The following is a 113,007-nucleotide window of genomic DNA, read 5'->3' as shown; positions in this document are numbered from 1 at the left end:
TCACATGGATAACAACAAGGATGGACAGATGCGTTATCAGGGACGGATCGCGAGCTGGAACGAGGCGCGCGGCTTTGGCTTTATTACGCCGGAGCAAAATGGCGCCGAGCAGGCAATCAATGGATCACGCAGTGCAGGGCTGTTTGTGCATGTTACGGCGCTGCAATCAGATGGCCGGGTGCCCGAGCCGGGGGAGCGTGTCACCTATCTGATCGGCAGTGGCCAGGATGGCAAACCGAGGGCGTTACAGGTCTTTTTCCCCGATCGCCCGCTCACGTTGGCGGATGCCGTGCCGTCGGCCGCATCATCAGCGGCGTCATCGTTTCGGGCGGCAAGTCAGCCGCCACGACTCACTTCTACCAGAGAGCGGAGTAACCCCTATCGACGTCGCAAGAGCAGCTGGAGTGGCAAATTGATCCCTCTGCTGGTGCTCGTCGGCCTCTTTTCCATCTATTCCCGTTTCTCGGCCGAGTCGATGGCGCCATTGCCGGTTTCCTCTTTCAATCAGAAGGAGGTCAGCACCACTGTGAGCACGCCACAGACAACGACCTTTATTCGCCAGTGTGATGGTCGGCAGCATTGCTCCCAGATGACCTCCTGCGAGGAGGCAACCTGGTTTTTGCAACATTGTCCGAACACCAAAATGGACGGAGAGGGCGATGGCATCCCCTGCGAAAATCAGTGGTGCGGTCATTAAATGTGACTTATCAGAGACATATGCTCATGATGTGCTCTTGTTATCCGGAACAGGGAAACTGGCCTGAAACCTTGCCGTATGGTGTTCGATGGTGAAATTTGGTCTCAGTTGGCTAAGTGGGAACGGGGTGCTTTACTCTATCTGCTGACTTAATTGTTAATAGATGGCGGTATGCCACTTTTGCCACAGGATGGCCACCATGGCGGATGATATACAGACGCGGCAGAGTCACTTCGCCGAGCGAGCCCATCATCTGGCTGCGCTGCTGGATTCGCTGGAAGACCAGATATCGGTGATAGATCGGGATGGCGTGATCCATTACACCAATCTCGCCTGGGATCTGTTTGCCGAGCAAAACGGCATGCCCAAGGGATATAACTGGATTGGGGTCAATTACATGGGGGCTTGTGACGCTGAATCCGAGCCCTCTGGATTGGCTGCCGTGGAGGGGATCCTCCGGGTTATCCGTCATCAGCAGGAGAAGTTCTATCTGGAATACCCCTGCCACAGCCCCGACACCCAGCGCTGGTTTATGATGCGAGTAGCGCCGGTACCCGGGCTTGATGCCGAGTATTTTTCCATCGCCCATATCAATATCACCGAGCGCAAGCTGCTGGAGCTGGAAGTTGCCAGCCTCTCCCAACATGATCCCTTGACCGGGCTGGCCAATCGGCGGCTGTTCAACAGTTTTTTGCATAACGAGTGGCGGCGCAGCATGCGTGAACATACCCCGCTCTCCCTCATCATGCTGGATCTGGATAACTTCAAGGCGTGCAATGACCATCTTGGTCATCAGATGGGAGATGGCTCCCTCCAGCTGGTGGGCCATCTTCTGCAATCCTTCTGCCAGCGTCCGGCGGATCTGCCCTGCCGTTTTGGTGGTGACGAGTTTGCTCTGATCCTCGGCAATACCGATCGAGATGCGGCCCAGCGGATTGGAGAGGAGATCCGCCAGGCCATCAACGATCTCGACATCGTGGTGGCAAATAATATTCAGCTTAGCGCCAGCATTGGCATTGCCACCTACACGGCAGAGCAACCGCTGGAGGGAGAAGGGGCGTTGCTGGCTGCGGCCGATGCGGCGCTTTATTGCGCCAAGGGGGCGGGTAAAAACCGTAGCCACTGTGCCAGCTGTTGAGCCGCATTGCCGCTTTTGTCCTGCATGCGCCCCCTTGATGGGGGCACACTGTTTTTTGGCTGGTCACGGTGTTAGCTACCAGCAAGCGTTGGTTTCAGCGCTAGGGTGTGGCCGACACCGGCAGGGGATGGCTGGCGATCACCTGCCTGACGAAGTGATCCCGGATGGGGTCGGCAAAGTCCGGATTCCATACCATGCTGACCTCCCACTCGGAGCTGGGACCAGAGAGAGGATAGAGGGTGACATCGGGCCCTGCGATAAAGCTGACGCTGCGTGGCAGGATGGCGTTGCCGATACCCGCCGCAACCAACGCCACCAGCGTCTGGATATCTTCGGCCTCCTGGACCATGCCGGTCAGCCGATTGGCGCCGAGGAAACCGGCGATCTGCTGGCTGAGCCCGGGGCAGCGGTGGCCCACCATCTGCAACAGGGGTTGACTGGTCAGTGCCTGCTGGACGTCGAATGCGGCCGGATCTGGTTCGGTCATTCGTGTCGGCACCGCCAGCACCAGCCGGTCGATCAGCAGTCTGTGCTCCTGCAACTGCGGCATCTGAGGTCTGCGCATAAAGCCAAGCTGTAACTGGCCGGAGAGCAGCTGCTCCTGCTGGATGGCGGAGGGCATATCCTGCAGATGGACCATCACGTCCGTGACCTGCTGTTTGAAGCGGGCCACCAGCGCAGGGGCCAGCGCGAAACTCGACAGGCCAAACCCAATCTTGAGCCGACCGGCCACGCCACTCGCCACCGCCAGCGCGTGACGTTCAAACTCCCTGCCGTGTTTGACCAGTGCGCTTGCCTGAGTGAGCAGCTGGGCGCCGAGCGCCGTCAGCTCGGCGCCGTGGCGGCCCCGTTTGAACAGGGTGCAGCCCAGCGTCTGCTCCAGCCCCTGGATCTGCTTGGTGAGGGCCGGCTGGGTGATAAAGAGGCGGCTGGCCGCTTCCCGGTAGTTGGCGGTGTCGGCCAGCGTCACAAACGCCTGCAGTTGCCTCAAGTCGAATTTCATTCCAATTGGTTATCCAAAGTGGCGACTTATTGATTATAAATTATCTAATCGCCTTGTTCTAATGGCTTGGCAAGGGAGGAATCGCCCTCCTCTGAACCGGAACAAGGAGCCATATCATGTCTACCCAACGCTATCTCTTTTTGATCAAGGGCACGCTGGTGCTGGCCCAGCCATTGGTGGCCCCGGAGACGGGGGAGCTGCTCGCCAGCCTGTTGCAACAGGGGTTTGTGGTCGGCCCCTTGCAAGTGTGGGCTGGCAGTGCCGAGCAGGCGTTGGCCTGTTATGAGCGTGCCGCCCAGCAGCAGGCCTTTGCCGATGCACTCTCTGGCTCTCTGCCCGAGCTGGCCGGGGTGCCTGTATGAGTGCTGGCATGAACACGATCACCCTGTCGGTATCCGCCCTGCTGCTCGATATGGATGGCACTCTGGTCTGCTCGACCGGCGATGTGGAGAAGGTGTGGCGGCTCTGGTGTCAGCATCATCAGCTGGCCCCCGAGCCGGTGCTGGCGATGTGCCACGGCATGCGCTCGCGAGAGGTGATCCGGGCGCTGGCCCCGCAACTGGATGTCGAGCGGGAGGCGGCGCGGCTCGACGAGCTGGAGATGCTGCATACCGGTGGCGACGCCATCTTTGGGGCTGGCGAGTTGCTGCGCCGCTTGCCGCCAGAGCATTGGGCCATCGTGACCTCCGCCAGCCAGCGGGTTGCTCGTCATCGCCTGAGTTGTGCCTGTTTGCCGCTGCCCAACCTGCTGGTGGGGGCCGAAGCTGTGATCAATGGCAAGCCCGATCCCGAGCCCTATCTGCTGGGAGCCAAACGGCTTGGCGTGTCGCCCGCTCGTTGTCTGGTGTTCGAGGATGCCCCGGCCGGTATCGAGAGCGCCCTGCGTGCAGGTTGCACCGTGGTGCAGGTAGGGGGCGATGCGCCGCTCAATCCGGCTGTGGTGGCGGTGATCCGCGACTGGCGCGAGGTGAAGGTGGAGTTGGAGGAAGGCGAGTCCCTGTTGGTGAGGCTGCTCACTTGAGCGGTGGATAGAGCGTATTACGACCGCAGATTGCGGTATGAACCATCGCCATCAACACTGCATGCCGCAATAAAAACGCCCCCGAGATGCGGGGGCGTTTGCTATCTCAACGGTTATTTGAAAACACGGAAACGGGTAGCGTCGTCGATAAAGGTCTTGTCGCCGGCCGGTTGCTTGATGCTGCCAAAGGGCATTTGGGCACGCAGCAGCCAACTGGCGGGCAGATTCCACTCCTTGCGTACCGCCTCGTCGATCAGCGGGTTGTAGTGCTGCAGGGAGGCGCCGACTTTCTCCTGTGCCAGCGTCGTCCAGACCGCAAACTGGGCGATACCGGTGGCATGTTCCGACCAGATAGGGAAGTTGTCGGCGTAGAGGGCGAATTTTTGCTGCAGATCCTTGATGACGTCGGTGTCTTCGAAGAAGAGCACGGTACCGAAGCCTGCGCGGAAGCTGCCATCTACCTTGGCCTCACTCTGGGCGTAGGCCTCCGGCGGCACAATCTTTTTCAGCTCGGCTTTGACGATATCCCACAGCTTGTGGTGCTGGGCGCCAAACAGGATGACGGCACGGGAGCTCTGGGAGTTGAAGGAGGAGGGGCTGTGCCTGATGGCATCCTGGATCAGGGTCGTCAGCTGCTCCGGCGTATGGGACACCTGGTCGCCCAGGGCATAGATGGTACGACGTGCTTTGATCTGTTCGATAAACGGACTGCTCATAACATCTCCTTGTTCTGCTTGGCGTTGCAGCCGGTGATGGACGGTTTGTCCAGCGCCTGCCGAATCAGGTATAGACTATAACACCCGCGATGCAGAGCGGGGTTAACCCGGGGTAACTAGCGTTTTTCCTGTCAGTTGATATTCGTTTGCGAACCCTGACGTTTTGTTAGTGTTGGAAGTGTCATTTAAGGGGCGCGAAAGTGATATTAATCAATGATTCACTCTCCTTTCTCTCCCACAATCCCCTCATGTTTTCTTGGTTCGGATGTGATGTGAGCCGTTCGTATCTCAATAAACGCTACTATGTGCTGGTCCCCCTCTCTGCATTGATTGGTTTGATGATCCTGATCGTGACGATCATCATGGCTATTGCCAGCTATCTGAGGGATATCGACATGACGGTATCCGGCTTCGGCCACATGGCATCCTCCGTTGAAGCGTCCCTGATCCACGAGATGGTGAAGGTCAATGAGCGGCAACTGGCGGTGCTGGAGGCCTCGCTCGACAAGGAGAAGATCGCTCGCGGCGGGCTGGCCGACTCCCCCATCTGGGCCATTGCGCACAAGATCAAACCAGGCAACCACTACATCTACTTTTACAACCTGAACGCGGATCGTATCGACAGCTACCCGGACTGGCTACCGCCCCCCGGTTATCAGGCGGCGCTGCGACCCTGGTATCAGGTGACCACCATGCCGGGCGACGAGCTCGTCTGGTTTGGCCCCTACCCTGAATACAATACCAATGAACTGATACTCAGCCTGATTAAACGGGTGCGGGACGATCAGGGGCAACTGCTGGGTCTGCTGATGGTCGACATGTCATTCGACTCGCTGCAGCAGGCGCTGCAGCGGACGGTTGGCGGCAATCAGGCCGCACTCTATCTTACCTTGCGCGACAGCGGCCAGCTGGTGGTGGGCAGCAATATGGATCTGCTGGCAGATCACCCTATCGAGCAGCATCAGGGCCAGCAGTGGCTCGGTCTGGATGTGTTGTGTCATGGCACCTTCCTTAAGCGCGAGCTGGCGGATATTGGCTGGGATCTCAATATCTATCTGCCGCCCGTGCTGTTTCGCAACAGCCTCTATGAGGCGCTGCAGATGGTGGTTTTGCCATTGATCTCCCTGTTTGCCATCTGGTGTTGCACGCTGAGTCTGCTGGTGCGGATCTTCCGCCAGGAGCAGGCGCTGGTGTCGGGGTCATTGACCGGTATCGTGCGCAATCTGGAGAGTTCTCCCCCCATCACCAAGGCCAATACCTGGTTTGTGCGACGCAGCCTGAACGAGATCGATCAGGTCAGGGCCAGCTTCCTCAAGGGGCAGGATGCGCTGTTGCGGGACCCTCTGACCGGTATCATGAACCGGCGAGCCTTCGAGCAGCACAAGACGGCGCTGGAGCTGAGGGGGGAGCGCTTCTGGCTGCTGCTGTTTGATATTGATCACTTCAAAGGACTCAATGACAGTCGGGGTCATGCCTTCGGCGATCAGGTGCTGTGTCGGGTGGCCAACTGTCTTGCTGATGTGCTGGGGGTGAGCACAGTTTACCGGATTGGTGGCGATGAGTTTGCCGCTCTGCTGCAACAGCCACAGGATGAGCTGGCGGAGAAGCTCAATTGTCTGCTGGACGTGGTGCGACATCAACAGTGGCGTGAGCACAAGGGACAGGTCACCTTGAGTATCGGCGGCGCCTGCCATTCACCCGTCGCCGACCCCATCTTCGAGCGTGCTGATGCGGCCCTTTATCGTAGCAAGGAGGCTGGCCGGGACTGCTGGCATCTGGCGGATGAGGCTGCTGACTGACAGCTTTTGTCCCAGCGCGGCGGGTCTGTGCCGGGACACGACAACCAGATTGTGGGTCACTCTGCCGTAATCGTTTGGCTTTTTGGTGATTTTAATCTTTAAATTCAATCACTTGATTTTACTCTTCCATTTTGGGCGGTGGCCGTGCGGCCATTGACTGTCGCATCCCTCATTTCTGCTGGCTGGCGAACCCCGTGGCACTTTGTATAGTGCCGCTGAATATTAATCAGGTTTGACAGGAGTACCCATGGAGATGAATTCGCGTGCTCTTCGCGTACTGGCACTGCTGGGCGCCTTGCTGGCTGGCAGCACGACCGTGCACGCCTCCGAGACCCTCAATACCATTTTGGGTGGTGGCGCAGGCGGGGTGGCGGGCACCATGATCGGCAAGGAGCTGGGTGGCGATACCGGTGCGCTGGTGGGGGCTGCGTTGGGCGGTGCTGCTGGTGGGGCTGCGACGGCCAACAAGGGCAACAAGAATGAAGCGGCCCTTGGCGGCGCGGTGGGGGCGCTGGGCGGTGCCGCCATCGGCAAGAGTGTCGGTGGTGATACCGGGCAGCTGATCGGCGCCGGGGTCGGCGGGGCGAGCGGTTCGGCCATCGGTGCCAAGACGGGCGATAGCCACAAGAGCCAGGATCGCTATTACGATGATGACGATGATCATCACCATCACAAGCACCACAAGAAGTACAAAAAGCATAAGAAGCACAGATGGCACGACGACGATTGATGTGCGCGCAGTGAGTGCGATAGATGCACAACGGGGCCTGTTGGCCCCGTTGTGCATTGTGTGGTGACTCGATCGTGCAGTCACACCAGCCGGTGCTGGCGGCGACCGGCGGCAAAGGCGTTGATGTTGTCGATCAGCTGATCGGCGAGACGCTGCATCGACTCCTCGCTGGCCCAGGCCACATGGGGGGTCAGAATGAAGTGGGGGTATTGCAGCGCCTTCATCAAGGGATGGTCGGGGGGCGGGGGTTCGACGCTCGCCACATCGAAACCGGCGCCACCGAGGCGGCCGTTGGCCAGCGCTTGCAGCAGCGCCTCCTCATCCACCAGTCCGCCACGGCCGACGTTGATCAGCAGGGCACCCGGTTTCATCAGATCCAGCTCCCGCTCGCCAATCAGGTTGCGGGTGTAGGGGGTGAGCGGGCAGTGCAGGCTGATGACGTCCGAGCTTTGCAGCAACTCGTCGAGGGGTAGGCGATCCTCATCGTGACTGGTGCCGACCTGGCTCTGGGCGTAACGCACTGTCATCCCCATCCCTTTGGCCCGCTCGCCGAGCGCCTGACCGAGCGTCCCTTTGCCGATGATGCCAAGCTGCTTGCCGTGCAGATCCATGATGTTGTGGTCGAAAAAGCAGAACTGGCCGCTCTGCTGCCAGCGCCCCTCCAGCAGCGACTGGCGCCAGCAGAAGAGGTTGCGCGACAGGGCCAGCATCAGCGCCATGGCGTGCTCCGGCACCGAGGGGCCCGAGTAGTTGCGGATATTGCACACCCCGACGTTGGCGGCGCGGCACGCTTCCAGATCCACGTTGTCACTGCCGGTTGCGGCCAGGGCAATGAGTTTGAGCTCAGGCAGCTGGGCCAGTTCGGCGGCGCCGATCCGTACTTTGTTGATGATGGCGATGCTGGCATCTTTCAGCCGCTCGACCACCTGTTCCGGGGCTGTGCTGGGATAACTCTGCCAGTGGTGGGGGAAGTCGGGGTGATGCAGGGTGATGCCCGCATCCAGGGTATCGCTGTCGAGAAACACAATCTGCTGCATGGGTCTTCCTGCCATTGTTCAGGTTCGAGAGGCCATGATGCCAAAGAGGATGCAGTCAGGGCCAGCCTGCCGCTGTGTCATGGCTGGGCTTTATCCGGCAGATGTGAGCTTGCGCGCTTTATTGCGCCACGCTAGCGGCCGGTTTAGAGCCAGCCCAGATGGTTGAGCCAGCCCTGAATGCGGGTGGAGGTCTCCTCCAGCTCCATCAGGGCGTAGGGGCGATAGTTGAGCTTGTTGCTGCGCCGGCTCTCGCTTTTGCGGGCTTCGGCGGCCAGCAGGGGCCAGCGACCGCCATCCTCCTGATAGAGATCGAGTGTGGGGATGGCCGCCTGAGCCACCTGTTTGGCCAGGGTCTGGTTGCTTTGCTGATTGGGGAAGAAACCATCGAGCAGCACCAGCGCGTCGGGGGCGGGCAACTGTTCGCTGGCGATGAGGTTGGTGGTCCAGGCAGCGCCGGTGCCTTGCGCCAGGATCAGCTTGAAGCCCCCCTCCTGCAGCTTGGCATCCGCCAGCTTGCTGATCCGCTCGGCAAACTGTTTGCGAAATGTATCGCTGTTTTTCGCTTTTTTCTCGGCGGCTGGGTCCAGTTCGGTCTGTTGGGGGGAGGGCAGCAGCAGCAGGGTATCAAAGCCCAGTCGGCCGAGAGCGCGAGTCAGTTGCCAGAGCTGGCCGCTGCGCTGCCAGTCGGGCAGTAAAATGGCGAGCCCCAGATAGTTTTCACTGTCGTGTTTGGCGAACAACACCGTCTGCTTGTCGATTTGGGTAGTATCGGGCAACCCTTTCCAGTCGCTCGCTTGCCAATGGTCGAGGGGCATTGGTTCGGCAATGGGAGGCGCAACCTCGCTCGCCTCTGCCCCATGGCCAGCCAGCAAGGTCAATAACAGCAGTGATAAGGATAATCTGGCCATAGTGTGCTCCCCCGGTTATCTGGGTTAGCGGCGGCGGTGGGATTTTCTGAAGGCGGGCGGTGTGATGGCAACTCGGAGGCAATAAAAAAGCGAGCCGTTGGCTCGCTTTTTTGTAATCAATTCAAAGCGGTCAATTAGTTGACGCGACGCTTGAATTCACCGGTGCGGGTATCGATTTCGATCTTGTCACCGATCTCTACGAAAGCGGCAACAGCCAGCTCGTAGGTAGTGCCTTTCAGACGGGCAGGCTTGGTCACTTTACCGGAGGTGTCACCACGGGCAGCCGGCTCGGTGTACTCAACTTCACGCACGATGGTGGTCGGCAGTTCTACGGAGATGGCTTTCTCGTTGTAGAAAGTCACTTCACACAGATCTTCCATGCCGTCTACCAGGTAGTTCAGCACGTCACCCAGGTTGTCTTTCTCTACGTCGTACTGGTTGTACTCGGTGTCCATAAAGACATACAGGGGGTCGGAGAAGTAGGAGTAGGTGCACTCTTTACGCTCCAGCTGAACAACGTCCAGCTTGTCGTCGGCCTTGAAGACAGTCTCGGTGGCGCTGCCGTTCAGCAGGCCTTTCAGCTTCATTTTGACCACGGCGGAGTTACGGCCGGATTTGTTGAATTCAGCCTTCTGGACCACCATCGGCTCGGTGCCGATCATGACTACGTTACCAGCGCGGATTTCCTGAGCGGTTTTCATGTAAAAAATTCCTGTTCGTGAAACGGACGGATAAAAACTGCCAGATTATATACGGCTTTCTAAAAATTTCACCAACCGTGTGACGAGATCCCCATCCCGGAGCAACTTCTGTGACCAGCTTCGCCCATGTTGCTGCCAAATGGCGCTATATCGGGGCCATTGGGCCCAAAGTTCGCCGCAATCTTCGCCACGGTTGAGAGCCAGATTGAACCGGCGCAGCCATTGGCCGCACTCGGCGGGTAGATCGGATAAGTAGTGGTCAAGGAACTGCTCCAGCTTGACCAGATGAGCCTCCTCCTCCTGTTGGTAGATATGCCAGAGGAAAGGACGAGCCGCCCACTGGGCCCGTACGAAGGAGTCCTCGCCGCGCACCAGATTGAGATCGCAGCTCCACAGCAGTCGATCGTAACCGGACTGATCGGTCATCGGCAGCAGCTTGATGGTGAGGTTGCCCGCGTGGAGCAGATCCCCCGCTTTGGCTGCAGGGATGGCATCAGTCAGACCGGCACCGGTGAGCACATCGTTGAGAGAGCGCCCCAGCGGCAGCAGCAGGGTGACGGGCGTGGCGCTCTGGCACCAGCTCTCGACCAGACTTTTCAGCGCATCGCTCTCGTAGGTAAAGAGGCTGACCCGCAGCTCGTTCTCTTGTTTTGGCGGCAAACCAAGGGTGGCCCAGTAGACGGTAAGTCCCGCCTCGTCTTGCTGCCACTGTTCCCGTTCGGTGATGAGGTCGCGTTCGCACAAAAGGCCGCCGGTTTTAGCGGTAAAGCCCGGGAAGAAGAAGTATTTGTTGAGGCTTTTATTGCCAACCCGCTGGGGCGAGGCGAGGCCGTGGCAATCCTCGACCCAGCTCTCCGCCGAGAGGTACTCCAGATTGATCCAGCATGGGGGGCTGGGTTGGCTCGCCATCAGCTCTATGAAGGGGGCGGGCAACTCGCAGGCAAAGGCCTCGATCACCACCTTGGCCGGTGCCATGTCGCTCGGCAGGGTCTCATGCCAGTGCTGGATATAGATGCCTTCGACCCACTGGCCATCCTGCGCCGGGTCGAGCCCGGGGCAGATGCGGGCGAAACTTGCCAGATCGTCCACCCAGAGTCGCACCTGAACCTCATCGCCATGTGCCGCAATATTCCCCTCCCGTTTTAGCTGGCGGGCGAGTCGCCAGGTGACACCGATGTCGCCGAAGTTATCGACGACGCAACAGAAGATATCCCAGTCAAACGGGGGCAGGTGAGTGGTCATGGCTCGGGATCCCAGATGCAAAAAAACCGGTGCGCAGGGTAGCACACCGGTTGACTGGCTTCTAACCGTCAGCGCGTGACGGTCGCTGCGGCAGGTTACTCCTTGCCGTAGACGTTGTTCTCTTGCTCGCGAACCCGGATGAAGGTGGTGCGCTTGGTCAACTCTTTCAGTTGGCTGGCTCCGACGTAGGTACAGGTGGAGCGCACGCCGCCCAGAATGTCGCGCACGGCGTTCTCGACCGGGCCGCGGTAGGGCAGCAGCACGGTTTTACCCTCGGAGGCTCGGTACTCGGCGACGCCACCTGCGTGCTTGTCCATGGCGCTGGAGGAGCTCATGCCGTAGAACTTCATGAAGGGTTCGCCGTCTACATCGACGATCTCGCCACCGCACTCTTCGTGGGCTGCCAGCATGCCGCCCAGCATCACGAAGTCGGCGCCGCCGCCGAAGGCTTTGGCGACGTCGCCCGGGCAGGTGCAGCCGCCGTCACCGACGATTTGGCCGCCGAGGCCGTGGGCCGCATCGGCACACTCGATGATGGCGGAGAGCTGCGGATAACCGACGCCGGTCTTGACGCGAGTGGTGCAGACCGAGCCCGGGCCGATGCCAACCTTGACGATGTCGGCGCCGGAGAGGATCAGCTCTTCGACCATCTCGCCTGTCACCACGTTGCCCGCCAGAATGACGTGGTTGGGGCAGGCTTCACGAATTTTGCGCACGAATTCGACGAAGTGTTCGGAGTAGCCGTTGGCCACGTCGACACAGATGAAGCGCAGCGCTTCGGACATGGCGAGGATCTGGCGGGTCTTGGCGAAATCTTCAGCCGAGGTGCCGGTGGAGACCATCACATGGCCCAGCAGCGCCGGGTCGGTCTCGTTGACGAAAGCTTGCCACTGCTCAAGGCTGTAGTGCTTGTGTACCGCGGTCATCATCTCGAAACCGGCCAGCGTGCGCGCCATGGCGAAGCTGCCGACGGTATCCATGTTGGCGGCGATGACGGGTACGCCTTGCCATTGGGTCTGAGTGTGTTTGAAGGTGAACTGACGGGTCAGGCTTACTTGGGAACGGCTCTTGAGAGTAGAGCGCTTGGGGCGGAACAGGACATCCTTGAAACCGAGCTTCAAGTCTTCTTCGATACGCATTACAAATTCCTTATTGAGCCTTGTTGAAAGTCACTTTTGCAGTGGCAAATTTTCGGCAGGCGCAAAAAAACCGGTGGTTTTCAGGCCCTCCGGTTTACAACAGTGTAGGCAAAAATCCCTTCAGAACAAGACTGATAATTTGTAAATCCTTGTGGTAGCCTTTGGCGTCACAACCTGAGGTTAACCACCAGTTTCATCCAGCACCGTTCGGTGCCTTGCTCTCCTTCGATATTCCCGCCCGCTTGAGCCGCCGTTCGGCCACTCTTTGTCGTCTCTCTCCTGACCCGCCAGATATTATCCAAGTAGCTGAAATAAATCGGATTGACCCACAATGGGACTGTGGTAGATCTGGGCGCAGGATTGACAAGGCAGGGCAGTAAAATGGGCAAGATGATGGTGGGGATCACCCTGATGCTGGCACTGTGTGGCAGTGCGCTGGCAGAGCCCCCGACCAGCTATGGCTGGATCGAGAAGGGACTTATTTTGCCCACCGGCGTGGCGGTAAAGATGAAACTCGACACCGGGGCGCTCACCTCTTCCCTCGATGCACGCTCCATCACCAGATTCAAACGGGATGGCAAGCCCTGGGTGCGTTTCATGCTGGTGGTGACCGATGCCGACAGCGGCAAGCTGGTCAAACAGCAGTTCGAGCGGCGGGTCGAGCGCAGCGTGACGGTGCGCGGGGCGGGCGGCATGGAGCAGCGGCCAACGGTGACCATGTCCATCTGTCTGGGGGACAAGGTGTATGAGGAGTGGTTTACCCTGCGGGATCGCAGCAAGATGATCTATCCGGTGCTGCTGGGCCGACGTCTGCTGGCGGAGCTGGGCCCGGTGGATGCCAGTCGAACCTTTACCGTGCAGCCAGATTGTCATTGAAAGTAAAGAGCCCGCATCGCGGGCTCTTTACTTATCGCTTATCTTGCCGGCGGGAGCGGGAGTAACACGCTCACCTCCAGCCCCCCTTCCGGCCGGTTGTGGACATCGAGGTCGGCGCCGTGCAACTGGGCGATGCGTGAGACGATGGCCATGCCGAGACCCACGCCATCCCCCTGCTGGGGATTGACCCGGAAGAAGCGTTCATACAGCCGGGGCAAGGCACTGGCGGGAATGCCAGGGCCGTTGTCGCTCACATCCACCCTCACCCGGTTGCCCTCTCGCTGAACCCGCACCCTGATCTCGCCCTCCGGCTGGGTGTAGCGCAGCGCATTGTCGATCAGGTTGCTGAACAGCAGCTCGAGCAGGGTGGCCTGCCCCATCACCAGCTGCGGCAATTCACACTCCAGCGACAGCTGCTGATCCTTCTTGAGCGCGATGGGAGCAAGCGTTGCCAGGGTGCCTTGCAGCAGGTGGCCCACCTCCAGCTCGGTTAATACCAGCCCCTGCTGGTTGTCGATACGGGCCTGGGTCAGTAGTTGGCGGATCAGCCGATCGCTGCGGTCGAGGGCCTGCAACATCTTGTGCAGGGATTGCTGGCGACTGGCGTCATCAATGGCCGCAAGGGCATTTTCACTATGAATGCGCAGCACCGCCAACGGGGTGCGCAGCTCGTGGGCCGCCTCGTTGGTGAACTGTTTCTCCCGCTCTATGGTCTCCGCCAGCGCCTGCATCAGCCGGTTGATCTCGTTGGTGAGGGGGGTCAGCTCCTGAGCGCTTATCTTGAGGCTGAGGGGGCTCAGGTTGGCGGGGTGACGTTCGCTGATGGCCTGGGCCAGCTGGCGCAGGGGGGCCAGCCCGCGGGTGATGAGCCACCAGAGCAGGGCCAGCAGGAAGGGCAGGGTGATCAGCAGCGGCAGCATGGTGAGGGTGGCCATCTTGCTGGCCAGTTCGCTGCGCTCGTCGTCCCGCTCGGCTACCACCAGCCAGGTCTGCTCCTGCTGGTTGTAGAGGGTGAAGGTGCGCCACTGGTGATTATCTTTTTCGACCGTGTCGAAGCCGATGGCCAGGGTGACCAGCGGCTGATCCGGGGCGCTGGGGGTGCGCAGCAGCAAGCCGCCCTTTTCATCGAGCAGCTGGAAGTAGAGATTGCGTTCGAACTCGTGGCCGTAGGGGGTGATCTCCCGATCCTCGCCGGTCAGGTTGAGACTGGGGTCTTTTTGCCACTCATCGGGATTTTGCGCCTCCCACTCCTGATAGATGGTGCCGTTGGCGGGCAGTTGCTCCTGCTGGGCCATGTAGCGGGCCAGCAGCTGATTGGTGATGCGGGCCGACTGGGCGAGGCGGGCATCAAACAGCTCCTCCATTTCGTGGCTCGCCTCCATGTAGCCGATAAAGGCGCTGATGGTGAGACTCAGACTCACCAGCGTCAGGATACCGGTGAGTAGAAAGCGGCGAATGGAGCGGGGGCGTTTCATCGTGCGGGTGTCCGGCTTGGCTGTTCGAGCTGGGGAATGATGTAGCCGACCCCGCGAATATTGCGGATGAGGTCGCTGTAGAACTTCTTGCGCAGATGGTGGATATGCACCTCTACCGCGTTGCTCTCGGCGCCTTCATCCCAGCCGTAGAGGCTCTGTTGCAGCTGATCCTTGCTCAACACCCGGCCGCTCTGGCTGATCAGCTCCTGCAGCAACTTGTATTCGTGGGGGGTGAGTTTGACCGCCTCCCCCTGATAGGTGACCTGCTGGGATTCGGGATAGATAAGGATATCGCCATACTCCAGCACCGCTTGAGCCTGCCCCTTGCTGCGGCGAACCAGGGCGCGCAGACGGGCGTTGAGCTCCTGCAGGGCGAAGGGCTTGACCATGTAGTCGTCGGAGCCGGCATCGAGGCCGACTACCCGATCGTCCAGCGCATCGCGTGCGGTGAGGATCAGCACCGGCAGCTGGTGTCCTTCACGCCGCAACTTGCGCAGCAGGCTGAGGCCATCGATGTCGGGCAGGTTGAGATCGAGGATCAGGGCGGCGAACTCGTCGCTCTTGAGGGCTGCCAGAGCGGGCAACCCCTGTTGCAGCCAGTCCACCGTATAGCCGCTATGGCGCAGTGCATCCTGCATACCATCCCCCAGCATCACATCATCTTCCACCAGCAGGATCCGCATTCTTTTCTCCCTGTTTGTTGGGTGTCGCGATCTGGCTCAGCGCCAGGGCGTGCCGTGGTATAAACAACCCTGCCCACCAGTATGCAAGCTGGTGGGCAGAGTTTAAATAGTTCTTTGATCCATCAGGGTTTTATAGCTTGGCCAGCCGATCGCGGATCTCCATTCTGCGCCCTTCATCGGCCACTTCGCGACCCGGGCGGGCCGGGGCGGCCAGCGCCTTGTCGAGGTAGGTTTTGGCCTCGGCCTTGCGACCCTGATCCAGCAGGAAGTCGCCATAGAAGAAGTTGGGGTCGATGCCATCCGGATTGATGGCTAGCGCCTGCTTGAGCAGCTGTTCTGCCTTTTCGTCATCGCCAAAGCCGACCGGCCAGCCGGGCACCTGATAGTAGAGGGAGCCCAGACTGGTGTAGGCAGAGCCATCCAGCGCCTTGGGATCCTGCTTGAGCGCCAGCTCCAGCTTGGCTTTGGCCTCTTTCACCAGACCCAGTGCCCCCAGCCCCCCTTTGGCCCCCGCCCAGGTGCTCTTGACGATGGCCGACCAGATTAGCAGGTCGGCGCGAAAAGGCTCCTTGGCGCTGGCCGCTTCGGCTTGGGTGCTCAGTGTTTCGAGGCAGCTCTCTTTCGCCTTGCCGCTCTGTTGATACTGGCAGACGGCCCACTGTTGCTGGATGGGGATGAGGGCATCACTCGCGGCCATGACTGAGGTGGATCCCAGCAGGATGGCGATGGCACAAGAGGTCACGGATTGACGGAAAAAATTCATATTAATGCTCCTTCTTGGTCGGGATCGGGCGGGACAAGTCTGGTTGTGGCGCACTGTTGGCGCCGGCATCAGCCGTCCCTGGCTGAAGATGACGGGCATAACGTTTGATGATCGGCAGCTGTCTGGCCAGCGCCTTGTCGACGATGCCGGGCAGCAGGGCATTGAGCCGCACGAACAGTTTTTCCGGCCAGCCGAGCCAGCTGCGGCGGGTTTCGTTGCACAGGGCGATGACCGCCTCTTCGGCCACCTCCTGCGGGCTGTCGGTCTGGGTGCCGAGCGCCGCATTCATCTCGTAAGCGGCCTCAGAGTTGAGTTTGGTGCGGGTGGCGCGGGGGGCAAAATGCAGCACCTTGATGCCGCTACCCTCCAGCTCCCGTCCCAACGCTTCGCTAAAGCCCCGCAGGGCAAATTTGCTGGCGCAGTAGACGCTGTAACCGGGGTAGCCGATGCTGCCCAGGCTCGACCCCATGTTCATGATGATCCCCGGCTTGCGCATGGTTGGCAGCAGGGCACGGGTGAGCTGGATGGGCGCCTCGATATTGAGCAGTAGTTGGCGCTCCACCTGCTCGAAGCTCTGATCTTCCAGCCAGGCAAACTGGTTGCAGCCAGCGTTGTTGATCAGGATGTCGATCCCATCCTCCAGCGCCGGGTGTTGCAGCAGCTTGGCTCGCTCCTGCGCAGAGCCGAGGTCGGCGAGCACCACCTGATGGCGCTCGGGATGAGGCAGTGACTTGCACAGCCGCTCCAGTGCCGGGCCGCGACGACCGTGCAGCAGCAGGTGTGCCCCTTGGGCCGCCAGCTCCTGTGCTAGCTCCTCACCTATGCCACCGCTGGCGCCGGTGAGCAGCACGAGTTTCCCTTCAAGGTTCATGGTGTGGGTTCCCTTTTTGCTGTCTGCTGATCCGCTGCCAACTTACGGTGTGGCGGTGAGGTTGTAGAGCATCTCGCCGTAGAGGCGGTAGACCACCTTGGTGGAGTGGATGATGGCGGCCTGATCTGCCGGGCTCTCGACCTTATCCATCAAGGATTCAAAGAACTTGAGGTGCTCCTGATCCAGGGCGCCGTGGGAGCTCAGGTAACTCATCGCCTGCGGTGGCAGGCCGAGGCCCTTTTTCAGCTGGTCGGCGACGGTGAGGGCGATGGCGACGCTGGTGCCTTCCAGTACCTGCACCATGCCGAAGAAGCCCATGGGGTTGCCGCGCTGGATCTGGTCGTAGAGGAAGGCGACCATCAGCTCGATGGGCAGCCCGGGCTGGCCGTGGCGCACCGCCTCGGCATCACCGCCACAGGCGCGGATATCGCTTAAGATCCACTCCTGATGGCCATACTCCTCGTCGATGTACTCGGCAATGGCGCCGCGCACCCACTCGTACTCCTGACCCAGCTTGCCGCCGGTTGCCATCAGCAGCGGAACTGTGTGGCGCACGTGGTAGTAAGCCTGCGCCAGAAAGGCGAGATAGGTGTCACGGCTGATATCGCCACGGCGGCAGGCTTCGATGATGGGAGCGTTGAACAGATGCTCACGCTCCTGAGCAGTGGCTTGTTGCAGAGTCTGGTAGAAGCTCATGACGATTCTCCTGTAAGGCATTGGCTGATTTGCCGGGAAAAGTGTTGGTAAATCTCGTTGCGACAGGGGCGCCCGTTGGCGGTCAGCAGGCCGGGATGCTGGTCGAGTGCCACCGGCAACCAGTGGTGCAGGCGGGCATAATCGGGCAGCCGCTGGTTCAGACCGGCGATCTGGCGGGGCAGATCCGCCTCTTTCCCCGGCAGGGGCTGGATCAGCGCCACGTTGGCGGGCTGACCATCACCAAAGACCACGATACGGGCGATGGCGGGGCAGAGCTGTGCTTCGGCCTCCACCCACTCTGGGGAGAAGTTGCGGCCAAAGGCGGTGATCTGGACATTCTTCTTGCGCCCGGTGATATGGAGGTAGCCTTCTTCATCCAGATGGCCCAGATCGCCTGTGGCGATCTGTTCGGGAGTTGGTTCGTTGCTGCCGAGATAGCCCAGCATGGCACTGCCGCTCACCATAATTTCGCCGTTGCTGGCGATGGTGACCTGACAGTGAGGCAGGGGGCGGCCTACGCTGCCGGGCTTGTCAGCATCCGGGCTGTTGAGCGCCACCACGGAGCTGCACTCCGAGAGGCCATATCCCTCATACACCGGCAGGCCGAGCTGACGGGCGTGTTTGATCAGGTCGGGGGCCACCTTGCCGCCACCGACGGCAATAAAGCGCAGGCTCTTGAGCTGCTGGGCCAGCGTCGGGGTGCTGGTGCAGAGCGCCAGCAGCAGGCGCAGCAGTTCGGGCACCAGCACCAGACTGTGGGTCGGCCAGCGCAGCAGGGCTTCCCCCAGCATGGCTGGATTGAGCGAACTGGAGCCGGTGAAACCGAGCTCCCCGAGGGACGGAATGCGGCTGCAGGCGCCGGTCAGCAGCGGCACATAGAGGCCGGTGATGTTCTCAAGCAGGGTCGCCAGCGGCAGCAGGGTCAGGTGTTTTTCCACCTTGGCTGGCGCGACCCGCTCGGCCAGCGCATGGCTCACCGCCATCATCTGGGTCAGTGACAGGCAGACGCCCTTGGGCTGGCCCGTGGTACCGGAGGTGTAGGTGATCTTGGCGGTGCCCTTGGGCAGCGCCGGTCGATTGGCTGGTGCGTGGCGCCAGAGCGGCAGCTCGCCGGTGATCAGCGAGAGCGGCTCGGCGGCATGCCACCCCTGATGATATGGGCCCACCAGCGCATCGGCGCCGCTGCTCTCCAGCAACCAGGCCTGCTGGGCCTGACTGAAGAAGTGGGGCACCGGAATGACCACGATACCGGCGCGGGTGCAGGCGAGATCCAGCAGCGCCCAAGGCAGGCCGTTGTCCAGTTGCAGCGCCAGACGGCTGATGTCGAGCTGTTGCAGCTGGCTGGCCAGACGCTGGATCTGTTGCCACAGGGTCTGGTAATCGAGACGCTGCTGGTTGCTCAGCAGCGCAGGGGATTGCGGATGCTCGTGGGCATGTTTGGCGATGGCGTCGAACAGGCTCATTGGGCGCACCTTTTTTGATGGGGCTGGTTATCACTGCTCTTGCCGGCATCGTCAAACAGGGTAGGCATTGGGGCCAGCAGATTGAGCAGCAGGCTGCTCTGGGCCAGCACCTCGCGCCCCTGATTGATGTCGCCCACCATCACCTTGGGTTGGCAACGGTAGTACTCACCCCAGGCGTCGGCGTCGGCTCCCACCTGATGGGCCTGGGCGGGGGCCAGCTCCACCGGATTGAGTTGCAGGCGGGCAAAGCTGTTGCGCAGCTTGGCAGTGCCGGTAAAGACCACGTAGTCGAGGGCGTTTTCACACAGCAGACGACACAGGGCCGCAAACATCAGGCGGGCATTGCCCGGTTCGCTGCAGGCCAGATTGCCCACTTCGATAATGCGGTTGCGTGCCGGATAGACCCCGAGGCGGGTGTTGATGGCGGCCTCGATGGGTTGCTCCAGATACTGTTCCAGATAGAGAGGCCCCTCACTGGCATGATTGAGACCACAGGCACCGACCAGCGTCCCGTCCGCCCGATAGAGCCCCAGCAGGCAGGGGAGAAAATGGGGGATGCGGGCGTTGAACTCGAGGGTGTAGGCGGCCTGGATATAGGTTTGCAGCGCCATGACCTGCTGCGGGGACTTGGCTAGCAGCAATCGGTAGGGGGCCTGGATCTCGATGGTCATGGGTGACTCCTTCTCTTGCGATGGTTTGAGAGTAAAAGGGCAAACTTAAGAAACCCTTAAGGAGCAAAAAAAGTTGTCAGCGAGGCTGCGGGCAGGCAATCTGCGCCGCTGTTATCCAACAGGAAGCCCCCAAGAGGAACCGTCATGTCATCCACCGTCAGCTGCCCCCTGTGTGCCAGCCATCGCAGTTATCCCCTGCCGGTGGCGGGCAAACGCTATCATCGCTGCCTCGCGTGCGAGCTGGTCTGGCTGGATGAGGCGGATCATCTGGATGAGGCGGCGGAGAAGGCGGTCTACGACGGCCACGATAACCAGGTTGATGATCCCCGTTATCGCACCTTTCTGATGCGGGCATTTGGCGAGGTACTGAGTCGGGTGCCAACCCCTGCCAGTGGCCTCGATTTTGGCTGTGGCCCGGGCCCCGCGCTGGTGGCGATGGGGCGTGAGGCGGGTTACGACATGGTTGGATATGACAAGTTCTATGCCGATTTTCCCGAATTGTTGGAGCACCAGTACGACTTCATCACCAGTACCGAGGTGATCGAGCATATTGCCGAGCCGCGCACGGTGCTGGCGCAGTTGTGGGATTGCCTCAAGCCCGGTGGCCTACTGGTGTTACAGACCCAGCGGGTGCTCGGTGACGAGCGGTTTAAAAACTGGCGCTATCGCCACGACCCGACCCACATCGTCTTCTTTGCCGAGGTATCGTTTCAGGTGTTGGCCGCCAGCTGGCAGGCCGAGCTCAGCTTCCCCCACGCCGATGTGGCGGTATTGCAAAAAGGCACGCCCTGAGGCGTGCCTTCGTCTGTTACTCGTCGGGTTCGCCCGGCGCTACTCCTTGTAGCCCTTGTCCTGCCACTGGTAGTACATCAGGGCAGATTTTACGCCAATTGACTTGAACGGCTCTGGCGGCAGCCACATCGGCAGACTCTGCTCCGCGTGGTTGAACCAGGGGTGCTCCTTGCCTTGATAGAGGCTGGCCACGATGTCGCCAAACAGGAAGGAGAGGTTGATGCCGTGGCCGTTGTAGCCGAGGGTGTAGTAGATGTTCTTGTGATCCCCCATCACCCCCACCGCTTCGGTGCTGTCGCCGGTCATGCCGAGCACCCCGTCCCACACCTGTTCAAATTTGATCCCCTTGAGGGCCGGATAGAGGGTCACCAGCTCGGTCATCATCATTTCGCTGACCCGGTTAAGATCGCCCTTGTAGTTGAGGCCGTCGTTGAAGACGTACTCGGCATTGCCGCCACCGATGACGATGCGGTTATCCGGGGTCAATACCAGATGGAACAGGATGTTGCGGGTGTCGTAGTAGGGCACCCGACTCTGCCACTGGATGGCGGCCAGCTGTTTTTTGGTAAGCGGCTCGGTGACGGCGCTCTGGGCGTGCACCGGAAAGACCCGGCCGCTGAAGTAGCCAAGTTTTGAGGTATAGCCGTTGGTTGCCAGCACTATGCTGTCGGCGGTCACCTTGTACTTGTCGGCCACATTGAGCTCGATCTGCTTGCCCTCCTTGATACCCAGCACCGGGCTCTGCTCATAGATGGTGACGCCCGCCTGCTCCACCGCCTTGCGCAGGGCATTGACCAGTTTCATGGCGTGTACCTGACCGCCATTGGGGTCGTAGACCGCCCCCGCGTAGCGATCGGTGCCGAGTTTTTCCTCTGTGGTATCGGCGTTCCAGTACTGAAGCGGGATGCCGAGGCGATTGGCGGTTTTCACATAGTCCCGGTACTCGGCGATATCCTCCTCATCGAGGATCGCCTCCACATAGCCATCGAGCTTGAGGTCGGCCTCGACGCCGGTTGAGGTGACCAGCGCTTGCAGCTTGCGCATGCTGGCGACGGTGAGGTCGTAGTGGCGCTTGCTCGCTTCCCCCTCCTCGTAGAGATCCATCACCTCGGAGCCCGGCAACACCATGCCGCCGTTGCGGCCCGAGGCACCACTGCCCACCTGCTTGGCTTCGAAGATGGCGATCTTGAGCGACGGGTTGGCCTTGGCCAGATGCCAGGCACTGGAGAGGCCGCTGTAGCCGCCACCTATGATGGCGATATCCACCTTCAGGTCTTGCGCTAGCGGGGCACTCTCCTCTGCCGGTTTCTCCTTGAACCAGTAGCTGGTGTTGGGCTCAAAGTCGCTCATCTTGGGGCCGCAGGCGGCGAGGAAAAAACAGCTGATGCACATGGTCAACGCTCGTTGGCAAAGGGTGGTCGGATTCATCTTCTACTCCGGTTACAGATACAAAATATCAAATCATTTCATCGGGTTGGGCGGTGTTGACCCGGCGACCTATGTCTCGCAGCCGGGCCAGCTGATCGGCAAGACCGGGCCCCTCATCCAGGCTGGTGACAAAGTTCCAGAGGTAGGTCATCACAGCATAGACATGGCCTGCCGAGACCTGGGGCTGGGCCATCAGCATGGTGATGGCCAGCAGGAACAGCAGGGAGGCGCTGATGCCGACCGCCAGAAAGGCGAGCGCCTCCCGATCCGAAATCCGGATGCGGATCCAGGCCAGCGCGCGGTAGTGGCGGGCGAGGCTGGCTGACTGGGCATGGGTGACCAGTTTGACCTCGTGTTCCAGCCGATCGTTGAGCCGCTCGTGCAGCCGCTGGTTCTTGCGCGAAAAGCCGGGCAGCAGCAGGCCGAACAGCAGCAATATCCCCATGCAGGCGATGCCGACCCAGAACTCGATCACCATCAGCATCACGGCCGCCCCGACGATGGAGATCAGGCTGGTAGCCAGGATCGGGATATGTTTCTCGAAGAAGTCGACAAACTCCCGCGCCAGGGTGACCCGCGCCACTATGGTGGATTGCCCCTCCTGCTGCTGGCGCTGGGTCAGGATCACCGGCACCGCCAGTGCCGCATAAATATGGGTAAAGGTGCGGGTGTCGACCGCTCGGCGCAGGGCGCCGATGAGCCAGAACAGCAGCACGATCAGGGCGTAGCTCGAGGCCTGCAGCCACTGGCCCTTGACGATGGCGTCGATGGCAAAGCCGGCGAACAGGGGATAGACCACCAGCAGGATGTTTTCGAGGGCCACCAGCGAGAAGGTGCCCGCCAGCTTGAGGGGATTGGCCCGTGCAATCGCCCCCAGCGAACGACCGGCCGAGTGTGGCAACGGCGTGGCCTGCTCGTCGCAACTGGCTGCCGAAGTGGTTGGTGTTGTCATGGGTTATCTCCTAAGATGTCGGAAACGCTAAGTTTGAGCGAGTGCTCAAAGTTTGTTTGAGCGACTGCTCAAAGTCAAGCAGATCGATTGATATCGCAGGAGGTCAGATGGCACGCCCATCAGCAGAACAGCGCAAAGAGATGATCATCGAGGCCGTACTGGCCCTGTTTCGGGAGAAGGGAATGGCGGCATCGTCAACCCGTGATATTGCCGAGCGCACCGGTCTGGCGCGCAGTCACGTCTACCACTACTTCAAGGATTGGAAGGAGCTCTGCCTCTGCGCCGTGGAGCGTTTCACCTATCAGGAGATCGCCGAGCAGCGGGAGTGGCTATTGCCGCTGCCGGCCCGCGAAGCGTTGCCGCTCTTTGTGCGGGACAACCTGCCGACCAGTCAGGATGCCTCCTGGGCCATCTATCTGGATGCCTGGAACGAGTCACTGCGCGACCCTGTGTTTGCCGAGAGCTACCGCAAAATCATTCTGGCCTGGCGCGAGGTGCTGGAGCAGATCCTGCAAAAGGGGATCGACAGTGGCGAGTTTGTGGCGGGCGATGCCCGGCGACTGGCACGTCAGATCACCTCCCTCATCAACGGCTATGCCGATGACCTCATTCTGGAGCCGACCCCCGAGACGGTAGAGGCCACTTATCAAGAGATCATGCTGGTGGTGAATCAGCTGGTCTTGCCCCCGGCCCACTCATAGCGGCGCTGGCACACAAGGGAGGGGAGGCATGCCAGCGTGGGGCCTCCTCCGGTTTTGTTGGCCATCCGCCGGGCGCGCGATGGTCAGATACCAGGGAGCGGTTGTTGATGTCGATTACCCATTTGTCACTGCAAGATGCCCGTCATCTGCAACTGGCAGCGCAAGGGCTGCTCGCCCCCCGTCGCAGCAAGGCGACCCCGGCCGATCTGCTGGCCACCATTCGCCTCATGGCGCTGCTGCAGATCGATACCATCTCGGTGGTAGCGCGCAGCCCCTATCTGGTGCTCTTTAGCCGGCTTGGCCAGTATGAACCGCGTTGGCTGGAGCAGCTGCTGGCCGACGGCGAGATCTTTGAATATTGGGCCCACGAAGCCTGCTTTGTGCCCCGCGAAGATTACCGGCTGTTGCGCCATCGGATGCTCGACCCCGTCGCCATGGGCTGGAAGTTTTCGGCCAACTGGCTCGCCACCCATCAGCAGGAGATTGGCCAGCTTATCGAGCGCATTCGCCAGCACGGCCCGGTGCGGGCGGCCGACTTTGAACGCACAACCGGCAAGGGGAATGGCTGGTGGGACTGGAAACCGGAGAAGCGCCATCTGGAGGTGCTCTTTACCACAGGTCAGCTGATGGTGCGGGAGCGGCGCAACTTTCAGCGGGTCTATGATCTCGCCGAGCGGGTCATCCCCGAGTGGAGCGACCAGCGGGACCTGCCAAGCGTCGAGCTGGCGCAGCGGGATATGGTGCGCGCCAGCTGCCGGGCGTTGGGGCTGGTCAAAACTGGCTGGGTTGCGGACTACTACCGGCTGCGGCGCGGCAAATATGACGCCTTGCTCCATCAACTGGCGGACGAGGGGGAGCTGTTGCCGGTACGAGTGGAGGGGTGGCAGCACGGCGCTTTTGTGCACGCCTCGCTGGCCGATGAGCTGGCAAGGGCACAGGCGGGCACCCTCAAGGCAACCCATACCACGGCCTTGTCGCCGTTTGACCCGCTGGTGTGGGATCGCAAACGGGCCAGTGAGCTGTTCAACTTCGACTATCGCATCGAATGCTATACCCCGGCCCCCAAGCGTCAGTACGGTTACTTCGTGTTGCCTTTGCTCCATCGCGGTAAGCTGGTGGGCAGGATGGATGCCAAGGCCCATCGCCAGCAGGGGATCTTCGAGATCAAGAGCCTCTATCTGGAGGCCGGTGTGAGAGTGACCCGTACGCTTGCACAGGATCTGGCGAAAGCCCTGCAAAAGCTGGCTGACTGGCATCAGACGCCGCAGCTTCGTTATGGTGCCATTCCGGCCAATTTGCTGGCGTTGTGGCATGAAAGCGCCCCTGCAAAGTGAGCTCTATCCCTTCTGGGCTAAGCTGCAAGAGGGATAAACAGTCCGGGAGCGGGAGATGAAACGAGTGGCAACATGGTGGGCGGGATTGGCGATGGCTATCTTGTCCCCCGCGCTATGGGGGCAAGAGCCGCCAGTGAAGATCTGTCTGGGGGAGGGCAACGAGTGGGCCCCCTTTACCTATTGGGAGCGCAAGGACGGGGTGCCCGATACCAGCCGCCTGACCGGTTCGGCGACGACGCTGGTGCTCGATGCATTGCAACAGAGCGGGCTCTCGCACCAGATCCGCTATCTGCCCTGGGCGCGGGTGCAGCAGGAGCTGGCGGATTATCGCCAGAACGGTCTGTGCGAGCTGACCTGGGATGCCAGCTACAAGCCGGAGCGGGCCGAGTTTGCCTTCTACAGCGTTCCCCTCTACTACACCCACCTCGGTTTCTTCTATCTCAAGCGCCGCTACCCCGAACCGCCGGATCTGCAGACGGTCAATCGTTCCCGGGTGTGCGGGGTGATTGGCTACAACTACACCCCCTACGGGCTTGCGCAGGAGCCACGCCGGGTCAAGCAGTTGCAGCAGGCGCTCGACATGCTGGAGCGGGATCGCTGCGACTTTCTGCCGAGCGAAATCGAACCTCTGGTGGCAGGCATCAGCCTTGGCATCTACCGCAGCGAGAGCGGTTTGCTCAATCTCGCCCTGCCCAGCCGCAAGGGATTCTATCTGCTGGTGAGCAAGGGCTCCCCCCGCGGCCACCAGCTGGTGAACATCCTCAATCAGTCGCTGGTGGCATTTCAGGAAGGGGGGCATACGGATGAGGTGATGCGCCGCTTCTTGCCGCCAATGGAGTAATAGCGAAGGGTTGCTGTCATTCTGGGGGAGTAGATAAAAAAAGGGCCAGCCGGTGCAAACCGGCTGGCCCTTTTTTACGTGAGAGCTTGTCAGGCCGCCAGACGGGTCAGTACCTTCACCAGCAGCTCGATGCGCGGGGCAATGCTGGCCAGATCCAGATACTCCTCGTCACTGTGGAAACCGGCACCGATGGGGCCCAGACCATCCAGAGTGGGGATGCCGAGGGCGGCGGTCAGGTTGGCATCGGAGCCGCCCCCCACCTCCTGCCAGCTGATCGGCAGCCCCAGTTCGGCGCCACACTCCTCCACCAGCTGCATCAGTGCCTGAGTACCCTCAGACGGCACCATGGCCGGTTTGTGGGCCTCGCGGGTCAGCTTGATGGTGACGCCGTTCAGATGCGGCCGCTCGGCCAGGGTCAGCAGATGATCGTTGATCTGATGGTACTCCTGATTGTCCCAGAAGCGGACGTCTACCACGGCGCTGGCATGGGCCGGAACTATGTTGGCGCCATTGCCCCCCTCGACAATGCCGATGTTGAGGGTGGTGCCGCTCTCGAAGTTGGTCAGGGCGTTGATGGCCAGGATCCAGTGGCCCAGCTCGGTGATGGCGCTGCGCCCCTTCTGCGGTTCGTTGCCCGCGTGGGCTGCCTTGCCGGTGAAGTCGATGCGATAACGGGCCATCCCCTTGCGCGCCTTGACCAGCGAGCCATCGGCTCGGGCCGCTTCGGCCACCAGCACCTGTTTCGCCTGTTTGGCCACCGCTGCCAGCCAGTCGCTGGAGTGCAGGGAGCCGATCTCCTCGTCCGGGTTCATGCAGACGCAGATGCTCAGGCGATCGCGCACCTCGCGGGGCAGTTCACGCAGGGCATAGACGATGTTGAGCAGGCCGGATTTCATGTCGGAGACACCGGGGCCGTAAGCGCGCTCACCATCGATGCTCATCGGGCGGGCAGCGGCGGTACCGAGGGGGAAGACGGTATCCATATGGCCGATCAGCATTACATCGATCTGCGCCGCATCAGGCTGGTTGCGGATCTCCAGCCCCACCCCGGCTGCGCCGCAGTCGACCCGCTTGATCTGCCAGCCGCCCATCGCCTCATATTTGGCAGCCATCAGGTCGGCCACTGCCGCAATGCCCGGCTGGTGCAGGGATCCGCAATCCAGATTGATCAGCGGGGCCAGTTCGGTCAGGTATTGATCCAGAGAAAAAGTCATTGCTTGCTCCACTATCAGGTTCGGGTCAGAGAAGGATGTTCATCACCAACATGGCGCCGAAGGCGTTGAGTACCGAGATGGCGACCATGATGGGGATGTAACGCCCTTCGGTGCCGATGCAGCCGAGGATGCGGCCCATGTACTGCACCTGGGAGCCCATCAGGTAGATGGCTGGCGCCAGAATGGCGATGTGAGTGCCGTTGAGGATGCCCTGATCGAACAGGGTAATGACCACACCGACCGCGCCGCCCATCGACATCCAGGCGCCGATCAGCACGGCTGCCGCCTCACCGGGCAACCCGAAGATGGCCATGACAGGGGAGAAGATGGCGCCCATGGCATCCAGCGCGCCGGTGATCTGCAGCGCTTTGATGATGACGAAGGCCATCAGTACGTTGGGTACGGTGGAGGTGGTGGCGATGACCCAGCCCTTCTTGGCCCCTTCGACGAAGATATCGGTGACGATGGGTTTCTTGATGTTGGCCTGGCTCATTTGGCTTGCTCCTGAGTGTTGAGAGTCTGCTGGGTGTTGTTATCGGTCTGCTTGCCTTCGCTCATATTGAGGTAGACCCGAAACAGGTTGGCCCCGACAAATTTGAAGGCGAACATCACGATGACAGCCAGACCGATGGAGGAGCTGACCGCAGGGCTGCCATCCGCCAGCGTCAGGGTGAACAGCACGGCGCCGGAGGAGAAGAAGTTGACGATGGTGGCACCAGCGGAGAACTGGAACATGGTGAATACGTCGGTTTCACGCTTGGTGATGAGCCCTTCATCCTTGAGCTGACGAGTCATGGCGGCACCGGCATCTGTGCTCTGCAGGGAGGCGATCAGCGCCAGACCGGTATTACCGGGGATCCCCATCAGCGGACGCAGCAGCGGGGTCAGCAACTTGCGGGCCGCTTCCAGCGCGCCGTAGTGCTCCAGCACATTGATCATACCGAGGGCAAACATCACGGTGGGGATCAGGGTCAGGGCAAACAAAAAGCCATCGCGAGCGCCGTTGCCCCCCTTGCCGCGCATGTCGGTCATGGCGGTTTTGATGCCGTCACCATTCTCGCTGACGCTCTGGACCATGGTACCGAACGAACCGTTCAGCGTGGTGAAATCGAATACCCCGTACCACTCGCCGGATTGCAACAGTCCGGAGAAGAAGACCACGGCGAAGGCCAGTGCTAGGTAACTGCCTATGCTCACCGAGCGTGTTTTGTCTGTCATTAGCTAGCTCCATATGAATAATTATTTAATCTGAATAATTGTAATTGATATGGATGTCACTAAATTGATGGTGGTCAAAATGGTTTGCTACAAATGACGAATGTATTGGGGTTATGTGACTGTGATCGCCATATGATTGGACGATCATCTGGTTTTTATCGAATTGTTTGAGTGAATAAAAAGCAGGGGTGGGATAGCGGGGCAAAAAAAACCGGGCACGAGGCCCGGTTTGGTCAATCAGTCAGATGTGATTACTGGAGTACCAGTACCATCAGCAGGCCGACGGTAATGGCAGATACCAGGAAGGCAAAGCCATAGAACACATAGTGGTGCAGCTTGGTGGTGTGGATCCCCAGATCGTGCAGACCGTGGTAGATACGGTGCATGCCGTGCCAGACTGGCAGGGCGATGATCACCAGCAGGATACAGGCACCCCACCAGGAGCTGGCGAACGCGTGCACGCGGTCATAGCTCATGGTTTCCACGTCCATGATGCCCATGGGCACCAGCAGACCGGTGATGAGGACAATGACCGGCAGCAGCATGGCAACGACCATGCCACCCGCACCAAACAGACCCCAGTAAATTGGTTCGTCAGAACGTCTCATTGTTTTCTCCTCAGGCCACGATGATCAGGACAAGCAGGGACACCACCGCCAGCGCCACATACTGGGCGAGAACGATCGGCTTCTCCGGTACCAGGTCTTCACCACGGAAGATACGCATGGCTTTCGGCGCCAGGGCGAACCAGGTTTTGGCATGGAACAGGCATGCCGCCAGAGCGACGACATGGAACAGGATAGCGATCGGGCTTTGCAGGGATTCCAGCCAGCCGTTGAACGCTTCCTGACCCTGAACCAGGCGCATCAGGCCCCACATCAGCACAACGGCGTAGATGGAGACGAAGATACTGGTGCCTTCACGGATCATGTAACCGGTGTAGAAGGCGTTCTTCAGCCACCAGTCTTTCTTCATTTCGCGGACGTAAGGTTTACGTTTGCTATCAGAGTTGTTCATGGTCTCAATCCTGCTCTCAATCTGGCTTGAACATGGCGATCATGTAGTCCTTGGCGCTTTCGACCTTGCCAAGCTGGATGGCCGCCGCCGGATCGACGCCTTTCGGGCACACTTCGGAGCAGTAGCCCACGAAGGTACAGCCCCAGACGCCTTCGTCCTGGCTGATGATACGCATACGCTCTTTGGCGCCGGCATCACGGTTGTCGACGTTGTAGCGATAGGCCAGAGCCAGTGCCGCCGGACCGGTGAACTTCTTGTTGATACCGTACTGCGGGCAGGCCGCGTAGCAGAGACCACAGTTGATGCACTGGGAGAACTGCTTGTACTGCGCCATCTGGGCCGGAGTCTGGATGTACTCGCCATCACACAGGCTGCGCGGCTCGCTCGGGATGATGTACGGCTTGATGCTCTCCAGCTTCTCGATGAAGTCGGACATGTCGACTACCAGATCGCGCTCGATCGGGAAGTTGTTGAGCGGCTCGACGGTCATCTTGCCCGGCAGATAGTCGCGCAGGAACGCCTTGCAACCCAGCTTGGGCACACCGTTGACCATCATGCCGCAGGAGCCGCAGATCGCCATCCGGCAGGACCAGCGGAAGCTCAGGGTAGAGTCCAGGTGATCCTTGATGTACTGCAGGGCGTCCAGCAGAGACATCTCTCTCTGGTAGGGCACCTGGAAGGTTTGCATCCAGGGCTCGTTATCCTGTTCCGGACGGTAGCGCAGGATCTCAATTTCAATCATCTCAGCCATTCTTCTTAGCCTCGTCTTGTTTCTCACCCTCGGAGCCGTACACGCGTTTTGCCGGCTGGGACTTAGTGATCTTCACATCGGAGTAATCGATGGAGGGCGTTTCGCCATTTTTGTAGAACGAGAGCGTGTGCTTGAGGAAGTTCACGTCATCGCGCTCTTCGTAACCATCCAGACGCTGGTGGGAACCGCGGGACTCTTTACGATTGATAGCGGAGTGCGCCATGGCTTCAGCCACGTCCAGCATGTAACCCAGTTCGATGGCGTACAGCAGATCGGTGTTGAAGACAGAGGACTTGTCGTTGATCTTGACCTTTTTGTAACGGGCTTTCAGCTCGTTGATCTTGTCGATGGTGCCCTGCATCAGCTCTTCGGTACGGTAGATACCGACACCGGCTTCCATGGACATGCCCAGCTCGTTGCGGATATCGGCCGGGTTTTCGGTACCGTCTATGTCCATCAGGGAGAGGTGCTGCTTGATGAGCGCCTCGGCCTTGGCGGCCAGCGCTTCGGTATTGCCATGCTTCTGAGTCTTGGCAAATTCACCTGCCTGCTCACCGGCCAGCTTGCCGAATACCACGATCTCGGACAGGGAGTTGGAACCCAGACGGTTGGCACCGTGCAGACCGACGGAGGCACATTCGCCCGCGGCGTAGAGGCCGGGCAGACGGGTGGCACACTTGTTGTCAGTCTCGATACCACCCATGGTGTAGTGGGCAGTCGGACGTACCGGGATAGGCTCTTTGGCCGGATCCACGTTGACGTAGGCTTTGGCCAGTTCGCAGATGAACGGCAGACGCTCTTTCAGGTACTTCTCGCCAAGGTGACGCAGGTCGAGGTGAACCACATCGCCCATCGGGCCCTGAATGACGCGACCTTTCTGCTGCTCTTGCCAGAATGCCTGGGAAACACGGTCGCGCGGACCCAGTTCCATGTATTTGCTCTTCGGCTGGCCGATCGGCGTTTCCGGGCCCAAGCCGTAGTCTTGCAGGTAGCGGTAGCCATCCTTGTTCAGCAGAACGCCACCCTCACCACGACAACCTTCGGTCATCAGGATGCCGGTGCCAGGCAGACCGGTCGGGTGATACTGGACGAATTCCATATCACGCAGCGGTACGCCGTGACGGTAGGCCAGTGCCATGCCGTCGCCGGTGACGATGCCACCGTTGGTGTTGTAGCGATAGACACGGCCAGCGCCGCCGGTTGCCACGATCACGGATTTGGCCTGGATGAAGCGGGTGATACCGTTCTGGATGTCGAAGGTCAGTACGCCCTGAACACGGCCGTCGTCCACGATCAGATCAAGACAGAAATGCTCGTCGAAGCGCTTGATGCTCGGGTATTTGACGGAGGTCTGGAACAGGGTGTGCAGAATGTGGAAACCGGATTTGTCAGCGGCGAACCAGGTACGCGGAACCTTCATGCCACCAAACGGACGCACGTTGGCTTTGCCATCCGGCTTGCGGCTCCAGGGGCAACCCCAGTGCTCCAGCTGGATCATCTCTTTGGTCGCGTTGTTGACGAAGTATTCCACTACGTCCTGCTCGCACAGCCAGTCACCACCGGAGACGGTGTCGTTGAAGTGGTTTTCGAGGGAGTCGTCATCACGGACGACACCGGCGGCGCCGCCTTCGGCAGCAACCGTGTGGCTGCGCATCGGGTAAACCTTGGAAATCAGGGCGATGTCCAGGTCTGGCTGTGATTCGGCTATAGCGATAGCGGCGCGTAAGCCGGTACCGCCAGCACCGATGATGGCCACATCGGTCTTGATAATATCCACATCTGCCTCCTTAGGGATAGATTTGCTGGGCACGATTTTGCTCTATGAAAAAAATTCAGGCTTGATGCAAGTCAAACTGCTAGGTTTTATTCCCTTTTTATTGGTTATTTTTCTATAAAACACCCAAATCCCTGGATGAAAATGTCGTTATTATCGTCATTTTTTGGTGTTACTGAGCAGTTGAACACCTAGCTACGAGCACTTTAACTTCTGGATTGTACGTAGTTTTCTTTCAATAAAATGCGAATCACCTCTCTTTTTAGGTACTCACGAAAAAAATTTTAAGTTTTTTATTGTAATTTTTTAATGAGAATTATTGGCATTCATTTATTCGGATAGAAATAGGTAATCCGAAATGCTGCGGTGACCACGGCGGTGATCTGATAATTCCAGACGAATTACAAGGATTTCAAGGCGGGGTATTTGGCGGGTAATGTGAGATTACTCACTGAAAATTAAGCGCTATTTAGAAAAATAAAAGGGGCCTGTACGGCCCCTTTTGCTCATGCTCAAATGCGGAACATGCCGACCTGATTGCTCAGTTCACCCGAAATATTTTTAAGTTGTTCAGAGAGATGGCGTGAGCTGTCTGCATCCACTGCCAGTTCGTCCGAGACATCTTTCACTGCCTGAATGTTGCGACTTACCTCGTCGGTGACGGCCCGCTGCTCTTCAGCCGCGCTGGAGATCTGGGTCGCCATGTCGGAGATCTGGTTGATCGAGGTGGTGATCTGCTCCAGCGCGTGGGTGGCGTTGTTGGCGTCATCCACGCTGTTCTGGGCCAGCAGCTGGCCTTCGTGCATGGTGCTGACTGCCCCTTGGGTATTGCGTTGCAGGGTTTCGATCATATTGCGGATCTCGACGGTGGAGCTGTGGGTACGCTGTGACAGGACGCGCACCTCGTCGGCAACCACCGCAAAGCCGCGACCCTGTTCACCGGCACGTGCCGCTTCGATGGCGGCGTTGAGTGCCAGCAGGTTGGTCTGCTCGGCGATGCCCTGAATGGTGGAGAGGATGGTGTTGATCTCCTGAGCGTTTTTCTCCAGTTCCTGAATGATGTTGGAGGCCTGTTCCACCTGGGTGGCCAGATCGGTGATGGAGCGCTGGTTGCGGGCAATCACCTGCTTGCCATGCTCGCAGCTGCTGGAGGAGCTGCGGGCCGCCTCGGCGGTCTGCTCGGCGTTGCTGGCGACCTCGACTGCGGTGGCTGACATCTCGTGTACCGCAGTGGCGATCTGGGAGATCTCGTTTTGCTGGCGTGCCAGCCCCTGATTGGCCTTTTCCGCCATGCTGTGGGAGGACTTGGCCTGCTGGTTGAGTTGGCCGGAGGAGTTGGAGATATCCTGCACCATCACATGGATCCGCTCGATGAAGGTGTTGACGTGTTTGGCAACCGCGCCTACTTCATCCTCACGTTCAATCTTGATGCGGCGGGTCAGATCGCCGTTGCCACGGGAGAGATCGGCAATCGCTTCGCCCAGGGTTTTCAGAGGGGCCAGCGAGCCGTTGATGGCGACATAGGAGAAGCCTGCCACGATCAGTATGGTGATAAGCCCCTGAATGAAGGAGGAGGTAACCATGCGGCGTACCGACTGGTAGGCGATCTCTTCATCCACCATCATGCCGTAATACCAGTTGGTATTGGGAATGGCATTAAAGTCGTAGACCTCTTTCTTGCCGCTGATCACCAGCTCGTTGATCATGCCGTCATGGGCGACCTGATTGATGTAGGCGGCAGTCAGTTCCGGTGCCAGAGCGGTGGCGGATTTCAGGCTCAGGGAGGCATCGGGGTGCGCGATGATGGTGCCATTGCTGTCCACCAGCATGGCGTAGGTGCCCTCGGTGGTGACCGCCAGAATGTCCGAGATCAGTGAGCTGATGGAGACGTCACCGGCGATGACCCCCTGGGTATTGCCACGCTGGAACGGCTCGGCAATGGTGACAATCAGCTGGCCGGTGGAGATGTCGGCATAGGGGGCTGTGATGACCAGCTTGCCTGCGGCGGCCGCGTCCTTGTACCAGGGGCGTTGACGGGGGTCATAACCGGCGGGCAAGTCGGTTGGTTTGCTCTGGATCATTTTGCCGTCTGCGGTACCGGCATAGACCAGGTCGAAGCCACCGGCATTCATGGACTGGGCCAGATGACTGATGGGCTCATCTTCTTTGGCGAATGCTTCCTTGGTGGTGCTGACCATGCTGATCCGGGAGTCGACCCAGCGGGAGATCCCCTTGACGTTGGCCATGGAGCTTTCGTCGATGATGTTCCAGACCAGTCGCTGGGTCTCGCTGCGCAGTTGCGAGGTGTTGTACCAGACTTGCAGGCAGGTGATCACCAGAATGATGACCCCGATAGCCAGAACAAGCTTGTTTTTAATGGATAAGTTCATAGTTACATCCTTGTGAGCGTCAGTCTGAAGTGTGTGTGGAATCTAGTTATTGTTATGAGCCTCTGTTTATCGGCTGAAGTTGAACTCTTTGTATCCCGGTCAGCTATTTAAAGTTAGTGCCTAAATCAGTGGTTATCCATGCGCGTATCCTCCCCCTCACTGCGTCAGAAAACGATCTGGTCGATTGGTGAAGATTCCATCGACCCCCATGCTAGAGAGCGTTTCATAATCTTCTGGATAATCAACGGTATAAACCAGAACTTTGAGCCCCCGGCGATGTGCATCATCGACCAGCGCGGCATCGATAAAATCAACATCGCAATTGATGGACCAGGCTCCCAGCTCGTCGGCAAACTGCGCCAGGTTGAGCGGCAGGTTGGCGGTCAGGGCACCGAGCCGGATATCGGGCCGCAAGGCGGCAAATCGGGCCAGCTCCGGGTGATGGAAGGAAGAAACCACCCACTGGCCGGGAGTAAAGCCCAGCTCGGCCTCTGCCCGTCGGGTCAGGGCTGCCACCGCATCGGCGGTATGGGCGCCCTTGAGCTCGATATGCAGTTCGCAGCGTCCGGCGATGATCTCCATCACCTGCCACAGGGTCGGGATCACCTCTCCCTCACCGGCATCGAGCTGCTCCAGATAGGAGCGCGATTGCTCGGTCAGCACCCCCTTGCCATTGGTGCAGCGCTCCAGCCGCCGGTCGTGGAAGACCCACAACTCGCCATCGGCCGCCTGCACGTCGATCTCGATGGCTGATGCTCCCAGCTCCAGCGCTTTGGCCATCGCCTTGAGGGTATTTTCCGGTGCCAGACCGCTGGCTCCACGATGGGCAATAATCTGCATGTTCTGCTCCTTTTACCTCGCGGATCAGCCGCGGCTCAGGTGAATGTCGATCTGTTGATGGGGCAGGGTAAGTCCCTGCTGCTGCATCTTCTCCAGCACCAGCGAGTGAACCTCGTGAGTGATGGGCATCCGGTGATCCATGTTGTTGACGTAGAGGCGGATCTCGTAGATCAGTGCCGAGTCGGTGAATTCGATCAGGAAGACCTCTGGCGTCGGCGTCTCCAATACCAGGGTCGATGCCTGGATGGACTCTTCCAGAATGCGTTGCACCAGTTTCGGATCCCGGGTCAGGCCGATCCGGATCCGCAGTTTGACCCGGGTGATGGCATCGGAGAGCGACCAGTTGATGAACTGCTCGGTGATGAAGGCCTTGTTGGGCACGATGATCTCCTTGCGATCCCAATCCACTATGGTGGTGGCCCGGGTCTTGATCTTGGTGACGGTGCCGGTGAGATCGCGAATGGTGACGGTGTCACCGAGCCGGATTGGCTTCTCAAACAGGATGATGAGGCCGGAGACAAAGTTGGCGAAGATCTCCTGCAGACCGAAACCCAGCCCCACCGAGAGGGCGGCGACCAGCCACTGGGTCTTCGACCAGTCGATGCCGAGCATGGAGAAGCCGGTGAGGGCACCGATCAGGATCACCAGATACTTGCTGGTGGTCGTGAGGGCAAAGCCGGTACCCGGGGAGAGGCTGAGGTGTTGCAGCAGGGTCAGCTCCATCAGCCCCGGCAGGTTGCGGGCAGTCACCACGGTCAGAATGAAAACGAAGGCGGTCAGCATCAGATCCTGCAAGGTGATGGCCGAGAGCTGCTCGATGCCGCCAATCTTGCTGCTCACTTGCCACACCTCGATATTGCTGAGGAAGCTGAAGGCGGAGTTGAGATCCGACCATTGCACCACCACCAGCATGGTGAAGCCCAGCATCAGCAGGGTGCGCACCAGCCCTAGCGACTGTGCGCTGATGGTATCGAGATCCAGCTCAGTCTCTTCCACCACGTCCGGGGTCTCGGAGCTGAGCTCGTCATGCCCCTCTTCCCGGCCTCGCTGGGCCAGGATCTCGGCCCGCTTGCTCTTGGCACGCTCGAAGGCGAGGCGGCGGCGCTGGATCAGCATCCAGCGTCTGGCCAGATAGTAGACCAGCAGGCAACCCAGCCCCATCAGCAGGCTAAGCTCCAGCTGGCGCAGCAGGGTGCGCGAGGTATAGAAGTAGCCAAACAGGGCGCCAATCACCGCCAGCAGCGGCGCCAGCATCAGGCTATTCCAGATGAAGTGGTGCAGCAGATGGGGCTTGGTCATGTCGGTCTGGCCCCAGGTGAGTGGCAGCCGCTCCCGGTTGAGGCGGGCAAAGAAGAGCAGTAGCCAGAGTGCACCGATCATGAAGGCCATCCGGCCGAGAGAGTCGTAGAAGGCGTGCTCCTGATAGCTGTTGGCCATCCCCTGTACGAAGAAACTCGGGATCAGCACCAGCAGCAGGGTGCGAAACTGCCCCCATACCTTTTGCACTTGTTCCCGGGGCCAGCGGAAGTGGTGGATCAAAATCCCCCGCTCCAGCGTCAGGTGGCGGGCCATCACCAGTGCCAGCAGCAGAAACCAGATCTCGCCAAGACCGCGCGCCACCGCCACCGCAAACGGGTATTGCCAGGCCCCTTCGAGCAGGCCGCGCACCATCAGCACCATGGCGGGCAAGGGGAGGGCGGCAAGCAGGGAGCGCAGCAGCAAGCGGCTGGTGAGGCTGAATTTGTCTTGGGTCACCTTGCCGATCCGCTGCGCAATATGGTCGCAATAGAGGCTCAGATGACGGGCCAGCTTGAACCAGCTCCAGGCCAGCACCAGCAGACCAATACCGGCTAGCGTGAGGCTCAGCGGGCTGTTCTCGGCGATGGCGTAGGGCAGTTGCAACCAGTTGTCCGGGTTGAAGGCCAGCGTCAGCGCGGCGGGAATGCCGAGCATGACCTGTGGGGTAAAGGGGCGCACATCCGGCATCCAGAACAGGTGGCTGGCGCTTATTTCGCGGATCTCGTCGATCTTGCTGTTCTGACGGCTGTAGAGCAGTTTGAGGCGGGTCTGCTCCTGAATGAGGGTGTCTGAGGCGTCGTTGAGCCGGGTCAGCAGCTGGCGCCGGGCCTTGAGCAGGTTGTCGAGCACCGCTTGCTGTGGCCGATCCAGCGTCACCTCCTCTTCGGCCATCAGCTTGTCGCGCAGCTGGCGGGTATCCTTGAGCCCATCCTGCTCGCTCTCGTACTGGTACTTGGCCATGCGGGCGCTGACGATGGCGGACTCCAGCTTGTCGAGGGGGAACTGGGGAGGCAGATCGGAGAGTTTGCTGCGCAGGTTCTCGCCGTAGGCATTACTGATCTGCAACCACTCCAGCTGCTCGCGTACCGAGTTGACCAGCTCATTCAGTTCAAACAGATTCTTGTCGACGCTGCGCTGCTCGTCCTGCACCCGCTCAATCTGATCTTCCAGTGTGCCGAGCTGGATGGAGAGCGCCTGATTCTGCTGTTGCTGCTCCAGCAGCAGCGGCATGTCGGTGGTGAGCTGTTTGCGCAGCCGTTCGCTCTCCTCCAGCGCCTGCTCGGTCTTCTCCCTCCGCAGCTGGTTCTGCTGTGTCAGCAGGCTGGCTTGCCACTCATCCTCGTCAGCGATGGCCAGATTGAGCTCCTGCAGCTTCAGCTTGCCGAGATCGTTGCGCTGCTGGGCCGAGAGCTGCTCCAGCTCCAACATCTGGATCCGGTCGGAGAGGCTCTGCTCCTTCATTCTGGTCAGCAGCAGTTGGGCCTCCTGCTGGCGATCCGATTCGCTGCTGAAGCTCAGTCGCTCCAGCTGGCTGCGGGTCAGTTGCAGCTGTTTGCGCAGATCGTCCACCCGCAGGTGATACTCCTGCCCGGTGCTCTCCAGCTGGTTGAGGCTATCCATCACCCCCTGCCGCTCCTTGCGCAGGTTGAGCTGACGGTTGCTGCTCAGACCTATGGCCTGGCGCAGCGCCTCCTCCTTGAGGCTCGCCAGCGGCGGGCGAGCTGCGGGCTGATAGTTGTGCAGGCTCTCCTTGAGCCGTGCCGACTCCTTGGGGTAATCGATAAGGATCTGCTGATAGGCTTTGCTCTGTTCACGGTAGCGCTCGGCCTCTCTGGCAAATTGCAGTGCCTGCTGGTAGCTCTCCCGCAGCTTCTGGTTTTCCGGGGTATCGCTCTTGGGCACGCTTTGCAACAGGGATTCGGCCTGGGCAATGGCATCATCGGCGCGCACGGTTGGCGGCAACAAGAGAAGGGAGAGCAGCAAGAGGGTGAGCAGGCGTTGCAACATGAGGCTCGTTTCCGTTCAGAAGAGGTGGCCCTAGCCTAAAACAGGGCAGGGAGGCGGGTAAAGCAGTCTATATTAATGATTCATAACACAAATAACAGGAAGTCGTGCTGCCGTTTCGCTATGATCTCGGCCGCTTTCTCTCCACCGAGTCGAATATGTCAGCTGTTGATCTGGGCACAGCCCCGCTATCTCGCCTTTTCTGGCGTTACGTAACCCCGACCGTGGCGGCCATGCTGATCACCGGCATCTATGTCACCATCGATGGCATCTTCGTTGGCCATGTGCTGGGTCAGGATGGGATGGCCGGTCTGATGCTGGCTTATCCCATCTGCGCTGTGCTCTATGCGGTGGGGGCGCTGATCGGCATGGGGGCCTCGTCGCTGGTCTCCTTCTATCTGGGGCAGGGCAACCCGGCCAAAGCCCGCCATATCGTCGGCAATGCGCTGGTGATGGTGTTGCTGGCCTCGGCACTGCTCAGTTTTATCGGGATCCGTTATGGTGAGCCCATGCTGGCCTGGATGGGGGCGGAGGGGGAGATCTTCACCGCCGGGCTCTCCTACCTGCAGGCCTACGCCTGGCTGGGCGTCTTTGCGGTGCTGTCGATGGCGTTCAGCTCGCTGCTGCGCAACGATGGCCGCCCCGGATTTGTCACCCTCATCATGGTAGTCGGGGGGCTGCTCAACGTGCTGCTCGACTATCTGTTGATGCTAGTGTTTCCGTTCGGACTGGCCGGGGTGGCGACGGCCACTATGCTTTCCCAGGCGGTGACGGGCCTTGCTTGCCTGTGGCACTTCTTCACGCCGCGCAGCCAGCTGCGGATAAGCTGGGACACCTTGCGCCCTGATCTACGGCTGATGGGCGAGACGGTGCGCCTCGGGGTCTCCAGTTTTCTAATGTACCTCTATCTCTCGGTAGTGCTGGCGCTGCACAACAAGGCGTTGCTGGCGGTGGGTACTTCGCTGCATGTGGCGGCCTACGGGGTGATCAGTTACACCGAGGCCTTCTTCTATCTGGTGTTCGAGGGGATCGCCATGGGTATCCAGCCCATCGCCAGCTTCAACGCGGGCGCCGGTCACTGGCGGCGGGTGCTGAGGATCCGCAATCTGGCACTCGGAGTGACGTTGGGGATCGCCCTGTGCGCCATGTTCCCGCTCTATCTGTGGCCGGAGGCGGCGGTCTATCTGTTTGCCGGGGACAACGCCACCCTGCTGCCGGTGGCGAGCCTCGGGATCTGGCTCTACTTCTGGGGGCTGCCGATGGAGGGCTTGCTGCTGGTGGGGGCCACCTACTTCCAGGCCATCAATCGGGCCCGCATCGCCTCCCTGCTCACCGGTGGCAAGCTGGTGCTGATCGGCGGTTTCTTGTGGGGGTTCTCGACCCTGTGGGGCGTGCCCGGGGTCTGGCTGGCATTGCCAACGTGCAGCTCATTGCTGGTGTTGGTGATGTTGCGGGCGATGCGTCGGGAGTCCGGCGCCCACGCGCTGGCCGGATAGGTAATCAGGTTCGACGTGCAGATAGCAGACAGGCAGCCATGGGCTGCCTGTTTTGTTAGAGGATGTTTTGTTAACGGGCTCTGCCGATTCAGGGCTTGAAGGCGCCGATAAAGATGGCGGGATCGACCCGGGTATCGTTGAGGCTGACGTTCCAGTGCATATGGGGGCCGGTAGCGCGGCCGGTCGAACCGACTCGCCCGACGATGCCGCCACGCTGTAGGCTCTGGCCGAGCTTCACATCGATCTTTGACATGTGGCAGAACATGCTGATGAGCCCCTGACCGTGGTCGACAAAGACGGTATTGCCATTGAAGAAGTAGTTGCCGATCAGGATCACCTTGCCGGCGGCGGGGGACTTGATCGGGGTGCCGGCGCCCACTGCGAAGTCGAGGCCGGAGTGGGGATTGCGCTCCTCGCCATTGAAGAAACGACGCAGGCCAAACGGGCTGGAGAGGGGGCCGTTGACCGGCTTGTCGAACATCAGGTTGCTCGGCTGGTTGGGGCTGAAGGTCTGGTAAGCCCGGGTCTGCTCCGCCAGCTCGCGGTTGATACGGGTCATATCTTCGGCGAGCGGATTGACCTGACGGCTGTTCTTGAGCTTGATGTGCTGCTCGCGGTAGTGCTTGGGGGTGACGGTGAAGCCGAGAGTACGGCCATCACCTGTGGTCAGCTGCTGGGCCCCAAGCGGGTTTTTGAGAGAGATGCCGACGATGGCGATCCACTGGTTGTCTTCGCGCACCACCAGCACAGGTTTGTCGTGATAGCGGGCCGTGGGGGCAGTGGGTGACGCGCCAAGAGGGATCACCGCAACGCCACCCGGCACCGGATGGTTGAGCTGGCGACTGATAAAACCCTCGGCCAGGGCTGACTGGCTGGCCAGCAACAACAACAGACAACACACAACTCTCATGACGATACCACTCGATGTTAAAGCGCCCGGGATGGCGGGATGACAACCCCCTGTCCGGCATTCGTCGATCACTAAAGGGTGATCACGGCACGCTGGCCACGACAGGCGCGGCTGGGGGAGGGAGCAGATTGTGCCTCGTTATAGTCGGTGCAGCCAGAGGCGGGGCGTGGCTGACGCCCCTTTTGTGCATAGCTGCGTCAGGTTTTATGTCGTGGTCGGGCCGCTTCGCCATTGAGTCGCCCCCGCCCTGGCTCTAGAATCGGCTTCCGGCACTGATGCCACCGACACTCCGAGGAGACGATATGAACGGATTACCCCCTTTGCGCACCACTCCGGCCCGGTACACGACAGGTCGTGGCTGGCTCTGGGTTCGCAGCGGGTTCGATATCTTCAACAAGGGGATGGGGATCAGCGTGGCCATGGTGCTGGTCTGGTTTATGGTGGGCATGCTGCTGGAGCAACTGCCGGCGGGTGGCCTTATCTCCCAGCTGCTCTACATGGTGTGGGGCGCGGGTTGGGTAGCGGTCGCCGCTCGGGGTTATCGGGGGGAGCCGCTGCAGTTTGCCGATCTCTTCGCCGGTTTTCGCCACAAGTTGACCCCGCTGATGCTAGGCGGTCTGCTGGTGTTGCTGCTGTTTAGCCTGGTTGGCCTCGTCTGTCTCGGTCTGCTCTCCATGTGGGGGCTGCTCCCGCTGCTGACGCAGGATCCCGAGAGCATGGTGGTCTCTGCCAGCCAGTTGCAACAACTGCTGCTGGTGTTGCTGGTGGGTATGCTGCTTATCATTCCCGTGCTGATGGGGGTCACCTTTGCTCCGGCGCTGATCTACCACCACGATATCGGCATCATCCAGGCGGTACGGCTGAGCTTCTTCGGCTGCTGGCGCAATATTTTTCCCTTCTTCTGGTGGGGGCTGCTCTCAGCCATTTTGTTGCTGTTTGGTGCTGTGCTGTTGCTGGTAGGTCTGCTGGTGGTGATCCCGGCGCTCAACTACTCCATCTATGTGGCTTATCGGGATATTTTCCTGGACGAGAGTGCGCAGTCGGAAGCGCCGCATTCAGAACCATTCGGATTTGAAGCCTGATCAAGGGATCAGAGTGAAGAAGGGGCCCGCAGCGGCCCCTTCGTTATGTTTGGGTGTGCGGAGTGCTTACTCCTGCCAGATGGGATCCGCCGCCATGCGGGCCAGCAGAAAATCGAGGAAGCTGCGCAGCAGTGGCGACATCTGCTTGCGGGTGGCATACACCCCGTATACGCCGAGGCGCTTGGGCTGCCAGTCGGTCAGCAGGGGCACCAGTTCCCCACGCTCCAGATAGGGTTGTGCCGAGTAGCGGGGTTGCAGGCTGATCCCTGCGCCTTCCAGCGTTGCTTCCAGCAGCAGGTTGGAGATATTGGCGCTCAGGTTACCACTGACCGGCACTGACTCGGGACCGTCCGGTCCATTGAACTCCCACAGGCTCTTGCCGAAGTAGGTGTAGGTGAGGCAGTTGTGCAGCGCCAAATCCTGCACCTTGTGTGGTATCGGATGACGGGCCAGATAGGCCGGGCTGGCACAGACTACCGAGTGGCAGGTGCCGAGACGGCGCGCCACCAGATTGGGGTCGAGGTCGTTGGTTATGCGCACCGCCAGATCGATCCGCTCCTCCACCAGATTGACGGTTCTGTCGAGCAGCAGAATGTCGATGGCCGTCCCCGGGTATTGGGCGAGATAGTCGTTGGCAGCCCCTACCAGCAGCGCTTCTGACAGGGAGTAGCTGCTGGTGATCCGCAGTTGCCCCTTTGGGGCGTCATCTCCCTTCACCGCGATCTGCTCCATCTCTTCGCCGAGTGCCAGCATGGCGCGGGCCCGGTTCAGCGCCTCCTCTCCCGGTCCGGTCAGACTCAGACGACGGGTGGTGCGGTGCAGCAGGCGGGCGCCCATCCAGCTCTCCAGCTCGGCCAGATAGCGCGACACCATGGCGCGCGACATATCCAGTTTCTCTCCGGCGCCGCTCAGGCTCCCTTGTTCGACTACGCTGACAAAGACCCGCAAGGCGGTCAGTCGATCCATGTATGGCTCTCTATATGTTCGATATGTGCAACAGTGATGCGCTTTTTATGCTGTATTTGCACCTTAAGTGATCCAATACACTGTGTCCATCAAATGAACCCCCGAATACTTAATGAGGAATAGATGATGAACAACACCCTGATCCGCAACCTGACTCTGGCGACCACCCTGCTGAGTGGCGCCGCACTGGCGGCCCCCCTGAGCGTGACCGTCTACAACCCTGGCGAGAAGGCGATCTTCCCGGTCTCCTCCTCACTGGTGACCGGTGACAAAGAGGCCATCCTGATCGATGCCCAGTTCGACGTGCAAAATGGTCAGGCGCTGGTCGACATGATCAAGAAGAGTGGCAAGAAGCTGACCACTGTCTATATCAGTGCCGGTGACCCCGACTTCTACTTCGGTCTGGAGCCGGTCATGGCGGCGTTCCCGGATGTCAAAGTGCTGGCCGACCAGCATGTGGTTGACCATATCAACAAGACCAAGGATGCCAAGCTGAGCTACTGGAGCCCGATCCTCGGCAAGGGTGCACCGAAGAGCCTGACCGTGCCGCAAGTGATGACCGCGAGCCACCTGACGCTGGATGGCGAGAAGATTGAAATCAAGGAGATGAATACCCCGAATGCCTACCTCTGGGCCCCTTCCATCAAGACTGCTTTTGGTGGTGTGCCGGTTTACCACGGGGTGCATGTCTGGATGGCGGACAGCCAGACCAAGGCGGCCCGCAGTAACTGGGTCAAGGCGCTGGACAACCTGCTGGCCCTGAAACCCGAGCGTGTGGTACCGGGCCACTTCCTGGGCACTGCTCCCAAAGGCACTGCTGCTGTGAGCTTTACCCGCGACTATGTAGAGCGTTTCGAACAGGAGCTGGCCAAGGCGAAAAACTCCGGTGAGCTGATTGAGGCTCTGAAGAAAGCCTATCCGGCACTGCCGGTTGACGATGGTCTGGCCATCGGTGCCAAGGTCAATACCGGCGAGATGAAGTGGTAAGCCACTGAGCCTGCTTTCCCTGTGTTTTTTACCGGGCCTAAGGGCCCGGTTTTTTATCCGAGATTGAAGTGAGAATGAAGATGAGCGAACAACAAACCACCCTCCATTATGTCTATGACCCGCTCTGTGGCTGGTGCTACGGTGCCGCCCCCCTGTTGCAGGCGGCAGCCACCATTGCCGGACTCAAGATCGAGCTGCATGCGGGCGGTCTCTGGATGGGTAGTCGCCGTCAGCCGATGGGCGAGGCATTGCGTGATTATGTGCGCCCCCATGATCAGCGGATCGAAGCGCTGACCGGCCAGCATTTTGGCGAACGCTACTTTAACGAACTGCTACTGCGGGAAGGCTGTCTGCTGGACTCCGAGCCGCCGATCCGTGCGGTTTTGGCCGTCACGGCCTTGGGGGGCGATGGGCTGACTATGTTGCACCGGATCCAGCAATCCCACTATCGGGACGGTATCTGGATTGGTGAACCTGCGTTTCTCGCCACGCTGGCGGCAGAGCAGGGGATTGCAGCCGAGGCATTCCAGCAATCATATCTGCAGGCCCCCTTGCTGCAACATCTGGCAGATAGCCAGGGCTGGATGAAACGGCTGGGCGGTCAGGGTTATCCTACTTTGGGTATAGAACGAGGGGGAAAACTCGAAAGGATAGAGGTCAACCAGTATCTGGGGGAGCCGGAGTTGCTGATCCCACGACTGTTGCGTGCAATAGAGTAAACCGTTAATAGTCTGCGGTAGTTAAAGTGGCCCTCTCTGCGTGTCGATAGCGATATATGGTGCTTATGCAAACTACAAAAGCACAGCTCTACGGCTATGCTCAATTACAAAAACATGAACACATAGCTCCTATCAAAACCGACATTAAACGATGACACGCAGTTAAGGATGAATCTATGCTCCAGAATATGTCCATAGGTCAGAAGTTGAGTACTGGCTTTGCGGTGCTGGCACTTTGCGTATGCCTGCTTGCCGGGTATGGCGTCTCACGACTGTCGTATCTCAATCAACAAAACACTGTATTGGCAGAGAACCTTATCCCTTCTGTTCGCTATGCAAGTCAGATGGATATCGCACTGCTTGATGCTCGGCGTTTCCAATTATCTATGGTGATCGCGATGGGCTACAACGACAGTGCGGATATTGAACGAACCCAACAAGGTGTGATGGATTCAAAGGCACGTTTTGAGCAGGCTGCGGCTAATTACGGCGGATTGGCTTTTAATGCTGCTGATGAAGAGCAAACCTTTAACGCGTTGAAGACTGCCGGAAATGCCTTTTTTACTGCGCATGACCCGCTATATCAGGCGGTGAAACAGAGTAGTGACAAGACAAGAGAGATTTTGCAAGGGAATCTCAGAACCACGCTGGAGCAGGCAACAAAATTAACGATGGATTTGCGTGAGATAAATGAGCGTATTGGCAAGGAGATGGATGCCCAAGGTGAAGAGGCATATACCAGCTCCAAATTCCTCAGTATCTTGACTGGCGCAGCGACTCTCATCTTCGTGGTGTTGATTGCATGGTATTTGAGTCAACAAATCAAACGACCCGTTAATCGCTTGCTGGAACTTGTTGGTAGTGTCGCGGCTGGTGATTTGACTCATCGTGTGGAGTTGAATGCGTTTAATCAGGATGAATTAGGACAACTTGCGAAAGGCTTTGCGCAGATGCAAGAAAATTTGCGCAAACTGGTTGGGGAGGTATCCGGTTCTGTTGTACAGATGAGCTCTGCGGTAGAAGAGATCAGTGCCGTAGCAAGGCAGTCGGCAGACAATATGAACTCCCAGCAACATGAGCTGAATCAGCTGGCAACGGCGATGAACGAGATGCAGGCTACGGTGCAGGAGGTTTCGCGCAACACCAGCGATGCGGCCAGTGCCGCCACCTCGGCCAGTGAAACGGCTGAACTTGGTGCGCAAACGGTGAATGACTCCATTCAACGTATTGAACGGGTAGCCGGTGCCATCGAGAGCACGGCGGTGGTGATCCGCCAACTGGGCGATGACAGCCGCAATATCGGTATGGTGCTGGAGGTGATCCGCGGTATTGCCGAACAGACCAACCTGCTGGCATTGAACGCCGCCATTGAAGCGGCCCGTGCTGGTGAGCAGGGACGGGGGTTTGCGGTGGTGGCGGATGAGGTGCGTACTCTGGCCAAGCGCACTCAGGACTCCACCTCTCAGATCAATACCATCATTGCCGAGTTGCAGCAGCGTGCCGAACAGGCGGGCAGTACCATGCAACAGAGTCAGGAGCTGATGAACACCACGGTTGCTACCGCGCGGGAAGCGGGCGAGTCCATCTCCCAGATCAGTGGCTCGGTCAGCAGCATCTCCCACATGAACATCCAGATTGCGACAGCCACCGAAGAGCAGGGCGCGGTGAGCGAGGAGCTCAACCGCAACGTGGTCAATATCAGTCATGCTTCCGAAGAGGTGGCCGCCGGTGCCACCCAGATGGCTCAGGCGTGCAACGAGCTGAACCATCTGGCTACCCAGCTGCAGGATATGGTGCGCCGTTTCAGGGTGTAATCCATCAACGAGTCAAACAGCCCGATTACCGCAAGGTGATCGGGCTTTTCTGTTTTGGAGGGGCAGCCGGAGAGGTTCACTGCGAGCGGATGACTTGTCCCGCCGGACGATATTGTGCATGCTGATGGCCCATTTTCCAGGCAGGACTCTTGCTGTATGAATCTTCGCGATCTCGAATATCTGGTGGCGCTGGATGAGGAAAAACATTTTCGCAAAGCCGCTGAACGCTGCTTTGTCAGTCAACCCACCCTGAGCGGCCAGCTGCGCAAGCTGGAGGATGAACTCGGGGTCATTCTGATCGAACGTACCTCGCGCAAGGTGCTGTTTACTCCGGCTGGCGATGCCATGGCCCATCAGGCGCGTCGGGTGCTCAAGGAGGTGCGTGAGCTAAAGAGCATCGGTCAGCACTTCTCCGAGCCGATGTCCGGGGAGATCCATATCGGTTTTATTCCGACCGTGGGCCCCTACCTGTTGCCCCGCATTATCCAGACCCTGCGTGAGCGTTTTCCCCAGCTGGAGTTCTACCTCTATGAGGAGCAGACCCAAACCCTGCTCAAACGGCTGGAAGAGGGGGAGCTGGATTGCGTCATTCTGGCCGAGATGCCGGGGATGGAGGGGTTTGGTTCAATCCAGCTCTACCATGAGCCGATGTGGCTGGCAGTACCTTGCCATCACCCCGAAGCACAAGCCAGGCAGGTGCCGCTTGGCAATCTCAAGGGCAAGAAATTACTGATGCTGGCTGATGGCCACTGTTTGCGGGATCAGGCGATGGGATTCTGTTTCGCTGGCGGGATAGGTGAGGATCAACGCTTCAAGGGGACCAGTCTCGAGACCCTGCGCAACATGGTGGCCGCCGGTAGTGGCATGACTTTGGTGCCAAGGTTGGCCGTACCTGCCGATCATGATGAGGGCGGGGTGAGCTATCGACCTGTGGTTGACCCTGTGCCGGGGCGTACCATCTCGCTGCTCTATCGCCACTACTCGGTGCGTCGCCCCTGTTTCAACGAGCTGGCCGCCTCGATCGCCACGCTGATGACCAAGCAGTTGGCCCAATAAAAAAACCGGCAGCCAAGGCTGCCGGTTTTGCTTCTGCCGCGAGAGCAGCTTAGAAGATATCGTCGGTTGAGACAGGCCCTTCTACATCGGGGTTGTCACCGCCGTAGACCTGATTGCCATCCGAGCTCGGTGCTGCGTAGCGGGTCGGCTCGGTCCCTTCCTTGAAGTATTCGTCGGTGCCGCCACTGGTCGCCAGCAGGCCGGTTTCGCTATCAATCTTCACCGTCATGATCCCCTCGGGAACCGGCATCTTGTGCTCCGGCAGCTTTTTGAGGGCGACTTTCATGAAGTCGATCCAGATAGGCTGCGCGGCGCCACCGCCAAATTCGGCACGGCCAAGGCCACGCTGGTGGTTGTCAAAACCGATCCAGGAGGTAGCTACGATGTCCGGGGTGTAGCCGGAGAACCAGGCATCCCGCGATTCGTTGGTGGTACCGGTTTTACCGGAGATGTCGTGACGTTTCAGGTCGCGGGCTGCACGCCAGCCGGTACCACGCCAGCCGTTGCCACCCCAGATAGCCGTGCTCAGGGTGTCAGTGATCAGGAATGCGCTCTGGGCACTGATGGTATGCGGGGCGATGGTTGGCGCGAGAGGGGTCTGCGTGCCATCTTGTGCGGCTCCATCAACAGTTGGCTGCGGCAGTGTGCTCTGCTCGGGTGCGGGCTGCTGTTCACAGGTGGTGCAAGCAATTGCAGGATTGGCCTGATAGAGGGTGTTCTCCAGACTGTCGGTCACTTTGTCGATGAAGTATGGGGTCACCAGGAAGCCACCGTTGGCCAGAACCGAGTAACCACGCACTACCTCGAGGGGGGTGAATTCGGCAGCACCCAGTGCCAGCGACTCATGGGGAGAGATAAAGTCGCGGGGGAAGCCAAAGCGGGTCAGACCGTCGATATAGGTATCCAGACCGATGGCGCGCATCAGTCGAACCGACATCACGTTCTTGGACTTGGCCAGTCCCAGACGCAGCGGGGTGGGGCCATCATAAACGGCCGGGGAGTTCTTGGGCTGCCACATGGGCCCTTTTGACGGATCCCACTGGTTGATCGGCGCATCGTTGATGAGCGATGCCAGGGTATAGCCGTGCTCCAGCGCGGTCGCATAGAGGAAAGGCTTGATATTGGAGCCGATCTGACGACGAGCCTGATCGACCCGGTTGAATTTGGAGAGTTCGAAGCTGAAGCCACCGACCAGCGCTTCCAGTGCCCCATTTTTCGGGTTCATGGCAACCAGCGCGGCGTTGACGTCTGGGATTTGGGCCAGCAGCAACTCTTCGCCCTCTTCCCGTACCCAGATCTGGGCGCCGACTTTCAGCACATCGCGCGCTGATTTCGGGGCATAGCTCTGACGGTCGTCGGTAATAAAGGAGCGGGCCCATTTAATGCCGTTCCAGCCGAGCTCTGCTTCCTTGCCATTCTTCAGTACCAGCGTGGCGCTGCGATCACCAAGCTTGGTCACGACCGCCGCCATCAGCGGATCATAAGTGGGTTGTTTGCCAAGGTGAGCGACGATCTGCTCGTAATCCCAGGCTGTCTCGCCAGCCTTCCACAACTGAGCCGTCGGGCCGCGATAGCCGTGGCGCATGTCATAGGCAAAAACGCCATCCAGCAGTGCCTGTCTTGCCGCCCGCTGACGTTCGGCAGAGACGGTAGTGTAGACGTGCAGGCCCATGGTGTAGGCATCTTCACCGAACTGCTCGACCATCTTCTGGCGCACCATTTCCCCCAGATAGGGGGCATGCAAGGTCACTTCGGCGCCGTGAAAACGGGCCTTGATCGGCATCTTGGACGCTTCGTCAAACTGGGCTTGAGTGATCTTGCCGGTTTCCAGCATCCGGCCCAGCACCACGTTGCGGCGAGCAAAAGCGCGCTCGGGGGAGCGGATGGGGTTGAGCATGGAGGGGGCTTTCGGCAGACCTGCAATGATGGCGATCTCATCCAGTCCCAGATCCTTGACCTCTTTACCAAAGTAAACCTGTGCCGCAGCACCGATCCCGAAGGAGCGATAACCAAGGGGGATCTTGTTGAGGTAGAGTTCGAGGATCTCGTCTTTTGAGAGATTCTGCTCGATCCGCCAGGCCAGGAAGACCTCCTTGATCTTGCGGATGATGGTCTTCTCATTGCTCAGGAAGAAGTTGCGGGCAACCTGCTGGGTGATGGTACTGGCCCCCTGACGGGCATGGCCGGAAACAGCCCAGACGGATGCGGCTCGAATGATACCAATCGGGTCAATGCCCGGGTGCTCATAGAAACGTGCATCTTCGGTCGCCAGTACGGCATCGATCATGGGTTGCGGAATTTCGTCCAGACGTAGCGGAATGCGACGAATTTCGCCATATTGGGCGATCAACTCCCCATCCCGGCTGTAAACCCGCATCGGGGTTGCCAGCTTGACGTCACGCAGTGCGGTGACATCGGGCAGCTGGGGTTTGATATAGAAGTAGATACCGATGAGGCTGGCGACACCCAGCACTGCACCCAGCATCATGACAATAAACAGGCGAACGAGCCATTTCAGCATGGAAGAACTACCAATCGTCTTAAAATTAGCCAACGGGCGCAGAGTATAGCCCTTTTGCCATCGGGAATTCGAGGTTTTCCTGTGGCGAGCCACCCACCTCAAAAGGATGCGAGAGGTTAGCACTACGGGGAGCAATAACCAAGGAGGGCCACTTGCCATGAAGAAAGCGAGATGGGTCACTTTTCGGCATAAACTTTATGACATTGATAGTTAGAGCATTTAGGATGAGTGAAGCACTCCTCTGATCGGGTGTCCTACACTCTGTTCAGGAATAAAACCAAATAACGCATGGATGTGTATATGTTTGGGCTTTTTAACAAGGGATCCCTCCTCCCTCTGGTGGGCATTGATTTTGGCAGCCAGACCATCAAGGCCGTTACCCTCAGTGGCCGACCTGGCAAGCTTCATCTCGAGTCGGTCGCCGATATTGCCACCCCGAAAGGGACGCTGGTTGACTATCAATTGCAGGATATCGAGCGTGTCAGCCAATCTCTCAAGAGCCTCAAGCGCCTGATCCCTGCTCACAGCGACTATGCCGCCACTGCGGTGACCGGCTCCAACGTGATAACCAAGGTGATCCAGATTGATGCCCGCCTCAGCGACAAGGAGCTGGAGAGTCAGGTGCAGCTGGAGGCCGAGCAGATCATTCCCTTCCCCCTTGATGAAGTGAGTCTCGATTTTGAGGTGCTGAGCACCAACAATAGCGAAGATCGTCAAGATGTGCTGCTGAGCGCAGCCCGCACCGAGAGTGTCAACGGCCGGGTCAGCGCCCTTGCCGAAGCCGGTATTGCCGTCAAGGTGGTGGATGTGGGCGCCCATGCGCTGGGCCGTGCCGTGGTGGCATGTCTGCCCGAATTGCAGGAGAGTGAACGGCCGATCGGGGTGATAGATATCGGTGCCAGTGCCATGACCTTTGCGGCGCTGGTCAAGGGAGAGGTGATCTACTCCCGCTTGCAAAACTTCGGCGGCGATCAGTACAGCCAGGCGCTCTCCTCCTTTTATGGCATGACGCTGGATGAGGCTGAGCAGGCTAAAACCAACGGTACCTTGCCTGTTGACCATGAGCTGGATGTGCTGATGCCCCACATCAACTCGCTGTTGCAGCAAGTGCGGCGCAATATCCAGCTCTTTTGCAGTTCATCCGGTTATCGCGACATCGCAAAACTGGTGCTGACAGGGGGAGGCAGTCTGCTACCCGGTTTGTTGGTGCAGGTAAAAGAAGAGGTCAATTGCGAGGTGTTGCACCCGGATCTGTTCGCCCTGTTTGGCAAACCGAAAGGGGAGGCCGAGCTGGTACATGGTGCTAAATATATGACGGCATTCGGGTTGGCTCTGAGGAGTTTCACACCATGTCAAATATAAACCTTCTACCCTGGCGTGAAGCCCGGGCCCAGAGCCAAAAGAAACAGTTCGGGGCCTTGCTGGGGATTTTTGTGCTGGCCACGGTCGCGTTGGGATTTTTTGCCAACTGGCTGGTTGATCGCCAGATCGTCGCCCAGCAGCAGCGCAACCAGAGGCTGGTTCAGGAGATGACTATTCTGGATGCCCAGCTGGGGGAGATCCGTCTGCTCAAAGAGCGTCGCAAGGAACTGATCGATCGGATGCAGCTCATCGAGCAGTTGCAGATGCGCCGCAATGTGCCCGTCCGCCTCTTCAATCAGCTGCCTTCATTGGTGCCCAATGGGGTTTACCTCAACACCCTCTCGATGCAGAACAATATTATTGATGTAAATGGCAAGACCGAAGCCTATGGTCGGGTGGCCAGCATGATGCGGCGGATTGATGGTTCCGGCTGGCTGGGTCAGGCAAAGATAAGCACTATTTTTGCGGCTGATGTTGCGCCAGTGTCATTGAGCCAGTTTTCCATGATGTTCCTGATCGCCAACAATGCTGCGGCTGCAGGGAATGTGGCCAAGGAGCAACAATGAACCTTCAGCAACTCAACGAGTTGGATATCAATGACATAGCAAGCTGGCCAAAATGGGCAAAAGGGGTCTTCATCTTTTTCTGCTGCGTGTTGACCGGCGGCGCCATCTACTATTACGTGATTGCCAACTCACTGACCAGTTTGACTCAGGAAGCGGGGAAAGAGACCGAACTGAAAGCCCAGTTTGAAAGCAAGGCGATGCTGGCTGCCAACCTGGGGGCATACAAGGCGCAAATGGTTCAGCTTGAGCAACTGGTTGATACCCAGCTCAAGCAGTTGCCCAATACCCATGAGGTCGCCGGTCTGCTGGACGATATCAGCTTTATTGCTACCGACAACGGCTTGAAATTGAACCGGATCAACTGGGAACCCGAGGTAAAGCACGAGTTTTCAACCGAGCTACCAATGCGTATCGAAGTCGTGGGCACTTACCATGAAATTGGCAAGTTTACCGCTGACATGGCCGCTTTGCCCCGTATCGTCATCCTTGACTCCTTCACTCTGGGTCAGAGCAAGGATGAAGGGGAGCTGATTTCGATGTCGATGCTGGCCAAGACCTACAAGTACAACGGTAAAACAGTGGAGCCGAAACAATGAGACGCATCTGCTGGTTATTGCCTGCCCTCTTGCTGGCGGCCTGTGGTGGTCAGGAGGACATGGATAGCTATGTCGCCCAGACTAAAGCAAGGCCACCCATACCTATCGAGCCCTTGCCCGAGCTGAAGCCTTTTGCCCCTATGCACTACCAGCAACGCGAGTTGCGCAGCCCCTTCATGGTTCCCCAGCCTGAGGCGACGGTCGGAAGTACAAGTACTGCCAAGGCCCAGCCGGATTGTGCACAGACCCTGATGGATCGTGAGAAAGAGGTGCTGGAAAATTATTCGCTGGCCAGTCTGTCGATGCATGGTTCTTTAGGTAAGGCGGGTCAGTTGTGGGCCTTGATCAGCACCCCGGATGGCAAATCGATGCGGGTCGGGCTCAACCAGTATATGGGGCTTGATCAGGGCCGGGTCATCAAGATCACTGACACTGCCGTGGATTTGTTGGAAACCATTCCGGACGGGAAGGGGTGCTGGGTAACAAGAGAAACCCAGTTGGCGATGGCCAATGTGCAAGAAAAACAATAATCAGGGACGAACAGCAATGAGAACAACAATAGAGAGTGTATCCAAAGTGGCTTTGCTGTTTTGCGCCTGCGCCCTCAGTCAGGCGTGGGCAGTGGCAACCCTGCAGGAGATCAAGGTCAATCCGCTGCTGGCCGATCAATTGCTGGTCGAGCTCAGTTTTAGTGAGCCGGTCACGGGCTTTACCGATCGTCTCTCTTACCAACCCAATCAGCTGTTGTTGCATGTTCCCGGTGCGGCAGGGGCGCTGAAAGTGAACCCGCTGCCGATCCAGCGCCTGGGGGTTGATAATATCAAGGTTGAGGGTAAGGGCGCAGGTCTGGATATCAAGATCGCACTCGATCAGCTGGCCCCCTATCAGGTTCAGCAACAGGGGAACAAATTACTGGTGTCATTGGGCGAGGGGGCCTCTTCCGGGCTCATCAATGGTGAGAGCGCGCTGATTGCACCCGCAACCTCGGCTACTCCTGTGACAGCACCCTCTGCGATGGTGGCCACACCCTCTCCCTCGGCACTGCTCAATCCTCAGGTCGTCGCCCGGTCGATGCCTGTTGCGCCCGTGACTACGCCGGTAGCCACACAGCCTGCCAGCAAGCCGGTGCTTAACAACTATCAGAGCAGTGGGGGCGGCGCCTATTTCAACTCGGTTACCGGTGTGGATTTTCGTCGTGGTAAAGATGGCCAGGGGGAGTTTCTGGTCACGCTCGATAACAGCTCGGCCGCCGTCGATGTGAGCAGCCGAGGCCAGACCGTACTGGCCAAGTTTCATGGCACTCGGGTGCCGGATGGCTTGCTTAATCTGATCAACGTGCAGGATTTTGCAACTCCGGTCTCTCAGGTTGAAGTCTCCCGGCAGGGGAGCGATACCCTGTTTGAACTGTCGATCAATGGTCAGTTTGATTACCGTTACGATCAGGCAGACAAGCTCTTCATTATCGAGGTGAAAAAGCGGACGACGGCCACGGCATCCAAGCAGTATCAGGGAAAGCCCATCTCATTGAACTTTCAGGATATTCCAGTCCGTACCGTGTTGCAGCTGATCGCTGATTTCAACAACCTTAACTTGGTAACCACAGATTCGGTAGCAGGCAATATTACCCTGCGTCTGGATGGGGTGCCGTGGGAGCAGGCGCTCGACATTATTTTGAAGGTACGGGGTCTGGATAAGCGGTTGGATAACAACATTCTGTTGGTGGCTCCGGCGGAAGAGATCGCAACGCGCGAGAAGCAGCAACTTGAGAGCCGCAATCAGGTTGCTGATTTGGCCCCGCTCTATACCGAATATCTGCAGATAAACTATGCCAAGGCCTCGGAAGTGGCGGCCCTGCTCTCTTCCGAAAGTACCAAGTTGCTGTCACCCCGTGGTGCGGTGAGCGTGGACGAGCGAACCAACGTGCTGGTGGTCAAGGATACTGCCGATGTCATCAGCAGCATCAAACGGATGCTCGATATCCTCGATATTCCGGTCAAGCAGGTGGTTATCGAGGCGCGGATGGTGACCATTGATGACGGTTTTGATGAAGCGCTCGGGGTGCGTTGGGGAGTGACCAAAAACGATGGTCACGGCAACAGCACTTCAGGCTCTATTGAAGGGAATGATTCGTCCGGTAATAACGACGGTAGTTCAACGATTACCAGACCTTCCGAGAAGCAGCGGATGAATGTCAACCTGCCGGTGACCAATGCGGCCGGTACTTTGGCCTTCCAGGTTGCCCGTTTGGCTGATGGCACCTTGCTGGATCTCGAGTTGTCGGCGCTGGAAAAAGAGAGCAAGGCCGAGATTATCGCCAGTCCGCGGGTGACCACGGCGAACCAGAAACCGGCATTGATCGAGCAGGGTACCGAGATCCCCTATGTGGAGTCCTCTTCCAGTGGTGCTACCTCGGTTACCTTCAAGAAGGCGGTCTTGAGCCTGAAGGTTACCCCGCAGATCACCCCTGACAATCGGGTGATTCTCGACCTGACCGTGACCCAAGATACCAAGGGGGAAACGGTACCGACCGGTACCGGTGATGCGGTTTCCATCAACGCCCAGTCCATCACCACTCAGGTGTTGGTGAACAATGGCGAGACGCTGGTGCTGGGCGGCATCTATCAGCAGACCATCAAGAGCGATGTAACCAAGGTGCCTTTGTTGGGCGATATCCCCGGATTGGGGGCCTTGTTCCGCAAGACCACCAGCGAGAACAAAAAGCGGGAGTTGCTGATTTTCGTGACGCCCAAGATAGTCACCGACGCCTTCTGAATGCTTTACATGTGAAGGTAAAACACATATAACCTTACGCCCCAATGAGGCTGGGGCGTAAGGGCTGCGGTTGCCAGTCCCGATATCTATTGAGATAATCCCCCTCCTGATCCATCGCAAGATAAGGTTCATAGGTACCCCGATCCAGTATTCATCGGGGTCGTACAGTTTGTAATTACTAACGAAAAGACATGGCTGAGAAACGCAATATTTTCCTGATAGGTCCCATGGGTGCGGGCAAGAGCACCATAGGTAGACATCTGGCAGAACAACTGCATATGGAGTTTTTCGACTCAGATCATGAGATTGAGCGCCGCAGTGGTGCTGATATCGGCTGGGTGTTCGATGTTGAAGGCGAAGAAGGTTTCCGGATTCGCGAAGAGAAGGTGATCGGCGAATTGTCAGAGCAGCAGGGTATCGTGCTGGCGACGGGTGGCGGTGCCATCAAGAGTCGCGAAACCCGCAACAAGTTGTCTGCTCGTGGCATCGTGGTCTACCTCGAAACCACTATTGAAAAGCAGCTGGCGCGCACACAGCGAGACAAACGCCGCCCTCTGCTACAGACCGAAGAACCTGCACGCGAAGTGCTGGAACGTCTGGCACAAGAGCGCAATGCCCTGTATGAAGAGGTTGCCGACTTTGTTGTGCACACCGATGACCAGAGCGCAAAAATCGTTGCCAATCAAATTGTAAAGCTGATCGGTATGTAATCTAGAGGACGTCCATGGAACGGTTGAAGGTCGAACTGGGTGAACGCAGCTATCCCATCGAGATAGCTGCAGGGTTGTTGCAGCGCCCCGAGGCGCTGGTATCGACCATCAAGGGCAAGCGGGTGATGATAGTGACCAACACGGTCGTTGCTCCGCTTTATCTTGAACAGGTAACAGCTCTGCTGTCGGGTTTTCAGGTTGAACACCTGATCCTGCCTGACGGTGAGGCATACAAGAACCTGGCGACTTTTGAGCAGATCATGTCTGCTCTGCTTGAAACCAACCATGGGCGCGATACGACACTGATCGCTCTGGGGGGCGGCGTGATCGGGGATGTGGTGGGCTTTGCGGCAGCAAGCTATCAACGTGGCATTCCTTTTATCCAGATCCCGACCACTCTGCTCTCCCAGGTTGACTCCTCTGTCGGCGGTAAAACCGCGGTCAACCACCCCCTCGGCAAGAACATGATTGGGGCTTTTTATCAGCCCAAACAAGTTGTTATCGATACCGAATGTCTGAGTACCTTGCCCGCCCGCGAATTTGCCGCAGGGATGGCCGAGGTGATCAAGTACGGCATCATTTGGGATGCTGATTTCTTCAGCTGGCTGGAGCAGAACATGGTGCGTCTGCAACAGCTGGAACCTGCCGCGCTGGCCTACGCCATCAAACGATGCTGCGAGATCAAAGCCGATGTGGTCGGTCAGGATGAGACCGAGCACGGCGTCCGTGCGCTGCTCAATCTGGGTCACACCTTTGGTCATGCCATCGAGGCCGAGCAGGGGTATGGTAACTGGCTGCATGGTGAAGCAGTATCCGCCGGCACCATGCTGGCTGCCTGGACTGCGCAGGCCCGTGGCGATATGAGCGAAGCGGACGTTGCGCGAGTGCGCGCCCTGCTGCTGGCCGCCAATTTGCCCATTCATGCGCCTGCCGAGATGGATTTTGCCGCCTTTATTCGCCATATGCGCCGTGACAAGAAGGTGTTGGAAGGCAAGCTGCGTCTGGTGTTGCCGGTTGGCATCGGCCATGCGCAGGTGGTGGGGGATGTGTCCGATGCCGAGTTGCTGGCGGTGATCGAGTCTGGTCGTGACGAATAAACTGCTAAAACTTCCTTCCCAGCGGCAGCTGGTTGACCGGCTGCTGCATCTGATTGAATTCAATCACCCTTTCATTTTTCTCTCCGGTAAACCCGGTTGTGGTCGCGGTACCCTGTGCGAATCCTTGCTCGGCGTGTTGCCGGAAAAAGTGCGGGTGGTGAGCCTGATCGGCACGCCTGCCATGAAGATGGTGGATGTACGCCAGCTGTTGCTGCCACAGGTGGTGGCGCGCCCGCTGTTCAATCCACAGGATGCGCTGGCGGAGAGCTTCTTTCGCATGCTGGAGGGGAGCAAGCCAGCCACCCTGTTGCTACTGATAGAGCGGGCCGACCAGTTGCCAGCCGAATTGCTGGGAGAGTTGTGGGCGATCATCCGTCATAACGATACCCTGGCGGCGCCCCATCAGCTGGCCATTATTGTCTCGGGCAGTGACGTCTGGTGTCGTACCCAACGGCCGCAGCTCAAAGGGCGTGCCATGCCAGCCCTTGAGCTGGAAGTGCCGCCCCTGAGCCCGCCCGAGCAGCGCATCTTCTTGTATGAAAAAGCCAAAGAGCTCAAGATCCCGGCGACCCTCTTGCCCAAGCCGCAAGTGGAGGAGATCCTGAATACGGCGAACGGACATCCGTCCACCATCATGCAGTTACTGGAGGATATCATGACCGACAGAAGGCCCAAGAAGCGTCAGGCGGAGTTGCCTGTCAAGAAGATTGCCACCGCTATCGCGCTGGTCGCTGGCGGCCTGCTGGCATTGAGTTACCTTCTGCCTGCGCTGTTTGACAATGAAAGCAAACCGGCACTGCAGGATCCTGCGCAGAACACGGCATTGCCGATCCCGGTAACGGGAGGCGATCCCCTCACCGCAGGCGGTTCGAATACCGATGCCGCTGAACAAGGCGCGCAAAACAGCGATGCAGCCAGCAATCCCAACGGGGTTGTGAAGGATTGGCAGCCGGAGGCGAAAGTGCTGCCCAAGTCGGTAGAGGGCGAAACCGTGACCACCGAATCAACCAATTACGAAGGGCGTCGGGTAGTGATCTCTGACGAGGTCGTGCAAAAGCTGATGACCGAACCCAAGGTGAGCGGCGCACTGCCTACTGACGTGGTGGACGAGCTGACCGGCAAGAACCCGAGTGGCACAGCCCCCAGTGGTGCAATCGCAACCACGGCGCCAGCCAGTACCTCCAAAGCACTGAATCCGGCGACAACCGCAACGCCTGCGGCCACCACCAAAACCGCCAGCAACGAGCTGGTTGCCGCGCCAGCACCCAAGGTGGCCCTGACACCGGTCGCCACCTTGAACAAGAAGCCGCGCAACCACTACAGCGTTCAGCTGATGGGGGCGAGCAACACCAAGGCGGTGGATCAGTTTGTCGCCGAGCATGGTCTGGCGGGTAAGGTCTGGGTATATCAAACCAAATTCCGTGGCAGCCCCTGGTACGTGGTGCTGCAAGGGGATTATGCCGGTCTGACCCAGGCCAAGAGTGCCATTCGCAAGCTTCCGCCAGCCTTGCTGAAAGGCCAGCCCTGGCCCAAGTCGTTTGCACAGGTACAAAAAGAGCTGAAGCAATAGCCTTGATACCGGATAAGGGGGTAGAATCGTCCCCCTTTTTGGGTCTTGCCTTCTTACACACCGGATTTCCATGAAAAAAACACGCGCTTTTTTAAAATGGGCCGGGGGAAAATACTCCCTGGTTGAAGAGATCGCCGAGCGCCTGCCGGCCGGGCGTGTGTTGCTGGAGCCCTTCGTCGGGGCCGGGTCTGTGTTTCTCAACACCGACTACGACGCGTATGTGCTCAACGACATCAATCCGGATCTGATCTGCCTGTACAACCACCTCAAGCTGACGCCGGACAGTTTCATTGCCGAGGCGCGCAAGCTGTTTGTGGCAGAGCACAACCACAAGGCGGCCTATTACCGGCTGCGTACCCAGTTCAATCAGACCGAGACCACCTTCGAGCGGGCACTCTTGTTCCTGTTTCTCAACCGTCACGGTTTCAACGGACTGTGCCGCTACAACAAGAAGGGCGGCTTCAACGTGCCGTTCGGTTCCTACAAGAAGCCCTATTTCCCGGAAAAAGAGCTGTGGGCCTTTGCCGAAAAGGCGCAGAAGGCGACCTTTATCTGCGAGAGCTACGCCGACGCCATCAAGCGTGCCGAAGAGGATTGGGTTATCTACTGTGATCCTCCCTATGCGCCGCTCTCCACTACGGCGAGCTTCACCACCTATGCCTCCGGTGGGTTTACTTTGGATGATCAGGCGATCCTGGCGCGATTGGCCCGCCACACAGCCGCTCACAAAGGGGTGCCGGTGCTGATCAGCAACCACGATATTGAGCTGACTCGTGAGCTTTATCGCGGTGCCCGCCTCGACGAGATCCTGGTCAAGCGCACCATCAGCCGCAATGGCGGCACCCGCAACAAGGTGGCCGAGTTGTTGGCGCTCTATCCGCCCGGAATCGAACCGGAGCAGGGCTACTATCCCAGCGACAGTGAACTGCTGCCACTGACGTAACAGACCATGCGGCGCCCAGGGGCGCCGTTTTTTATGGGCGAGTCCGCGCCCGTGCCGATGTCCTATAACCCGGGCTGCTGGGGGAGGGGAGGTGATTGCCCCATTTACCCCGCATTCGAGTCGTTTTCGCCCGCCTTTTACGTTAAAATTGCGCCGCTTTTTCTCCCTGGCTGCCAATGGATGATGCTGATGAAAGACTTTCTGATTGCCCCCTCGATCCTCTCTGCCGATTTTGCCCGTCTGGGTGACGATGTAGCCAAGGTACTGGCTGCCGGTGCCGACGTGGTTCACTTCGACGTGATGGACAACCACTATGTCCCCAACCTGACCATTGGCCCCATGGTCTGTCAGGCGCTGCGTGACTACGGTATCGAGGCCCCCATCGACGTGCATCTGATGGTCAAGCCGGTGGATCGCATCATTCCCGATTTTGCCAAGGCGGGTGCTTCCCTCATCACCTTCCATCCGGAAGCGTCCGATCACGTTGATCGCTCTTTGGGCCTCATCAAGGAGATGGGCTGCCAGGCGGGTCTGGTGCTCAATCCGGCTACCTCGCTCTCCTGCCTCGAGTATGTGATGGACAAGCTGGATGTGATCCTGCTGATGTCGGTCAACCCGGGCTTCGGTGGCCAGAGCTTTATCCCCGGCACCCTCGACAAGCTGCGTCAGGTGCGTCGTCTGATCGACGAGAGCGGCCGCGATATTCGCCTCGAGATCGATGGCGGGGTGAAGGTCGACAACATTCGCGAGATCGCCGAAGCGGGCGCCGACATGTTTGTCGCCGGCTCGGCCATTTTCAGCCAGCCTGACTACAAGGCGGTGATCGACAAGATGCGTGCGGAGCTGGCTCATGTCACACGCTGAGCGCGCATTTGATTTGGTGCTGTTCGATCTGGACGGCACCCTCATTGACAGCGCCGCCCAACTGGCGCTGGCGGTCAATCTGACTCTGGCAGACCTCGGTCTGGAACAAGCTGATGAAGCGGTTATCCGTACCTGGGTTGGCAATGGTGCCGACAAGCTGATCCAGCGGGCGCTCGCCTATCGCGAGGCCGATCCTGAGCTGTTTGCCAAGGCCCGCCCGATCTTTTTCCAGCACTACAACGCTTGCCTGCTGCAAGGGTTGGAGATGTATGACGGGGTGGCGCAGAGTCTGCGCCGTCTGCAAACTCTGGGTTACAAGCAGGCGATCGTTACCAACAAGCCGAGCGATTTCGTGGCCCCCATCCTCGATGCCCTCGGCATCAGCGATTGTTTCGAACTCTGGCTTGGCGGCAACTGCGTGCCGGTCAAGAAGCCGAGCCCGGAGCCCTTGCTGCACGCTTGCCAGGAGTTGGGGGTTAGCCCGGCTCGCACCCTGATGGTGGGCGACTCCGAAAATGACGTGCTGGCGGCCAAGGCGGCTGGCATGAAGGTGGTGGGTCTTACATACGGCTACAACTATGGCCGCCCCATCGCCGACTCCCATCCAGACTGGGTATTCGAGCAGTTTGCCCAGCTCGATGCACTTTTGGTCTAATAGCGCAGCTGGGCTGGCTGAATAACAAGGATTAACACTCTCATGACTAAACCAATCGTATTGAGCGGAGCGCAACCCTCCGGTCAACTGACCATCGGCAACTACATGGGGGCCCTGCGTCAGTGGGTCAACATGCAGGATGAGTTCGACTGCCTCTACTGCATCGTCGACCTGCACGCCATCACCACTCGCCAGGACCCGGCTGCCCTGCGCAAGGCTTGTCTGGACGCAGCCGCCCTCTATCTGGCGGTCGGTATCGATCCCAAGAAGAGCACCGTCTTCATCCAGTCTCACGTGCCGCAGCACGCTGAGCTGGGCTGGATCCTCAACTGCTATACCCAGATGGGTGAGTTGTCGCGCATGACCCAGTTCAAGGACAAGTCCGCCCGTTTCGAGAACAACGTCAACGTCGGCCTGTTCGGTTATCCGGTGCTGATGGCGGCCGACATCCTGCTCTATCAGGCCAATCAGGTGCCGGTCGGCAACGACCAGAAGCAGCATCTGGAGCTGACCCGCGACATCTGCACCCGTTTCAACAACCTCTATGGTGAGGTATTCACCATGCCGGAGCCCTTCATTCCGACCGAAGGGGCACGGGTGATGAGTCTGCAGGATCCGACCAAGAAGATGTCCAAGTCGGATGACAACGAAGCCAACTTCATCGGCCTGCTGGAAGATCCCAAGCAGATCGTCAAGAAGATCAAGCGTGCGGTGACCGATTCCGACGAGCCGGCGGTGGTGCGTTTCGACCCGGAAAACAAACCGGGTGTCTCCAACCTGCTGACCCTGATGTCCGGTGTGACCGGCCGCTCCATCCCCGAGCTGGAGCAGCACTTCGAAGGCAAGATGTACGGTCACCTCAAGACCGAAACCGCCGAAGCCGTGGTGGCGCTGCTGGAACCGATCCAGGCCCGTTTCCACGAGTTGCGTCAGGATGAGGCCCATCTGATCGCGATTCTGGCAGAAGGCGCACAAAAGGCGCGCGAAAGAGCTGAAAAAACCCTGACCAGCGTATATGATGTAGTCGGCTTCGTTCCTCGAGCCTGACATACTGGGAAGGTGTAGTAGAAGAGAGCTGGGTATTTGCCTGGCTTTCTTTATTTTCTGCCTGGCTATTTTGTTTAATTTCTTTATTTCAACCTGGGTAATATCCCCAAGAGAAAGCATGCCTGTTCAACCAACTATTTCTGCTGAAGAGCTGAGTGACAAAGGTCACTGGCTACGTAAATTTCGCAAGGCGAAAAACCTCAATACCCTGCAGTTGATGGTCTCCAATGCCATCGACAAGCACCATAAAACCCCTGCCGTTGCTGCCGCCATCTATCTGGCCGAGTGTCAGCGTGAACGGGAAATGGAACAGGGCCGTTATCTCGATCGTTAATTCTCCGCTGTTGGTTATCTCATGCTGTTGTTGATCGATAACTACGACTCTTTTACCTGGAACCTGGTGCAATATTTCGGCGCCCTGGGACAAGAGGTTGTGGTCAAGCGCAATGATGAACTGACGCTTGATACCATAGCGCAGCTCTCCCCCCGTTTTCTGGTGATCTCTCCCGGTCCCTGTACGCCCAATGAGGCGGGGATCTCTCTCGACGCTATCAGCCACTTTGCTGGCAAGCTGCCCATTCTCGGCGTCTGTCTCGGTCATCAGTCGCTGGCGCAGGCCTTCGGCGCCCGCGTAGTGCGTGCCCGTCAGGTAATGCACGGCAAAACCTCGCTCATCCGCCATCGCAATGAGGGGGTGTTCAAGGGGCTCAACAACCCGCTGCGAGTGACCCGTTACCACTCGCTGGTGGTGGAGCGCGACACGCTGCCCGACTGCTTCGAGGTCACCGCCTGGAGCGAGCATGCCGATGGCTCATTTGACGAGATCATGGGGCTGCGCCACAAGACGCTCCCCATCGAGGGTGTTCAGTTCCATCCGGAGAGTATTTTGAGCGAGCAGGGCCATCAGTTGCTGGCCAACTTTCTGGCGCGTTCATAAAAAGTTGTGATCGCCTTCTCAAGTTCGAGAGAAGGCAAAAAAAATTTCCCTGACACTTTATTCACCCCCTCTCCTGCCCAAATTATCTCTTGCCAAGCCCCCCTGAGTCGTTATGCAATGCGGTTGCCTAAAATCTCAAGAGCAATCGAACATTGTTCCTTATAGGCCGTCTTGTTACAGACTTTTTACTTTATTTCTGTGATAATCCCGTCACGTTTACACGGATTTAACTTTTGGGCGGTGGATTATTCTGTCGCCGAATCGAAGGAGAGCTATATGTCAGAGTTGTTGGCAGTGACACGTGAAGTGTTTGATGAAGTGATGGTTCCCAACTATGCGCCCGCCAAGATCATCCCGGTGCGTGGTGAAGGGTCACGTGTCTGGGATCAGGAAGGGCGCGAGTATGTCGACTTCGCCGGTGGCATCGCCGTCAACGGTTTGGGTCACTGTCATCCCAAGCTGGTCGAGGCCCTGAAAACCCAGGGCGAGAAGCTGTGGCACCTCTCCAACGTCATGACCAACGAGCCGGCCCTGCGTCTGGCCAAGAAGCTGGTCGCCGCCACCTTCGCCGACAAGGTCTACTTCTGCAACTCCGGCGCCGAAGCGAACGAAGCCGCTCTCAAGCTGGCTCGCCGCTACGCCATCGAGAAGTTTGGCGAGCAGAAGACCCAGATCATCGCCTTCAATCAGGGCTTCCACGGTCGTACCTTCTTTACCGTCAGCGTCGGTGGCCAGGCAGCCTACTCCGATGGCTTCGGTCCCAAGCCCGGTGACATTACCCATGTTCCCTACAACGATCTGGCGGCGCTGGCCGAGGTGATCTCCGACAACACCTGCGCCGTGGTGATGGAGCCGCTGCAAGGGGAGGGGGGCATCATTCGTCCTACCGACGAGTTTGCCAAAGGGGTACGCGAGCTGTGTGACAAACACAATGCCCTGCTGGTGTATGACGAAGTGCAGTCCGGCGTCGGCCGGACCGGTGATCTCTATGCCTATATGGGGCTTGGCGTCACGCCTGACATCCTCACCAGCGCCAAGGCGCTGGGGGGCGGTTTCCCCATCGGCGCCATGCTGACCACCAACGAAATCGCCTCTTACCTGAAAGTGGGCACTCACGGCTCTACCTACGGCGGTAACCCGCTGGCCTGTGCGGTCGCCGAAGCGGTGATCGACGTGATCAATACCCCGGAGGTGCTGGCTGGCATCAAGCAGCGCGAACAGCTGTTCCGCGATGGCCTTGAAGCAATCAACGCCAAATACCACTGCTTTAGCGAGATCCGCGGCAAGGGTCTGCTGCTGGGCGCGGCCCTGAGCGATGCCTACAAGGGGCGCTCCCGCGACTTCCTGCTGGCCTCCATCGATCAGGGGCTGATGGCACTGGTGGCTGGTACCAACGTGGTTCGTTTTGCCCCTTCACTGGTGATCCCGGAAGCGGACATCAAGGAGGGGTTGGCCCGCTTCGAGAAGGCGGTTGCCCAGGTGGTTAACGCCTGATTCCAAATTGAGGTGGGGAGCTCTCCCGGCAGGAGCCGGGACCCCACCTGTCGTCAATGAAAGGGAGTTGTCATTTATGTTGGTTATCCGTCCCATCGAGCAAAAAGATTTTGCCGGGCTCAAGACCTGCGCCATCGAGTCCGGCACCGGCATGACCTCGTTGCCCGTCAACGATGAGCTGCTGCAGCGCAAGATCGATGCCTCTACCCAGACTTTTTCCGACAAGCCCGCAGGCAAGGGGGACTGCCTCTACTTCTTCGTGGCTGAGGATCTGGAGACTGGCGAGATGGTCGGCACCTGTGCCATCGATGCCGCGGTTGGCCTCTCCCAGCCGTTTTACAACTACCACATCGGCAAAGTGGTGCACTCTTCCCCCAAGCTCGGCATCTACAACGTCGTTGAAACCCTGACCCTCTCCAACGACTACACCGGCAACTCCGAGCTCTGCACCCTGTTCTTGCGCGAATGTGCCCGCGAGGGGCTCAACGGCCGCCTGCTCTCCAAGCACCGCTTTCTGTTTATGGCCGAGCACCCCGAGCTGTTTGACGAGACCGTCTTCGCCGAGATGCGCGGCGTCTCCGATGCCAACGGTCACAGCCCCTTCTACGAGTGGCTGCAAACCCACTTCTTCTCGATGGATTTTCCCACCGTCGACTATCTGACCGGCATCGGCAAGAAGCGTTTTATCGCCGAGTTGATGCCAAAGTACCCCATCTACGTCAATTTGCTGAGCAAAGAGGCGCGCGCCGTTATCGGCCAGACCCACGAGAAGACCCGCCCGGCCATCAAGATGCTGCAGGACGAGGGCTTCGTGAACCGTGGTTACGTCGATATTTTCGATGCGGGCCCCACCGTCGAGTGCGACGTGAAGAATATCCGCAGCGTGCGCCGCAGCAAGAAGCTGCGGGTGCTGGTGGGCGAGCCCATCGGTGGCAAGACCCACCTTATCTGCAACAGCCGTTTCGAACATTACCGCGCCTGCTACGGCAATATCCGGGTCGATCTCGACAAGCATGAAGCCATTATCCCGCCCAAGATGGCGGCGGCACTCAAGGTGCAGGATGGCGACATGGTGCGGGTGGTTGACCTCGACTGAGGCAAACAGGACAAGCAAACCGATTATCAGACAGGCAGCCGAGGCTGCCTGTCAGCGACAGGGAGTGAATGGATGAGCCAGTTAGTGCAATTTATCGACGGTCAGTGGCTTGCCGGTGAAGGCAAGCCGTTCGAGTCAACCGATCCGGCCAAGAACGAGGTGATCTGGCAGGGGGCTGCCGCCAGTGCGGCGCAGGTGGATGCCGCCGTCAAGGCCGCCCGTGCCGCCTTCTACCACTGGGCGGACATGAGCCTTGAGGATCGTCTGGCCATAGTGCGTCGTTATGCCGACCTGCTTGGCGAGCAGAAAGAGGCTTTGGCCCTGACCATCGCCCGCGAAACAGGCAAACCGCTGTGGGAGACCCGCACCGAAGTGGCCGCCATGCAGGGCAAGATTGCCATCTCCATCCGTGCCCACGACGAGCGTACCGGCACCGTTGAAAATGCCATGCCGGGCGCCAAGGCGTTTGTCCGTCACAAGCCCCACGGTGTGGTGGCGGTGTTCGGCCCCTACAACTTCCCGGGCCATCTGCCCAACGGCCATATCGTACCTGCACTGATCGCGGGTAACGCCGTGGTGTTCAAACCCTCCGAGCTGACCCCCATGGTGGCCGAGGCCATGGTCAAGGTGTGGCAGGAGGCCGGATTGCCCAAGGGAGTGCTCAATCTGGTGCAAGGGGAGGTCGAGACTGGCAAGGCGCTGGCTGGCAACCCGGATATCGACGGCCTCTTCTTTACCGGCTCCTCCCGCACCGGTCATTTCCTCCATCAGCAGTTTGCCGGTCAGCCGGGCAAAATTCTGGCCCTCGAGATGGGCGGCAACAACCCGCTGATTGTGAAAGATGTGAGCGACATCGACGGCGCTGTGCATGCCATCGTCCAGTCGGCATTTATTACCTCTGGTCAGCGCTGCACCTGCTCCCGCCGCCTGTTTGTCGAGCGCGGCGAGCGGGGCGATGCCCTGGTCAAGCGACTGGTCGAGGTGGTGGGCAAGATCAAGGTCGGCCTCTATGATGCAGCCGAACAGCCGTTCATGGGTTCGATGATAAGCGAGAAGGCAGCACTGGGCATGGTCGAGGCGCAAGCCAACCTGCAGCGCCTCGGTGGCGAGAGCCTGCTTACCCTCAAGCACCTGGAAGCGGGCACCGGCTTTGTCTCCCCGGGCATTATCGACGTGACCTCAGTGAGCGCGTTGCCTGACGAAGAGTACTTCGGCCCGCTGCTGCAACTCATTCGCTATGACGATTTTGATGCCGCCATCGATCAGGGCAACGCCACCCGTTATGGTCTCTCGGCCGGTCTGCTGGGGGACAAGGAGGCGGACTGGCATCATTTCTTCAAGCGGATCCGCGCCGGTATCGTCAACTGGAACAAACCCATCACCGGTGCATCCAGTGCCGCGCCGTTTGGTGGTATCGGCGCTTCCGGCAACCACAGGGCGAGCGCCTACTACGCTGCTGATTACTGTGCTTACCCAGTTGCCTCCGTTGAAGACAGCAAGGCCGCCATGCCGGATCAACTGTCGCCCGGCCTGCGCTTCTAATAACGACACGGGGCATCCAGCGGTGCCCCCATCTGTACCCGCAATCAAAGGAAAGAGAGATGCAAAAGGATATCGACACCCTGTTCAGCCATCTGTGGGACAACTACATCAAGGTGACCCCGAGCGCCTTCAAGGTGCACACCCTGCTGGGTGGCGGCGAGCCCATCGTCAACGATCACGTGGCGTTTCGTACCTACAACTTGCCCAAGCTGGGGCTGGAGAAGCTGGCCGCCCACTTCCTAGCGCTCGGTTACGAGCAGAAGGGCGAGTACGTCTTCAAGGCCAAGAAGCTCTACGCCAAGCACTTCGAGCATCAGGATCCGGACGCTCCCAAGGTGTTTATCAGCGAGCTGAAGGTGGAAGAACTCTCCCCAGCGGCGCAGGCCATCATCCACAAGCTGGCGGATCAGGTACCCGATCATCTGACCGATACCCCGGCATTTCTCTACACCGGTGCCCCCTGGCAGGTCTCCTATGCCGATTATCAGACCCTGCTGGCGGAGAGCGAGTACGCGGCATGGATGGCAGCATGGGGCTATCGTGCCAACCACTTCACGGTCAATATCAACAAATTGAAGGATTTTGACACCATCCATCAGGTCAATGCGGCGCTCAAGGCGGCGGGTTTTGTCCTCAACAGTGTGGGTGGCGAGGTGAAAGGGGATCCGCAGGTGATGCTGGAGCAATCCTCCACCATGGCGGACAAAGCCGAGGTGCCGTTCAGCGATGGGGTGCGTACCATCCCGAGCTGCTTCTACGAGTTTGCCCTGCGCTATCCGCAGGCCGATGGTGTGCTCTATCCGGGCTTCGTCGAGGCCTCGGCGGACAAGATCTTCGAATCGACGAATGCCATGTAACGGGAGCCACCCTGTTTCAGTCGCAACGCCTCCTCGTGGAGGCGTTTTGTTTGGCGCCGAGTGACGGTGGCGAGTGTTGTCTGACGCCGCGTGGGAAGGGGATTTGTACGGCGCCCAATCGGTAAATGTTTGTTGATAAAAATGTGAACTAGATCACTTGATACGTCACAGATTGACGCGGGCGGCGGAGCAAAAAGGAGTAGAATGGCGCTTTATTTTTGCGGGGCCAATCGATGCCTAACTATCACTTTTTCAAGCAGGGTCAGGCGCTTACCTACCTAGATGCCAATGCACCCAGCTATAGCGATGAGCGTCGTCAACTGGTCGAACAGGGATTTGCCGCCATCGCCGCCCCCACCTTTGCAGATACCCCTGCCGAAGCCCTTGAGCTGCTTCGCACTCATCAGGCACTACAGGATGAGGCCAACGCCAACGCCCTTTGTTTGACGGTTGCCAGCATTCCGGCTGCGATCGCAACTCTGTCCGGGCACTGACGCTGCCGCCAAGCTCACATGAATAAAAAATGGTGCCACTGTCATGACACCATTTTATCGGTTTGCCTGCTTGCCCTGAGTACTTTACCGCTGGTGCAGGTTACCTTCGATAACCAGCACGGTATCCATCCCTGCTGCCTTGCCTGCCTCAAGCCCGATGCGGGTATCTTCAAACACCAGACAGTTGGCGGGATTGGCGCCGAGCAGTTCGGCCACCTGCAAGAAGGTATCAGGGTGCGGCTTGTGGTTGGTGACATCATCGGCGCTCACCACCACCGAAATATAGGCGTCGAGTCCGGTGCTTTTGAGGATGGAGTCCGCCTGATTGCGCGGTGAGCCGGTGCCAATCCCCATCTTGACCTTGCCGTGATAGTGCCTGACCAGCTCCCACATCTTGGAAAAGACGCTGACCTTGTCGATATGTTCCATATAGAGGGCAATCTTGCGACGGGTAAAAGCCTCGACATCCACCGTCAGCCCCTGCTGCTCGGCCAGCATGGCGATGATCTTGCGGGTGGGAATGCCGCCGTACTGATAGAGCTGTTCCCGCTCGAAGGGGATGCCGAATTCGGCGCAGGTGAGCTCCCAGGCATCCAGATGAAGGGGCATGGAATCTACCAAAGTGCCATCCATATCGAAAATCAGGGCATCGTAGTGATCAAACCCGTACTGCTCACGCTCGCTCATGGGGGCTCCTCGAATCAAATAGAGCAGGCTAACAGAAATGGTCGGCGTTTTGTGGGATCGGCCTCATGGTTGGGCAGATTGTGGCCGCCGTTTTTTCTATCTCTTGCTGATTTGTGAGACAATAATCCGTTCATTGCCGGATACTTTGGCATATCAGAGCAGCGAGTCCGCTTATGACCTCGAAAATATCCCCCAAAACCATTTTCTCCAGTGTGGCGCTGGTGATCGCCCTCGGTTCACTGGAAAAGAGCATAGTCACCACCCCGCTGCCCATGATTGGCGCCGAGTTGCATGCCGGTGCCGCCCTCACCTGGGTGGTCACCGCCTATCTGCTGGCCGCCACCGCCGTGCTGCCCCTCTATGGCAAGCTGAGCGATCTCTTTGGCCGGGTGCGGATGCTCAATATCGGTATCGGCCTGTTTCTGGCGGGCTCGGTGGCCTGTGCGCTCTCCCTGGATCTGCCGACCTTGCTGGCAGCGCGGGTGCTGCAAGGGCTGGGGGGCGGAGGTCTGATTGCCCTCGCGTTTACCGTGATTGCCGATACCATACCGCCACGGGAGGTGGGCAAGTATCAGGGCTACATCTCAGCGGTCTATGCGGTCTCCAGCATCGCTGGCCCCTTGCTCGGCGGTTATTTCACCGAGCAGCTCAGCTGGCGCTGGATCTTCTGGATCAATCTGCCGCTCGGGGCGCTGGCGGTCTTTCTCATCAACCGCAACCTCAAGCAGCTCAACGTACGTCGCCACAGTCGCTTCGACTGGAAGGGGGCGGGTCTGCTGATTACTGTCACTACGCTCACCCTGTTGCTGCTCTCGCCGGAGGCGGCGCTGCCTGCCGTCTGGCTTTCGGCGGCGCTGGGCGTGGCACTGCTGCTGCTGATTCTGATTGAGCGGCGCGCCCACGATCCCATTCTGCCTGCCCATCTGGCCCGGCTGCCCGGCTATCTGGTGAGCGTGCTGCTGGTGATGCTCTCCCAGCTGCTGATGTTTGCCGTGCTGGTCTATCTGCCGTTGCAGATGCAGTGGCAGAAGGGGTTGAGCGCCAGCGAGAGCGGGATGAGCATGGTGATCTTCATGATCTGCATCACCGCCGGCGCCTTTGTCGGCGGCAAGTTGATAGGCCGTACCGGTCACTACAAGAGCTTTGTCGCGGTGGGCTTTGGCCTCGCGGCGGTGGCGCTCTGGCAGATCCACTTCGATGCCTGGGTCAGGCTGGCCCTCGGGTTTGCCGGTATTGGTCTCGGTCTGGTGCTGCCCGCCCTCTCGGTGGTGGTGCAGAATGCCCTGCCACGGCAGGATCGCGGCATCGGCATGTCACTGTTCAACTTCGGGCGGGAGCTCGGCGGTGCCGTCGGCGTGGCCATCTGCTCCATGCTGTTTCATTTCCGCCTGCCAGCCGGCAGCGATGGCGATCTGAGCCGGCTCGCCCCCGATCTGCTGGCCCCGGGCTTCAGCGCAACCTATATCGGCATGGCACTGATCGCCACGCTGGCGCTGCTCATCACCCTGCTGGCGTTGAAACGCCACGAGCTGGCCTCTATCAGCGCCTGATTTGGTCTGTGCCGACATTGGCTCACCATAGATAGCATCAGGGCTCCCCGCGGGGAGCCCTGATCGTTATTTGGCGAATATAGAGTGGCTGCTGCCATCAAGCCATGCGTGAGTTACTCATGCCGCCGGACCCTCCTTGCCCGCCAGTTGGCTCAGCCAGGCGAAGCGGCGATTGGCCTCCTGCTCCGCCTCTTGATAGAGCTGGCTGGCCACTTCCGGTAGCTGGCGTTCCAGCCGCTGGAAGCGGGGCTCATGGCTCAAGGTTTCGGCCAGCGAGGCATTGGGGGCCCGTGAGTCGAGTGCCAGCGGCAGTTTGCCCTCGTCAGCGCGGCGCGGATCGAAGCGGTAGAGGGGCCAGAAGCCGGTTGCGGTCAGCAGCTTCATCTGCTCATGGCTCTCGGCCATGTCGTAGCCATGCTCCTCGCAGGGGCTGTAGGCGATGATGAGCGAGGGGCCCGGGTAGGCTTCCGCCTCCTGAATTGCCTTCACCGTCTGGTTCATCTGGGCGCCGAGGGAGATCTGCGCCACATAGACGTGGCCATACATCATCACGCTGGCGCCGAGATCCTTGCGTGCCTTGCGTTTGCCCTGCTCGCCAAACTTGGTGATGGCACCGAGTGGCGTCGCCTTCGACTGCTGGCCACCGGTGTTGGAGTAGCACTGGGTATCGAGCACCAGCACATTGATGTTCTCCCCCAGACTCAGCACATGGTCGAGCCCGCCAAAGCCGATGTCGTAGGCCCAGCCGTCACCACCGATGAGCCAGACCGACTTCTCCACCAGATAGTCCGCATTGCGAGCCAGCTCTTGGGCTGCCGGGATCTGGCTCTCCTGCAGCAGCGCTCGCAACTGCTGGATATGGGCCCGCTGCTTGGAAACCGGCAGGGTGGCATCGCCGAGCGCCTCGCGCAGCGCTGCCGGGATGGTGTCGCCCAGGCTCGCCAGCAGACGGCGCACCCGCTCCCTGTGCTGATCGACGGTGAGACGGAAGCCCAGTCCGAACTCGGCGTTGTCTTCAAACAGCGAGTTGGCCCAGGCCGGCCCGCGCCCCTCGGCGTTGGTGGTGTAAGGGGTGGTAGGCAGGTTGCCGCCATAAATGGACGAGCAGCCGGTGGCGTTGGCAATCAGCAGCCGATCGCCATAGAGCTGGGTCAGCAACTTGATATAGGGGGTCTCGCCACAGCCGGAGCAGGCGCCCGAGTATTCAAACAGCGGCGAGATGAGCTGGGAGGTGCGGATGTCGATACGCTCCAGCTGCTCGGCGCTGCGCTCTGGCAGGTCGAGGAAGAAGTCGTAGTTGGCTTTCTGCTCGTCGAGGTGATCGAGCCGTGAAGCCATATTGATCGCCTTGCGATCCGGGTTGCTGCGATCCTTGGCCGGGCACACCTCGACGCAGAGATTGCAGCCGGTGCAATCCTCCGGCGCCACCTGCAGCACGTACTGCTGGCCGCGCATGTCACGGGATTTCACATCCAGCGCATCAAGAGTGGCGGGAGCTGCGGCCAGCGCATCCGGTTCCACCACCTTGGCGCGAATGGCCGAGTGGGGACAGGCGGCGACGCAGTAGTTGCACTGGGTACAGAGCTCCGCCTCCCAGATGGGGATCTCCTTGGCGATATTGCGCTTCTCCCAGCGGGTGGTGCCGACCGGCCAGGTGCCATCCGGCGGGAAGGCGGAGACCGGCAGGCTGTCACCCAGCCCTGCCAGCATGGCGGCGGTGACGGTCTGGACAAAATCGGGGGCCTTGGCCGAAACCACCGGTGGGCGCGGCCGGCTGGCGGGATCCAGTTCGCCAAGTGGCACCCGGGTCAGAGCGGCGCAGGTTGCCTCCAGTGCCTGCCAGTTGCGTTCGACCAGTGTCTGCCCCTTGCTGCCATAGCTGGTGGCGATGGCTTGCTTCAGCAGGCTGGTCGCCTCTGCGGGAGGAATGATGGCGCTGAGCTGGAAGAAGGCCATCTGCATCACGGTATTGATGCGGTTACCGAGCTGGCAGTCGCGGGCAATTTTGGCGGCGTTGATGATGTAGAAGCGCGCCTCTTTTTCGCGCAGGGCGTGCTGCACCTCGCTGGGGAGGCGCTGCCAGATCTCCGCTTCGCTGTAGGGGGTGTTGAGCAGGAAGATTCCACCCGCTTTCAAGCGCTCCGCCATCCGGTACTTGTCGACAAACTGCCACTGATGGCAGCCGATAAAGTCCGCCTCTTCCACCAGATAGGCCGATTGGAGCGGCCGCTCGCCCACCCGCAGGTGAGAGACGGTGAGGCCGCCTGCCTTCTTGGAGTCGTAGACGAAATAGCCCTGCGGATAGAGGTCGGTGTGGTTGCCGAGGATCTTGATGCTGTTCTTGGCCGCCGAGACGGTGCCATCGCTGCCAAGGCCGTAGAAGAGCGCTTCCAGCTTGTGTTGCTGGCTGTGGATGGGGCTTTGCGAATCCAGCGTGGGCAGCGGTAGCGAGAGGCCTGTGATGTCATCGAAGATGCCGACGGTAAAGCGCGGACGCGGGTTCTCCTGCGCCAGTTCAGCAAACACCGCCAGTGCGCAAGCGGGGCCGAACTCTTTGGAGGAGAGGCCATAGCGACCGCCGATCACCCGCGGCAGGCTTGCCCGCTCGCCCCGGCTGACCGCTTCGGCCAGCGCCGTCATCACGTCGAGATAGAGGGGCTCGGCCTGTGCGCCCGGCTCCTTGGTGCGATCCAGCACGGCAATGGCGCGGGCACTCTCGGGAATCGCGGCTAACAGGTGCCCGGCCGAGAAGGGACGGAACAGCCGCACCTTCACCAGACCTACCTTCTCCCCTTGGGCCAGCAGGCGCTCGATCACCTCTTCACAGGTACCGATGGCCGAGCCCATCAGCACCACAATCCGCTCCGCCTGCGGGTGGCCGACATATTCAAACGGCCGGTAGTGGCGGCCGGTCTGCTTGCCAAAAGCCTGCATCGCCTCGCTCACATGACCATAGGCAGCGTCATACCAGGGGTTGCTCGCCTCCCGACACTGGAAGTAGGTGTCCGGGTTGGCTGCGGTGCCGCGAATGACCGGTTTGTCGGGGGTGAGCGCTCGGTCGCGATGGGCACGGATGGCATCTGCGGGTAGCAGGGCACGCAGGGTGTCGTCAGCGAGCGGCGCTATCTTGGCGATCTCGTGAGAGGTACGAAAGCCGTCGAAGAAGTGGATAAAGGGGAGGCGGCTGTTGAGGCTCGCTATCTGGGAGAGCAGGGCAAAGTCCTGCGCCTCCTGCACATTGCTGGCACAGAGCATGGCACAGCCGGTCTGGCGCACCGCCATCACGTCCGAGTGATCGCCAAAGATCGATAGCGCATGGGTCGCCACGGTGCGCGCCGCCACATGCAGTACGAAGGGGATGAGCTGACCCGCCAGCTTGTAGAGGTTGGGGATCATCAGCAGCAAACCCTGCGACGAGGTAAACGAGGTCGCCAGCGCGCCGGTCTGCAGGGCACCGTGGACGGCAGCGATGGCACCCCCTTCCGACTGCATTTCGACAACCCGAGGCACATCCCCCCACAGGTTCTTGCCCCGCTCGCTCGACCAGGCCGACGACTGCTCAGCCATGGCCGAGCTGGGGGTGATGGGGTAGATGGCGATGACTTCGCTGGTGCGGTACGCCACCGAGGCGACTGCGTTATTCCCGTCTGTGGTGATCATCTGTTTTCCACTTTGCTATGCCAGTTTGAAGACCGATAGTTGCATCGGCAATGGATAGGTCGCAGGCATAGTAAGAGGGGCAATGAGAGCGTATCAAACGGGATAAATAATCAATTAATAAGTCAGTAATAGTGGTTAATTTAATCCCGCCGAGTGGGTGCGTGATTTTCTGCTGGTAGGCGACGGATGGCGATTGACGGGCCATTGGCATGGCCCGTCAGCACGGGGTTAACCCTGCTCCACTTGCAGCCAGATGGCGCACTGATAAGGGGCGAAGAGCGGCAGTGATTCGCCTGGGTAATTGGCCAGCAGCAACCGCATCTTGTCTGTCACATTGTCGAAGTGGGGCATCGGCAAGGGGCTGGTCGTGAGATTGGCGAGCAGCAGCAGGGTGTGCCGCTCTCCGCTGGCCGGATCCTGCCAGTGGCGGCGATAGCTGATGCGCTCGGGATCATCCCCATCCAGCAGCTCGAAATTGCCGTGGCGAACGACAGGGTGAGCCTTGCGCAGGGCGATGAGCTGGCGATAGCAGTGAAACGGGGAGTCGGGGTGGACCAGCTGCTCGGCGGCATTTATCTCGACGTGGTTGGCATTGAGGGCGATCCAGGGCGTGGCTGTGCTGAAACCGGCGTGGGGGTCGGCGTCCCACTGCATCGGGGTGCGGGCGTTATCGCGGCCGATGGCATCGAGCCGCCGACTCAGCTCGGCAGGATCCAGCCCTGACTGGCTGGCGCAGTAGTTGATCGCCTCCACATCGCGCAGCTCGCCCGGCTGCCAGTGGCGGTTGGTCATGGCGAGCTCCTCCCCCTGATAGATGAAGGGAGTGCCCTGCATCATGTGCAGCACCATGGCCCACAGCTTGGCGCTGGTTTCCCGCCACTCAGGCCTGTCATCGCCAAAGCGGGAGACGGCGCGGGGCAGGTCGTGGTTGCCGAGAAACAGGCTGTTCCAGCCACGCCCGTGCAGCCCTTGCTGGTGGCGGGCCATGGCTCGCTTGAAGGCGAGGGGGTCGAAGCGGGATGACCACTTGTCACTGCCGAGCCCCAGATGCTCGAAGTTGAACACCATGCTGAACTCGCTGCCATCGTGGTTCGAATAGTTCTGCATATGGGCGAGATCGGCCCCCCAGGTTTCCCCCACCGTGATGATCCCCCTGCCGCCGAAGCTCGCGGCATTGAGCTCGCGGATATAGTCGTGCAGGTGCGGGCCGTTGCTCATGGCCAGTCGGTCCCACTCCTTGCTCACCATGTCGATCACATCGAAGCGAAACCCCTTGATCCCTTTGCCCAGCCAGAAGTTGATCACCGCCGCCATTTCGGCCCGCACCGCCGGGTTGTCCCAGTCCAGATCGGCCTGACTGGGATCGAAGTTGTGCAGGTAGTAGCGATCAAGCGCTGGCACATACTGCCAGCCGCTGCCGCCAAAAATCGAGGTAATGGGGTGAGCATCGACAAAGGCTTGATCCCGGAATACGTAATAACCCTGATAACGGGGATCCCCGGCCAGTGCCTTCATAAACCACTCGTGCTCGGTAGAGGTGTGGTTGGCGACGATATCCATCATGATGCCGATGCCGTGAGCGGCCGCTTCGGCTATCAGCTGCTCCATCTCGGTCAGGGTACCGAAGGCGGGGTCGATGGCACGGTAGTCCGCCACATCGTAGCCGTTGTCCCGCTTGGGGGAGCGATAGATGGGGGTGAGCCAGAGCATATCGACCCCGAGGGTGGCCAGATAGTCGAGGCGCTGACGGATGCCGTTGATATCGCCCATGCCGTCGCCATCGCTGTCCTGAAAACTCATGGGGTAGATCTGGTAGATGACACAGCTATCGAGGTCGATATCGGGCGTGTGAAGGGAGTGCGTATTCATCAGCTTGGCCGGTTGGGGGAGAAGATTTTCTATCTTACGCAGATGAACGGGTACTCGACAGGGCAGGGGAAACCTTGAAAAGGGTTCCATTATTGGCTGATTGCCAAAAGTGCGGGAAGGGTCACAAAGGTGCCATCCCGGGCCACGGCTGTAGTCGGGATGGCACGGCACTTAGCGTTGATGCTATGCAGGAATACTGGTTATTGAGCAGCCTTGGCCTGCTCGCTGCGCTGCTCCTGCTGGTGTTCCGCTTGTGCCTCCAGCTCCTTGCCGAGGAAGTAGTTCAGGAAGGTGCGGATCACCGCGATGATGGCGAGGCGGATCAGCTCCTCCTTGCTCGGTGCGACCGTGGTGGCCAGGATGTCGGCGGCGAGCTGGAACTCCAAAGCCAGAATGAGCCAGCTGCCAAAGCAGAGACGAATGCGCGGAAAGCCGGGCTGGTGATCCCGCACCCGCGCCGCCAGCCAGAGGGTTTTGCCAAGCCCTATCACCACACAGGCGATGGAGATGATCTCCAGCAGCAGCTGGAACAGCTCGACCCCGAGCATCATCCCCTCTTTCAGGCTTGCTATCTCAAACACTCGGGTCACCTCCCTGATTCAAAAGAGGACACTATTAACACATCGCTCGGCAAAGGCCAAATCAGAGCCTTCTAATGAGTTGTGAGAGCTGTTCAATGAGCTGACGCGCCGCGGGGCTGACTCCGGCCAGTTGGAAGAAGCCGTGTATCACACCCAGTTGCCGCTGACAGGTAGCCGTGACACCGGCTTGCAGCAGTTTGCGATAGAAGGCTTCCCCCTCATCGCGCAGCGGATCATATTCCGCCGTTACGATATGGGTCGGCGGTAATCCTGACAGGTCCGGATGGTGGAGAGGGCTGGCTTCGGGGTGAGTGACGGGCTGCTCCCCCAGATAGGCGTGAAAACCGCTTAAGAGCATGTCGCGGGTGATGAGGTAGTCATCCCCTAGCTGCCGATAGCTGTCACTGTCGCCCGCAGCATCGAGCATCGGATAGATGAGCAGTTGGGCGGCAGGCAAGGGGGCGCCTCGCTCCTTGAGTCGCAAGGTGGTGATCAGGGCGAGGTGGCCGCCAGCACTGTCGCCCGCAAGGACAACCCGCGCCGGATCCCCATGCCATTTCTCCACATCGGCCATGATGGCGAGCGTAGCAGCCAGTGCGTCGTCGTGTGCTGCAGGATAGGTGTGCTCAGGGGCAAGGCGGGTATGTACCGCGAACACCAGTGCTTCGGCGCGATTGCACAGCATGCGCATCTGGCGGTCGTGAGTGTCGAACTCGCCGCTGACAAAACAGCCGCCATGAAAGTAGATCAGGGCCGGACGGCTTGCGCTTGAGGTTGGTGCTGGTTGATAGAGGCGAACGGAATAATGGCCATTTTGCCACTCTTCGACAGCGCCAACCTCCTCCCGTTCACCACCCAATATGGCTGAAGCAAGATAGCCTTCACGCCGCTCCTGCCAGCTCAGGCTGCTCGCCTTGGGGCGGCCTGCTGCAATGAACTCTGCCACCATGGCCGCAATAGCCGGTTCAAGTTGTCTATCCATAACGCACCAATGACTGTATATAAAAACAGTTATTTGCGCTTTTAGCCAGAGAGCGCAACCGGCGTTAGCTGAGGCAGCTCACAAAATCAGGCTTCAATCAGCACGAATTCAATCACATAGAGCGGCGGCAGAGCGGGGTAGATCTCGCGGATCACCTGTTTGAGCTCGGGGAGGGTCATGTTCTCCTGACGGGCGTGCTCGTCATTCAGTTCATCGAAGGCGACCGCCTTGACCGAGAGCACCTCTATGGTGCCAAAGGGCTGGTGTTCCGGGTTGGTGAACAGCGCCAGACGTTGGCCGGGCTGCCAGTTGGCCTCGCTCTCGTCGCGGATGGTGATGGTCTTGCGGCCCGCCTGAATGTCGGCAACGAAGCGGCTGAAGAAGGTGAATTCGGGATAGGAATGAGCAGACATGGTGACTCCTGACTGGGTGAATCGAAATGAGGTGAATGGAAATCAAAGATCGAGATAGGCGCGCAGCTTGGCCAGATCGGCGATAACGGGGCCGTCACTGCTGTCGGCAATTATGCCCTGTTCGACCAGCTCCTTGAGGGCGCGGCGGTAAACCCGCTCGGTGGTGCCGAAGCGCGCCGCCTCATGGGCCCGCTTGCGCGATCCCAGCATCGGAGTGCGCTGGCGCTCACGCCATAGCTCATAGGCGATGTTGTAGGCGATGGGGTGGAGCAGCCGGCTGGTGGTGATCTCCAGCGTATCGAGATAGTCGCTGGCAAGCGCCGCAGCGAAAAAGAGGGTCAACTCAGGTTCTGCCAGCAGGCGCTGGGCTAGTTTGTTGGCGCAGATGACTCGGGCATCCAGCTCGGTCTCGGCCACCACGTTCCACTGTACCGGGGTTGCGCTGAAGAACTCCATCTCGCCGAAGATTTGGCTGTGGCACTCAATTTCGCCAAGCTGGAAGCGGCGGCCAGAGTGTACCGTGCTGTTGAGGGAGACCCGGCCATGTTCGACCAGATAGAGCTGCTCGCTCTGCTCCCCCTGCCGCATGATCAATTCGCCCGGTAGGTAACGGCGCAGAAACAGGGTGCAGGCGTCGAGCGCCGCGGCAAAGCGGGGTTCAAGCTGCTGGAGTTCGGCGTGAAAACGGCCGAGGGGGTAGGGCTGTTGCTGCATGACTTGCCTGTCGCACCGGATGACGAGGGCCATGAGGCTAGCAAGAGTGCGGGCCGGATACCAGCCCGCACGGTAGCGGATGTGCCGCAGTTAACGGTTTGCGGTTTATTGCACCAGAGCGTGGAGGGCGGCCGCGATGGCGTGTTGCTCACCGGCCATCATCGCCTGTTCGGCGCTGGCGTAATCCGCCACCCCTTGTTGCACATCCTGCTCGAACAGCACCACGTTGCAGAGCACGGCGGCGACCCGCACCTTGCGCAGGCGACCCACGGTCAGCAGGGAGGCGGTCTCCATGTCAGCGCCCAGTACGCCACGGGCATGCCAGTAGCGGCACATCTCCTGCTCATCATCTCGATAGAAGCTGTCGTGGGAGCGCACCAGCCCGTGCCAATGAGGCTGGCTGCCGGTTGCCACATGGTTGAGCAAGGCGGCCTGCAGCCAGATATCGGCGCAGGCGGGGTACTCGGCGGGCAGATAGGCCTGTGAGGCCCCCTCATTGCGAACCGCCCCTTCCACCACGATAAGGTCGCCGAGTCCGATGTCGTGTTGCAGGGCACCGGCGGAGCCGACCCGAATGAGCGAGCGGGCACCGGCTTGCACCAGCTCCTCCAGCGCTATGATGGCCGAGGCGCCGCCGATGCCGGTGCTGCAGACCGTGATGGGCAGCCCCTGATAGCGGCCGTTGATGAGGCGAAATTCCCGGTTTTGTCCCAGCACTTCACACTGTTCGAGCTGGCTGGCGATGCGATCGACCCGGGCCGGGTCGCCGCACAGTACCACCCGCTCGGCAATCTGGTCGGGGCGGCACTGCAGATGGGGTAACAGACTCATGGCTTACAGACCTTGTGGCTGGCGCTTGGCGGCAATCACCCAGAGGCGGGTGCCGTTGGCGGCGATAAACAGCAGGATCAGGTATTCGAGCGACATGGCGTAAACGCCCTGCGCGGCATAGACACCGATGCTGATGATGTTGATGACGACCCAGAGGATCCAGTTCTCCACGTATTTGCGGGTCATCAGGATCTGGGCGACCACCGAGAGCACCGTCATGCTGGCATCCCAGAACGGGAAGGCATCGGGGGAGGGCTCGGGGATGGCAAGGTTGGCACCAAACAGGTTGAGCAGGGAGACCGAGGTGCGCGCCAGGGTGGCGAAGACCGGGTCGATATAGCGGGTCAGCAGAGCGATGGCCAGCACGCTCACGGCGGCGGTCACCATCAGTTTGGATCTGCTGAGCCAGCGGATCTGCAGGGTATCCCCCTGATCGTTGGCCGGGCGGGTCCAGGCGTACCAGCCGTAGACGTTGGCGCAGAAGAAGAACAGCTGCAGCATCAACAGTCCGTAGAGCTGGATCTGGAAGAAGATGATGGCAAACAGGCTGACGTTGATCAGGCCAAACAGGTAGTTGATGGTTTTCTCCTGACTGGCGAACCAGATACAGGCCAGACCAAACAGGGTGCCGATGGCTTCAATCCATGACATGGCATAGCCGCCACCCAGCGGTATGGTCACTAGCGTGTTATTGATGCTGAACAGCTCGAATATGCTCATTTTCTGATCCTTGGACATGAGGGTTAGTATGCGAGGGCGCCATTCTAAGGGGTGAGGGGGAGGAGGGGCAGGACTTTTGTCCGCCCCGGGCTTGGCCCATATCAAAGAAATCGCCGCTGCTGCCCGGTTATTCCAGCAGTGATGGGTTATGGGGCCCCGGCGGGCCGGACTTTATTGATATGTAGCAAGATGATAGCGCCATGGCTGTGGTCTGATAGAGTCCACTCTCCGGGAGGAGAATCACGTGATAAAAGGAGGTTGTATTGAATTCCGAGCTTGTCTGGGTGCTCTGTCTGCTGGCTGGCGCCATCTATCTCTTCATGACCAACAAGGTGCGCATGGACGTGGTCGCCCTGGGCGTGGTCATCCTGTTTGTGCTGAGCGGCACCCTCACCCTGCCAGAGGCGCTGGCGGGCTTTAGCGATCCCAACGTCATTCTGATTGCCGCCCTGTTTGTGGTGGGTGAGGGGCTGGTGCGTACCGGCATCGCTTATCAGGTGGGGGATGCATTGGTGAAGGTGGCGGGCAGCAGCGAGACCAAGCTGCTGGTGCTGCTGATGGTGGCGGTGGCGAGTCTGGGGGCTGTGATGAGCAGCACCGGAGTGGTGGCCATCTTTATCCCGGTGGTGCTGAGTGTGGCGAACCGGATGGGGATCCCGGCCGGTCGCCTGATGATGCCCCTCGGTTTTGCCGGGCTGATCAGCGGCATGATGACGCTGGTGGCCACGCCCCCCAACATGGTGGTCAACAGCGAGCTGATGCGCCACGGCATACATGGTTTCGGGTTCTTCGATTTCACCCCCATGGGCGTGCTGATCCTGGGGCTGGGCATCCTCTACATGCTGCTGGTGCGCGGCTCCCTGGTGGGCGAAGGGGAAGAGGGCAAAGGCAAGCCGGCCGGGCGCCGCACCCTGCGCGATCTGATCCGAGACTACCGATTGGCCGGTCGGGCCCGTCGTCTGGCGCTGCGGCCTGACTCCCCGCTGATTGGTCACACCCTGGACGAGCTGCAACTACGCGCCCGTTATGGTGCCCACGTCATCGGGGTGGAGCGCTGGCGCAAGTTCCGCCGGGTGATGGTGCCGGTGTCGGGGATCAGTGAATTTCAGGCCAAGGATGTGCTGCTGATCGACATGTCAGATCCCGAGGTGGATGTGCGGGCGTTTTGCAGCGAGGCACGGCTCGAACCCATGATCCTGCGCGGGGAGTACTTCTCCGATCAGGCGCGGGAGGTAGGGATGGCCGAGGTGTCGCTGATCCCCGAGTCCAAGCTGCTGGGTAAAAGCGTGCGTGAGGTGACCTTCCGCTCCAGCTATGGTCTGAGCGTGGTGGGGCTGCGCCGCGATGGTGAGGCACTGGCAGGCAAGCTGGTGGACGAGCCGTTGCAGATGGGGGATACCCTGCTGGTGGTGGGCAACTGGAGCCATATCAGACAGTTGCAGACCCATAGCCGCGACTTTCTGCTGATGGGGCTGCCCGCTGAAGTGGACGAGATGGCCCCCGCCCGCAGTCAGGCCATTCATGCCCTCTTCTGTCTTGGAGTGATGATCCTGCTGATGGTGACCGATCCGGTGCCCAACGTGATTGCCGCGCTGATCGCCTGTCTGCTGATGGGCAAGTTTCGCTGCATCGACATGGAGAGTGCCTACAAGTCGATCCACTGGCCGACCCTGATCCTCATCGTCGGTATGCTCCCCTTTGCGCTGGCGCTGCAAAAAACCGGCGGGGTGGACCTGATCGTCGGTGGCCTGATCAATGCGGTGGGGGAGATGGGGCCAAGGGTGATGCTGGCCAGTCTTTTTGCTCTCTGCGCCGTGATCGGTTTGTTCATCTCCAACACGGCGACGGCGGTATTGATGGCGCCGATTGCCTTGGGCACGGCGCAGCAGATGGGAGTCTCGCCCTATCCGTTTGCCATGACCATTGCCATCGCCGCCTCGGCCGCTTTTATGACGCCGGTCTCGTCACCGGTGAATACTCTGGTGCTGGGGCCGGGCAACTACAAGTTTGCCGATTTTATCCGTATCGGGGTGCCATTCACCCTGTTGGTGATGGCGGTGAGCGTGGTAGCGATCCCCTGGTTCTTCCCGTTCTGATAACCGGGATGATGAATGTGTGCACCAGCGGCCTGCGGGCCGCTTTTTTATGGCCGGGATACAAGAGTGGCAAGGCGTGATCGGAATCAGTGAAGAGTGCGTGGACGGGAATTAACGTGGAGCCGGGTTAATAGAGGAGCGAGAGAAAAACCGGGGAGAGGCAAATTTCAGATACAAAAAAACCAGCGTGAGCTGGTCTGTTTGGTACTGCTATTAATGGTGCGGAAGGAGAGACTCGAACTCTCACGCCTAGGGCGCCAGAACCTAAATCTGGTGCGTCTACCAATTTCGCCACTTCCGCAATATTAATGGTGGCTATGACGGGATTCGAACCTGTGACCCCCGCATTATGAGTGCGATGCTCTAACCAACTGAGCTACATAGCCGTTTGTTATCGACCACTGATGTGGAAGAGAACAGAAAAATGGCTGGGGTACTAGGATTCGAACCTAGGGATGGCGAGATCAAAACCCGCTGCCTTACCGCTTGGCGATACCCCAACAGAAATAATGGTGGCTATGACGGGATTCGAACCTGTGACCCCCGCATTATGAGTGCGATGCTCTAACCAACTGAGCTACATAGCCGTTTGTTATCGACCACTGATGTGGAAGAGAACAGAAAAATGGCTGGGGTACTAGGATTCGAACCTAGGGATGGCGAGATCAAAACCCGCTGCCTTACCGCTTGGCGATACCCCAACAGCGCTCCTCAACAGTCATGAGACTGGCAAAGAACTTTTAAAAATGGCTGGGGTACTAGGATTCGAACCTAGGGATGGCGAGATCAAAACCCGCTGCCTTACCGCTTGGCGATACCCCAACAGCGCTCCTCAACAGTCGCGAGACTGGCAAAGAACTTTTAAAAATGGCTGGGGTACTAGGATTCGAACCTAGGGATGGCGAGATCAAAACCCGCTGCCTTACCGCTTGGCGATACCCCAACTAGAGATGGTGGCTATGACGGGATTCGAACCTGTGACCCCCGCATTATGAGTGCGATGCTCTAACCAACTGAGCTACATAGCCAACCTTGCTTCCGGTGAGTCGTTACCTCGTCACCGTGCGGGCCGAATTATGCGTATCTGGCTCTGGGGCGTCAACCCTTTTTTTGCCAGAAAAACGCAATTTGAGTGCGTTTGACCAGTTATTGGTCTCTGTTGCGCAAAAGCCCAACAATCTGCTTTTTTTTAAGACATTGCCATGATTGCCCGGGCAATGGCTGATAAAAAACAGGCCAGCAAATGCTGGCCTGTCATGGGATTAGACGTTGAACAGGAAGTTCATGATATCGCCATCTTTGACGATGTAATCTTTCCCTTCAGCGCGCATCTTGCCCGCTTCCTTGGCGCCTTGCTCACCCTTGTAGTTGATAAAGTCTTCAAAGGCGATGGTTTGGGCGCGAATAAAGCCTTTTTCAAAGTCAGTGTGGATCTTGCCAGCCGCTTGCGGGGCGGTGGCACCGACCGGAATAGTCCAGGCGCGTACCTCTTTCACACCGGCGGTGAAGTAGGTCTGCAGGTTGAGCAGCTGGTAGCCGGAGCGGATAACGCGGTTCAGGCCCGGCTCTTCGATGCCCAGGTCAGCCATGAACTCGGCGCGATCTTCATCGTCCAGTTCGGCGATGTCGGCTTCGATGGCGCAGCAGACCACGACCACGACCGCGTTCTCTGCGGCGGCGATTTCACGCACCTTGTCCAGATAGGGATTGTTCTCGAAACCATCTTCCGCCACGTTGGCGATATACATGGTGGGTTTCAGGGTCAGGAAGTTGAGGTGGCTCACGGCGGCCAGCTCTTCTTTATCCAGCTTCATGCCGCGGATCATCTGGCCGTTTTCCAGCGCAACCTTGATCTTCTCAAGCACTTCCACTTCCAGCTTGGCATCCTTGTCGCCGCCTTTGGCGCGCTTGGACTGACGGTGAATGGCGCGCTCGCAGGCGTCCAGATCCGACAGGGCCAGCTCGGTGTTGATCACTTCGATATCGTCAGCGGGAGAGACCTTGCCGGCAACGTGAATGATGTTCTCGTCATCGAAGCAGCGCACTACGTGGCCGATCGCTTCGGTTTCACGGATATTGGCCAGGAACTGGTTACCCAGACCTTCACCCTTGGAGGCACCGGCAACCAGACCAGCGATGTCGACGAATTCCATGGTGGTCGGTACAACGCGCTGCGGATTGATGATGGCAGCCAGCTGATCGAGGCGGGGATCCGGCATCGGCACCACACCGGTGTTCGGCTCGATGGTGCAGAACGGGAAGTTGGCGGCTTCGATACCGGCCTTGGTCAGCGCGTTGAACAGGGTGGATTTGCCTACATTGGGCAGGCCCACGATACCGCATTTAAAACCCATGGATTGTTACCTTACTTGATGGATGCTGTTGGGGGTCGCCCGCAGGCGGCCCATGTCATGCTTGTTCTGGTCGTTGCTCATGTACCGGCACAATGCCCGTACAGGGTCAAACCGACCTAACCCTTTTCAGCCTTGAAGCTGTGCAAGCGATTCATGGCCTTGGTCATATCTTGTTTGAACAGGATGTCGGTGGCGCGCAGGGACTCGTCCAGCGCGGCGTCGATCAGGTTCTGTTCACTGCTGGGGGCCTTGGTCAGGACGAAGCCAGCCACCAGCTCTTTGCTGCCGGGATGGCCGATCCCGAGACGCAGCCGGAAGAAGTTATTGTTGTTGCCCATCTTGGCGATGATGTCCTTGAGGCCGTTATGGCCACCGTGACCACCACCCTGCTTGAACTTGGCGATGCCTGGCGGCAGATCCAGTTCGTCATGGGCCACCAGCATCGCTTCCGGCTCAATCTGATAAAAACGCGCCAGTGCGGCCACCGCCTTGCCAGAGAGGTTCATATAGGTGTTCGGGATGAGCAGCCGCACATCCTGCCCCTCGACCAGGATGCGGGCAGTATGGCCGAAGAACTTGGGTTCTTCACGCAGGCTGACATTGTGCCAGCGGGCCAGTTGCTCCACATACCAGGCGCCCGCGTTGTGGCGGGTCTTGGCATATTCCGGGCCGGGGTTGCCCAGTCCGACGATCAGTTTGATTTCGCTTGTCACGCTTGATGTCTTCACTCGCAGCTGCCGTGGGCACACTACCCAGGGCAATAGGACGCAATATTCTAGCCGCCGAGTGGCGATCACTCAACCAATGCGCATGTTATGGCGGGATTTGCAGCATTATTGCGGCCAATGGGTGGCTAACGGTGGGCAAACGGACCTCTTGCAAGAGGCCCGTTTCAGTTGAGCGATGGATTGTGCCCGGTTGACTACCGTCGTTATTTGGCACGCAGCAGGGTGACGGTCTCTTCATCCAGTGCGGTCAGGGTAGGACGGGCATCGCGCACATACTCCACGAAAGACGCTGCATCGGTGCCGCAATCCACGCCGCTGGCTTTGCAATCGAGGGGCTGGCCCGGGGCATAGACGGCGCCGAGCAGTTCACCGTTTTGTGCCACCTTCAGCACCGGGAAGGCGGTCAACTTGCCATTGACGCTGGCGATATCGACCCGCTCGCTCTGGTGGCGCTGGGCATTGGCCAGTGCCTGCCAGCCATCGTTACCGTTGGCGCTGTAGGCGTTCATCACCACCCGATAGCGCTGACTATCCACCAGATCCTGCCATTCGCCGCTTGCGGTCTTGCGCTGCAATTGGGTCAGGGTGCCCGCTTTGCCTGCGTCGGTCTCCTGGAAGGTGTAACGCAGGTGGCCGCCATAGGGGAACTTGCCGGCATGGGCGCTGGCGGGCAGGGTCGCGGTGATGGTCTCGGTCAGCAGGGCGCGTACCTCGGCGCCAGTCAGGGTCAGCACCGCGAGCTGGTTCTTGAATGGCAGCAGGGTGAGGGCGCTATCCCCCTCACGCCATTCGCCAGCAGGCAGGTCGGCGCGCACGCCGCCTACCGCCACCAGAGCGAAGTCGACCGGGCCGCCGGTCAGGGCTTGCACTGCTGGGGTATTGGCCCAGTAGAATTCCCCTTCGGCAACCAGCGGCGCTACATCTGAGCCGTGGCTGTCGCTGCCGTTGTCACCGGGACGACGGGCATTTTGCAGCTGCTCGGGGATGGTGCCGAGCACCGGGCCGTAGGCTTTCTCCAGCGCCGGTTTGTAGTGGCTGTCGATGATGCCGCGCAGGCGCGGATCTTCATCCACGGTCACCAGATTGGGCTGGTTGTCGACAAACTGGCTCGCCTCTTTGCTACGGGCGTCGTCGAGCGCCTGCTTGCGCGCCGCATCGGCGAAGAAGTCGCGGCTGGCCAGCAGGCTGTTGTGGCCCTGGCAGTCGGTCACCTGACCCTGGCTGTCAAAGGTCACCTGTGCCAGACCGATGGCCTGGGCATAGGAGCCTGCCTGCACCACGCAGGTTTTGCCGATGCCATCCGGATTGGTCACCAGCTTGGCGTAATCGCCGGTCTTGCCCCAGCCGATATTGCGAAAATCGCCCAGCAGGCTGTGGGAGTGGCCGCCGACGATGGCATCGAGGCCGTTTACCTTGGCGGCCAGCGCCAGATCCCGCTCGTTGCCGATGTGGGTGAGCGCCATGATCTGATGGATCCCCTTGGCTTGCAGCATGTCGACCGTGGCCTGAGCCGAGGCGACCTCCTTGCCAAAGCGCAGCTTGCCGACGTTGGGGGCGATATTGCCCATGTCTTCCAGTACCAGACCGATGACGGCGACCAGCTGTTTGCCTTGCGGCAGGTTGTCGAGATCGGTGACCGGACTCTTCTGGTTGCCGTCAAAGGCATAGACCACGAAGGGCTTGAGGTTGTCAGCCTTGCTAAGGGCCGGATCGGCCTTGGTGTCGAGGTTGGCGGCCAGCACCGGGAAGTTGACCCCCTCGATGAAGCGGGCCAGCTTCTGGTTATCCAGATCGAACTCGTGGTTGCCCAGCGCCATGGCATCGAGGCCGAACTGGCTCAGCAACTCGGCGTTGGCCATCCCCTCGTTGAGTTTGAAATAGCCACTGCCCTGCCAGGCATCGCCGCCGTGCAGCAGCAGCAAGGGCTGGTTCTTGGCCAGCGCATCGGCCTGATAGGCTTTCGCCATGGTCAGCAGGCGCGGATAACCGCCAAAGCGGGTATAGAGGGTGTCCGTCTCCCCCTGCTGGGCAAAAATCTGCCCTTTGATCTCGGCATTGACCGGATCAAACTGGGAGTGGGTGTCGTTCATGTGAGCCAGGGTCAGCACGAAGGGCGGGTTTTCTTTGACGGGCTGACAGGCGAACAGGGCGCAGGTGAGGGGCGCGAGCAGGAGGGGACGCAAGCAATTCATGGGTAAATCCTTAAGCCTGCCGGGGGCAGGGTCGTACCAGATAGCAGAAAGTTGGAAAGAGAAGGTCCAGAAAGACGAAAACCGCCTGATGGCGGTTTTCGTTATTGCTGAATCTATCAATGCTCAAACATGGCAGAGATGGACTCTTCGTTGCTGATGCGACGAATGGCTTCGGCCAGTACAGTTGACAGCGTCAGCTGCTTGACCTTGCCGACCGCTTTCATCTCCGCAGTGAGCGGGATGGAGTCGGTGATGATCAGTTCATCGATCACTGAGTTCTTGATGTTCTCGACGGCGGAACCGGAGAAGACCGGGTGAGTGGCGTAAGCGAATACACGCTTGGCACCGCGCTCTTTCAGGGCCTCTGCGGCTTTGCACAGGGTGCCGCCGGTGTCGATCATGTCATCAACGATGATGCAGTCGCGGCCGGCAACGTCACCGATCAGGTGCATGACCTGGGAGACGTTCGGGCGGGGACGGCGCTTGTCGATGATGGCGATGTCAGTGTCATCCAGCAGCTTGGCGATGGCGCGGGCACGCACGACGCCACCGATGTCCGGGGAGACAACGACAGGAGACTCGAGGTTCTTGGACTTCATGTCTTCCAGCAGCACCGGGCTACCGAACACGTTGTCTACCGGAACGTCGAAGAAACCTTGAATTTGCTCGGCATGCAGGTCAACAGTCAGCACGCGATCCACACCGACGCTGGAGAGGAAATCAGCGACAACCTTGGCGGTAATGGGTACACGGGCGGAGCGGACGCGGCGGTCCTGACGGGCATAACCAAAGTAGGGGATAACGGCAGTGATACGGCCAGCTGAAGCACGACGCAGAGCATCCACCATGACGATCAATTCCATCAAATTGTCGTTGGTCGGGGCACAGGTGGATTGAATGATGAAGATATCGCCACCACGTACATTCTCATTGATCTGTACGCTGATCTCGCCGTCGCTAAAGCGACCTACGGCAGCATTGCCGAGTTTGATAAACAGGCGATCTGCGATCTTCTGGGCTAGTTCCGGCGTTGCGTTACCAGCAAACAGCTTCATGTCAGGCACGGTTTGAAACCTCGGGGTTGCATCCAGTATGTGGGGGAGTCTGAAATCAGACCCTATCGTTTTGGGGCAAACGATTTATCAAGATAACGTACAAGGTGTCTGCTGCCCAATGAATGTGATGATACCGGTAACCCGAATCCGTGGCCGAGTGCAAAACCGGCCACGTTAATCATCAATACCGTTCGGTAAAATTGGCTGGGGTACTAGGATTCGAACCTAGGAATGGCGAGATCAAAACCCGCTGCCTTACCGCTTGGCGATACCCCAATCATTTGAACTGTTGCAATGTGGAGAAGAGAGGTGATATGTTCTCGCCCTTGGCGACAAACCCATCAAGTCCCTTCGGCACGCAGGCCAACACTTCCCGAGCAGTCACTTCGTCTTCAAATTGAGCAAAGACGCAGGCTCCTGTGCCCGTCATTCTTGACGGCGCGTATTCTAGCAACCAGCCGAGCGCATTGGCAACCTCGGGGTGGCGCTTTTTCACCAGTGATTCGCAATCGTTTTTCCACTCGCCTTCCAGCAGGTTGTCCAGCGCCATTTTAGGCGTGGCTCTCGGCAGCTCCGGATCCTGGAATACGGCCGCGGTCGCTACATGGCAATCGGGCTTGAGCACCAGATACCAGGCATCGGGCAGTTCGACCGGTTGCAGCCGCTCGCCCACTCCTTCGGCAAAGGCCGCCCGGCCACGGACAAAGACCGGCACATCGGCCCCCAGCTGGACGCCAAGCGCTGCCAGTTCATCTTCACTCAAACCCGCTTGCCAGAGGTGGTTAAGCGCCACCAGCGTGGTTGCTGCATCGGACGAACCGCCGCCAATACCGCCCCCCATGGGAAGCACTTTTTCCAGCCGGATATGGGCACCTTGCGGGCTCGGCAGGGTTGCTTGCAGCAGGCGTGCCGCCCGAATAATCAGATTCTGCTCATCCGGCACCCCGGGAATGGCCGGCGTCAGGGTGAGTGTGTCGCTATTCGGTATCACCTCAAACTCGAGCCAGTCGCTGTGGTTGAGGAAGATAAACAGGGTCTGCAGCTCGTGATAGCCATCGGGGCGACGGCCATTGACGTGTAGAAACAGGTTGAGTTTGGCCGGTGCCGGCCAGCGTGTGGAAGCCATTAACGTGCAAGAGTCCATTGGTTGATCTGAAGCTTGAGGCGGCTGTTCTGGCCGGTCATGGTCAGCTGGTGCGGCAGGCGGTAGCCATCCTGATCCCGATAATCGCCATAGACGATCTGCCACTGGCCGTCGCGCACGCTGGCCAGACTGCTGTCGGGGTTGAGTTCAAACTCCGCCTGACCTGGCAGCCCCTTGATCCACTCTGGCAATCCCGCAACCGGAATATTCCAGCCGGTCAGTTGATAGATGAGCGCTTCGGCATCCTGGCTCTGGTGGCGATTGCCGTCGCTGTCGAGCAGGGTGATCTCCCCCTTGCTGCGGGAGAGCTCCAGAATGCTGGTGCCAATCAGGCTGGTGAGGTTGAGGCGATAATCATCGCCATCCTGCTGCCAGTTGAGGCGGGCACTGCCCTTTTGCTGGGGGGTGATGATGGCCATCTTGCCGGATAGCTGCCAATGGGTCAGCTGCTCGAGACGGGCCCGCTCCTGGTTCCAGTTCACCTGGTCACGCTGGGGCTGGGTGGTGGCACAACCGGCCAGCAACAGCAGGCAGGTGAGGGTAAAAATACGTAGCAGCAAGGGACGGCTCCAGAGAGAGGAATTTGCCACAGTATACGGGGCGGCCGTATTGCTTTTAAAGACTTACCCTTTCTCGTACAATTGGCAGCCTTTGCACCCAGCGTATGAAATGATCGTCGCCCACTCATGAGTTTGCTTGCCCTCGGAATCAACCACAACACCGCCAGTGTCGCCTTGCGGGAACGGGTCGCCTTTGGCCCGGACTGCATCGATCGCGCCTTGCGTGAGCTGGTGAGCCAACCCGGTGTCAGCGAGGCGGTGATCGTCTCCACCTGCAACCGGACCGAACTCTATTGCAATCTGGAGGAGGAGCGGCAGGAGCAAGTGCTGCGCTGGCTGCAACAGTTCCACGGGCTGGACGCGGCCGAACTGGTCACTGCCATCTATCAGCATCACGATGAAGAGGCGGTGCGCCACTTGATGCGGGTGGCGTGCGGGCTCGATTCGCTGGTGCTGGGGGAGCCGCAGATCCTGGGGCAGATCAAGCAATCCTACGCTCATGCCCAGCAGGCGGAGTCGGTGAAGGGGGCGCTGGAGCGGCTGTTCCAGAAATCCTTCTCGGTGGCCAAACGGGTGCGTACCGATACCGAGATTGGCGCCAGTGCCGTGTCGGTGGCGTTTGCCGCCGTCAGCCTGGGTCGGCGGATCTTCTCCGATCTCTCCCAGACCAAGGTATTGCTGGTCGGGGCGGGGGAGACCATCGAACTGGTGGCCCGTCATCTGCGCGAGCAGAACGTCACCAAGATGATGGTGGCCAACCGCACCCTGCAGCGTGCCCAGACCCTGGCGGCCGAATTCGGTGCCCAGGTGATGACGCTCGAAGAGATCCCCGACTATCTGCACGAGGCGGATATTGTCATCAGCTCGACCGCCAGCCCACTGCCCATCATCGGCAAGGGGATGGTGGAGCGCGCGCTGAAGGCCCGCCGCTTCAAACCCATGTTTCTGGTGGATATTGCCGTGCCGCGCGACATCGAAGCCGAAGTCGATGAGCTCTCCGATGCCTATCTCTACACGGTGGATGATTTGCAGGGGATCATCGAGCAGAACCTCGAAACCCGTAAACGGGCTGCCGCACAGGCGGAAGTGATCGTGCAGGAAGAGCGCGACGAGTTTATGGGCTGGTATCGCGGCCAGAGCTCGGTCGACCTCATTCGCGATTACCGCCATCAGTCACAGCAAGTGGCTGATGAAGAGTTGCAACGGGCCCTGCTGGCATTGGCGCAGGGCGAGAGTGCCGAACAGGCGCTCAAGGCGATGGCCCATCGCCTCACCAACAAATTGATCCACGCGCCGACCCAGGCGTTGCGCCAGGCTGCCTCCCAGGGGGATCAGAGCGAGCTCTCCCGCTTGCGGCAGGCGCTGGGGTTGTCACAAGAGCCATAATTTTCGGGCAACCTGCCGGTTGTCCCGTCCTCCATTGAGAATGCAAGAGTTATGAATCCGTCACTGATCAGAAAGCTGGAAGGCCTCATCGAGCGCCACGAAGAAGTACAGGCCATGCTCGGCGAGCCGGATGTGGTCTCGGATCAGGATCGCTACCGCGCCCTGACCCGCGAATATGCCCAGCTGGAAGATATCGTTCACGCCTTCCAGCGTTACCGTCAGGCGCAGGATGATCTGGAGACCACCCAGATGATGCTGGAGGAGGATGATGCCGACCTGCGCGAGATGGCGCAGGAGGAGCTTCCGCTGGCCAAGGCCAATCTGGAGGCGCTGGAGCAGGAGCTGCAACTGATGTTGCTGCCCAAGGATCCCAAGGATGACAACAACTGCTATCTGGAGATCCGCGCCGGTGCCGGTGGCGACGAAGCGGCCATCTTTGCCGGTGACCTGTTCCGCATGTATTCACGGTTTGCCGAGCGTCAGGGCTGGCGCGTCTCCATCGTCAGCTGCAACGATGGTGAATACGGTGGCTACAAGGAGGTGATCGCCAAGATCGACGGCGAGCGCGTCTATGGCCGTCTCAAGTTTGAATCCGGTGGTCACCGGGTACAGCGGGTGCCGGAGACCGAATCTCAGGGCCGGGTGCACACCTCCGCCTGTACCGTCGCCGTGCTGCCGGAAGTGCCGGAAGCCGAGCAGATCGAGATCAACCCTTCCGACTTGAAGATCGATACCTTCCGCGCCTCCGGTGCCGGTGGTCAGCACGTCAACAAGACCGACTCGGCCATTCGCATCACCCACCTGCCGACCGGTCTGGTGGTGGAGTGTCAGGACGAGCGCTCTCAGCACAAGAACCGCGCCAAGGCAATGTCGGTGCTCTCCGCCCGTCTGCAAGCGGCCGAGGATGAGCGCCACCGCGCCGCCGAACAGAGCACCCGCCGCAATCTGGTGGGCTCCGGCGATCGCTCCGAGCGCATCCGTACCTACAACTACCCGCAGGGCCGCCTCTCCGAGCACCGCATCAACCTGACCCTCTACCGTCTCTCCGAAATTTTGGAAGGGGATCTGGACTGCGTCATCACGCCGCTGGTGCAGGAGTATCAGGCCGATCAGCTCGCCTCGCTGGCCGAGAACAACTGATGCAAATGGTGATCCGGCAAGCTCGCATTAAGTGTTGTGCCCATAAGGTGGAGTGGCACTGATGCAGATCCAGCAGGCCCGCGCCCATATCATGACTGTGCTGGCTGAGGGGGAATCCCCCCGCGCCGACGCCGATGTACTGCTCTGTCATCTGCTCGATTGCCGTCGCAGCTATCTGATGACCTGGCCCGAGCGTGAGCTGGATGCCGCCCAGCAGGCCACCTTGCAGAGGTGGCTGGCTCGTCGTCTCAATGGCGAACCCATCGCCCATCTGGTGGGCGAGCGGGAGTTCTGGTCGCTGCCCCTCAAGGTGAGCCCAGCGACTCTGATCCCGCGCCCCGATACCGAGGTGCTGGTCGAGCAGGCGCTGACCAGAATTCCGCAAGGGCCTTGCGCCGTGCTGGATCTCGGCACCGGCACCGGCGCCATCGCGCTGGCGCTCAAGTCCGAGCGGCCCGAGGTCGATGTGTGGGCGGTGGATCGGATGGCGGATGCCGCGGCGCTGGCCCGCGAGAACAGCGCCGCGCTGGGGTTACCCATCGAGGTGCGCGATGGCAGCTGGTTCGAGCCCCTTGGCGAGCCGGATCGCGACAATACGCCACGTTTTGCGGTGATTGTCTCCAATCCCCCCTATATTGATGGCGCCGATCCCCATCTCGAGCAGGGTGATGTACGCTTTGAGCCCCGCTCGGCGCTGGTTGCCGATGACGCCGGGCTGGCCGATATCCGCCACATCGTGGCCCATGCCCCCGCTTATCTGCTGACCGATGGCTGGTTGCTGCTGGAGCATGGCTGGGATCAGGGGAAGGCGGTGCGTCAGTTGCTGCGTGATGGCGGCTACCGCGAGGTAGCCACGGTGCGTGATTACGGGGATAACGACAGGGTGACGCTGGGCCTCTGCCCGCTGCGCTGACGGTTCCTCACTGTTACACGGCGGGTTGCCTGTGCGCCCCCATGCAAGGATTGAATATGGTTTTTGTGCTCAAACACCTGCACCTCACCCTGATTGCCGGGGCCGTGCTGATGTTTATGCTCCGCTTCTACTGGGTACAGACCGCCACTGGCCGAGCCTATAGCGCGCCGGTGATGAAGGTCAGCGGCTGGCTCAACGGTCTGGTGGTGCTCTCCGGCGTATTGCTCTGCATGGTGCTGGATCTCAACCCGCTCAATAACGGAACGCCCTGGCTCAGCGAGAAGCTGATGGCCATTCTGGTGCTGGTATTTCTGGCGGCGATGGCGCTGCGGCTGGCCAAAAGCAATCTGGTGCGCTGGTGCTCCTTTCTGGGGGCGCTCGGCTGGATCTACTTTATTGCCAAGTTGGCAGTGCTCAAACAGACGAGTGTGTTCGGCTAAGGCATGAAGAGAATGTTACACATAGACGAATGGACCGATTTCGAAGCCCACGACATCACCGAGCTGGCGTTGTCAGTCAGCGACGAGATTTATGGCTCGGTCGAGGAGGGGATGCGCGAGTTGAACCTGCTGGACGAGTGGCTGGATGAACAGATCGAAGAGGGCACCTGCGACGAGGTGCGCCAGCAGTTGCTGCAAGGCTTCTACCACAGCCTCGGTTTTCATGGCGACTGGCAGGACTATTTCTCTGCCAACAACTGTGACCTCAATCAGGTGCTGGTGCAGCGCAAGGGGATCCCGGTCAGTCTCGGCATCCTCATCATCCAGCTGGGGCGCAAGCTCGGGCTCGATGTGGAGGGGATCTGCTTCCCCGGCCACTTCCTGGTGAGCTTTGCCGGTGGCGAGGGGGAGGTCTATGTCGACCCCTTTACCGGCGACGAGCTGAGTCTGGCCCGCATCGAGCTGCTACTGCGCGGTGCGCTGGGGGACTTGGCGACCTTGACCCCCGACTACCTGCAGCCCTCCGGCCAGTGGGAGATCATCGAGCGGTTGCTCAACGTCAGCAAGGGGGCCCTGCTGCGGGAAGATCGTATGCCCGAGGCACTACGCTGCAGCGAGCTGTTGTTGCGGATGAAGCCCGGCGATCCGCTGGAGACGCGGGATCGCGGCTTTATCTACGAGCAGCTCGATTGCCCGCGCCAGGCCGCCGACGATTTTGAATATTTTATTGAACAATGCCCGGACGATCCGGTGGCCGATGTGCTGAAAGTGCAGCTGGCCGCGCTGGATCTGAGCCCCAAGCCCCTCCATTAAGGGCGGCTTGAAACTGAAACAGAAGAATATCAAGGCCGCTGCGTCCGGTCGCAACGGAGTAACTAGGCTTCAGGCCCTTTTATTAAGGATGTCTTAGATGGAACAGAAGAATATCAAGATCAACCAGATCGACGTTGCCAACGACAAACCGTTCGTGCTGTTTGGCGGCATGAACGTGCTGGAATCCCGCGACATGGCGATGGCGGTGTGCGAGAAGTACGTGGAAGTGACCAGCAAGCTGGGCATCCCGTTCGTGTTCAAGGCGAGCTGGGACAAGGCCAACCGCTCCTCCATCCACTCCTACCGCGGTCCGGGTCTGGAAGAGGGGATGAAGATTTTCCAGGAGCTGAAAGCGACCTTCGGCATGCCGGTCATCTCCGATCTGCACGAACCCCATCAGGCCAAGCCTGTTGCCGAGGTGGTGGACGTTATCCAGCTGCCCGCTTTCCTGGCGCGCCAGACTGATCTGGTGGAAGCCATGGCCCGCACCGGCAATGTTATCAACATCAAGAAGCCGCAGTTCCTGAGCCCAAGCCAGATGAAGAACATCACCGACAAGTTCGAGGAGTGCGGCAACGACCAGCTGATCCTGTGCGAGCGCGGTGCCAACTTCGGCTACGACAACCTGGTGGTGGACATGCTGGGTCTGGGCGTGATGAAGAAGAGCACCGGTGGCTATCCGGTGATCTTTGACGTGACCCACTCCCTGCAGTGCCGTGATCCGTTGGGGGCGGCCTCCGGTGGTCGTCGCGAGCAGGTGACCGAGCTGGCGCGTGCCGGCATGGCGGTCGGTCTGGCCGGTCTCTTTATCGAATCCCACCCGGATCCGAAAATTGCCCGCTGCGATGGCCCGAGTGCCCTGCCGCTGGAGAAGCTGGAAGGCTTCCTCAAACAGATGAAGGCCATCGATGACCTGATCAAGGGCTTCGAACCTCTCGATACCTCGGCCTGATCCCGACGCTGTCATGCCTGATGAAAATGCCCCGCAATGCGGGGTATTTTTTGATAAGGATGCGGTGACAAGCACGCATAAAAAAACGGCCGATTGGCCGTTTTTTTGTGCCGATACAGCGAGTATCAGCTCTTCACTGCAGGGCGCTGATTACAGGCTCTGGGTGAAAGTACGGGTAACCACGTCACGCTGCTGTTCCGGGGTCAGGGCGTTGAAACGCACTGCGTAGCCAGATACACGGATGGTCAGCTGCGGGTACTTCTCCGGGTTTTCGATAGCATCTTCCAGAGTTTCGCGACGCAGCACGTTGACGTTCAGGTGCTGGCCACCTTCAACAGCAGGTTCAGCCTGAACCGGCAGTTCGCGGTATTCGAACTGACCCAGGTCAGCCAGTTGCACTTCTTGATCGGCAGCGAAAGCATCGCCTTTGACGCAGATGCAGCGAGCTTGTTGCTTCTCTTCGTCCAGCAGCCAGAAAGAGTTCAGCAGAGCGGTGTTGGCGGCCTGGGTGATTTGAATGCCTTTGATCATGGTATGACTCCTCAATGGGAACGCGAATCCAACTGTAAGGAAATTACCCTGATGTATTTAAGCTACCGTCGATGGCGATGACTTAAAGGGCCCTTGCCTTACACCTTTTCTTTGATGGGGTCATATATACCACGGTGGTAATATTACCAAAATTGATCTAGATCAAGAAAATCCGACAAAGCGCCATTTCAATGGGATTAAATTCTTGAGTTGAATCAAAAATAGGTCATTTTTCTGATTTTGTAAGATATCCAAATTATGCATCTTTTATCTCGTTAATCTAGTAATTTAACTACATCTTTTTGGCTTTTTCTGAGGTTAATTGAGGGGTTGGCTACACTCAGCAAAAAAAGCGAGGAGAGTGCCGGGTGTATAATGGGTGGCGAAAGTGGGCATGGCTGGCCCTGTTTTGTTGCTGGGCAAGCAGTGTTGCGGTACGGGCCGAGACGGTGCGAATTGCTGTGGGCGAGTGGCCACCTTATATCAGTGAGGCGCTGCCCAATCAGGGCTTTCTCTGTGAGGTGGTGCGCCAGGCCTTTGCCGAAGAGGGGCTCGATGTCAGCTTTCACTTCTATTCCTGGGCCGAGGCTTACCGACTGACTCTGGAGGGACGCTATGTGGTCACCATGCCCTGGTTTCGCTCCCGCGAGCGGGAGCAGCTTTTCTATCTCTCCGCCTCGCTCGGCCATTTCACCACTCGCCTGATGACGCTGACCGGTACGCCCGCGATCAATCTGGGTGAGCTGAAACACGAGCCGGTCGGAGTGACCCGTGGCTATTTCTATGGCGATGGTTTTGCCGCTCGCCAAGCCGGGCTCACCCTCGAGTGGTCAGATTCCGATGAGGAGAGCATGGGCAAGCTGCTTGACGGGCGGATCCACTATCTGGTGATGGATGAGCAGGTGGCACAGACTCTGTTCCAGCAGGCGCTCGTTCGTCATCCCCAATCGCTGTCACTGACCGGCGCCGCCGACCCCATCTGGTTGCAACCGGGATACCTGCTGATGCGCAAGGCCGATCCCGAGGCGCGCCGTCTGATGCTGCTGTTCAATACCGGCCTGCGCAAGCTGGAGCGCTCGGGGCGCCTCGCCAGGCTCTGGAAAGCGTGAACCACGGTTGCGTCTTGCGGGCTGGCCCCCTATCCTGAGCCCTTCGCCGTATCAAGTGAGGAGGCCGGGGTGCTGACCTGGAGTGATGTGATTGGCTCTGAGAAAGAGCAGGACTATTTCAAGAGTACGCTGGCAACCGTCAGAGCCGAGCGGGAAGCGGGCAAGGTGATCTACCCGCCAGCCACCGATGTGTTCAATGCCTTCAAGCTGACCGAGCTGGATCAGGTCAAGGTGGTGATCCTGGGGCAGGATCCCTACCACGGCCCCAATCAGGCGCACGGGCTCTGCTTCTCCGTTCTGCCCGGCGTGCGTACGCCTCCCTCACTGGTCAACATCTATAAAGAGATGCAGCGTGACCTGCCAGGTTTCGTCACACCCAATCACGGCTTTCTCGAATCCTGGGCCAAACAGGGGGTCCTGCTGCTCAACACTGTGCTGACGGTGCAAGCCGGTCAGGCCCATTCCCACGCCCATCTGGGATGGGAGACCTTTACCGATCGGGTCATCGAGCAGATCAATGCCAGCTGTCAGGGCGTGGTGTTTCTGCTGTGGGGCGCCCACGCCCAGAAGAAGGGGCGTTTCATCGATCGCCAGCGCCATTATGTGCTGACCGCGCCGCACCCGAGCCCTCTCTCTGCCCACCGCGGTTTCATCGGTTGCGGTCACTTTAGCGAGACCAATCGCTTGCTGGAACAACAGGGCAAGAGTCCGATAGAGTGGAAATCTGTCTGCATTCCACTTGATTGAGTGCAAAGTTCGGGCGACAAATGACCGTATACTCAGGGATATAAGATTTATTCAGAGCCAAGGAGTGCCCATGTTATCCAGTCTGCACAAGGACCATCTCAACATCGCCCGACTTTTGGAGCTGCTCAAGCACAAGCTGGCAGCCATCCGTGCCGAAGAGCCCATCAGCTATTTTCTGGTGCGCGATGTCATCGACTACCTGCGGGAGGTCTCTGACAAGTACCACCATCCCAAGGAAGACCTCATCTATGACTACTACCTGAAATATCGGGTGGTGGAGGGTGAGGTCGCCAACCGCCTGCAGGAGGAGCACGTCAAGCTGCTGGAGGCCGGGGCCGATCTCAAGGAGATGGTGGAGATGATCCTGATGGATGCGGTGATCCCCCTCGATCAGTTCACTACCAAGCTGGAGCGCTTCGTGGAGCTGCAAGAGGCACACATGAACTATGAAGAGGGGGTGATCTTCCCCCATCTGCGTGACTCCCTGACCGAGGATGACTGGCGTCATCTGGAGCAAAACTGGCAGAACCGCGCCATTGGCGACCCCCTGTTCGGGGCTGAGGTGAGCCAGCACTTCCAGGCACTGGCCAAACGCCTCTCTTTGCCGCTCACGACCGGCTAAGACTAGCCCGTACCCGCAGCGTGGCAGGTATTGTATGAGTGCAACTTGAGTGAAAACAGAAAGGCCTCCATCCGGAGGCCTTTTGCATTATGGATGTTGCCATCCATTGCGCAGCCCAAGGATACACAACTGCTGGCAGTCACTCTCTTCAGAGAAGTTACTTATCGACTATCTGGCGTGACTGAGCAGGGTGGATGGGCAGGTGTGCAGGTATTGGTGGGGCGTCAGGCCGAACTCCTGTTTGAAGCGGGCGGCAAAGCGGCTGGGGGAGTCATAACCGCAGGCGAGGGCAACCTCCAGCGGGGTCAAGCCCTGTTGCAACAGGTTGAGGGCGTGGCTCATGCGCACCTGAGCCAGCAACTGGCGAAAGCTGCGACCTTCGGCGGCCAGCTTGCGCACCATGGAGGCGCGGCTCATGGAGAAGTGGGGGGCCACTGCCTCCAGGGTGTGGTCGATGCCGGGTTCCACCGCCAGGTAGCGTGCCAGCCGCTCTGCGAGGGTCATGGTGCTGGCGGGAAAGAGTAACCCGAGGGCGTTGGCGGCCCGCAGCTCGGCATAGAAGCCGCGCAGCAGTTCGGCCTGTGTTGCTTCGCTCAGTCCCCGTTCGGCCATGGTGCTGATGAGTTCAAAGCAGAAGGCGAGCCCGGGGGTGACCTTGACGGCGTGTTCCTCCAGATCGGCGTGGGAAGGGGCTGACTCGGCCAGCCACTCCGGCGGTGGTGGGGTCAGCAGCGTGATGGCGTGGGAGCGAAACTTGCCCTGATCAGGTTGATTGACGAAGGTGAGCTGGTGGCCTGCCGGGATCAGCAGCCACCGCTCCCTGTCAAACGACAGACGCTGCTCGCGCCACCATAGTTGCTTGCTCCCCTGGGTGACCCAGATGAGGGTCGGGGCATAGATGAGCACCCGGTGCAGGGGCTGCTGGCGGATCCCGAGATAGTGGCTCTGTTGCAGCAGGGGAGTGCTCATCCGGTTGGCTCCTAGGGGGTGACGAAGGTGGCGGTCAGGGTGGCCTTGCCGAGCGCCATGCTGTTGAGCATGTAGCCTACCATAGCGGGCGGGGTATCGGCCTTCACCTCGAGATCATGGGGCAGGGCCCAGGCGGTGAACTGATAGCGGTGCATGCCGTGACCTGCGGGCGGGCAGGGGCCGCCGTAACCCTGGCTGCCAAAGTCGGTGCGGATTTCCAATCCCTGCTTGAGCTTGCCTGAGGCATTGCTGGCCAGCTCGCTCTGGGTGGCAGGCAGGTTCACCACCAGCCAGTGCCACCAACCGCTGCCGGTGGGGGCATCTGGGTCATAGGCGGTGATGGCAACACTCTTGGTGCCTGCCGGCAGATCCTGCCAGCTCAGTTGGGGCGAGTGGTTGTCGCCGCTGCAGCCAAAGCCGTTGAAGCTGAACTGTTTGTCCATCAACTGGCCTTCGTGAATGTCCGTGCTCTTCAGGGTCATGGCAAAGGCCGGCATGGCCGTCAGGCAGAGCAGTGGCAACAGGGCACTCTGTTTGAGCAATTTCATCGGGTGACTCCTCGTGTGGTAACGGGTTCACTTTAACGAGGGCAGGGTAGAATGTTATTGCAGAACGGCTCAATGTGAGGTCGATTGTTGAGTTAATTGAGCCTTTTGGTGGTTTTATTGCAAGAAGGTAAACGGCAGCCATAAAAAAACCGGCATCAGGGATGCCGGTTTTTTGTTTGACGATGAGAGGTGCGGCTTAGCGCAGGATCATCTCGTCACGGCCCGGGCCGACGGAAACCATCGGAACCGGTACGCCGAGCAGCTCTTCGATACGCAGCACGTACTGCTGGGCCGCTTTGGGCAGCTCTTCGAAGGTGCGGCAGCCGGTGATGTCTTCGCTCCAGCTTTCCATCTGCTCGTAAACCGGCTTCAGGGCAGCGGTTTGCGGCCAAATCGGGTTCTCGGTGTGGGCACCTTCGTAGGCCACGCAGATCTTCAGATCCGGCAGACCGGTCAGGCAGTCCAGCTTGGTCAGTGCCACTTCGGTGGCGGCTTGCAGCTCGACACCGTTCTTGGTGGCGACGGCGTCGAAGTAACCGACATCACGGGGACGGCCGGTGGTGGCACCGAACTCGTTGGTGATCTTGCGGAACTCGTCCTGGTTCTCCATGGCGGTCAGCAGGGTGCCGGTACCGACAGAGGAGCTGAATGCCTTGGCCACAGCGATGACGCGCTCCGGGCGCAGACCCGGCAGACCGCCACCGATACCGGCGTAGGCGCCAGATACGTGGGAGGAGGTCACCCAGGGGTATTCGCCGTAGATCAGGTCACGGCCAGCGCCCAACTGCGCTTCGAACAGCAGGGTCTTGCCTTCTGCCTGCAGCGCTTTGAGCGGCATGCTGACGTTGCACACTGCGTCGATCCAGGGGGCAGAGACTTCCAGCAGCCAGTCAGCCATCTCCTGGGCAGTCTGGGTGAATTCGAAAGAGGGGTAGATAGCCTTCATCTGCGGCAGTTTCCAGTCCAGCATGAACTGGATGCGCTCGACCAGCACGTCCGGCTGTTTCAGCCAGCCAACCAGGATCGCTTTTTTCATCACGCGATCGCCGTAGGCAGGGGCGATGCCCTGACGGGTGGAGCCATAGGCGCCGTCACCCAGACGTTGCTCTTCCAGGGTATCTTCCAGTGCGTGCAGCGGCAGGCAGAGGGTTGCGCGGTCAGAGATGGCCAGCTTCGGAGTCACGCCGGAGGCTTTGACTTCGTCGAGCTCGACGGTCAGTTTCTCGGGGCTGATCACCATGCCCGGGCCGAGGACAACCAGGCAATCTGGGTTGAATACGCCACTCGGAACCTGGTGCAGCTTGAAGGTGCCAAGGTCGTTGACCACGGTGTGGCCAGCGTTGTTGCCGCCCTGGAAGCGAATGCTGGCGCCAGCTTGACCTGCCAGATAATCCACGATGCGGCCTTTGCCTTCATCACCCCAGTTAGCACCTACGACTACGATAGACGACATGACTCTTTCTCCTAAGACGTTAGGCGTCCATCCTAGGAGCCTGATGCGGATTAGAAAAATTAATTATCTTTATAATTCCGATAAGAGAACCATATAATTATGGCCAATTAAGCGGCAAACCGTCCGATTTTGCCTGGCAAGCCCCGCATCTCGCGGGTTGAGGGACTCTTATGCTGGATATTCACTGGCTGCAAACCTTTGTCACCCTGGCCCGATTGCAACATTTTGGCCAGACCGCCACCGAGCTGCACATGACCCAGCCCAATGTCAGCCTGCATATCAAGCGGTTGGAGCAGGCGACCCGGGTGCGGCTGATCGAGCGCAGCCCGTTTCGCCTGACTCAGGCAGGAGAGCGGCTGCTGCAAAGTGCCGAGCGCACCATTGCCGAGTTGCAGCTCTGCCAGTCCGATCTCAATGCCCTCAACCAGCTCAGTCAGGGGACGCTGGCCATCGCCGCCAGCGACATCATCTCCCGCCTGCTGCTGATCCAGCCGTTCCAGCGCTTCAAGCGGGAGTTCCCTGGCATCGACCTTACTTTGTTCAACACCACTTCGGATCAGGCGGCCGAGCTGGTCAAGGCGGGCAAGGCGGATCTGGGTTTTGTCATGGCGCAAAAGCGCAGCGAGCCGCTCTTCTATACCGAGCTGCAACAGGTAACCTGGTGCGCGCTGGGCCACGGCCTTGCCCGCTGGCAGGCACGGGCGGTGGCGGGGGAGAGCGACCCCCTCGACGAGCCGACCCTGATCCTGCTCGGTCACGACACTCGCACCCGGGCGCTGATCGACCCGTCCCTGCCGCTGCTGGCGCTCCCCCCTTGCCGCATCATGGAGGTGGGCAGCGTGGACGCCCAGCTCGATTGGGCCGAGGCGGGCTTTGGTGTCGCCATCGTGCCGGACTTCTCCCTGCATCCGCGCCTCAACCTCACCGCGCCGGTCACCAGCCTCGGCGACTTTCCCGGTACCAGTCTGGGCTACGTGGTGCGCCAGAATCAGGTGTTGTCGCGGGCCATCAAGCAGTTGCTGCACTGGGTGGAGGAGGAGATCCAGAAGCCCAACCCCTATCTGACCCGGGTGATGGAGCCGTAGCGATACGGCAAGGTGAGCAGGACTATCGGGGTGACTGTGCCGCCATCAATTGCGTCACTATCGAACGCGCGTAAACAATCAGGGCAGCCGAGGCTGCCCTGATGCATTTGTGGGAGCTGACCACTCAGGGTTGCAGCTGTGTGGCTGCGCTGGTGGCAGGGGCGGGAGGCGTGTCGGTTTTATCCTGCTGCGGGGTTTCGCCAGTCACCGCGCTGCTGGCAGGCTGGATTGCCTGCTCTTGCGGCGCAGTTGCCGCAGAGGCGCTTTGCGGCAACTGAGTCGAAACGGCAGCTGATGGTGATGGAACCGTTGACGCTGCGGCAGAGGGAGCAACTATTTCCCCCTCTGTGGTCGGCGTAGCAGTGAGCTCGGGGGTGACCTCAAGTGCCTCTTCGGGCAAGGGATTAACCTCTGTGGCTTCTGTTGCCACTGCGGCACTGCTGGTGGCGGTCGCGTCAGGGGGCGTAGTCGCCCCGCTGGTGGCACTCACCGGCTCTGTCGTGGGCGCCGCCTCCGAGGCCGATGGTGCTGGTGTTAACGGCTCCGGCGTCAGCTGTTCCGCGGTTAACTGCTCGGGGGTCAGTGGCAAGGGGGCTGGCGGTCGATCCGACATCCCCGCATGGAGGGGCAGCTCGGTTTGCGCCTGCAACTGCTCGGGCGTCACCTTGCTCAGGGCAGGATGCAGCCGACTGAACTGTTTGACCCGGGCCAGCAGGGTATCGCGCACGGTACGGACGATGGGGTCCGGCAGGCTGGCCAGCGCCACCAGTTCGGCACTCATCCCGATGTTGTTGATGGCGGTGGTCTGTCCCGGATAGAGGTTGGCGGCGATGCGGCTGCGCTGGTAGTAGGGGTGTTGTTTGAGCAGCGTGTCTATCTGCTCCCCTTCGATGGGAATGAGGCGCACCTTGCAGCGGCTGATCAGATCGCCGACCGCCAGACTGGGGTGACCGGCAACCACAAAAGCGGCATCCAGCGAGCCATCGCACAGCCCTTCCAGCGGTTCGCTCTCCGACTTGAGCTGATAGGCAGCAAACTGCCCGGGTTGCCATCCCATGGCTGCCATCAGGGCCTGGCTGGTGATCTGCTCACCGGCGCCCTTGTTGCCGGGATAGACCCGCTTCCCTTCGATATCTGCCAGGGTGGTGATGCCGCTATTGGGTGCGGCCAGCAGGGTCAACGACTCCTGATAGAGGCGAAACAGGCTGCGCAGCTCATTGTTGGCCCCCTGCCCGCTGAAGGGGCCGGTGCCGTGCAGGGCGTGGTGCAACACATCGGATTGAACCAGCGCCAGCTGTACGTCCCCCTTGTCGAGTGCCTTGAGGTTGGCCATCGAGCCACGGGTGCTCTGCACGGTGCAGCTGTCCCCATGCAGGGCATGGCCGGCATTGAGCACCCGGCAGATGGCGCCACCGGTCGGGTAGTAGACCCCGTTGAGCGGGCCCGTTCCGATAGTCAGCGCCTGGCTGCCAAAGGGGAGCAGCGCAGAGAGTGCACAGAGGGGAAGCAGAAGGTGATGCAAGATCCGTAGAGACATAATTGACCGTTACTGAGTTGACCGCTGGCTGATGACACAGTGAAAAAGGGATGGGGCTTGCCCATCCCGTTGCTGGCTGATCAGGGCTTACCATGGTTGAGGATTGCCCGCTCCATCCGCGCTAGCGCGTCGGTCAGTAGTGCCCTGGTGCAGCCGAAGTTGAGCCGCACGAACTGGCCGTCGCCAAACTGGGCGCCGGGGGAGAGACCAACGCCAGCCTGCTCGAAGAAGGCAATGGGATCGGCAAGGCCAAGTGCGCTCACATCGATCCAGGCCAGATACGTCGCCTGATGACTGGCCAGCTTGACGCCGGGCCAGCGGGCCACCGCCTGCTGGATCAGGGCCAGATTGGCCGCCAGATAGTCGAGTTGCTCGCTCAGCCACTGTTCGCCACCCTCATAGGCCGCTTCGGCGGCGATAAAGCCCAGCAGGTTGACGTCGGCGCTGATGCCGCGCATCGCCTGTTGCAGCCTGAAGCGCAGACGGGCGTTGGGGATAATGGCGAAGGAGCAACAGAGACCAGCGATATTGAAGGTCTTGCTCGGGGCCATCATCACCGCGCAGCGCTCGGCTGCTTGTGCACTGATGGCGCCGTAGGGAATGTGACGGGCGTTTTTATCCAGCAGCAGATCGCAGTGGATTTCATCGGAGCAGATCACCAGATTGTGGCGCGCGGCGATGGCATCGATGGCCAGCAGCTCGTCACGGGTGAAGATGGTGCCGCCCGGGTTGTGGGGGTTGCAGAGCAGCAGCAGATCTGCGGCGGGAGCCTGACGCTCCAGCTCTGCCAGATCCAGCACCCAACGACCGGCTTCTTCAACCATCGGCACGGTGAGCAGGGGACGATCATTGAAGCCCGGCGCCTGCAGGAAGGGGTAGTAGACCGGCTTGGGGGTGATGATACCGCGGCCATGCTGGCTCCATGCCTTGCAGGCAAGGTTGAGCCCCGGCACCACGCCGGGCAGGAATACCAGCCATTCGGGCTCGATCGCCCAGCCATAGCGGGTCGCCATCCGTTCGATAATGAGTTCGATCAGGCGCGGCGAGGGGCGTGAATAGCCGAAAATGCCGTGGGCGACCCGTTTGGTCAACGCCTCGATCACGGACGGGGGGGAGACAAAGTCGGTATCGGCAACCCACATGGGCAGCACATCCTGACCCTTGTACTTGTCCCATTTCAGGCTCATGGTGCCACTGCGGTCTACTTCCTGATCAAAATCAAACATGCGAACTCCTTGTGCTGGCAGGATGGGCTTTCACTCTACGGGGTCGCGGCCTCCCTCGCAAGGCGCACACCTGCTTATGCCATCCTTGAGCCCGCTCTTGATAGTGACATAAGATAGGCGCCGAATTTTCATACGGCTGCCGCCCGTTAGCCCGTATTGTCCCTCCAATCAGTGGTAACCCTATGAGCTTGTCGATAGCGGCGGTCAAACGCCCGGATCCCGTCTCTCTTTCATTTCTTGCCGTGACCTTTATGACCGGCGTCGCGGTGGCACTGCAGGTGCCTACCTTAAGTCTGTTTCTGGCCGAAGAGGTACAGGTGCGCCCCTTTCTGGTCGGGCTCTTCTATACCATCAATGCGGTGGTGGGCATTCTGGTCAGCCAGTGGCTGGGCCATCGCTCCGACAACAAGGGGGAGCGCAAGCGACTGATCCTGCGCTGCTGCTTTGCCGGGGTGGCGCTCTCCTTGTTGTTTGCCTGGAACCGCAACTACTGGCTGTTGGCGAGTCTGGGGGTCATGCTGGCGGCGCTGGCGGCCACGGCCAGCCCCCAGCTGTTTGCGCTGGCGCGGGAGTATTCGGACAGCCGCAACAAGCGGGCGGACATGTTCAGCTCGGTGATGCGGGCCCAGTTTTCGCTGGCCTGGGTCATAGGCCCGCCCATCGCCTTCGCGCTGGCCATCGGCTACGGCTTCGAGCTGATGTACTTGGCCTCGGCACTGGCCTACCTGCTCTGCGCCCTGGTGGTGTGGCGCTGGCTGCCCTCGCTGCCTTTGCCCAAGATGGCTGAAGAGACAGAGCGGGTCAGCAGCTGGCGGGATCCGGCGGTGCGGGCGCTCTTTATCGCCTCCACCCTGATGTGGACCTGTAACAGCATGTACCTCATCAATATGCCGCTCTATATCACCCGAGAGCTCGGGATGGATGAGAAGCTTGCCGGTATCCTGATGGGCACGGCGGCGGCGCTGGAGATCCCCTTCATGCTGCTGGCGGGTTATTACACGGCCCGTTTTGGCAAGCGCCCCATGATGCTGCTGGCGGTGCTGGCTGGCGCGGCCTTTTACACAGGTCTGGTGACCCTCACCGACCAATACGCCCTGATCGCTTTGCAGCTGTTCAACGCCATCTTCATCGGTATCGTGGCGGGGATCGGCATGTCTTACTTTCAGGATCTGATGCCGGGGCGAGCCGGGGTGGCGACTACCCTGTTTGCCAACAGCATCCGCACCGGTTCCATCATGGCAGGGGCCATCGCCGGTGTGGTGGCGGAGGTGTGGAGTTTCCACGGGGTCTTTATGGTGGCGTTGGGATTGGCACTGGTGGCACTGGCCGCCAGCTGGCGGGTGCCCAACGTCTGACGGGGTGATGTGGCTGTTATTTACCGTGTTGGGGCTGGGGCTGGGTGTGCGGGAGCGGCGATGATTCGCCCTGATACTCGTTGCGCAGGCAGCGCAGCAGCAGCTCGGTCGCTGGGCCGAGAGATTCGGGGGAGAGGGTCAGCAGGTAGGTGTAGAGGTGGCGCTCGTTGCCGCTATCCAGATCCAGCTGTATGAGCGACCCTTCCGCCAGCTCTCGCTCAACCAGATGGCGCGGCAGCCAGGCATAGCCGAGGCCAAGGCGCAGCATGGCGAGCACTTCGTGGTAGTGGGTCGCCTTCCAGCCGGTGTCATCCGCATCGTTCCAGTCCACCGAGCGGTGAATGGGGGGATGAAGGCTGATCTGGTTGTGGCCGGTCAGCACATCGCTGCGGATGGGCCCCTCCTCTTGCGCCAGCGGATGGCTGGCGGCGCAGAGGGGCAGCAGGCACACCTCGTCCAGCAACAGGCCGGTGCGATCGCCGGGCAGGTGCTCGGAGAGCATCAGATCCCCCGGTTGCAGGGCGTTGAAGTGGCAGTGAATGCGTTCGTGCAGGTTGACCCGGCAACCCCGGCTGCGGGGATAGAAGCTGGCCAGCGCCCGATAGAGGCGATCCCTTGGCTGCAGCGCCGAGACATAGAGGTTGATCTGCGGCTCCCATTGTCGCTCCAGGTTGTTGGCCAGATTCTCCAGCTCCTCCACCTGCTGGCTCAACTGACGGGCCCGCTTGAGGAAGATCTCGCCCGCCGGCGTCAGCACCGCCTTGCGGCCGCGCACCTCCAGCAAGGGCACCCCCAGACTCTGCTGCAACTTTGCAACCGCATGATTGAGGGAGGACTGGCTCTTGTTCAGCGCCTCGGCCGCCTGGGCGTAGCCGCCGCAGTCGACCACCGCCTGAAAGATCCGCCATTGCTCAAACGTGCTCTTGGGACGAAACATAGTTCAACCTGATTGGAGATAGGATGGTCAGTGGTTCGAACAGGGAGCCTGTGCCCCCTATTCAATTTAACCCCTGCCGCACAACACTCTGGGTATTTTATTGATTTATTTGGGCTGGGCCACGCAACTTGTTTATTTTGGCTGAGCCACGAAGGTCTGGCCGGTTTTGCCACGGCTGTCCGACCCCATCAGGTAGAGGTAGAGCGGCATCAGGTCGGCCGGAGTCTTGAGGTTCATGGGATCTTCCGCCGGGAAGGCGCTGGCGCGCATCTTGGTACGGGTACCGCCCGGGTTTAGGGTATTGACCCGCACACCTGTGTTCTCAAGCTCGTCGGCCAGCACTTCCATCATCCCCTCGATGGCAAATTTGGAGATGGCATAGGTGCCCCAGTAGGCGCGCCCCTTGCGTCCCACGCTGGAGGAGGTGTAGACGATGGATGCATCGCCCTGCGTCTTGGCGGTCTGGCGCAGCAGCGGCAGTAGCGCCTGGGTCAGCAGGAATTCCGATTTGACGTTGACCTGCATCACCTCATCCCACTCCTTCTCCTGAATATGTTCAAACGGAGAGAGGGTGCCGAGCAGACCGGCATTGAACAGCACGCCATCGAGGCGGCCAAACTGCTGGGCGAAGGTTTCGGCCATGCCGCGGTAGTGGGCGGCGGTGGCCCCTTTCAGATCCACCGGCACGATGGCGGGCAGCGGATAACCGGCCGCTTCAATCTGGTCATACACGGCTTCGAGTTTGGCGCTGGTGCGGCCGAGCAGGATCACGGTTGCACCGTGAGCGGCGTAGGTGAGGGCGGCTTCGCGGCCGATCCCGTCGCCAGCACCTGTGACCAGAATGACTTTATCCTTGAGCAGATCGCGGGGTGCCTGATAATCGAGCATGACAACTCCTGTTAACAAATTCCGGCCATAAGTGCATGGCAATCGGCGCCAAGTGTACTGATCCGCGCGCCTGTTTGACCAGCCAGCGGCAAGAAAAATGTGAAGAAAATAGAGAGGTTGTGATGCTCGGGTTGGTTTTTCCGGACACTGGCTGCGATTTTTTGCGCGCATTCGCCAAACTCCCTAGAATGTGACGAAAACCGATCCATTCTGGAGTCCATCGTGACATTTCTGACCGAATATGGCCTGTTTCTGGCCAAGACAGTGACCTTCCTGCTGGCCATCGGCGCCATCATCCTGATGATCGTCAGCACTCGCCAGCCGAAAGCGCGCAAGGGTGAGCTGGTGGTGACCGATCTCTCGAGCGAGCTGGAGCAGGGGCAGTTTGCGCTCAAGAGCGCGCTCGCCAGCAAGACCGAGCGCAAGGTGCTGGAAAAGCTGCAGAAAGAGGAGCAGAAAAAGCGCGCCAAGGCCGGTGATGAGCGCAGTCGCCTGTTCGTACTCGATTTCAACGGCAGCATGGATGCCAAAGAGGTGGCCTCCCTGCGCGAGGAGGTGAGCGCGGTGATTGGCGTGGCCCAGCCCGGCGACGAGGTGCTGCTGCGGCTCGAATCCGGTGGCGGCGTGGTGCATGGCTACGGGTTGGCCGCTTCCCAGCTGCAGCGGTTGCGCGATCGTGACATCAAGCTCACCGTGGCTATCGACAAGGTGGCGGCGAGCGGTGGCTACATGATGGCCTGTGTGGCGGACAAGATCCTGGCTGCCCCCTTTGCCATCGTCGGATCCATCGGGGTGATCGCCCAGCTGCCGAACTTCAACAAGTTGTTGAAAAAGCACGATATCGAATTCGAGATGCACACCGCCGGTCAGTACAAGCGCACCATCACCATGTTCGGCGAGAACGACGATCTGGGGCGCGAGAAGTTTCGCGAGGAGCTGGCGGCGATCCACGAGCGCTTCAAGGCCTTTGTGGCCGAACACCGCCCGCAACTCGATATCGATCAGGTCACGACCGGCGAGCACTGGCTGGCGAGTCAGGCCAAGGGGCTGGGATTGGTGGATACCCTCTGCACCAGTGATGACTATCTGCTGGCGCAGGCCAGCCACCACAAGGTGATCGGCATCAGCTATCGCAAGCCTAAAAGTCTGACCCAGAAGCTGGGGCAGCAGGGTGCGCAGGCGCTCGAAGCGGGATTAGGGCAGCTGTGGCAGCAGAGCCCCTGGCGCTAAGCCTGGCCCTCTGGCGTTAGCCAGAGGGGAAATCCCGCGATAAAAAGGCCAGTCGACGCCCATCGGCTGGCCTTTTTGCATCCGGTTGCACCTTGTCGGTGAGCGAGGGTTGTTTCTATTGAGGCCCTCTGTTACAACTGAATGCTTTCCCCGTTTATGACAGGATCTTGTGGTAAGAGCTGCGGGGCATGGAGCATAGCGATGTCATGGAGCACCTTCAGGCAATTTACCCCGCTGGTCTGGATCGTCATTCTGGGCACCTTTATGGTGCGTACCAGCTACTACATGGTGTGGCCCTTCCTCTCCATTCTGCTCTATCGGGAGTATGACCTTTCGGCCACCTTCATTGGCCTGTTGCTGGGTGGCTCAATGGCCCTCTCTACCCTGGTCAGTTTTTACGGCGGCTGGCTCTCTGATCGCTTCGGGCGGCGCAGCATACTGCTGGCCGGTTGTCTGGTGGCGATGCTCTGTTTCGGCCTGCTCGGCTTCTCCCATGCGGTGTTCTGGCTTGGGGTCGGGGTGATGGGCAGCGGCCTCTCGTCGGGGCTCATCGATGCCCCCGGCAAGGCGCTGATGGCCGACAGTCTGGCCTCGGCCAAGGCGCGGGAGTTGGCATTGCACCTGCGCTATTTTCTGCTCAACCTGGGGGCGGCGTTGGGGCCGCTGCTCGGGGTGACCCTCGGGATTAACGCCCAGCAGGAGACCTTCCTGTTTCTGGTGGTGAGCTATTTGCTGCTGGCGCTGGCCTTTGGCTGGGGATTTCGCCGGGCTGGCAGCACAGGCAAGCCGGGTGCTGCTGGCCCCGGACTGCGGGATGCCATCAAGGTGTTGCTGGCGGATCGCGCCTTCCTGCTGCTGGTGATGGCCAATCTCCTGATGGTGCTGGTCTACTCCCAGTTTCACTCGCCGCTGGTGCAGTACCTGACCCGGGCCGGGATGCCGCAGGTGGCCGAGCTGGTTGCCCTGCTGGTGGCGACCAATGCACTGACCGTGGTGCTGCTGCAGTTTCCGCTGCTGCGGTTGTTGTCACGCTGGCCGGTGCGGGTGCGGCTTCATATCGGCATGGCGCTCTTTCTGGCGGCCCAGCTGCTCTTCGCGCTGGGGGACCCGATGGTGCGCAGCCACTGGTTTGGCGCCGTGCTGTTGCTCAGCATCGGCGAGACCATCCTGTTCCCCCTGCTCAACGTGCTGATCGACCAGATGGCCCCCACCCACCTCAAGGGGAGCTACTTTGGTGCCAGCGCACTGGCTGGGTTGGGAGGGGCTGCCGGCGCCCTGCTGGGAGGCTGGATCCTCGAGCAGTGGAGCGGGCAGTTGCTCTATGTGCTGATGGCGCTGCTTTGTGTGGCGATTTTTGCGCTTTATGAAGCTGGCGCCCGACATCATGGTCGGCGAAGTGCCCGGCAGGAGTCGGTGATAGGCTAACCGGGCTGACTTCGCCGCTGGCCAGCCCCTTATGGTTCAGAAGGTCAGCACCTTGTCGGCCGCCAGGGTCCATTGGGCCAGCATCGGCAGGGTGCCGACCTCAATGCCCTCGATCAGCGGCAGGGCGGTGATGCCACGGGCATCGGTGCAGGTCTTGCACAGGCGAATGGTGACGCCTTGTGCCAGCAGGATCTCCAGCATCTGGCGCAGGTTGTACCCTTCGGCCGGTGCCTGACCGGCCAGTGCTGCACTCACCGCATCGGACATCAGGAACAACTTGAGGCTGGCACCACCCTGTTCGTTGAGGGCGATAGCGAGACGCAGGGCGTTGAACAGGGATTCGCTGCCGTAGGGGGCACCGTTGGCAATGACCACAATTTGTTGATTCATAACAGACTCCCGATTGGAAAGAGCGCCATTGTAGAACCAACAGGGTGCCAATTGCGTGATGTTGCACAACTTCTGTCGCACCTTTTTCCCGCTTGCTTGACCCTGCTGCCGATCGAGGTTTTTATGGTCAGCTCGCAAACAAGAGCGGATGAATCGAGATGTGGAAAGTATTGGGAGCTGGCTTGCTGCTATTGGCGGGTCAGGCCTTTGGCAGTGAGGCGGTCGGTTGCAAGGCTCGTCTGCAGGCCGTCAACGACCAGCTGGTGTTTGCCAAAGCACACAACAATGCCGGGCAGATTGCCGGGCTCGAACAGGCAGCGCGCAATATCAAGGCCAACTGTACTGATGAAGGTCTGCTCAAGGAGCAGAAAGAGCGGGTTAACAAACTGCGTGGCGAGGTGGATGAGCGTCTGCTTGAACTGCAGGAGGCGAGAGTCAGTGGCAAACCTGAGAAGATTGCCAAGCGGCAGGCCAGGCTGGAGGAGTCCCAGACCCGGATGCTGGAGGCCCAGCGTGAGCTGGACAAACTGATCAGGCTGGTCGGCAAGTGATGGCCAGCCGCTGCACGCATGTCTAGTCCTGAAATAGGTTTACACATTTTCAACTAGCATTTTTCTACTCAGAATCCCCTATGTACCGCATCGGGGGTTCTGTATTTCAACGCATGATGCGGCCGCTCCGCGTTGTAAATATCCACCGCTTCACGCACCATTTCCCGCGCTTGCGCCAAATCCTGCGGGCTTTGCAACAATAACTCTCCTTTCAAAATCCCGTTCACCCGCTCCGCCAACGCATTCTGGTAACAGTCATACCCATCCGTCATCGAGCATTTCACCCC

At 59.6% G+C, this 113,007-nt stretch carries 105 protein-coding genes, 9 tRNA genes and 1 pseudogene; 52 read left to right on the top strand and 63 right to left on the bottom strand.

Features of this window, described 5'->3' with window-relative positions; all coding sequences use genetic code 11:
• Positions 1 to 28 precede the first annotated feature (28 nt).
• Positions 29 to 697 (top strand): excalibur calcium-binding domain-containing protein, encoded by a 669-nt coding sequence (locus tag ACB035_RS08065; protein ID WP_371167078.1) that lies wholly within the window; start codon positions 29 to 31, stop codon positions 695 to 697.
• Positions 698 to 896: 199 nt separating this feature from the next.
• The gene (locus tag ACB035_RS08060; RefSeq protein ID WP_160881826.1) at positions 897 to 1,835 is read left to right on the top strand and encodes a diguanylate cyclase; all 939 of its coding nucleotides are present in this window, start codon (positions 897 to 899) and stop codon (positions 1,833 to 1,835) included.
• Positions 1,836 to 1,935: 100 nt separating this feature from the next.
• Here ACB035_RS08060 and ACB035_RS08055 read toward each other — a convergent pair whose 3' ends face one another.
• On the bottom strand, positions 1,936 to 2,838 hold the full coding sequence (locus ACB035_RS08055; RefSeq protein ID WP_371167030.1) for a LysR family transcriptional regulator: 903 nt from the start codon (positions 2,836 to 2,838) through the stop codon (positions 1,936 to 1,938).
• A gap of 116 nt (positions 2,839 to 2,954) precedes the next feature.
• Here ACB035_RS08055 and ACB035_RS08050 point away from each other — a divergent pair, with 116 nt between their 5' ends.
• Positions 2,955 to 3,200, top strand: coding sequence for a hypothetical protein (locus ACB035_RS08050; RefSeq protein WP_129503447.1), 246 nt, complete (start codon positions 2,955 to 2,957; stop codon positions 3,198 to 3,200).
• 8 nt (positions 3,201 to 3,208) lie between these two features.
• Entirely contained in the window at positions 3,209 to 3,859 is a 651-nt protein-coding gene (locus ACB035_RS08045; protein ID WP_371167029.1) for an HAD-IA family hydrolase, read from the top strand.
• 113 nt (positions 3,860 to 3,972) lie between these two features.
• Here the strand turns inward: ACB035_RS08045 and ACB035_RS08040 are convergent, their stop codons facing one another.
• Positions 3,973 to 4,575 carry a nitroreductase family protein gene (locus tag ACB035_RS08040; protein WP_042082707.1) on the bottom strand — a complete coding sequence of 201 codons (603 nt, stop codon included), beginning with the start codon at positions 4,573 to 4,575 and terminating at the stop codon, positions 3,973 to 3,975.
• A gap of 248 nt (positions 4,576 to 4,823) precedes the next feature.
• Here ACB035_RS08040 and ACB035_RS08035 point away from each other — a divergent pair, with 248 nt between their 5' ends.
• Together ACB035_RS08035 and ACB035_RS08030 are read left to right on the top strand one after the other, a co-directional pair.
• Positions 4,824 to 6,374, top strand: coding sequence for a diguanylate cyclase domain-containing protein (locus ACB035_RS08035; RefSeq protein ID WP_335817321.1), 1,551 nt, complete (start codon positions 4,824 to 4,826; stop codon positions 6,372 to 6,374).
• A gap of 247 nt (positions 6,375 to 6,621) precedes the next feature.
• Positions 6,622 to 7,104 carry a YMGG-like glycine zipper-containing protein gene (locus ACB035_RS08030; RefSeq protein WP_371167028.1) on the top strand — a complete coding sequence of 161 codons (483 nt, stop codon included), beginning with the start codon at positions 6,622 to 6,624 and terminating at the stop codon, positions 7,102 to 7,104.
• An 80-nt stretch (positions 7,105 to 7,184) separates the two neighbouring features.
• On the opposite strand, the gene ACB035_RS08025 is transcribed toward ACB035_RS08030, so the two are convergent.
• From ACB035_RS08025 to ACB035_RS08005, 5 genes are all read right to left on the bottom strand, one after another.
• Entirely contained in the window at positions 7,185 to 8,141 is a 957-nt protein-coding gene (locus tag ACB035_RS08025) for a D-2-hydroxyacid dehydrogenase (protein WP_150389512.1), read from the bottom strand.
• A 143-nt stretch (positions 8,142 to 8,284) separates the two neighbouring features.
• Entirely contained in the window at positions 8,285 to 9,049 is a 765-nt protein-coding gene (locus ACB035_RS08020) for a DUF3530 family protein (RefSeq protein ID WP_304520600.1), read from the bottom strand.
• A gap of 134 nt (positions 9,050 to 9,183) precedes the next feature.
• On the bottom strand, positions 9,184 to 9,750 hold the full coding sequence (gene efp, locus ACB035_RS08015) for an elongation factor P (protein WP_005335100.1): 567 nt from the start codon (positions 9,748 to 9,750) through the stop codon (positions 9,184 to 9,186).
• Positions 9,751 to 9,795: 45 nt separating this feature from the next.
• Positions 9,796 to 10,992 carry an elongation factor P maturation arginine rhamnosyltransferase EarP gene (gene earP, locus ACB035_RS08010; RefSeq protein WP_371167027.1) on the bottom strand — a complete coding sequence of 399 codons (1,197 nt, stop codon included), beginning with the start codon at positions 10,990 to 10,992 and terminating at the stop codon, positions 9,796 to 9,798.
• 95 nt (positions 10,993 to 11,087) lie between these two features.
• Complete coding sequence (locus tag ACB035_RS08005) at positions 11,088 to 12,131, bottom strand: GMP reductase (RefSeq protein WP_005348017.1); 1,044 nt, start codon at positions 12,129 to 12,131, stop codon at positions 11,088 to 11,090.
• 381 nt (positions 12,132 to 12,512) lie between these two features.
• Here ACB035_RS08005 and ACB035_RS08000 point away from each other — a divergent pair, with 381 nt between their 5' ends.
• Positions 12,513 to 13,007: an ATP-dependent zinc protease gene (locus tag ACB035_RS08000; RefSeq protein ID WP_371167026.1), complete on the top strand. Its 495-nt coding sequence runs from the start codon at positions 12,513 to 12,515 to the stop codon at positions 13,005 to 13,007.
• A gap of 38 nt (positions 13,008 to 13,045) precedes the next feature.
• On the opposite strand, the gene ACB035_RS07995 is transcribed toward ACB035_RS08000, so the two are convergent.
• The 7 genes from ACB035_RS07995 to ACB035_RS07965 form a co-directional block, all read right to left on the bottom strand.
• Positions 13,046 to 14,482, bottom strand: a complete 1,437-nt coding sequence (locus ACB035_RS07995; RefSeq protein WP_371167025.1) for an ATP-binding protein — start codon at positions 14,480 to 14,482, stop codon at positions 13,046 to 13,048.
• Positions 14,479 to 15,165 carry a response regulator gene (locus tag ACB035_RS07990; RefSeq protein WP_005335091.1) on the bottom strand — a complete coding sequence of 229 codons (687 nt, stop codon included), beginning with the start codon at positions 15,163 to 15,165 and terminating at the stop codon, positions 14,479 to 14,481. The genes ACB035_RS07995 and ACB035_RS07990 overlap by 4 nt, the downstream gene beginning before the upstream one ends.
• Before the next feature lie 130 nt (positions 15,166 to 15,295).
• Positions 15,296 to 15,928, bottom strand: a complete 633-nt coding sequence (locus ACB035_RS07985) for a tetratricopeptide repeat protein (RefSeq protein ID WP_042082684.1) — start codon at positions 15,926 to 15,928, stop codon at positions 15,296 to 15,298.
• Between the two features lies 1 nt (position 15,929).
• Positions 15,930 to 16,799 carry an SDR family oxidoreductase gene (locus tag ACB035_RS07980; RefSeq protein WP_042082681.1) on the bottom strand — a complete coding sequence of 290 codons (870 nt, stop codon included), beginning with the start codon at positions 16,797 to 16,799 and terminating at the stop codon, positions 15,930 to 15,932.
• A 42-nt stretch (positions 16,800 to 16,841) separates the two neighbouring features.
• On the bottom strand, positions 16,842 to 17,495 hold the full coding sequence (locus ACB035_RS07975) for a TenA family transcriptional regulator (RefSeq protein ID WP_042082679.1): 654 nt from the start codon (positions 17,493 to 17,495) through the stop codon (positions 16,842 to 16,844).
• A complete protein-coding gene (locus ACB035_RS07970; protein ID WP_371167024.1) occupies positions 17,492 to 18,958 on the bottom strand; it encodes an AMP-dependent synthetase/ligase in 1,467 nt (488 codons plus the stop codon). The genes ACB035_RS07975 and ACB035_RS07970 overlap by 4 nt, the downstream gene beginning before the upstream one ends.
• Entirely contained in the window at positions 18,955 to 19,629 is a 675-nt protein-coding gene (locus ACB035_RS07965; protein WP_216949106.1) for a thermostable hemolysin, read from the bottom strand. The genes ACB035_RS07970 and ACB035_RS07965 overlap by 4 nt, the downstream gene beginning before the upstream one ends.
• Positions 19,630 to 19,773: 144 nt before the next feature.
• Between ACB035_RS07965 and ACB035_RS07960 the strand changes: the two genes are divergently transcribed.
• Positions 19,774 to 20,421 carry a class I SAM-dependent methyltransferase gene (locus ACB035_RS07960; protein ID WP_371167023.1) on the top strand — a complete coding sequence of 216 codons (648 nt, stop codon included), beginning with the start codon at positions 19,774 to 19,776 and terminating at the stop codon, positions 20,419 to 20,421.
• A 39-nt stretch (positions 20,422 to 20,460) separates the two neighbouring features.
• Here ACB035_RS07960 and ACB035_RS07955 read toward each other — a convergent pair whose 3' ends face one another.
• On the bottom strand, positions 20,461 to 21,849 hold the full coding sequence (locus tag ACB035_RS07955; RefSeq protein ID WP_371167022.1) for an NAD(P)/FAD-dependent oxidoreductase: 1,389 nt from the start codon (positions 21,847 to 21,849) through the stop codon (positions 20,461 to 20,463).
• A 28-nt stretch (positions 21,850 to 21,877) separates the two neighbouring features.
• Entirely contained in the window at positions 21,878 to 22,801 is a 924-nt protein-coding gene (locus tag ACB035_RS07950) for an ABC transporter six-transmembrane domain-containing protein (protein ID WP_371167021.1), read from the bottom strand.
• A 107-nt stretch (positions 22,802 to 22,908) separates the two neighbouring features.
• Here ACB035_RS07950 and ACB035_RS07945 point away from each other — a divergent pair, with 107 nt between their 5' ends.
• From ACB035_RS07945 to ACB035_RS07935, 3 genes are all read left to right on the top strand, one after another.
• On the top strand, positions 22,909 to 23,502 hold the full coding sequence (locus ACB035_RS07945; protein WP_005335070.1) for a TetR/AcrR family transcriptional regulator: 594 nt from the start codon (positions 22,909 to 22,911) through the stop codon (positions 23,500 to 23,502).
• A gap of 107 nt (positions 23,503 to 23,609) precedes the next feature.
• Positions 23,610 to 24,836 (top strand): winged helix-turn-helix domain-containing protein, encoded by a 1,227-nt coding sequence (locus ACB035_RS07940; RefSeq protein ID WP_371167020.1) that lies wholly within the window; start codon positions 23,610 to 23,612, stop codon positions 24,834 to 24,836.
• Between the two features lie 91 nt (positions 24,837 to 24,927).
• A complete protein-coding gene (locus tag ACB035_RS07935) occupies positions 24,928 to 25,677 on the top strand; it encodes an ABC transporter substrate-binding protein (RefSeq protein ID WP_103250772.1) in 750 nt (249 codons plus the stop codon).
• Between the two features lie 89 nt (positions 25,678 to 25,766).
• On the opposite strand, the gene ACB035_RS07930 is transcribed toward ACB035_RS07935, so the two are convergent.
• From ACB035_RS07930 to mscM, 10 genes are all read right to left on the bottom strand, one after another.
• Positions 25,767 to 26,891, bottom strand: coding sequence for a M20 family metallopeptidase (locus ACB035_RS07930; RefSeq protein ID WP_371167019.1), 1,125 nt, complete (start codon positions 26,889 to 26,891; stop codon positions 25,767 to 25,769).
• A 25-nt stretch (positions 26,892 to 26,916) separates the two neighbouring features.
• Positions 26,917 to 27,384, bottom strand: coding sequence for a YjiG family protein (locus tag ACB035_RS07925; RefSeq protein WP_005335063.1), 468 nt, complete (start codon positions 27,382 to 27,384; stop codon positions 26,917 to 26,919).
• Positions 27,381 to 28,109, bottom strand: coding sequence for a nucleoside recognition domain-containing protein (locus ACB035_RS07920; protein ID WP_005335061.1), 729 nt, complete (start codon positions 28,107 to 28,109; stop codon positions 27,381 to 27,383). The genes ACB035_RS07925 and ACB035_RS07920 overlap by 4 nt, the downstream gene beginning before the upstream one ends.
• Positions 28,110 to 28,360: 251 nt before the next feature.
• Positions 28,361 to 28,717, bottom strand: coding sequence for a fumarate reductase subunit FrdD (gene frdD / locus ACB035_RS07915; protein WP_040066869.1), 357 nt, complete (start codon positions 28,715 to 28,717; stop codon positions 28,361 to 28,363).
• 10 nt (positions 28,718 to 28,727) lie between these two features.
• Entirely contained in the window at positions 28,728 to 29,126 is a 399-nt protein-coding gene (locus ACB035_RS07910; RefSeq protein WP_371167018.1) for a fumarate reductase subunit C, read from the bottom strand.
• 16 nt (positions 29,127 to 29,142) lie between these two features.
• Complete coding sequence (locus ACB035_RS07905; RefSeq protein ID WP_005335057.1) at positions 29,143 to 29,877, bottom strand: succinate dehydrogenase/fumarate reductase iron-sulfur subunit; 735 nt, start codon at positions 29,875 to 29,877, stop codon at positions 29,143 to 29,145.
• A complete protein-coding gene (gene frdA, locus ACB035_RS07900) occupies positions 29,870 to 31,654 on the bottom strand; it encodes a fumarate reductase (quinol) flavoprotein subunit (RefSeq protein WP_047437968.1) in 1,785 nt (594 codons plus the stop codon). Before frdA ends, ACB035_RS07905 begins: the two co-directional genes overlap by 8 nt.
• Before the next feature lie 509 nt (positions 31,655 to 32,163).
• Positions 32,164 to 34,041 (bottom strand): methyl-accepting chemotaxis protein, encoded by a 1,878-nt coding sequence (locus ACB035_RS07895; RefSeq protein ID WP_005335052.1) that lies wholly within the window; start codon positions 34,039 to 34,041, stop codon positions 32,164 to 32,166.
• A gap of 156 nt (positions 34,042 to 34,197) precedes the next feature.
• Entirely contained in the window at positions 34,198 to 34,881 is a 684-nt protein-coding gene (locus ACB035_RS07890; RefSeq protein WP_371167017.1) for a glycerophosphodiester phosphodiesterase, read from the bottom strand.
• 24 nt (positions 34,882 to 34,905) lie between these two features.
• Positions 34,906 to 38,187, bottom strand: a complete 3,282-nt coding sequence (mscM, locus tag ACB035_RS07885; RefSeq protein WP_371167016.1) for a miniconductance mechanosensitive channel MscM — start codon at positions 38,185 to 38,187, stop codon at positions 34,906 to 34,908.
• Positions 38,188 to 38,342: 155 nt separating this feature from the next.
• Here mscM and ACB035_RS07880 point away from each other — a divergent pair, with 155 nt between their 5' ends.
• Positions 38,343 to 39,680 (top strand): MATE family efflux transporter, encoded by a 1,338-nt coding sequence (locus tag ACB035_RS07880; RefSeq protein ID WP_371167015.1) that lies wholly within the window; start codon positions 38,343 to 38,345, stop codon positions 39,678 to 39,680.
• An 88-nt stretch (positions 39,681 to 39,768) separates the two neighbouring features.
• Here ACB035_RS07880 and ACB035_RS07875 read toward each other — a convergent pair whose 3' ends face one another.
• Positions 39,769 to 40,590 carry a peptidoglycan DD-metalloendopeptidase family protein gene (locus ACB035_RS07875; protein WP_042054578.1) on the bottom strand — a complete coding sequence of 274 codons (822 nt, stop codon included), beginning with the start codon at positions 40,588 to 40,590 and terminating at the stop codon, positions 39,769 to 39,771.
• Positions 40,591 to 40,892: 302 nt separating this feature from the next.
• Between ACB035_RS07875 and ACB035_RS07870 the strand changes: the two genes are divergently transcribed.
• Positions 40,893 to 41,672 (top strand): BPSS1780 family membrane protein, encoded by a 780-nt coding sequence (locus tag ACB035_RS07870; protein WP_255909902.1) that lies wholly within the window; start codon positions 40,893 to 40,895, stop codon positions 41,670 to 41,672.
• A gap of 66 nt (positions 41,673 to 41,738) precedes the next feature.
• Here the strand turns inward: ACB035_RS07870 and ACB035_RS07865 are convergent, their stop codons facing one another.
• The gene (locus ACB035_RS07865; RefSeq protein ID WP_323876082.1) at positions 41,739 to 42,638 is read right to left on the bottom strand and encodes a LysR family transcriptional regulator; all 900 of its coding nucleotides are present in this window, start codon (positions 42,636 to 42,638) and stop codon (positions 41,739 to 41,741) included.
• A 126-nt stretch (positions 42,639 to 42,764) separates the two neighbouring features.
• Here ACB035_RS07865 and ACB035_RS07860 point away from each other — a divergent pair, with 126 nt between their 5' ends.
• The 4 genes from ACB035_RS07860 to oxyR all read left to right on the top strand — a co-directional run bounded on the left by ACB035_RS07860 (position 42,765) and on the right by oxyR (position 47,214).
• On the top strand, positions 42,765 to 43,625 hold the full coding sequence (locus tag ACB035_RS07860; RefSeq protein WP_103250812.1) for a Vmh family MBL fold metallo-hydrolase: 861 nt from the start codon (positions 42,765 to 42,767) through the stop codon (positions 43,623 to 43,625).
• A 74-nt stretch (positions 43,626 to 43,699) separates the two neighbouring features.
• The gene (locus ACB035_RS07855; RefSeq protein WP_342401056.1) at positions 43,700 to 44,344 is read left to right on the top strand and encodes a DsbA family protein; all 645 of its coding nucleotides are present in this window, start codon (positions 43,700 to 43,702) and stop codon (positions 44,342 to 44,344) included.
• A gap of 176 nt (positions 44,345 to 44,520) precedes the next feature.
• Positions 44,521 to 46,158 carry a methyl-accepting chemotaxis protein gene (locus ACB035_RS07850; RefSeq protein ID WP_371167014.1) on the top strand — a complete coding sequence of 546 codons (1,638 nt, stop codon included), beginning with the start codon at positions 44,521 to 44,523 and terminating at the stop codon, positions 46,156 to 46,158.
• A gap of 156 nt (positions 46,159 to 46,314) precedes the next feature.
• The gene (gene oxyR / locus ACB035_RS07845; RefSeq protein WP_371167013.1) at positions 46,315 to 47,214 is read left to right on the top strand and encodes a DNA-binding transcriptional regulator OxyR; all 900 of its coding nucleotides are present in this window, start codon (positions 46,315 to 46,317) and stop codon (positions 47,212 to 47,214) included.
• Between the two features lie 49 nt (positions 47,215 to 47,263).
• Here oxyR and ACB035_RS07840 read toward each other — a convergent pair whose 3' ends face one another.
• The gene (locus ACB035_RS07840) at positions 47,264 to 49,735 is read right to left on the bottom strand and encodes a penicillin-binding protein 1A (protein WP_371167012.1); all 2,472 of its coding nucleotides are present in this window, start codon (positions 49,733 to 49,735) and stop codon (positions 47,264 to 47,266) included.
• Positions 49,736 to 50,035: 300 nt separating this feature from the next.
• On the opposite strand from ACB035_RS07840, the gene tapM reads away from it, so the two are divergent.
• The 19 genes from tapM to ACB035_RS07745 all read left to right on the top strand — a co-directional run bounded on the left by tapM (position 50,036) and on the right by ACB035_RS07745 (position 68,337).
• Entirely contained in the window at positions 50,036 to 51,097 is a 1,062-nt protein-coding gene (gene tapM, locus ACB035_RS07835) for a PilM family type IVa pilus assembly protein TapM (protein ID WP_279486673.1), read from the top strand.
• Positions 51,085 to 51,663, top strand: a complete 579-nt coding sequence (tapN, locus tag ACB035_RS07830; RefSeq protein WP_371167011.1) for a PilN family type IV pilus biogenesis protein TapN — start codon at positions 51,085 to 51,087, stop codon at positions 51,661 to 51,663. Before tapM ends, tapN begins: the two co-directional genes overlap by 13 nt.
• A complete protein-coding gene (gene tapO / locus ACB035_RS07825; RefSeq protein ID WP_019446350.1) occupies positions 51,660 to 52,259 on the top strand; it encodes a PilO family type IV pilus biogenesis protein TapO in 600 nt (199 codons plus the stop codon). Before tapN ends, tapO begins: the two co-directional genes overlap by 4 nt.
• Positions 52,256 to 52,789 (top strand): pilus assembly protein PilP, encoded by a 534-nt coding sequence (locus tag ACB035_RS07820; protein WP_005335020.1) that lies wholly within the window; start codon positions 52,256 to 52,258, stop codon positions 52,787 to 52,789. Before tapO ends, ACB035_RS07820 begins: the two co-directional genes overlap by 4 nt.
• A 16-nt stretch (positions 52,790 to 52,805) precedes the next feature.
• Complete coding sequence (gene pilQ / locus ACB035_RS07815) at positions 52,806 to 55,031, top strand: type IV pilus secretin PilQ (protein WP_259585510.1); 2,226 nt, start codon at positions 52,806 to 52,808, stop codon at positions 55,029 to 55,031.
• A 191-nt stretch (positions 55,032 to 55,222) separates the two neighbouring features.
• Positions 55,223 to 55,741, top strand: a complete 519-nt coding sequence (gene aroK, locus ACB035_RS07810) for a shikimate kinase AroK (RefSeq protein WP_005335014.1) — start codon at positions 55,223 to 55,225, stop codon at positions 55,739 to 55,741.
• A gap of 14 nt (positions 55,742 to 55,755) precedes the next feature.
• On the top strand, positions 55,756 to 56,838 hold the full coding sequence (aroB, locus tag ACB035_RS07805) for a 3-dehydroquinate synthase (RefSeq protein WP_005362254.1): 1,083 nt from the start codon (positions 55,756 to 55,758) through the stop codon (positions 56,836 to 56,838).
• Entirely contained in the window at positions 56,828 to 58,408 is a 1,581-nt protein-coding gene (locus ACB035_RS07800; RefSeq protein ID WP_371167010.1) for an SPOR domain-containing protein, read from the top strand. The genes aroB and ACB035_RS07800 overlap by 11 nt, the downstream gene beginning before the upstream one ends.
• A gap of 70 nt (positions 58,409 to 58,478) precedes the next feature.
• Entirely contained in the window at positions 58,479 to 59,351 is an 873-nt protein-coding gene (locus ACB035_RS07795; protein WP_005335008.1) for a Dam family site-specific DNA-(adenine-N6)-methyltransferase, read from the top strand.
• Between the two features lie 189 nt (positions 59,352 to 59,540).
• Positions 59,541 to 60,215: a ribulose-phosphate 3-epimerase gene (rpe, locus tag ACB035_RS07790; RefSeq protein ID WP_005335006.1), complete on the top strand. Its 675-nt coding sequence runs from the start codon at positions 59,541 to 59,543 to the stop codon at positions 60,213 to 60,215.
• A complete protein-coding gene (locus ACB035_RS07785) occupies positions 60,202 to 60,870 on the top strand; it encodes a phosphoglycolate phosphatase (RefSeq protein WP_371167009.1) in 669 nt (222 codons plus the stop codon). Before rpe ends, ACB035_RS07785 begins: the two co-directional genes overlap by 14 nt.
• 42 nt (positions 60,871 to 60,912) lie before the next feature.
• Entirely contained in the window at positions 60,913 to 61,917 is a 1,005-nt protein-coding gene (gene trpS, locus ACB035_RS07780) for a tryptophan--tRNA ligase (RefSeq protein ID WP_005362251.1), read from the top strand.
• Positions 61,918 to 62,035: 118 nt separating this feature from the next.
• Positions 62,036 to 62,251, top strand: coding sequence for a hypothetical protein (locus ACB035_RS07775; protein ID WP_005334997.1), 216 nt, complete (start codon positions 62,036 to 62,038; stop codon positions 62,249 to 62,251).
• A 21-nt stretch (positions 62,252 to 62,272) separates the two neighbouring features.
• Positions 62,273 to 62,854 (top strand): aminodeoxychorismate synthase component II, encoded by a 582-nt coding sequence (locus ACB035_RS07770; RefSeq protein ID WP_371167008.1) that lies wholly within the window; start codon positions 62,273 to 62,275, stop codon positions 62,852 to 62,854.
• A gap of 276 nt (positions 62,855 to 63,130) precedes the next feature.
• Positions 63,131 to 64,348, top strand: coding sequence for an aspartate aminotransferase family protein (locus tag ACB035_RS07765; RefSeq protein ID WP_058055649.1), 1,218 nt, complete (start codon positions 63,131 to 63,133; stop codon positions 64,346 to 64,348).
• 76 nt (positions 64,349 to 64,424) lie between these two features.
• Complete coding sequence (gene astA, locus ACB035_RS07760; RefSeq protein ID WP_005334994.1) at positions 64,425 to 65,444, top strand: arginine N-succinyltransferase; 1,020 nt, start codon at positions 64,425 to 64,427, stop codon at positions 65,442 to 65,444.
• 72 nt (positions 65,445 to 65,516) lie between these two features.
• Entirely contained in the window at positions 65,517 to 66,986 is a 1,470-nt protein-coding gene (astD, locus tag ACB035_RS07755) for a succinylglutamate-semialdehyde dehydrogenase (RefSeq protein WP_371167007.1), read from the top strand.
• Positions 66,987 to 67,045: 59 nt separating this feature from the next.
• Positions 67,046 to 67,843, top strand: coding sequence for a DUF1338 domain-containing protein (locus tag ACB035_RS07750; RefSeq protein ID WP_335811869.1), 798 nt, complete (start codon positions 67,046 to 67,048; stop codon positions 67,841 to 67,843).
• 233 nt (positions 67,844 to 68,076) lie between these two features.
• A complete protein-coding gene (locus ACB035_RS07745) occupies positions 68,077 to 68,337 on the top strand; it encodes a hypothetical protein (RefSeq protein ID WP_371167006.1) in 261 nt (86 codons plus the stop codon).
• An 84-nt stretch (positions 68,338 to 68,421) separates the two neighbouring features.
• Here the strand turns inward: ACB035_RS07745 and ACB035_RS07740 are convergent, their stop codons facing one another.
• A complete protein-coding gene (locus ACB035_RS07740) occupies positions 68,422 to 69,024 on the bottom strand; it encodes an HAD family hydrolase (RefSeq protein ID WP_371167005.1) in 603 nt (200 codons plus the stop codon).
• Positions 69,025 to 69,197: 173 nt separating this feature from the next.
• Between ACB035_RS07740 and ACB035_RS07735 the strand changes: the two genes are divergently transcribed.
• Positions 69,198 to 70,574: an MDR family MFS transporter gene (locus tag ACB035_RS07735; protein WP_371167004.1), complete on the top strand. Its 1,377-nt coding sequence runs from the start codon at positions 69,198 to 69,200 to the stop codon at positions 70,572 to 70,574.
• Positions 70,575 to 70,691: 117 nt separating this feature from the next.
• Here the strand turns inward: ACB035_RS07735 and nifJ are convergent, their stop codons facing one another.
• The 8 genes from nifJ to pnuC all read right to left on the bottom strand — a co-directional run bounded on the left by nifJ (position 70,692) and on the right by pnuC (position 80,344).
• Positions 70,692 to 74,234, bottom strand: coding sequence for a pyruvate:ferredoxin (flavodoxin) oxidoreductase (gene nifJ / locus ACB035_RS07730; RefSeq protein WP_371167003.1), 3,543 nt, complete (start codon positions 74,232 to 74,234; stop codon positions 70,692 to 70,694).
• 228 nt (positions 74,235 to 74,462) lie between these two features.
• Entirely contained in the window at positions 74,463 to 76,103 is a 1,641-nt protein-coding gene (locus ACB035_RS07725; protein WP_371167002.1) for an alpha-glucosidase, read from the bottom strand.
• 200 nt (positions 76,104 to 76,303) lie between these two features.
• The gene (locus tag ACB035_RS07720) at positions 76,304 to 76,684 is read right to left on the bottom strand and encodes a DUF1622 domain-containing protein (RefSeq protein ID WP_270658955.1); all 381 of its coding nucleotides are present in this window, start codon (positions 76,682 to 76,684) and stop codon (positions 76,304 to 76,306) included.
• Positions 76,685 to 76,745: 61 nt separating this feature from the next.
• On the bottom strand, positions 76,746 to 77,666 hold the full coding sequence (locus ACB035_RS07715) for an alpha/beta hydrolase (protein ID WP_371167001.1): 921 nt from the start codon (positions 77,664 to 77,666) through the stop codon (positions 76,746 to 76,748).
• Positions 77,667 to 77,752: 86 nt separating this feature from the next.
• The gene (gene yqfB, locus ACB035_RS07710) at positions 77,753 to 78,079 is read right to left on the bottom strand and encodes a N(4)-acetylcytidine aminohydrolase (protein WP_371167000.1); all 327 of its coding nucleotides are present in this window, start codon (positions 78,077 to 78,079) and stop codon (positions 77,753 to 77,755) included.
• A gap of 42 nt (positions 78,080 to 78,121) precedes the next feature.
• Positions 78,122 to 78,793 carry a Crp/Fnr family transcriptional regulator gene (locus ACB035_RS07705; RefSeq protein ID WP_371166999.1) on the bottom strand — a complete coding sequence of 224 codons (672 nt, stop codon included), beginning with the start codon at positions 78,791 to 78,793 and terminating at the stop codon, positions 78,122 to 78,124.
• A 105-nt stretch (positions 78,794 to 78,898) separates the two neighbouring features.
• Positions 78,899 to 79,624 (bottom strand): nucleoside phosphorylase, encoded by a 726-nt coding sequence (locus ACB035_RS07700; RefSeq protein WP_371166998.1) that lies wholly within the window; start codon positions 79,622 to 79,624, stop codon positions 78,899 to 78,901.
• Between the two features lie 3 nt (positions 79,625 to 79,627).
• Complete coding sequence (pnuC, locus tag ACB035_RS07695) at positions 79,628 to 80,344, bottom strand: nicotinamide riboside transporter PnuC (RefSeq protein WP_005353925.1); 717 nt, start codon at positions 80,342 to 80,344, stop codon at positions 79,628 to 79,630.
• Between the two features lie 263 nt (positions 80,345 to 80,607).
• On the opposite strand from pnuC, the gene ACB035_RS07690 reads away from it, so the two are divergent.
• Positions 80,608 to 82,440 carry an SLC13 family permease gene (locus ACB035_RS07690; protein ID WP_129503495.1) on the top strand — a complete coding sequence of 611 codons (1,833 nt, stop codon included), beginning with the start codon at positions 80,608 to 80,610 and terminating at the stop codon, positions 82,438 to 82,440.
• 217 nt (positions 82,441 to 82,657) lie between these two features.
• Here the strand turns inward: ACB035_RS07690 and ACB035_RS07685 are convergent.
• The 15 genes and pseudogenes from ACB035_RS07685 to lolB form a co-directional block, all read right to left on the bottom strand.
• Positions 82,658 to 82,741: transfer RNA gene (locus ACB035_RS07685), tRNA-Leu, on the bottom strand.
• Positions 82,742 to 82,749: 8 nt separating this feature from the next.
• A tRNA-Met gene (locus ACB035_RS07680) sits at positions 82,750 to 82,826 on the bottom strand.
• A 39-nt stretch (positions 82,827 to 82,865) separates the two neighbouring features.
• A tRNA-Gln gene (locus ACB035_RS07675) sits at positions 82,866 to 82,940 on the bottom strand.
• 10 nt (positions 82,941 to 82,950) lie between these two features.
• Positions 82,951 to 83,027 (bottom strand) — tRNA-Met (locus ACB035_RS07670).
• 39 nt (positions 83,028 to 83,066) lie between these two features.
• Positions 83,067 to 83,141: transfer RNA gene (locus ACB035_RS07665), tRNA-Gln, on the bottom strand.
• Between the two features lie 46 nt (positions 83,142 to 83,187).
• Positions 83,188 to 83,262: transfer RNA gene (locus ACB035_RS07660), tRNA-Gln, on the bottom strand.
• 46 nt (positions 83,263 to 83,308) lie between these two features.
• Positions 83,309 to 83,383 (bottom strand) — tRNA-Gln (locus ACB035_RS07655).
• Between the two features lie 8 nt (positions 83,384 to 83,391).
• Positions 83,392 to 83,468: transfer RNA gene (locus ACB035_RS07650), tRNA-Met, on the bottom strand.
• A 234-nt stretch (positions 83,469 to 83,702) separates the two neighbouring features.
• The gene (gene ychF / locus ACB035_RS07645) at positions 83,703 to 84,794 is read right to left on the bottom strand and encodes a redox-regulated ATPase YchF (RefSeq protein WP_005353921.1); all 1,092 of its coding nucleotides are present in this window, start codon (positions 84,792 to 84,794) and stop codon (positions 83,703 to 83,705) included.
• A 116-nt stretch (positions 84,795 to 84,910) separates the two neighbouring features.
• A complete protein-coding gene (gene pth / locus ACB035_RS07640; RefSeq protein ID WP_371166997.1) occupies positions 84,911 to 85,507 on the bottom strand; it encodes an aminoacyl-tRNA hydrolase in 597 nt (198 codons plus the stop codon).
• Between the two features lie 218 nt (positions 85,508 to 85,725).
• Positions 85,726 to 87,714, bottom strand: a complete 1,989-nt coding sequence (locus tag ACB035_RS07635; RefSeq protein ID WP_371166996.1) for a bifunctional UDP-sugar hydrolase/5'-nucleotidase — start codon at positions 87,712 to 87,714, stop codon at positions 85,726 to 85,728.
• Between the two features lie 116 nt (positions 87,715 to 87,830).
• Positions 87,831 to 88,778, bottom strand: coding sequence for a ribose-phosphate pyrophosphokinase (locus tag ACB035_RS07630; protein WP_005343846.1), 948 nt, complete (start codon positions 88,776 to 88,778; stop codon positions 87,831 to 87,833).
• 192 nt (positions 88,779 to 88,970) lie between these two features.
• Positions 88,971 to 89,045, bottom strand: a tRNA-Gln gene (locus tag ACB035_RS07625).
• Positions 89,025 to 89,895, bottom strand: a pseudogene (gene ispE, locus ACB035_RS07620) (4-(cytidine 5'-diphospho)-2-C-methyl-D-erythritol kinase). Before ispE ends, ACB035_RS07625 begins: the two are co-directional and overlap by 21 nt.
• The gene (lolB, locus tag ACB035_RS07615; protein WP_069526375.1) at positions 89,895 to 90,473 is read right to left on the bottom strand and encodes a lipoprotein insertase outer membrane protein LolB; all 579 of its coding nucleotides are present in this window, start codon (positions 90,471 to 90,473) and stop codon (positions 89,895 to 89,897) included. Before lolB ends, ispE begins: the two are co-directional and overlap by 1 nt.
• A 126-nt stretch (positions 90,474 to 90,599) precedes the next feature.
• Here lolB and hemA point away from each other — a divergent pair, with 126 nt between their 5' ends.
• From hemA to kdsA, 6 genes are all read left to right on the top strand, one after another.
• A complete protein-coding gene (gene hemA, locus ACB035_RS07610) occupies positions 90,600 to 91,859 on the top strand; it encodes a glutamyl-tRNA reductase (protein WP_005362209.1) in 1,260 nt (419 codons plus the stop codon).
• A 51-nt stretch (positions 91,860 to 91,910) separates the two neighbouring features.
• Complete coding sequence (prfA, locus tag ACB035_RS07605; RefSeq protein WP_005353897.1) at positions 91,911 to 92,999, top strand: peptide chain release factor 1; 1,089 nt, start codon at positions 91,911 to 91,913, stop codon at positions 92,997 to 92,999.
• A 61-nt stretch (positions 93,000 to 93,060) separates the two neighbouring features.
• On the top strand, positions 93,061 to 93,912 hold the full coding sequence (gene prmC, locus ACB035_RS07600) for a peptide chain release factor N(5)-glutamine methyltransferase (protein WP_371166995.1): 852 nt from the start codon (positions 93,061 to 93,063) through the stop codon (positions 93,910 to 93,912).
• Positions 93,913 to 93,968: 56 nt separating this feature from the next.
• Complete coding sequence (locus ACB035_RS07595; protein ID WP_005334939.1) at positions 93,969 to 94,352, top strand: SirB2 family protein; 384 nt, start codon at positions 93,969 to 93,971, stop codon at positions 94,350 to 94,352.
• Positions 94,353 to 94,364: 12 nt separating this feature from the next.
• A complete protein-coding gene (locus tag ACB035_RS07590) occupies positions 94,365 to 95,165 on the top strand; it encodes a SirB1 family protein (protein WP_005334938.1) in 801 nt (266 codons plus the stop codon).
• Between the two features lie 97 nt (positions 95,166 to 95,262).
• Positions 95,263 to 96,117, top strand: coding sequence for a 3-deoxy-8-phosphooctulonate synthase (gene kdsA, locus ACB035_RS07585; protein ID WP_005334937.1), 855 nt, complete (start codon positions 95,263 to 95,265; stop codon positions 96,115 to 96,117).
• Between the two features lie 150 nt (positions 96,118 to 96,267).
• Here the strand turns inward: kdsA and grcA are convergent, their stop codons facing one another.
• Positions 96,268 to 96,648: an autonomous glycyl radical cofactor GrcA gene (gene grcA, locus ACB035_RS07580; protein ID WP_005334936.1), complete on the bottom strand. Its 381-nt coding sequence runs from the start codon at positions 96,646 to 96,648 to the stop codon at positions 96,268 to 96,270.
• A gap of 368 nt (positions 96,649 to 97,016) precedes the next feature.
• Between grcA and ACB035_RS07575 the strand changes: the two genes are divergently transcribed.
• The 3 genes from ACB035_RS07575 to ACB035_RS07565 all read left to right on the top strand — a co-directional run bounded on the left by ACB035_RS07575 (position 97,017) and on the right by ACB035_RS07565 (position 99,126).
• Positions 97,017 to 97,757, top strand: coding sequence for an ABC transporter substrate-binding protein (locus ACB035_RS07575; RefSeq protein ID WP_274161321.1), 741 nt, complete (start codon positions 97,017 to 97,019; stop codon positions 97,755 to 97,757).
• Positions 97,758 to 97,826: 69 nt separating this feature from the next.
• A complete protein-coding gene (gene ung / locus ACB035_RS07570) occupies positions 97,827 to 98,504 on the top strand; it encodes a uracil-DNA glycosylase (RefSeq protein WP_005353881.1) in 678 nt (225 codons plus the stop codon).
• Between the two features lie 70 nt (positions 98,505 to 98,574).
• A complete protein-coding gene (locus ACB035_RS07565; RefSeq protein ID WP_005353878.1) occupies positions 98,575 to 99,126 on the top strand; it encodes a hemerythrin domain-containing protein in 552 nt (183 codons plus the stop codon).
• Between the two features lie 168 nt (positions 99,127 to 99,294).
• Here ACB035_RS07565 and ACB035_RS07560 read toward each other — a convergent pair whose 3' ends face one another.
• The 3 genes from ACB035_RS07560 to ACB035_RS07550 form a co-directional block, all read right to left on the bottom strand.
• Positions 99,295 to 100,095, bottom strand: coding sequence for a helix-turn-helix transcriptional regulator (locus tag ACB035_RS07560; RefSeq protein ID WP_371166994.1), 801 nt, complete (start codon positions 100,093 to 100,095; stop codon positions 99,295 to 99,297).
• Positions 100,096 to 100,106: 11 nt separating this feature from the next.
• Positions 100,107 to 100,643, bottom strand: a complete 537-nt coding sequence (locus ACB035_RS07555) for a YbhB/YbcL family Raf kinase inhibitor-like protein (protein ID WP_005353872.1) — start codon at positions 100,641 to 100,643, stop codon at positions 100,107 to 100,109.
• 196 nt (positions 100,644 to 100,839) lie between these two features.
• Positions 100,840 to 102,096 carry an adenylosuccinate synthetase gene (locus tag ACB035_RS07550; RefSeq protein ID WP_005334922.1) on the bottom strand — a complete coding sequence of 419 codons (1,257 nt, stop codon included), beginning with the start codon at positions 102,094 to 102,096 and terminating at the stop codon, positions 100,840 to 100,842.
• A gap of 170 nt (positions 102,097 to 102,266) precedes the next feature.
• Here ACB035_RS07550 and ACB035_RS07545 point away from each other — a divergent pair, with 170 nt between their 5' ends.
• A complete protein-coding gene (locus ACB035_RS07545) occupies positions 102,267 to 103,181 on the top strand; it encodes a LysR family transcriptional regulator (protein ID WP_005353868.1) in 915 nt (304 codons plus the stop codon).
• Positions 103,182 to 103,305: 124 nt separating this feature from the next.
• Here ACB035_RS07545 and ACB035_RS07540 read toward each other — a convergent pair whose 3' ends face one another.
• Positions 103,306 to 104,718 (bottom strand): TAXI family TRAP transporter solute-binding subunit, encoded by a 1,413-nt coding sequence (locus tag ACB035_RS07540; protein ID WP_371166993.1) that lies wholly within the window; start codon positions 104,716 to 104,718, stop codon positions 103,306 to 103,308.
• Positions 104,719 to 104,798: 80 nt separating this feature from the next.
• Positions 104,799 to 105,944, bottom strand: a complete 1,146-nt coding sequence (locus ACB035_RS07535) for a MalY/PatB family protein (RefSeq protein WP_371166992.1) — start codon at positions 105,942 to 105,944, stop codon at positions 104,799 to 104,801.
• A gap of 182 nt (positions 105,945 to 106,126) precedes the next feature.
• Between ACB035_RS07535 and ACB035_RS07530 the strand changes: the two genes are divergently transcribed.
• Complete coding sequence (locus tag ACB035_RS07530; protein ID WP_371166991.1) at positions 106,127 to 107,299, top strand: MFS transporter; 1,173 nt, start codon at positions 106,127 to 106,129, stop codon at positions 107,297 to 107,299.
• 16 nt (positions 107,300 to 107,315) lie between these two features.
• Here ACB035_RS07530 and ACB035_RS07525 read toward each other — a convergent pair whose 3' ends face one another.
• Positions 107,316 to 108,236: a LysR family transcriptional regulator gene (locus tag ACB035_RS07525; protein WP_371166990.1), complete on the bottom strand. Its 921-nt coding sequence runs from the start codon at positions 108,234 to 108,236 to the stop codon at positions 107,316 to 107,318.
• Between the two features lie 132 nt (positions 108,237 to 108,368).
• Positions 108,369 to 109,124 carry a YciK family oxidoreductase gene (locus tag ACB035_RS07520; protein WP_040069067.1) on the bottom strand — a complete coding sequence of 252 codons (756 nt, stop codon included), beginning with the start codon at positions 109,122 to 109,124 and terminating at the stop codon, positions 108,369 to 108,371.
• Between the two features lie 222 nt (positions 109,125 to 109,346).
• Between ACB035_RS07520 and sohB the strand changes: the two genes are divergently transcribed.
• Both sohB and ACB035_RS07510 read left to right on the top strand, forming a co-directional pair.
• Entirely contained in the window at positions 109,347 to 110,354 is a 1,008-nt protein-coding gene (gene sohB, locus ACB035_RS07515; RefSeq protein ID WP_371166989.1) for a protease SohB, read from the top strand.
• A gap of 201 nt (positions 110,355 to 110,555) precedes the next feature.
• Positions 110,556 to 111,779 (top strand): MFS transporter, encoded by a 1,224-nt coding sequence (locus tag ACB035_RS07510; protein ID WP_136501367.1) that lies wholly within the window; start codon positions 110,556 to 110,558, stop codon positions 111,777 to 111,779.
• Positions 111,780 to 111,815: 36 nt separating this feature from the next.
• Here ACB035_RS07510 and ACB035_RS07505 read toward each other — a convergent pair whose 3' ends face one another.
• Positions 111,816 to 112,169 (bottom strand): DsrE/DsrF/TusD sulfur relay family protein, encoded by a 354-nt coding sequence (locus ACB035_RS07505; protein WP_005334901.1) that lies wholly within the window; start codon positions 112,167 to 112,169, stop codon positions 111,816 to 111,818.
• A 158-nt stretch (positions 112,170 to 112,327) separates the two neighbouring features.
• Between ACB035_RS07505 and ACB035_RS07500 the strand changes: the two genes are divergently transcribed.
• On the top strand, positions 112,328 to 112,720 hold the full coding sequence (locus ACB035_RS07500) for a DUF1090 domain-containing protein (protein ID WP_005334898.1): 393 nt from the start codon (positions 112,328 to 112,330) through the stop codon (positions 112,718 to 112,720).
• 68 nt (positions 112,721 to 112,788) lie between these two features.
• On the opposite strand, the gene ACB035_RS07495 is transcribed toward ACB035_RS07500, so the two are convergent.
• The coding region (locus tag ACB035_RS07495; RefSeq protein WP_245132026.1) for an integrase core domain-containing protein at positions 112,789 to 113,007 on the bottom strand (219 nt) is incomplete at its 5' end.

It is taken from the genome of Aeromonas sp. S12(2024) (assembly GCF_041402305.1).
GTDB classification, from domain to species: domain Bacteria; phylum Pseudomonadota; class Gammaproteobacteria; order Enterobacterales; family Aeromonadaceae; genus Aeromonas; species Aeromonas veronii.
The sequence above is the reverse complement of the archived record's forward strand: the minus strand, read 5'-3'. Positions and strand labels throughout refer to the sequence as shown.

Bases quoted from the DNA above. Each gene is read 5' to 3' on its own strand.
- ACB035_RS07820 (WP_005335020.1), top strand. From the start codon at position 52,256: ATGAGACGCATCTGCTGGTTATTGCCTGCCCTCTTGCTGGCGGCCTGT.
- ACB035_RS07700 (WP_371166998.1), bottom strand. From the start codon at position 79,624: ATGAGTCTGTTACCCCATCTGCAGTGCCGCCCCGACCAGATTGCCGAG.
- ACB035_RS07865 (WP_323876082.1), bottom strand. From the start codon at position 42,638: ATGGATCGACTGACCGCCTTGCGGGTCTTTGTCAGCGTAGTCGAACAA.
- ACB035_RS08025 (WP_150389512.1), bottom strand. From the start codon at position 8,141: ATGCAGCAGATTGTGTTTCTCGACAGCGATACCCTGGATGCGGGCATC.
- ACB035_RS07955 (WP_371167022.1), bottom strand. From the start codon at position 21,849: ATGAATCCGACCACCCTTTGCCAACGAGCGTTGACCATGTGCATCAGC.
- yqfB (WP_371167000.1), bottom strand. From the start codon at position 78,079: ATGTCTGCTCATTCCTATCCCGAATTCACCTTCTTCAGCCGCTTCGTT.
- ACB035_RS07985 (WP_042082684.1), bottom strand. From the start codon at position 15,928: ATGAATTTTTTCCGTCAATCCGTGACCTCTTGTGCCATCGCCATCCTG.
- trpS (WP_005362251.1), top strand. From the start codon at position 60,913: ATGACTAAACCAATCGTATTGAGCGGAGCGCAACCCTCCGGTCAACTG.
- ACB035_RS07525 (WP_371166990.1), bottom strand. From the start codon at position 108,236: ATGTTTCGTCCCAAGAGCACGTTTGAGCAATGGCGGATCTTTCAGGCG.
- ACB035_RS07745 (WP_371167006.1), top strand. From the start codon at position 68,077: ATGCCTAACTATCACTTTTTCAAGCAGGGTCAGGCGCTTACCTACCTA.
- ACB035_RS08055 (WP_371167030.1), bottom strand. From the start codon at position 2,838: ATGAAATTCGACTTGAGGCAACTGCAGGCGTTTGTGACGCTGGCCGAC.
- aroK (WP_005335014.1), top strand. From the start codon at position 55,223: ATGGCTGAGAAACGCAATATTTTCCTGATAGGTCCCATGGGTGCGGGC.
- ACB035_RS08065 (WP_371167078.1), top strand. From the start codon at position 29: ATGCGTTATCAGGGACGGATCGCGAGCTGGAACGAGGCGCGCGGCTTT.
- ACB035_RS07895 (WP_005335052.1), bottom strand. From the start codon at position 34,041: ATGAACTTATCCATTAAAAACAAGCTTGTTCTGGCTATCGGGGTCATC.
- ACB035_RS07970 (WP_371167024.1), bottom strand. From the start codon at position 18,958: ATGAGCCTGTTCGACGCCATCGCCAAACATGCCCACGAGCATCCGCAA.
- ACB035_RS08005 (WP_005348017.1), bottom strand. From the start codon at position 12,131: ATGCGTATCGAAGAAGACTTGAAGCTCGGTTTCAAGGATGTCCTGTTC.
- astD (WP_371167007.1), top strand. From the start codon at position 65,517: ATGAGCCAGTTAGTGCAATTTATCGACGGTCAGTGGCTTGCCGGTGAA.
- ACB035_RS07980 (WP_042082681.1), bottom strand. From the start codon at position 16,799: ATGAACCTTGAAGGGAAACTCGTGCTGCTCACCGGCGCCAGCGGTGGC.
- ACB035_RS07840 (WP_371167012.1), bottom strand. From the start codon at position 49,735: ATGCTGAAATGGCTCGTTCGCCTGTTTATTGTCATGATGCTGGGTGCA.
- ACB035_RS07960 (WP_371167023.1), top strand. From the start codon at position 19,774: ATGTCATCCACCGTCAGCTGCCCCCTGTGTGCCAGCCATCGCAGTTAT.
- ACB035_RS08045 (WP_371167029.1), top strand. From the start codon at position 3,209: ATGAACACGATCACCCTGTCGGTATCCGCCCTGCTGCTCGATATGGAT.
- prfA (WP_005353897.1), top strand. From the start codon at position 91,911: ATGAATCCGTCACTGATCAGAAAGCTGGAAGGCCTCATCGAGCGCCAC.
- hemA (WP_005362209.1), top strand. From the start codon at position 90,600: ATGAGTTTGCTTGCCCTCGGAATCAACCACAACACCGCCAGTGTCGCC.
- ACB035_RS08030 (WP_371167028.1), top strand. From the start codon at position 6,622: ATGGAGATGAATTCGCGTGCTCTTCGCGTACTGGCACTGCTGGGCGCC.
- ACB035_RS07540 (WP_371166993.1), bottom strand. From the start codon at position 104,718: ATGTCTCTACGGATCTTGCATCACCTTCTGCTTCCCCTCTGTGCACTC.
- ACB035_RS07930 (WP_371167019.1), bottom strand. From the start codon at position 26,891: ATGACTTTTTCTCTGGATCAATACCTGACCGAACTGGCCCCGCTGATC.
- ACB035_RS07765 (WP_058055649.1), top strand. From the start codon at position 63,131: ATGTCAGAGTTGTTGGCAGTGACACGTGAAGTGTTTGATGAAGTGATG.
- ACB035_RS07595 (WP_005334939.1), top strand. From the start codon at position 93,969: ATGGTTTTTGTGCTCAAACACCTGCACCTCACCCTGATTGCCGGGGCC.
- ACB035_RS07890 (WP_371167017.1), bottom strand. From the start codon at position 34,881: ATGCAGATTATTGCCCATCGTGGAGCCAGCGGTCTGGCACCGGAAAAT.
- efp (WP_005335100.1), bottom strand. From the start codon at position 9,750: ATGAAAACCGCTCAGGAAATCCGCGCTGGTAACGTAGTCATGATCGGC.
- ACB035_RS08040 (WP_042082707.1), bottom strand. From the start codon at position 4,575: ATGAGCAGTCCGTTTATCGAACAGATCAAAGCACGTCGTACCATCTAT.
- rpe (WP_005335006.1), top strand. From the start codon at position 59,541: ATGAAAGACTTTCTGATTGCCCCCTCGATCCTCTCTGCCGATTTTGCC.
- ACB035_RS08020 (WP_304520600.1), bottom strand. From the start codon at position 9,049: ATGGCCAGATTATCCTTATCACTGCTGTTATTGACCTTGCTGGCTGGC.
- ACB035_RS07590 (WP_005334938.1), top strand. From the start codon at position 94,365: ATGTTACACATAGACGAATGGACCGATTTCGAAGCCCACGACATCACC.
- ACB035_RS07500 (WP_005334898.1), top strand. From the start codon at position 112,328: ATGTGGAAAGTATTGGGAGCTGGCTTGCTGCTATTGGCGGGTCAGGCC.
- ACB035_RS07735 (WP_371167004.1), top strand. From the start codon at position 69,198: ATGACCTCGAAAATATCCCCCAAAACCATTTTCTCCAGTGTGGCGCTG.
- oxyR (WP_371167013.1), top strand. From the start codon at position 46,315: ATGAATCTTCGCGATCTCGAATATCTGGTGGCGCTGGATGAGGAAAAA.
- ACB035_RS07880 (WP_371167015.1), top strand. From the start codon at position 38,343: ATGTCAGCTGTTGATCTGGGCACAGCCCCGCTATCTCGCCTTTTCTGG.
- ACB035_RS07565 (WP_005353878.1), top strand. From the start codon at position 98,575: ATGTTATCCAGTCTGCACAAGGACCATCTCAACATCGCCCGACTTTTG.
- ACB035_RS07975 (WP_042082679.1), bottom strand. From the start codon at position 17,495: ATGAGCTTCTACCAGACTCTGCAACAAGCCACTGCTCAGGAGCGTGAG.
- ACB035_RS08035 (WP_335817321.1), top strand. From the start codon at position 4,824: ATGTTTTCTTGGTTCGGATGTGATGTGAGCCGTTCGTATCTCAATAAA.
- ACB035_RS07920 (WP_005335061.1), bottom strand. From the start codon at position 28,109: ATGACAGACAAAACACGCTCGGTGAGCATAGGCAGTTACCTAGCACTG.
- ACB035_RS07715 (WP_371167001.1), bottom strand. From the start codon at position 77,666: ATGGATAGACAACTTGAACCGGCTATTGCGGCCATGGTGGCAGAGTTC.
- prmC (WP_371166995.1), top strand. From the start codon at position 93,061: ATGCAGATCCAGCAGGCCCGCGCCCATATCATGACTGTGCTGGCTGAG.
- ACB035_RS07510 (WP_136501367.1), top strand. From the start codon at position 110,556: ATGTCATGGAGCACCTTCAGGCAATTTACCCCGCTGGTCTGGATCGTC.
- ACB035_RS07560 (WP_371166994.1), bottom strand. From the start codon at position 100,095: ATGAGCACTCCCCTGCTGCAACAGAGCCACTATCTCGGGATCCGCCAG.
- ACB035_RS07950 (WP_371167021.1), bottom strand. From the start codon at position 22,801: ATGACAACACCAACCACTTCGGCAGCCAGTTGCGACGAGCAGGCCACG.
- ACB035_RS07705 (WP_371166999.1), bottom strand. From the start codon at position 78,793: ATGCAGCAACAGCCCTACCCCCTCGGCCGTTTTCACGCCGAACTCCAG.
- mscM (WP_371167016.1), bottom strand. From the start codon at position 38,187: ATGTTGCAACGCCTGCTCACCCTCTTGCTGCTCTCCCTTCTCTTGTTG.
- ACB035_RS07860 (WP_103250812.1), top strand. From the start codon at position 42,765: ATGAACAACACCCTGATCCGCAACCTGACTCTGGCGACCACCCTGCTG.
- ACB035_RS07520 (WP_040069067.1), bottom strand. From the start codon at position 109,124: ATGCTCGATTATCAGGCACCCCGCGATCTGCTCAAGGATAAAGTCATT.
- ACB035_RS07940 (WP_371167020.1), top strand. From the start codon at position 23,610: ATGTCGATTACCCATTTGTCACTGCAAGATGCCCGTCATCTGCAACTG.
- ACB035_RS07770 (WP_371167008.1), top strand. From the start codon at position 62,273: ATGCTGTTGTTGATCGATAACTACGACTCTTTTACCTGGAACCTGGTG.
- ACB035_RS07775 (WP_005334997.1), top strand. From the start codon at position 62,036: ATGCCTGTTCAACCAACTATTTCTGCTGAAGAGCTGAGTGACAAAGGT.
- ychF (WP_005353921.1), bottom strand. From the start codon at position 84,794: ATGGGTTTTAAATGCGGTATCGTGGGCCTGCCCAATGTAGGCAAATCC.
- ACB035_RS07910 (WP_371167018.1), bottom strand. From the start codon at position 29,126: ATGAACAACTCTGATAGCAAACGTAAACCTTACGTCCGCGAAATGAAG.
- ACB035_RS08000 (WP_371167026.1), top strand. From the start codon at position 12,513: ATGGGCAAGATGATGGTGGGGATCACCCTGATGCTGGCACTGTGTGGC.
- ACB035_RS07850 (WP_371167014.1), top strand. From the start codon at position 44,521: ATGCTCCAGAATATGTCCATAGGTCAGAAGTTGAGTACTGGCTTTGCG.
- pilQ (WP_259585510.1), top strand. From the start codon at position 52,806: ATGAGAACAACAATAGAGAGTGTATCCAAAGTGGCTTTGCTGTTTTGC.
- ACB035_RS07935 (WP_103250772.1), top strand. From the start codon at position 24,928: ATGGCTATCTTGTCCCCCGCGCTATGGGGGCAAGAGCCGCCAGTGAAG.
- ACB035_RS08050 (WP_129503447.1), top strand. From the start codon at position 2,955: ATGTCTACCCAACGCTATCTCTTTTTGATCAAGGGCACGCTGGTGCTG.
- ACB035_RS07785 (WP_371167009.1), top strand. From the start codon at position 60,202: ATGTCACACGCTGAGCGCGCATTTGATTTGGTGCTGTTCGATCTGGAC.
- grcA (WP_005334936.1), bottom strand. From the start codon at position 96,648: ATGATCAAAGGCATTCAAATCACCCAGGCCGCCAACACCGCTCTGCTG.
- ACB035_RS07635 (WP_371166996.1), bottom strand. From the start codon at position 87,714: ATGAATTGCTTGCGTCCCCTCCTGCTCGCGCCCCTCACCTGCGCCCTG.
- ACB035_RS07990 (WP_005335091.1), bottom strand. From the start codon at position 15,165: ATGCGGATCCTGCTGGTGGAAGATGATGTGATGCTGGGGGATGGTATG.
- aroB (WP_005362254.1), top strand. From the start codon at position 55,756: ATGGAACGGTTGAAGGTCGAACTGGGTGAACGCAGCTATCCCATCGAG.
- ACB035_RS07545 (WP_005353868.1), top strand. From the start codon at position 102,267: ATGCTGGATATTCACTGGCTGCAAACCTTTGTCACCCTGGCCCGATTG.
- ACB035_RS07870 (WP_255909902.1), top strand. From the start codon at position 40,893: ATGAACGGATTACCCCCTTTGCGCACCACTCCGGCCCGGTACACGACA.
- ACB035_RS07530 (WP_371166991.1), top strand. From the start codon at position 106,127: ATGAGCTTGTCGATAGCGGCGGTCAAACGCCCGGATCCCGTCTCTCTT.
- ACB035_RS07795 (WP_005335008.1), top strand. From the start codon at position 58,479: ATGAAAAAAACACGCGCTTTTTTAAAATGGGCCGGGGGAAAATACTCC.
- tapM (WP_279486673.1), top strand. From the start codon at position 50,036: ATGTTTGGGCTTTTTAACAAGGGATCCCTCCTCCCTCTGGTGGGCATT.
- ACB035_RS07875 (WP_042054578.1), bottom strand. From the start codon at position 40,590: ATGAGAGTTGTGTGTTGTCTGTTGTTGTTGCTGGCCAGCCAGTCAGCC.
- pnuC (WP_005353925.1), bottom strand. From the start codon at position 80,344: ATGAGCATATTCGAGCTGTTCAGCATCAATAACACGCTAGTGACCATA.
- astA (WP_005334994.1), top strand. From the start codon at position 64,425: ATGTTGGTTATCCGTCCCATCGAGCAAAAAGATTTTGCCGGGCTCAAG.
- ACB035_RS07995 (WP_371167025.1), bottom strand. From the start codon at position 14,482: ATGAAACGCCCCCGCTCCATTCGCCGCTTTCTACTCACCGGTATCCTG.
- tapO (WP_019446350.1), top strand. From the start codon at position 51,660: ATGAACCTTCAGCAACTCAACGAGTTGGATATCAATGACATAGCAAGC.
- nifJ (WP_371167003.1), bottom strand. From the start codon at position 74,234: ATGATCACCACAGACGGGAATAACGCAGTCGCCTCGGTGGCGTACCGC.
- ACB035_RS07750 (WP_335811869.1), top strand. From the start codon at position 67,046: ATGCAAAAGGATATCGACACCCTGTTCAGCCATCTGTGGGACAACTAC.
- ACB035_RS07925 (WP_005335063.1), bottom strand. From the start codon at position 27,384: ATGAGCCAGGCCAACATCAAGAAACCCATCGTCACCGATATCTTCGTC.
- ACB035_RS07535 (WP_371166992.1), bottom strand. From the start codon at position 105,944: ATGTTTGATTTTGATCAGGAAGTAGACCGCAGTGGCACCATGAGCCTG.
- frdD (WP_040066869.1), bottom strand. From the start codon at position 28,717: ATGAGACGTTCTGACGAACCAATTTACTGGGGTCTGTTTGGTGCGGGT.
- kdsA (WP_005334937.1), top strand. From the start codon at position 95,263: ATGGAACAGAAGAATATCAAGATCAACCAGATCGACGTTGCCAACGAC.
- ACB035_RS07855 (WP_342401056.1), top strand. From the start codon at position 43,700: ATGAAGATGAGCGAACAACAAACCACCCTCCATTATGTCTATGACCCG.
- ACB035_RS07555 (WP_005353872.1), bottom strand. From the start codon at position 100,643: ATGAAATTGCTCAAACAGAGTGCCCTGTTGCCACTGCTCTGCCTGACG.
- ACB035_RS08060 (WP_160881826.1), top strand. From the start codon at position 897: ATGGCGGATGATATACAGACGCGGCAGAGTCACTTCGCCGAGCGAGCC.
- earP (WP_371167027.1), bottom strand. From the start codon at position 10,992: ATGACCACTCACCTGCCCCCGTTTGACTGGGATATCTTCTGTTGCGTC.
- ACB035_RS07740 (WP_371167005.1), bottom strand. From the start codon at position 69,024: ATGAGCGAGCGTGAGCAGTACGGGTTTGATCACTACGATGCCCTGATT.
- ACB035_RS07505 (WP_005334901.1), bottom strand. From the start codon at position 112,169: ATGAATCAACAAATTGTGGTCATTGCCAACGGTGCCCCCTACGGCAGC.
- ACB035_RS07550 (WP_005334922.1), bottom strand. From the start codon at position 102,096: ATGTCGTCTATCGTAGTCGTAGGTGCTAACTGGGGTGATGAAGGCAAA.
- ACB035_RS07945 (WP_005335070.1), top strand. From the start codon at position 22,909: ATGGCACGCCCATCAGCAGAACAGCGCAAAGAGATGATCATCGAGGCC.
- ACB035_RS07725 (WP_371167002.1), bottom strand. From the start codon at position 76,103: ATGAATACGCACTCCCTTCACACGCCCGATATCGACCTCGATAGCTGT.
- ACB035_RS07905 (WP_005335057.1), bottom strand. From the start codon at position 29,877: ATGGCTGAGATGATTGAAATTGAGATCCTGCGCTACCGTCCGGAACAG.
- tapN (WP_371167011.1), top strand. From the start codon at position 51,085: ATGTCAAATATAAACCTTCTACCCTGGCGTGAAGCCCGGGCCCAGAGC.
- ACB035_RS07965 (WP_216949106.1), bottom strand. From the start codon at position 19,629: ATGACCATCGAGATCCAGGCCCCCTACCGATTGCTGCTAGCCAAGTCC.